The 115,343-nt window shown below is 40.9% G+C and carries 99 protein-coding genes and 7 pseudogenes (2 of these 106 only partly in view); 48 read left to right on the plus strand and 58 right to left on the minus strand.

Annotated features, from left to right (window positions below; all coding sequences use genetic code 11):
- The 6 genes from truD to ACT3S9_RS12335 form a co-directional block, all read right to left on the minus strand.
- On the minus strand, nucleotides 1-408 hold the start of the coding sequence (gene truD / locus ACT3S9_RS12310; RefSeq protein WP_441834002.1) for a tRNA pseudouridine(13) synthase TruD. 624 nt of this gene lie to the left of the window's left edge; only the first 408 of its 1,032 coding nucleotides appear in the window; it begins with the start codon at nucleotides 406-408; its stop codon lies off the left edge, out of view.
- Nucleotides 405-893: a 2-C-methyl-D-erythritol 2,4-cyclodiphosphate synthase gene (gene ispF, locus ACT3S9_RS12315; RefSeq protein ID WP_441834003.1), complete on the minus strand. Its 489-nt coding sequence runs from the start codon at nucleotides 891-893 to the stop codon at nucleotides 405-407. The genes truD and ispF overlap by 4 nt, the downstream gene beginning before the upstream one ends.
- Nucleotides 890-1,597 carry a 2-C-methyl-D-erythritol 4-phosphate cytidylyltransferase gene (ispD, locus tag ACT3S9_RS12320; protein WP_441834004.1) on the minus strand — a complete coding sequence of 236 codons (708 nt, stop codon included), beginning with the start codon at nucleotides 1,595-1,597 and terminating at the stop codon, nucleotides 890-892. Before ispD ends, ispF begins: the two co-directional genes overlap by 4 nt.
- 9 nt (nucleotides 1,598-1,606) lie before the next feature.
- Nucleotides 1,607-1,894: a cell division protein FtsB gene (ftsB, locus tag ACT3S9_RS12325; protein ID WP_441834005.1), complete on the minus strand. Its 288-nt coding sequence runs from the start codon at nucleotides 1,892-1,894 to the stop codon at nucleotides 1,607-1,609.
- Nucleotides 1,895-1,961: 67 nt separating this feature from the next.
- The gene (locus ACT3S9_RS12330) at nucleotides 1,962-2,591 is read right to left on the minus strand and encodes a hypothetical protein (protein ID WP_441834006.1); all 630 of its coding nucleotides are present in this window, start codon (nucleotides 2,589-2,591) and stop codon (nucleotides 1,962-1,964) included.
- Between the two features lie 81 nt (nucleotides 2,592-2,672).
- Entirely contained in the window at nucleotides 2,673-3,155 is a 483-nt protein-coding gene (locus ACT3S9_RS12335) for a DUF2947 domain-containing protein (RefSeq protein ID WP_441834007.1), read from the minus strand.
- Nucleotides 3,156-3,215: 60 nt separating this feature from the next.
- On the opposite strand from ACT3S9_RS12335, the gene ACT3S9_RS12340 reads away from it, so the two are divergent.
- From ACT3S9_RS12340 to ACT3S9_RS12350, 3 genes are read left to right on the plus strand one after another with little or no spacing between them, the layout of a single operon-like run.
- On the plus strand, nucleotides 3,216-3,455 hold the full coding sequence (locus ACT3S9_RS12340; RefSeq protein ID WP_441834008.1) for a DUF1653 domain-containing protein: 240 nt from the start codon (nucleotides 3,216-3,218) through the stop codon (nucleotides 3,453-3,455).
- Between the two features lie 51 nt (nucleotides 3,456-3,506).
- Nucleotides 3,507-4,355 carry an AAA family ATPase gene (locus ACT3S9_RS12345; protein ID WP_441834009.1) on the plus strand — a complete coding sequence of 283 codons (849 nt, stop codon included), beginning with the start codon at nucleotides 3,507-3,509 and terminating at the stop codon, nucleotides 4,353-4,355.
- A 1-nt stretch (nucleotide 4,356) separates the two neighbouring features.
- Entirely contained in the window at nucleotides 4,357-5,538 is a 1,182-nt protein-coding gene (locus tag ACT3S9_RS12350) for a vWA domain-containing protein (protein ID WP_441834010.1), read from the plus strand.
- Between the two features lie 17 nt (nucleotides 5,539-5,555).
- On the opposite strand, the pseudogene ACT3S9_RS12355 reads toward ACT3S9_RS12350, so the two are convergent.
- Nucleotides 5,556-5,654 (minus strand): annotated as a pseudogene (locus ACT3S9_RS12355) (RHS domain-containing protein); the annotation flags it as partial.
- A gap of 568 nt (nucleotides 5,655-6,222) precedes the next feature.
- On the opposite strand from ACT3S9_RS12355, the gene ACT3S9_RS12360 reads away from it, so the two are divergent.
- Complete coding sequence (locus ACT3S9_RS12360) at nucleotides 6,223-7,191, plus strand: IS30 family transposase (protein ID WP_086959932.1); 969 nt, start codon at nucleotides 6,223-6,225, stop codon at nucleotides 7,189-7,191.
- Nucleotides 7,192-7,224: 33 nt separating this feature from the next.
- Here the strand turns inward: ACT3S9_RS12360 and ACT3S9_RS12365 are convergent, their stop codons facing one another.
- On the minus strand, nucleotides 7,225-7,359 hold the full coding sequence (locus tag ACT3S9_RS12365; protein WP_444750955.1) for a hypothetical protein: 135 nt from the start codon (nucleotides 7,357-7,359) through the stop codon (nucleotides 7,225-7,227).
- Nucleotides 7,360-7,498: 139 nt separating this feature from the next.
- On the opposite strand from ACT3S9_RS12365, the gene ACT3S9_RS12370 reads away from it, so the two are divergent.
- A protein-coding gene (locus ACT3S9_RS12370; RefSeq protein WP_110957763.1) for an IS3 family transposase occupies nucleotides 7,499-9,042 on the plus strand; the annotation gives its coding sequence in 2 pieces (ribosomal slippage) (nucleotides 7,499-7,964 and nucleotides 7,964-9,042; 1,545 coding nt in all).
- A gap of 35 nt (nucleotides 9,043-9,077) precedes the next feature.
- Here ACT3S9_RS12370 and ACT3S9_RS12375 read toward each other — a convergent pair.
- The 9 genes and pseudogenes from ACT3S9_RS12375 to tkt form a co-directional block, all read right to left on the minus strand.
- Nucleotides 9,078-9,332: pseudogene (locus ACT3S9_RS12375) on the minus strand (transposase); the annotation flags it as partial.
- Nucleotides 9,333-9,520: 188 nt separating this feature from the next.
- Entirely contained in the window at nucleotides 9,521-9,835 is a 315-nt protein-coding gene (locus ACT3S9_RS12380) for a hypothetical protein (protein WP_441992717.1), read from the minus strand.
- 15 nt (nucleotides 9,836-9,850) lie between these two features.
- Complete coding sequence (locus ACT3S9_RS12385) at nucleotides 9,851-9,991, minus strand: RHS repeat-associated core domain-containing protein (protein ID WP_441992716.1); 141 nt, start codon at nucleotides 9,989-9,991, stop codon at nucleotides 9,851-9,853.
- Nucleotides 9,984-10,220, minus strand: a complete 237-nt coding sequence (locus ACT3S9_RS12390; RefSeq protein ID WP_193226219.1) for a hypothetical protein — start codon at nucleotides 10,218-10,220, stop codon at nucleotides 9,984-9,986. The genes ACT3S9_RS12385 and ACT3S9_RS12390 overlap by 8 nt, the downstream gene beginning before the upstream one ends.
- 539 nt (nucleotides 10,221-10,759) lie before the next feature.
- Nucleotides 10,760-15,313: an RHS repeat-associated core domain-containing protein gene (locus ACT3S9_RS12395; protein ID WP_441992715.1), complete on the minus strand. Its 4,554-nt coding sequence runs from the start codon at nucleotides 15,311-15,313 to the stop codon at nucleotides 10,760-10,762.
- 181 nt (nucleotides 15,314-15,494) lie between these two features.
- On the minus strand, nucleotides 15,495-16,667 hold the full coding sequence (locus tag ACT3S9_RS12400; protein ID WP_441992718.1) for an NRAMP family divalent metal transporter: 1,173 nt from the start codon (nucleotides 16,665-16,667) through the stop codon (nucleotides 15,495-15,497).
- 239 nt (nucleotides 16,668-16,906) lie between these two features.
- On the minus strand, nucleotides 16,907-17,263 hold the full coding sequence (gene hpf, locus ACT3S9_RS12405; protein ID WP_441992714.1) for a ribosome hibernation-promoting factor, HPF/YfiA family: 357 nt from the start codon (nucleotides 17,261-17,263) through the stop codon (nucleotides 16,907-16,909).
- Nucleotides 17,264-17,446: 183 nt separating this feature from the next.
- On the minus strand, nucleotides 17,447-17,758 hold the full coding sequence (gene ppnP / locus ACT3S9_RS12410) for a pyrimidine/purine nucleoside phosphorylase (protein ID WP_441992713.1): 312 nt from the start codon (nucleotides 17,756-17,758) through the stop codon (nucleotides 17,447-17,449).
- A 370-nt stretch (nucleotides 17,759-18,128) separates the two neighbouring features.
- The gene (gene tkt / locus ACT3S9_RS12415; protein WP_441992712.1) at nucleotides 18,129-20,120 is read right to left on the minus strand and encodes a transketolase; all 1,992 of its coding nucleotides are present in this window, start codon (nucleotides 20,118-20,120) and stop codon (nucleotides 18,129-18,131) included.
- Nucleotides 20,121-20,419: 299 nt separating this feature from the next.
- Between tkt and metK the strand changes: the two genes are divergently transcribed.
- Nucleotides 20,420-21,571: a methionine adenosyltransferase gene (gene metK / locus ACT3S9_RS12420; protein ID WP_441992711.1), complete on the plus strand. Its 1,152-nt coding sequence runs from the start codon at nucleotides 20,420-20,422 to the stop codon at nucleotides 21,569-21,571.
- Nucleotides 21,572-21,688: 117 nt separating this feature from the next.
- Here metK and ACT3S9_RS12425 read toward each other — a convergent pair whose 3' ends face one another.
- Together ACT3S9_RS12425 and ACT3S9_RS12430 are read right to left on the minus strand one after the other, a co-directional pair.
- Nucleotides 21,689-22,333, minus strand: coding sequence for an START domain-containing protein (locus tag ACT3S9_RS12425; RefSeq protein ID WP_441992710.1), 645 nt, complete (start codon nucleotides 22,331-22,333; stop codon nucleotides 21,689-21,691).
- 25 nt (nucleotides 22,334-22,358) lie between these two features.
- On the minus strand, nucleotides 22,359-23,879 hold the full coding sequence (locus ACT3S9_RS12430; protein ID WP_441992709.1) for a CYTH and CHAD domain-containing protein: 1,521 nt from the start codon (nucleotides 23,877-23,879) through the stop codon (nucleotides 22,359-22,361).
- A 218-nt stretch (nucleotides 23,880-24,097) separates the two neighbouring features.
- Here ACT3S9_RS12430 and ACT3S9_RS12435 point away from each other — a divergent pair, with 218 nt between their 5' ends.
- On the plus strand, nucleotides 24,098-24,703 hold the full coding sequence (locus ACT3S9_RS12435) for a TIGR04211 family SH3 domain-containing protein (protein WP_441992708.1): 606 nt from the start codon (nucleotides 24,098-24,100) through the stop codon (nucleotides 24,701-24,703).
- Between the two features lie 256 nt (nucleotides 24,704-24,959).
- On the opposite strand, the pseudogene ACT3S9_RS12440 reads toward ACT3S9_RS12435, so the two are convergent.
- Nucleotides 24,960-25,266 (minus strand): annotated as a pseudogene (locus ACT3S9_RS12440) (Lrp/AsnC family transcriptional regulator); the annotation flags it as partial.
- Between the two features lie 184 nt (nucleotides 25,267-25,450).
- Between ACT3S9_RS12440 and putA the strand changes: the two are divergent.
- Nucleotides 25,451-29,257: a bifunctional proline dehydrogenase/L-glutamate gamma-semialdehyde dehydrogenase PutA gene (gene putA, locus ACT3S9_RS12445; protein ID WP_441992707.1), complete on the plus strand. Its 3,807-nt coding sequence runs from the start codon at nucleotides 25,451-25,453 to the stop codon at nucleotides 29,255-29,257.
- Nucleotides 29,258-29,542: 285 nt separating this feature from the next.
- Here the strand turns inward: putA and ACT3S9_RS12450 are convergent, their stop codons facing one another.
- Together ACT3S9_RS12450 and ACT3S9_RS12455 are read right to left on the minus strand one after the other, a co-directional pair.
- Entirely contained in the window at nucleotides 29,543-30,550 is a 1,008-nt protein-coding gene (locus ACT3S9_RS12450) for a general secretion pathway protein GspB (RefSeq protein ID WP_441992706.1), read from the minus strand.
- Between the two features lie 13 nt (nucleotides 30,551-30,563).
- On the minus strand, nucleotides 30,564-31,487 hold the full coding sequence (locus tag ACT3S9_RS12455) for an ExeA family protein (protein WP_441992705.1): 924 nt from the start codon (nucleotides 31,485-31,487) through the stop codon (nucleotides 30,564-30,566).
- Nucleotides 31,488-31,617: 130 nt separating this feature from the next.
- Here ACT3S9_RS12455 and ACT3S9_RS12460 point away from each other — a divergent pair, with 130 nt between their 5' ends.
- Complete coding sequence (locus tag ACT3S9_RS12460) at nucleotides 31,618-32,727, plus strand: tRNA nucleotidyltransferase (RefSeq protein WP_441992704.1); 1,110 nt, start codon at nucleotides 31,618-31,620, stop codon at nucleotides 32,725-32,727.
- On the opposite strand, the pseudogene ACT3S9_RS12465 reads toward ACT3S9_RS12460, so the two are convergent.
- A pseudogene (locus ACT3S9_RS12465) lies at nucleotides 32,715-32,867 on the minus strand (DUF1566 domain-containing protein); the annotation flags it as partial. The gene ACT3S9_RS12460 and the pseudogene ACT3S9_RS12465 overlap by 13 nt on opposite strands.
- 189 nt (nucleotides 32,868-33,056) lie before the next feature.
- Nucleotides 33,057-33,767: a DUF2982 domain-containing protein gene (locus tag ACT3S9_RS12470; RefSeq protein WP_441992703.1), complete on the minus strand. Its 711-nt coding sequence runs from the start codon at nucleotides 33,765-33,767 to the stop codon at nucleotides 33,057-33,059.
- A 243-nt stretch (nucleotides 33,768-34,010) separates the two neighbouring features.
- On the opposite strand from ACT3S9_RS12470, the gene ACT3S9_RS12475 reads away from it, so the two are divergent.
- The 3 genes from ACT3S9_RS12475 (at nucleotide 34,011) to msrA (ending at nucleotide 38,868) form a co-directional block, all read left to right on the plus strand.
- Nucleotides 34,011-35,063, plus strand: a complete 1,053-nt coding sequence (locus ACT3S9_RS12475) for an efflux RND transporter periplasmic adaptor subunit (protein WP_441992702.1) — start codon at nucleotides 34,011-34,013, stop codon at nucleotides 35,061-35,063.
- Nucleotides 35,064-35,066: 3 nt separating this feature from the next.
- Nucleotides 35,067-38,165: an efflux RND transporter permease subunit gene (locus tag ACT3S9_RS12480; protein ID WP_441992701.1), complete on the plus strand. Its 3,099-nt coding sequence runs from the start codon at nucleotides 35,067-35,069 to the stop codon at nucleotides 38,163-38,165.
- A gap of 169 nt (nucleotides 38,166-38,334) precedes the next feature.
- Nucleotides 38,335-38,868 (plus strand): peptide-methionine (S)-S-oxide reductase MsrA, encoded by a 534-nt coding sequence (gene msrA, locus ACT3S9_RS12485; RefSeq protein ID WP_441992700.1) that lies wholly within the window; start codon nucleotides 38,335-38,337, stop codon nucleotides 38,866-38,868.
- A 104-nt stretch (nucleotides 38,869-38,972) separates the two neighbouring features.
- On the opposite strand, the gene ampE is transcribed toward msrA, so the two are convergent.
- Nucleotides 38,973-39,824, minus strand: a complete 852-nt coding sequence (ampE, locus tag ACT3S9_RS12490; RefSeq protein ID WP_441992699.1) for a beta-lactamase regulator AmpE — start codon at nucleotides 39,822-39,824, stop codon at nucleotides 38,973-38,975.
- Between the two features lie 7 nt (nucleotides 39,825-39,831).
- The gene (ampD, locus tag ACT3S9_RS12495; RefSeq protein WP_441992698.1) at nucleotides 39,832-40,386 is read right to left on the minus strand and encodes a 1,6-anhydro-N-acetylmuramyl-L-alanine amidase AmpD; all 555 of its coding nucleotides are present in this window, start codon (nucleotides 40,384-40,386) and stop codon (nucleotides 39,832-39,834) included.
- Nucleotides 40,387-40,536: 150 nt separating this feature from the next.
- On the opposite strand from ampD, the gene ACT3S9_RS12500 reads away from it, so the two are divergent.
- Nucleotides 40,537-40,704, plus strand: coding sequence for a hypothetical protein (locus ACT3S9_RS12500; protein ID WP_441834365.1), 168 nt, complete (start codon nucleotides 40,537-40,539; stop codon nucleotides 40,702-40,704).
- Nucleotides 40,705-40,765: 61 nt separating this feature from the next.
- Here the strand turns inward: ACT3S9_RS12500 and ACT3S9_RS12505 are convergent, their stop codons facing one another.
- Nucleotides 40,766-41,482: an SIMPL domain-containing protein gene (locus ACT3S9_RS12505; RefSeq protein ID WP_441834366.1), complete on the minus strand. Its 717-nt coding sequence runs from the start codon at nucleotides 41,480-41,482 to the stop codon at nucleotides 40,766-40,768.
- A 103-nt stretch (nucleotides 41,483-41,585) separates the two neighbouring features.
- Between ACT3S9_RS12505 and ACT3S9_RS12510 the strand changes: the two genes are divergently transcribed.
- The gene (locus ACT3S9_RS12510; protein WP_441834367.1) at nucleotides 41,586-44,255 is read left to right on the plus strand and encodes a bifunctional acetate--CoA ligase family protein/GNAT family N-acetyltransferase; all 2,670 of its coding nucleotides are present in this window, start codon (nucleotides 41,586-41,588) and stop codon (nucleotides 44,253-44,255) included.
- A 108-nt stretch (nucleotides 44,256-44,363) separates the two neighbouring features.
- Here ACT3S9_RS12510 and ACT3S9_RS12515 read toward each other — a convergent pair whose 3' ends face one another.
- The 7 genes from ACT3S9_RS12515 to zntR all read right to left on the minus strand — a co-directional run bounded on the left by ACT3S9_RS12515 (nucleotide 44,364) and on the right by zntR (nucleotide 52,869).
- Nucleotides 44,364-48,866: an EAL domain-containing protein gene (locus ACT3S9_RS12515; RefSeq protein ID WP_444750956.1), complete on the minus strand. Its 4,503-nt coding sequence runs from the start codon at nucleotides 48,864-48,866 to the stop codon at nucleotides 44,364-44,366.
- Nucleotides 48,863-49,306 carry a GNAT family N-acetyltransferase gene (locus ACT3S9_RS12520; RefSeq protein ID WP_441834369.1) on the minus strand — a complete coding sequence of 148 codons (444 nt, stop codon included), beginning with the start codon at nucleotides 49,304-49,306 and terminating at the stop codon, nucleotides 48,863-48,865. The genes ACT3S9_RS12515 and ACT3S9_RS12520 overlap by 4 nt, the downstream gene beginning before the upstream one ends.
- On the minus strand, nucleotides 49,306-49,509 hold the full coding sequence (locus ACT3S9_RS12525; protein WP_441834370.1) for a DUF3283 family protein: 204 nt from the start codon (nucleotides 49,507-49,509) through the stop codon (nucleotides 49,306-49,308). The genes ACT3S9_RS12520 and ACT3S9_RS12525 overlap by 1 nt, the downstream gene beginning before the upstream one ends.
- Nucleotides 49,510-49,711: 202 nt before the next feature.
- On the minus strand, nucleotides 49,712-49,957 hold the full coding sequence (locus ACT3S9_RS12530) for a DUF1289 domain-containing protein (protein ID WP_441834371.1): 246 nt from the start codon (nucleotides 49,955-49,957) through the stop codon (nucleotides 49,712-49,714).
- 110 nt (nucleotides 49,958-50,067) lie between these two features.
- Nucleotides 50,068-51,195 carry a 1-acyl-sn-glycerol-3-phosphate acyltransferase gene (locus tag ACT3S9_RS12535; protein WP_441834372.1) on the minus strand — a complete coding sequence of 376 codons (1,128 nt, stop codon included), beginning with the start codon at nucleotides 51,193-51,195 and terminating at the stop codon, nucleotides 50,068-50,070.
- Between the two features lie 161 nt (nucleotides 51,196-51,356).
- Nucleotides 51,357-52,469, minus strand: coding sequence for an SO_0444 family Cu/Zn efflux transporter (locus ACT3S9_RS12540; protein ID WP_441834373.1), 1,113 nt, complete (start codon nucleotides 52,467-52,469; stop codon nucleotides 51,357-51,359).
- On the minus strand, nucleotides 52,453-52,869 hold the full coding sequence (zntR, locus tag ACT3S9_RS12545; RefSeq protein ID WP_441834374.1) for a Zn(2+)-responsive transcriptional regulator: 417 nt from the start codon (nucleotides 52,867-52,869) through the stop codon (nucleotides 52,453-52,455). The genes ACT3S9_RS12540 and zntR overlap by 17 nt, the downstream gene beginning before the upstream one ends.
- Before the next feature lie 92 nt (nucleotides 52,870-52,961).
- Between zntR and ACT3S9_RS12550 the strand changes: the two genes are divergently transcribed.
- Nucleotides 52,962-53,906 (plus strand): D-2-hydroxyacid dehydrogenase, encoded by a 945-nt coding sequence (locus ACT3S9_RS12550; RefSeq protein ID WP_441834375.1) that lies wholly within the window; start codon nucleotides 52,962-52,964, stop codon nucleotides 53,904-53,906.
- A 15-nt stretch (nucleotides 53,907-53,921) separates the two neighbouring features.
- On the opposite strand, the gene ACT3S9_RS12555 is transcribed toward ACT3S9_RS12550, so the two are convergent.
- From ACT3S9_RS12555 to ACT3S9_RS12565, 3 genes are all read right to left on the minus strand, one after another.
- Nucleotides 53,922-54,836 carry a diguanylate cyclase gene (locus ACT3S9_RS12555; RefSeq protein ID WP_441834376.1) on the minus strand — a complete coding sequence of 305 codons (915 nt, stop codon included), beginning with the start codon at nucleotides 54,834-54,836 and terminating at the stop codon, nucleotides 53,922-53,924.
- Entirely contained in the window at nucleotides 54,820-55,647 is an 828-nt protein-coding gene (locus ACT3S9_RS12560; RefSeq protein ID WP_441834377.1) for an Hpt domain-containing response regulator, read from the minus strand. The genes ACT3S9_RS12555 and ACT3S9_RS12560 overlap by 17 nt, the downstream gene beginning before the upstream one ends.
- Nucleotides 55,648-56,034: 387 nt before the next feature.
- On the minus strand, nucleotides 56,035-56,178 hold the full coding sequence (locus tag ACT3S9_RS12565) for a hypothetical protein (protein ID WP_444750957.1): 144 nt from the start codon (nucleotides 56,176-56,178) through the stop codon (nucleotides 56,035-56,037).
- Between the two features lie 50 nt (nucleotides 56,179-56,228).
- Between ACT3S9_RS12565 and ACT3S9_RS12570 the strand changes: the two genes are divergently transcribed.
- A protein-coding gene (locus ACT3S9_RS12570; protein WP_086957897.1) for an IS3 family transposase occupies nucleotides 56,229-57,379 on the plus strand; the annotation gives its coding sequence in 2 pieces (ribosomal slippage) (nucleotides 56,229-56,484 and nucleotides 56,484-57,379; 1,152 coding nt in all).
- Nucleotides 57,380-57,501: 122 nt separating this feature from the next.
- On the opposite strand, the gene ACT3S9_RS12575 is transcribed toward ACT3S9_RS12570, so the two are convergent.
- Complete coding sequence (locus ACT3S9_RS12575; protein ID WP_441834378.1) at nucleotides 57,502-58,899, minus strand: PhoH family protein; 1,398 nt, start codon at nucleotides 58,897-58,899, stop codon at nucleotides 57,502-57,504.
- Between the two features lie 213 nt (nucleotides 58,900-59,112).
- A complete protein-coding gene (locus ACT3S9_RS12580) occupies nucleotides 59,113-60,081 on the minus strand; it encodes an IS30 family transposase (RefSeq protein WP_086959932.1) in 969 nt (322 codons plus the stop codon).
- Between the two features lie 200 nt (nucleotides 60,082-60,281).
- Here ACT3S9_RS12580 and rapA point away from each other — a divergent pair, with 200 nt between their 5' ends.
- The 3 genes from rapA to ACT3S9_RS12595 all read left to right on the plus strand — a co-directional run bounded on the left by rapA (nucleotide 60,282) and on the right by ACT3S9_RS12595 (nucleotide 64,559).
- Nucleotides 60,282-63,176 (plus strand): RNA polymerase-associated protein RapA, encoded by a 2,895-nt coding sequence (gene rapA, locus ACT3S9_RS12585; protein WP_441834379.1) that lies wholly within the window; start codon nucleotides 60,282-60,284, stop codon nucleotides 63,174-63,176.
- 129 nt (nucleotides 63,177-63,305) lie between these two features.
- Nucleotides 63,306-63,959, plus strand: a complete 654-nt coding sequence (gene rluA / locus ACT3S9_RS12590; RefSeq protein WP_441834380.1) for a bifunctional tRNA pseudouridine(32) synthase/23S rRNA pseudouridine(746) synthase RluA — start codon at nucleotides 63,306-63,308, stop codon at nucleotides 63,957-63,959.
- Between the two features lie 453 nt (nucleotides 63,960-64,412).
- A complete protein-coding gene (locus tag ACT3S9_RS12595; RefSeq protein WP_441834381.1) occupies nucleotides 64,413-64,559 on the plus strand; it encodes a hypothetical protein in 147 nt (48 codons plus the stop codon).
- 8 nt (nucleotides 64,560-64,567) lie between these two features.
- Here the strand turns inward: ACT3S9_RS12595 and djlA are convergent, their stop codons facing one another.
- The 3 genes from djlA to ACT3S9_RS12610 are packed head-to-tail and all read right to left on the minus strand — an operon-like array spanning nucleotide 64,568 to nucleotide 67,107.
- Complete coding sequence (djlA, locus tag ACT3S9_RS12600; RefSeq protein WP_441834382.1) at nucleotides 64,568-65,431, minus strand: co-chaperone DjlA; 864 nt, start codon at nucleotides 65,429-65,431, stop codon at nucleotides 64,568-64,570.
- A complete protein-coding gene (murU, locus tag ACT3S9_RS12605; RefSeq protein WP_441834391.1) occupies nucleotides 65,421-66,110 on the minus strand; it encodes an N-acetylmuramate alpha-1-phosphate uridylyltransferase MurU in 690 nt (229 codons plus the stop codon). Before murU ends, djlA begins: the two co-directional genes overlap by 11 nt.
- Nucleotides 66,111-66,117: 7 nt before the next feature.
- Entirely contained in the window at nucleotides 66,118-67,107 is a 990-nt protein-coding gene (locus ACT3S9_RS12610) for an aminoglycoside phosphotransferase family protein (RefSeq protein WP_441834392.1), read from the minus strand.
- A 104-nt stretch (nucleotides 67,108-67,211) separates the two neighbouring features.
- On the opposite strand from ACT3S9_RS12610, the gene lptD reads away from it, so the two are divergent.
- The 9 genes and pseudogenes from lptD to istB all read left to right on the plus strand — a co-directional run bounded on the left by lptD (nucleotide 67,212) and on the right by istB (nucleotide 76,619).
- Nucleotides 67,212-69,458 (plus strand): LPS assembly protein LptD, encoded by a 2,247-nt coding sequence (gene lptD, locus ACT3S9_RS12615; protein WP_441834383.1) that lies wholly within the window; start codon nucleotides 67,212-67,214, stop codon nucleotides 69,456-69,458.
- A 36-nt stretch (nucleotides 69,459-69,494) separates the two neighbouring features.
- Nucleotides 69,495-70,790: a peptidylprolyl isomerase SurA gene (surA, locus tag ACT3S9_RS12620; RefSeq protein ID WP_441834384.1), complete on the plus strand. Its 1,296-nt coding sequence runs from the start codon at nucleotides 69,495-69,497 to the stop codon at nucleotides 70,788-70,790.
- 2 nt (nucleotides 70,791-70,792) lie between these two features.
- Complete coding sequence (gene pdxA, locus ACT3S9_RS12625; RefSeq protein WP_441834385.1) at nucleotides 70,793-71,782, plus strand: 4-hydroxythreonine-4-phosphate dehydrogenase PdxA; 990 nt, start codon at nucleotides 70,793-70,795, stop codon at nucleotides 71,780-71,782.
- Entirely contained in the window at nucleotides 71,782-72,588 is an 807-nt protein-coding gene (gene rsmA, locus ACT3S9_RS12630; protein ID WP_441834386.1) for a 16S rRNA (adenine(1518)-N(6)/adenine(1519)-N(6))-dimethyltransferase RsmA, read from the plus strand. The genes pdxA and rsmA overlap by 1 nt, the downstream gene beginning before the upstream one ends.
- On the plus strand, nucleotides 72,572-72,961 hold the full coding sequence (gene apaG, locus ACT3S9_RS12635; protein ID WP_441834387.1) for a Co2+/Mg2+ efflux protein ApaG: 390 nt from the start codon (nucleotides 72,572-72,574) through the stop codon (nucleotides 72,959-72,961). The genes rsmA and apaG overlap by 17 nt, the downstream gene beginning before the upstream one ends.
- Before the next feature lie 8 nt (nucleotides 72,962-72,969).
- Nucleotides 72,970-73,785 (plus strand): symmetrical bis(5'-nucleosyl)-tetraphosphatase, encoded by an 816-nt coding sequence (locus tag ACT3S9_RS12640; protein ID WP_441834388.1) that lies wholly within the window; start codon nucleotides 72,970-72,972, stop codon nucleotides 73,783-73,785.
- A gap of 255 nt (nucleotides 73,786-74,040) precedes the next feature.
- Nucleotides 74,041-74,245: pseudogene (locus tag ACT3S9_RS12645) on the plus strand (methyl-accepting chemotaxis protein); the annotation flags it as partial.
- Nucleotides 74,246-74,380: 135 nt separating this feature from the next.
- Nucleotides 74,381-75,874, plus strand: a complete 1,494-nt coding sequence (gene istA / locus ACT3S9_RS12650; RefSeq protein WP_443490040.1) for an IS21 family transposase — start codon at nucleotides 74,381-74,383, stop codon at nucleotides 75,872-75,874.
- Nucleotides 75,867-76,619 carry an IS21-like element helper ATPase IstB gene (gene istB, locus ACT3S9_RS12655; RefSeq protein ID WP_208835222.1) on the plus strand — a complete coding sequence of 251 codons (753 nt, stop codon included), beginning with the start codon at nucleotides 75,867-75,869 and terminating at the stop codon, nucleotides 76,617-76,619. The genes istA and istB overlap by 8 nt, the downstream gene beginning before the upstream one ends.
- Nucleotides 76,620-77,106: 487 nt before the next feature.
- Here the strand turns inward: istB and folA are convergent, their stop codons facing one another.
- The 4 genes from folA to rplU all read right to left on the minus strand — a co-directional run bounded on the left by folA (nucleotide 77,107) and on the right by rplU (nucleotide 79,569).
- Complete coding sequence (gene folA, locus ACT3S9_RS12660; protein ID WP_444750958.1) at nucleotides 77,107-77,595, minus strand: type 3 dihydrofolate reductase; 489 nt, start codon at nucleotides 77,593-77,595, stop codon at nucleotides 77,107-77,109.
- Nucleotides 77,596-77,666: 71 nt separating this feature from the next.
- Nucleotides 77,667-78,827 carry an Obg family GTPase CgtA gene (cgtA, locus tag ACT3S9_RS12665; protein ID WP_441834390.1) on the minus strand — a complete coding sequence of 387 codons (1,161 nt, stop codon included), beginning with the start codon at nucleotides 78,825-78,827 and terminating at the stop codon, nucleotides 77,667-77,669.
- A 156-nt stretch (nucleotides 78,828-78,983) separates the two neighbouring features.
- Nucleotides 78,984-79,241 (minus strand): 50S ribosomal protein L27, encoded by a 258-nt coding sequence (gene rpmA / locus ACT3S9_RS12670; protein WP_256828094.1) that lies wholly within the window; start codon nucleotides 79,239-79,241, stop codon nucleotides 78,984-78,986.
- A gap of 16 nt (nucleotides 79,242-79,257) precedes the next feature.
- A complete protein-coding gene (rplU, locus tag ACT3S9_RS12675; RefSeq protein WP_006794538.1) occupies nucleotides 79,258-79,569 on the minus strand; it encodes a 50S ribosomal protein L21 in 312 nt (103 codons plus the stop codon).
- Between the two features lie 410 nt (nucleotides 79,570-79,979).
- Between rplU and ispB the strand changes: the two genes are divergently transcribed.
- A complete protein-coding gene (gene ispB, locus ACT3S9_RS12680; protein ID WP_441836363.1) occupies nucleotides 79,980-80,951 on the plus strand; it encodes an octaprenyl diphosphate synthase in 972 nt (323 codons plus the stop codon).
- Between the two features lie 78 nt (nucleotides 80,952-81,029).
- Here ispB and mdh read toward each other — a convergent pair whose 3' ends face one another.
- A complete protein-coding gene (mdh, locus tag ACT3S9_RS12685; protein WP_441836362.1) occupies nucleotides 81,030-81,962 on the minus strand; it encodes a malate dehydrogenase in 933 nt (310 codons plus the stop codon).
- 214 nt (nucleotides 81,963-82,176) lie between these two features.
- Between mdh and argR the strand changes: the two genes are divergently transcribed.
- Entirely contained in the window at nucleotides 82,177-82,644 is a 468-nt protein-coding gene (gene argR / locus ACT3S9_RS12690) for a transcriptional regulator ArgR (RefSeq protein WP_441836361.1), read from the plus strand.
- Nucleotides 82,645-82,646: 2 nt separating this feature from the next.
- Here argR and ACT3S9_RS12695 read toward each other — a convergent pair whose 3' ends face one another.
- Nucleotides 82,647-83,540 carry a Dyp-type peroxidase gene (locus ACT3S9_RS12695; RefSeq protein ID WP_441836360.1) on the minus strand — a complete coding sequence of 298 codons (894 nt, stop codon included), beginning with the start codon at nucleotides 83,538-83,540 and terminating at the stop codon, nucleotides 82,647-82,649.
- A 1,049-nt stretch (nucleotides 83,541-84,589) separates the two neighbouring features.
- Between ACT3S9_RS12695 and ACT3S9_RS12700 the strand changes: the two genes are divergently transcribed.
- The 8 genes and pseudogenes from ACT3S9_RS12700 to ACT3S9_RS12735 all read left to right on the plus strand — a co-directional run bounded on the left by ACT3S9_RS12700 (nucleotide 84,590) and on the right by ACT3S9_RS12735 (nucleotide 93,780).
- Nucleotides 84,590-85,252, plus strand: a complete 663-nt coding sequence (locus ACT3S9_RS12700; RefSeq protein ID WP_441836359.1) for a TetR/AcrR family transcriptional regulator — start codon at nucleotides 84,590-84,592, stop codon at nucleotides 85,250-85,252.
- A pseudogene (locus tag ACT3S9_RS12705) lies at nucleotides 85,246-85,727 on the plus strand (putative 4-hydroxy-4-methyl-2-oxoglutarate aldolase). The gene ACT3S9_RS12700 and the pseudogene ACT3S9_RS12705 overlap by 7 nt, the downstream one beginning before the upstream one ends.
- Before the next feature lie 351 nt (nucleotides 85,728-86,078).
- Nucleotides 86,079-87,272 (plus strand): amidase family protein, encoded by a 1,194-nt coding sequence (locus ACT3S9_RS12710; protein ID WP_441993471.1) that lies wholly within the window; start codon nucleotides 86,079-86,081, stop codon nucleotides 87,270-87,272.
- Between the two features lie 11 nt (nucleotides 87,273-87,283).
- Complete coding sequence (locus ACT3S9_RS12715; protein ID WP_441836180.1) at nucleotides 87,284-88,852, plus strand: gamma-glutamyltransferase family protein; 1,569 nt, start codon at nucleotides 87,284-87,286, stop codon at nucleotides 88,850-88,852.
- Nucleotides 88,853-88,859: 7 nt separating this feature from the next.
- Nucleotides 88,860-89,684 (plus strand): sulfite exporter TauE/SafE family protein, encoded by an 825-nt coding sequence (locus ACT3S9_RS12720; RefSeq protein ID WP_441836181.1) that lies wholly within the window; start codon nucleotides 88,860-88,862, stop codon nucleotides 89,682-89,684.
- A gap of 3 nt (nucleotides 89,685-89,687) precedes the next feature.
- Nucleotides 89,688-90,917, plus strand: a complete 1,230-nt coding sequence (locus ACT3S9_RS12725; protein ID WP_441836182.1) for a pyridoxal-phosphate-dependent aminotransferase family protein — start codon at nucleotides 89,688-89,690, stop codon at nucleotides 90,915-90,917.
- Between the two features lie 8 nt (nucleotides 90,918-90,925).
- Nucleotides 90,926-92,191, plus strand: a complete 1,266-nt coding sequence (locus tag ACT3S9_RS12730) for an allantoate amidohydrolase (RefSeq protein ID WP_441993369.1) — start codon at nucleotides 90,926-90,928, stop codon at nucleotides 92,189-92,191.
- A gap of 230 nt (nucleotides 92,192-92,421) precedes the next feature.
- Nucleotides 92,422-93,780, plus strand: a complete 1,359-nt coding sequence (locus ACT3S9_RS12735) for an 8-oxoguanine deaminase (RefSeq protein WP_441836184.1) — start codon at nucleotides 92,422-92,424, stop codon at nucleotides 93,778-93,780.
- A gap of 60 nt (nucleotides 93,781-93,840) precedes the next feature.
- Here ACT3S9_RS12735 and ACT3S9_RS12740 read toward each other — a convergent pair whose 3' ends face one another.
- Nucleotides 93,841-94,575, minus strand: a complete 735-nt coding sequence (locus tag ACT3S9_RS12740; protein ID WP_441836185.1) for a DUF5020 family protein — start codon at nucleotides 94,573-94,575, stop codon at nucleotides 93,841-93,843.
- 20 nt (nucleotides 94,576-94,595) lie between these two features.
- The gene (locus tag ACT3S9_RS12745; RefSeq protein ID WP_441993364.1) at nucleotides 94,596-95,975 is read right to left on the minus strand and encodes a uracil-xanthine permease family protein; all 1,380 of its coding nucleotides are present in this window, start codon (nucleotides 95,973-95,975) and stop codon (nucleotides 94,596-94,598) included.
- Nucleotides 95,976-96,385: 410 nt separating this feature from the next.
- Between ACT3S9_RS12745 and xdhA the strand changes: the two genes are divergently transcribed.
- From xdhA to puuE, 8 genes are read left to right on the plus strand one after another with little or no spacing between them, the layout of a single operon-like run.
- Nucleotides 96,386-97,888, plus strand: a complete 1,503-nt coding sequence (gene xdhA, locus ACT3S9_RS12750; protein ID WP_441836593.1) for a xanthine dehydrogenase small subunit — start codon at nucleotides 96,386-96,388, stop codon at nucleotides 97,886-97,888.
- Nucleotides 97,875-100,208 (plus strand): xanthine dehydrogenase molybdopterin binding subunit, encoded by a 2,334-nt coding sequence (gene xdhB / locus ACT3S9_RS12755; protein WP_444750959.1) that lies wholly within the window; start codon nucleotides 97,875-97,877, stop codon nucleotides 100,206-100,208. Before xdhA ends, xdhB begins: the two co-directional genes overlap by 14 nt.
- Entirely contained in the window at nucleotides 100,205-101,110 is a 906-nt protein-coding gene (xdhC, locus tag ACT3S9_RS12760; RefSeq protein ID WP_441836374.1) for a xanthine dehydrogenase accessory protein XdhC, read from the plus strand. Before xdhB ends, xdhC begins: the two co-directional genes overlap by 4 nt.
- A complete protein-coding gene (uraD, locus tag ACT3S9_RS12765) occupies nucleotides 101,107-101,607 on the plus strand; it encodes a 2-oxo-4-hydroxy-4-carboxy-5-ureidoimidazoline decarboxylase (RefSeq protein WP_441836375.1) in 501 nt (166 codons plus the stop codon). The genes xdhC and uraD overlap by 4 nt, the downstream gene beginning before the upstream one ends.
- Entirely contained in the window at nucleotides 101,604-101,948 is a 345-nt protein-coding gene (gene uraH, locus ACT3S9_RS12770) for a hydroxyisourate hydrolase (RefSeq protein ID WP_441836376.1), read from the plus strand. The genes uraD and uraH overlap by 4 nt, the downstream gene beginning before the upstream one ends.
- Before the next feature lies 1 nt (nucleotide 101,949).
- Nucleotides 101,950-103,314: a guanine deaminase gene (guaD, locus tag ACT3S9_RS12775; RefSeq protein WP_441836377.1), complete on the plus strand. Its 1,365-nt coding sequence runs from the start codon at nucleotides 101,950-101,952 to the stop codon at nucleotides 103,312-103,314.
- Between the two features lie 2 nt (nucleotides 103,315-103,316).
- The gene (locus tag ACT3S9_RS12780; protein ID WP_441836378.1) at nucleotides 103,317-104,516 is read left to right on the plus strand and encodes a urate hydroxylase PuuD; all 1,200 of its coding nucleotides are present in this window, start codon (nucleotides 103,317-103,319) and stop codon (nucleotides 104,514-104,516) included.
- A gap of 4 nt (nucleotides 104,517-104,520) precedes the next feature.
- The gene (gene puuE, locus ACT3S9_RS12785; protein ID WP_441836379.1) at nucleotides 104,521-105,450 is read left to right on the plus strand and encodes an allantoinase PuuE; all 930 of its coding nucleotides are present in this window, start codon (nucleotides 104,521-104,523) and stop codon (nucleotides 105,448-105,450) included.
- A gap of 96 nt (nucleotides 105,451-105,546) precedes the next feature.
- On the opposite strand, the gene ACT3S9_RS12790 is transcribed toward puuE, so the two are convergent.
- The 7 genes and pseudogenes from ACT3S9_RS12790 to ACT3S9_RS12820 all read right to left on the minus strand — a co-directional run bounded on the left by ACT3S9_RS12790 (nucleotide 105,547) and on the right by ACT3S9_RS12820 (nucleotide 112,710).
- On the minus strand, nucleotides 105,547-106,221 hold the full coding sequence (locus ACT3S9_RS12790; protein WP_441836380.1) for a tRNA-uridine aminocarboxypropyltransferase: 675 nt from the start codon (nucleotides 106,219-106,221) through the stop codon (nucleotides 105,547-105,549).
- A gap of 146 nt (nucleotides 106,222-106,367) precedes the next feature.
- Nucleotides 106,368-107,213: an IS3 family transposase gene (locus ACT3S9_RS12795; RefSeq protein WP_444511517.1), complete on the minus strand. Its 846-nt coding sequence runs from the start codon at nucleotides 107,211-107,213 to the stop codon at nucleotides 106,368-106,370.
- The gene (locus ACT3S9_RS12800; protein ID WP_444750828.1) at nucleotides 107,210-107,710 is read right to left on the minus strand and encodes a transposase; all 501 of its coding nucleotides are present in this window, start codon (nucleotides 107,708-107,710) and stop codon (nucleotides 107,210-107,212) included. The genes ACT3S9_RS12795 and ACT3S9_RS12800 overlap by 4 nt, the downstream gene beginning before the upstream one ends.
- Nucleotides 107,711-107,832: 122 nt before the next feature.
- Nucleotides 107,833-108,573: a 23S rRNA (guanosine(2251)-2'-O)-methyltransferase RlmB gene (gene rlmB / locus ACT3S9_RS12805; RefSeq protein ID WP_441836615.1), complete on the minus strand. Its 741-nt coding sequence runs from the start codon at nucleotides 108,571-108,573 to the stop codon at nucleotides 107,833-107,835.
- Entirely contained in the window at nucleotides 108,570-111,038 is a 2,469-nt protein-coding gene (gene rnr, locus ACT3S9_RS12810) for a ribonuclease R (protein WP_441836614.1), read from the minus strand. Before rnr ends, rlmB begins: the two co-directional genes overlap by 4 nt.
- A 180-nt stretch (nucleotides 111,039-111,218) precedes the next feature.
- A pseudogene (locus tag ACT3S9_RS12815) lies at nucleotides 111,219-111,468 on the minus strand (LuxR C-terminal-related transcriptional regulator); the annotation flags it as partial.
- A gap of 24 nt (nucleotides 111,469-111,492) precedes the next feature.
- Nucleotides 111,493-112,710: an IS4 family transposase gene (locus ACT3S9_RS12820; RefSeq protein WP_444750800.1), complete on the minus strand. Its 1,218-nt coding sequence runs from the start codon at nucleotides 112,708-112,710 to the stop codon at nucleotides 111,493-111,495.
- A gap of 212 nt (nucleotides 112,711-112,922) precedes the next feature.
- Here ACT3S9_RS12820 and ACT3S9_RS12825 point away from each other — a divergent pair.
- Nucleotides 112,923-114,466, plus strand: a protein-coding gene (locus ACT3S9_RS12825; protein ID WP_225736794.1) for an IS3 family transposase whose coding sequence is annotated in 2 segments (ribosomal slippage) — nucleotides 112,923-113,376 and nucleotides 113,376-114,466 — 1,545 coding nt in all. Because the reading frame shifts where the segments join, the coding sequence is not laid out codon by codon here.
- 58 nt (nucleotides 114,467-114,524) lie between these two features.
- On the opposite strand, the gene ACT3S9_RS12830 is transcribed toward ACT3S9_RS12825, so the two are convergent.
- Entirely contained in the window at nucleotides 114,525-114,656 is a 132-nt protein-coding gene (locus tag ACT3S9_RS12830) for an SMR family transporter (RefSeq protein WP_441835834.1), read from the minus strand.
- Between the two features lie 184 nt (nucleotides 114,657-114,840).
- Between ACT3S9_RS12830 and ACT3S9_RS12835 the strand changes: the two genes are divergently transcribed.
- Nucleotides 114,841-115,343 carry the 5' portion of a DMT family transporter gene (locus ACT3S9_RS12835; protein ID WP_441835846.1) on the plus strand. The gene runs 361 nt beyond the window's last position, so the window shows 503 of its 864 coding nt (coding positions 1-503); it begins with the start codon at nucleotides 114,841-114,843; its stop codon lies off the right edge, out of view.

Genomic DNA, 115,343 nt, shown 5'->3' on the forward strand with positions numbered 1-115,343 from the left:
AGTCACATTACGAAGCGTAATGGTAAATTTATTACCTTTATGACACCCCGTGCGCAGCTTACGATTATGGCGCTTTTGAGTAATCACAAACATGGAATCGCTATTGAGTTCAGTAAAATCAATATGCTTTTTAATGGGAACGGGTACACTAAACCACTGCGAGCAAACTCCGTGGCGATCTTTCATACCGGCGTAACTTACATCACGTGGCGAAATACCCGCCTTTTGTGCCAGTAACTTAGCAACATACTGAGTATTTTCACCTTTTTTAACCACTTGCAAACAAACGTGCTCACCGCTGCCGGTAAGTTCTATACCGAGCTCTTCATCGACCATAAAGTCTTCTGCGTTAGTTTTAAAGTCAGCTTTTGATAAAGGCGCACCGTATAAGTAATTTAATTCACTCATGCTTTGCTCATATTTTTACTCATAATAACCACAGCATGGCTTGAGATACCTTCTTTACGCCCTTCAAAACCGAGTTTTTCAGTGGTCGTGGCTTTGACATTAACTTGGTTGATATCAGCGTTTAAATCGGCGGTTAAATTAGTTCGCATGGCTTGGATATGTGGCAACATTTTTGGAGCTTGAGCAACAATAGTGACATCTGCATTACCGAGCACATAACCTTGTTGCTTAGCTAAATCAACTACATGACGCAGTAAAATACGACTATCGATATTCTCATATTCACTGGCTGTATCAGGAAAATGCTTGCCAATATCGCCCATGGCCAGCGCGCCCAAAATAGCATCGCATAAAGCATGTATAGCAACATCGCCATCAGAGTGAGCTAAAAAGCCTTGCGGGTAAGCTATTTTCTCTCCACAAATTGTTAAAGGGCCTTCGCCACCAAATTTATGAACGTCGAAGCCGTGGCCTATTCGAATCATGTTTCGCTCTCACCTTGTTGTTTTTGCAGTAAATAATTAGCTAAATCTAAATCTTCTGGGGTAGTAATTTTAATGTTATCACTGCGCCCAGCGACCAATTTAACCGGCAGCTTCGCCCATTCAATAGCTGACGCTTCATCAGTGATGCTTACCTGTTGTTGAAGCGCCTGTGTGAGCGCTGATTTTAATTGCTGATAGTCAAAAAATTGCGGGGTAAGTGCTTGCCATAATTCATCACGAGGTACAGTTTGTTCAACATGACTTCGACCTCTTTTAATGGTGTCTTTAACTTTCGTGGCTAAAATGCCACCTTCATTTGCTGCTAAACACTCGGTAATTAAATGCTCTATATCAGTTATTGTTACTAATGGCCTTGCGGCATCGTGGACTAATACCCAATCAGGTGCATCACCCGCCAACGCCTTTAATGCATTTAGTACAGAATCACTGCGCTCTTTACCGCCATTAACCCGCGCTATACGCTCATCTATAAAGGGTAAATCGTCATAATAACCATCACCTTCACTAATCGCGACTTTAATACTACGCACACCCTTTACTTGGCTAAGCTTGTATAATGTGTGTTCTAAAATAGTTTTACCAGCAAGGCTTATGTACTGCTTTGGCGCATGATACTTCATACGACTACCGACTCCGGCCGCGGGCACTACAACAGCAATAGTGACTTGAGAGCTATTACTCATTGGTAGTTATTACTCATATTGTGGATTACCAGGCAAAACGCGAATAAAAGTTTCATCTGGTTTTATCATTCCAAGCTCATTACGGGCGCGCTCTTCAACACCTTCTTTGCCTACTTTTAAGTCTTTAATATCGGCCTGAAGCACCTTGTTACGCTTAACTAACTTTTCATTGGTTTGCTGATGTGAAGCCACCGCATTTTTAAGTCGACTATAGTCTTGTAAACCGTTGTGACCAAACCACAATCGGTACTGTACAAACAACGCCAAACACAACAAGGCGATTTGAAATAGTCGCATTTAACTCTCCATGATTTATTCGACCCGTTAATACTCATTGTGCCTATTAAAAACGGGGTTACTTTATTTACACTTTGGGCTGTTTAAAGTCGTGCCAATTAATATTCGCAGCCAATAACATTTCCCTTAACGATAATATGCGCGGCGTGAAGCGCTTATTAAAACGCCATTGATGGCCACAGCATGCGCTGCTCATCAATGCTTTATTAGGTTTTAAAAGCTGTCCTAACTGGCCTTCAAGCGGCTCACCTTGAAACGAAAACCAACCATGCTCATTACAATGAAGTTTATTGTCGCTTACTTGATCGACGCTGTCTATTCTAACTCGAGTTTGCTCTGGACAATTTATTAATATCGGCACAACTAGGCCTGCTTTTGCATAATTTTTATAAAAAGCCTGGTTGGCTTGCGTATCTAATTTAGCAGGACTGATTTTTTGTTTATCAAGCCAGCAGCCATTTTGCGAGTCAAGAGTCATTGGTATATCGCCGTTAACAATACGGGTTGATGCTCGCTCTATGTAATACGGCAAACTGGTTAATGTGCGGCGTAATCTCTCTTCGTCTAAAATAGCCGCAACACGGGCTATTTCACGTGCATAAAAAGCATTACATAGCTGGGCATAATCAGCCCGTTTGGCATCGTTTTGCCAAATTTCAGCTTGTTGCTCTGATTGCGGGTCGCGGGCTGACAACATAAACACTCAAAAACGGTTAGGTTTATATTTTATAGCATAGTGTCGGCTAGTTTTTAAGCTCTTTAATACTTGTCGGTCGCTTTAGATAATCGCGGGTTTAGTGCCTAGTTTAGCATCACCGTTTTCTAAAAACTGAATAACCGCGTCACGTTTTTTACCCAGTAATAAACTTCCATCAGCTAAAAACATAAAATTTTGCCAGTTACGTTTAAACACCGCAAAGCTCGTTTCGATAATATTATCCCGCGACATGCAAAAGTACACAGTAGTATTAGCTTGCCAATCAAGGTGATCGAGTATTTCTTGTGGTGGCAGCTCAGCTCCCTCTTCCCATGCAGCTTCCCAGTGTAATGTTTGGGTAAAGTTTTCTTCCTTGCCGCACCAATCGGTTTTATCAAAAAAGTCGGGGTGATCATGCTCACGGCTCACCATGGTGCTCCATAATACAGCAGCACGTTCTGAGCTCATTGGTTTAATTAAAGCAAGGTCTTGTTCATTAACGGGCGCGTCTTGATGGCGAAAAACCCACGCTTTTTTGTAATCATCTAACGGTATATAGTTCATAATATTGGCAAATTTGTTAGCATTAAAAGTGCAAGCGCAAATTATACAAGAGATCAAAACATGACTACAGCAATAAAACCACTTTCCCTCAAATCGGGAATATACCAACACTACAAAGGCCCTAAATACAAAGTGTTTTATGTTGCCACCCACAGCGAAACCGAAGAACCACTCGTGATATATCAAGCGTTATATGATGAGCATGGTATGTGGGCACGGCCACTGAGTATGTTTTTAGAAACAGTGGAAAAAGACGGCCGAACTATTCCACGCTTTGCGTACCTTGGAGAGGCCGAGTAACTATGGCATGATAGCCTTATTATTTACTGCTCAGACCAGATAGGTATTTACGTGCAATTTAATTCTACAGATAACTACATCGCAAGTAACTCGTTAAAACAAGCGGTTAATGCGGCAATTTTGCTAGAAAAGCCATTATTAATAAAAGGCGAGCCTGGTACAGGTAAAACCATGCTAGCTGAGGAGCTAGCTAAAAGCTTAGATACCACGCTTATTCAATGGCATATCAAATCGACCACCAAAGCCCAGCAAGGCTTATACGAGTATGATGCAGTATCACGTTTACGTGACAGTCAACTTGGTGATGAACGTGTAAACGACATTGGCAATTACATTGTCAAAGGTAAACTTTGGCAAGCTTTTACCTACGGCGAAGAGAATAATAAACGCCCCGTATTATTGATTGATGAAATAGACAAAGCCGACATCGAGTTCCCTAACGATTTGCTATTAGAGCTTGATAAAATGGAGTTTCATGTTTATGAAACTGGCGAGCGTGTTATTGCTAAACAGCGCCCAATTGTGATCATCACCTCAAATAACGAAAAAGAATTACCGGATGCATTTTTACGCCGCTGCTTTTTCCATTACATTGATTTTCCATCTACCAATGAAATGCAGAAAATTGTTGATGTACACCACCCTGATGTAAAACAAGATTTAGTACGCCAAGCGCTTGAAGTGTTTTTTGGCCTTCGTGAAGTAAACGGTATTAAGAAAAAGCCTTCCACCAGTGAGCTACTTGATTGGCTTAAGTTATTAATGGCTGAAGACATTGACGCGAAAACTCTCCACGATAAAAGCCAAAAAGGCGGCCTAATGCCGATGTTTGGTGCATTATTAAAGAATGAGCAAGATATCAGCCTAATTGAAAAACTTGCCTTTATGAGCCGCCGCTAAGATGTTAATTGCGTTTTTTTTCAAATTACGTGAATACCGCTTACCCGTGAGTTTGCGTGAGCTACTTGATTTGATCAACGCGCTAAAAAAAGGCGCGGTATTTGCCGACATTGACGGCTTTTACTATTTAGCCCGCACCATTATGGTTAAAGACGAAACGCACTTTGACCGCTTCGACAAAGCCTTTGCTGATTACTTTAGCGGCATTGCCGATATTGACTTATTAGAGAGCCTAAAGCAGCAACATAACTTACCCGAAGACTGGCTACGCAAAGAGTTTGAAAAAAACCTAAGCGATGAAGAAAAAGCCCAACTAAAAGCCATGGGTGGGCTCGACGAGCTAATGAAAACCCTTAAAGAGCGCCTAGAAGAACAACAAAAACGCCACGCAGGCGGCAGTAAGTGGGTAGGCACTGGTGGCACATCGCCTTTTGGAGCGTATGGCTATAACCCAGAAGGCGTACGGATTGGTCAAGACAGTAACCGCCGCGCCGTAAAAGTGTGGGATAAACGTGAATATAAAAATTTAGATTCAGACAGGGAAATTGGCTCGCGTACAATTAAACTCGCGCTTAAAAAACTACGTAAATTTGCCCGTACCGGCGCAAGTGATACCCTTGATTTAAACGAGACTATTCGCGCTACTGCAAAACAAGGCGGCATGCTTGATGTAAAAATGGCCCCCGAGCGCCACAACGCCGTAAAAGTGATCATGCTGTTTGATATTGGCGGCTCAATGGATGATTACATTCATACCTGCGAAGAATTATTTAGCGCCGCTCACAGCGAATTTAAACACTTAGAGTTTTACTACTTTCATAACTGTTTATACGAACATATTTGGCAAGATAACGAGCGCCGACATAGTAATCTAATTAACACCATGACGCTGGTCAACAAGTTCACCAGCGACTACAAGGTCATCTTTGTTGGTGACGCGACCATGGGCCCGTACGAAATAGCCTACCCCGGCGGCTCGGTAGAGCACTACAACGAAGAGCCTGGCAGTGCCTGGTTAAACCGGGTCACCAATCACTTTGATAAAGTAGCATGGGTCAACCCACAACCGGTTGAACACTGGCGTTACTATCAATCCATTGATTTTATAAAGCAGCTGATGGATAACAGAATGTACCCGCTGAGCTTAGATGGCATAAGTAGAGCGATAAAAGAGCTGAGTTAATTATAATAAATGACTGCTTATTGAGTAATTACCTGCGTTGTACCAAAGGCATTATACTGGGCTTGCCAGAGCGTTTGTTTATATTCATCGGTAAGCCTTTGTCGGGCGCCTAAGTGCGAGTTATGAAATACAACAAATTAAAACACCGTTTTTATTAGCAATAATATTTAACATTAATTCTCACTACGTTTACTATTTCGTAGCCACTTGAGTAGTATAAGTACTTTTGCAACCTCCAAAACTATTAACAATGTTATAATTACGATTGCAAAAGAAGGGACTACACTTCTTAAGGCGCTAAAAAAGAAAAATGTTGGCGGTATAATAAGTAGCAACCTAAATGGGAATTGTATTAGAGCTACGTACGCACCAAGTCTCCTCTCCTTAATTAAAAGATAACCAGAAGCAATTATTGACACTTTAACTAAATGAGCCAAAATTGTAAAAGAGACAGCCCATATAGCAAAACCGCCTGACGATTTAATATCATCGAGTAAACCTGTGTAGAATGGAATACTCCCATTTATAACCGACGAAATAACCAACCAAGAAATAAACAGCAAATCTATTGCGCCAAAAAGTTTAATTATTTTATTCCTAAATTCGGATAATAAGTGCAATTTCTCAGATTAGATGGCCAGCTGTTATAATTCGGCCATTTTCTCGCCAAAGGAAATTGCTTTAATGAAATATAAACAGCTGACACAAGAAGAAAGATACCAGATTTACGCGTTAATAAAAGCAGGAAATAACCAAAAGCAGATAGCTGAAGAACTAACTCGTTCACCGTCATCTATTTCTAGAGAGCTAAAACGCAATAAAGGACTTAAAGGCTATCGGCCTAACCAAGCCAATAACTTTGCTGAACAAAGACGTAAGTCATCTTTCAAAGCAAGTAAGTTAACAGAGGACGTCACTCACTGGATTAATAAATTGTTGCATGACGGACTTTCCCCTGAGCAAGTGGCAGGCCGCTTAGCTTTAGAGAAACAGGTCGTTTTACATCATGAAACAATTTATCAATATATTTACAGAGACAAGGCTCGTGGTGGCAAGCTACATAAGACACTCACTCGTGCATGTAAAAAGTATAAAAAACGCTATGGAAGCTATGATAAACGTGGACAGATAGTTAATCGAGTCAGCATTGATGAACGCCCAAGTATTGTGGATTCAAAGTCTAGGATTGGTGATTGGGAGGGCGATACAGTGATAGGTAAAGGGCGTAAAAATGCGCTTGTCACAATGGTTGAACGTAAAACGTTATATACAGTCGTTCACAGAATTGAAAGCAAGCATGCGAAAATAACAGCCGATGCGCTGATCACGTGTATGACACCATATAAAGGTAAGGTTATTACCGTGACGTTAGATAATGGAAAAGAGTTTGCTCACCATGAGCATGTTGCACAAAAATTAGAAGCTGATGTGTATTTCGCTCATCCCTATTCATCATGGGAGCGGGGCATAAATGAGAATACCAACGGCTTACTTAGACGCTTCTTCCCCAAGGGAACTGACTTTATGGCGCTAAGTGAAGCAGAGATACAGGCGGCAGTTGATAAGCTCAACCATCGGCCAAGAAAAACAAGAGGGTATAAAACCCCTCATGAATTATTTACGGGGCAATCAGAAGTTCTGGTGGCTGCATAATGATTGCACTTAATACTTGAATTCAAGATTCATTTAATTGCTCGGAAAATGTTTATAAGTTTTATTGGGGACAGCAGGAGCCCAATGCCAAGATTTACCACTTACAGACCAATCATCTTCATAGTTACCAAATGTTTGTTCAATCTTTCTGTAATCACCATCTTGCACGCCATAATTAGTCGAGCATTGTCCATTTTCATTGTATTAATCTTCAATACGTTTATCTTCCTTTGTACCGTACCCCCTCTCTGTCAGACTAGTTGTCGCGCTTAATATTCAACCATTAAACAGAGGGCGTGGAGTAACAATGAAACATTATTCAGCGCAAAGCAAAGAGTCGGCTCTTCAGAAGATGATGCCTCCAAATAATATAGCAATAGCCCAATTATCAATCGAGATGGGGATTGGTGAATCAACCTTGTATAATTGGCGAAAACAAGCAATTGATAAGGGGCATTTAGTGCCAGGTGATGGAAAGAATGCTGAGCAGTGGTCATCAGCAAATAAATTCTCAGTCGTGTTGGAAACAGCCTCTTTAAATCAAGCTGAGTTAGCGGAATATTGCCGAGGCAAAGGTCTTTATGTGGAACAAGTATCGGCTTGGCGAAATGCGTGTATAGATGCAAACGCTAACGTTAAAGAGCAAGAAAAAGCCTTCTCCACCGAAACAAAGAAAGATAAAAAACAGATCAATCAATTAGAAAAGGAGCTACGTCGAAAAGATAAGGCACTCGCTGAAACCGCAGCACTATTGGTGTTAAGAAAAAAAGCAAATGCGATCTGGGGGGAAGCCGAGGACGAATGATCCTCGACTCAGCTCGCATTCAAGCAGTTAAACTAGTTAATGAAGCTGTGAGTTCTGGTGCGCCAAAGTTTAAAGCTTGCCGTGAACTTGGGATCAGTGTCCGGACGTATCAACGTTGGACTGTTGACGGGAACATAAAAACAGATGGTAGACCAATATCTCAGCGCCCTGAGCCAAAAAATAAGCTATCAAAAGCAGAGAGAGATAACATATTAGCCATCGTTAATAGCGATGATTTTAAGAGCTTACCACCAAGCCAAATCGTCCCTACATTAGCAGATGAGGGTATTTATCTTGCTTCTGAATCAACATATTATCGTGTTCTTCATGAAGAAAAACAGCAAAACGCTCGCGGACGTAGTCAGATAAAAGAGAGAAAAGTACCGACGACACACTGTGCTACAGGGCCAAACCAAGTGTGGTGTTGGGATATTACTTGGTTACCAGGCCCCGCTAAAGGGCTGCATTTTTATTTATATTTGATACTCGATATATTTAGTCGAAAGATTGTTGGATGGGAAATTCATGATGACGAATCAGCAGAAAATGCATCAATATTAATTAAGAAAGCTCATTTAAAAGAAGGAGTTAAAGATAATCCTCTGGTACTGCATTCGGATAATGGAAGCCCAATGAAAGGCTCATCAATGCTTGAAACACTTTATAGTTTAGGTGTCGTGTCGTCTTTTAATCGTCCTAGGGTGAGCAATGATAATGCTTATGCTGAGTCGATATTTAAAACGTGTAAATATCGCCCTGACTATCCGTATAAAGGGTTTTCAACAATTGATGAGGCGCGTAGTTGGGTGTTGAAATTTAGCCACTGGTATAATTTTAACCACAAACATAGTGGCATCAAATACGTCAGCCCACATCAAAGGCATTCAGGATTAGCGGGTGACATATTGGCTAATAGAAAAGAAGTTTATCAAGGTGCTAAAGATGCTCACCCTGAGCGCTGGAGCGGTAATATCCGTAATTGGGATTTACCAAAAGAAGTGTACTTAAACCCTGAACAAAATAGTGTCAAGGCTGAGAGTGCATAACGTAGTGATCGCGACAACTAGTTTGACAAACACCGATATTCCGCTAACTCAGCTTGATTTAAAGAGGCTGTTTCCAACACGACTGAGAATTTATTTGCTGATGACCACTGCTCAGCATTCTTTCCATCACCTGGCACTAAATGCCCCTTATCAATTGCTTGTTTTCGCCAATTATACAAGGTTGATTCACCAATCCCCATCTCGATTGATAATTGGGCTATTGCTATATTATTTGGAGGCATCATCTTCTGAAGAGCCGACTCTTTGCTTTGCGCTGAATAATGTTTCATTGTTACTCCACGCCCTCTGTTTAATGGTTGAATATTAAGCGCGACAACTAGTCTGACAGAGAGGGCTTGTGAACTCCCATAAAAAATCTTAAGGCAGACTAGTATATATAACCCGATAAAAATTAATGATGTTATTAATATAAATGCAATTTTCATAGTTTCCCTTAGTGACCAGATAGTAAAAATAATTAGTAACATCTACAATTTGGAATAGCTTTACCTGTAAAGTCATAAGCACCATCACCATCCTTATCCAATTCAGTACATTCGTCAGAACCATAAATTGTTATTGGCAATTTATCACTAAAGAATTGAACTGTTGATTGGCAAACACAGACCTTTGGCGATGCATACCTAACACCATCTGCTGTATATAATCTTTGTAGTTTAGTGATGTCAGAAAAGAGTCCTGATAACATTTTTGTTCTAGCATCTATATTTTTAATATGATTTTCGTTGTATTGCGTTGCTCTATTTACAGGTCGATAATTAACAGGCCTCATGGCAACACCTCTCAATCAATTCGCATCGACATAACTAACTGGATTCCCACCAACATACCCATAGGTATTGATACCACCCGCTAATCCTATTGGGTCACTCTGAATATAACGACCAATCTCTGAGTCATAGTATCTGTGCCAGTTGTAGTTATTCACAAACTTTCTTGACTTCTAAACCATCTTTAAGGGAATAGTATTCCCCACACTTTTCATCAATATTTCTAAATCCAATACCTTCAGAATCAAGCATTTCAAAAAATGTTGTAGTGCCATCATTATTCCAATCCATATGTTCAATGTCATATCCTTTCGAGAAGGCCAGGAAAACAATAAAACCAAAATACAATACGACAATAGATAACACAGCTAAAGATAATTTTTTCACTTTTAATTACCATCCCGCCCATGGAGCACTCTGATACAACTTTGGCCCCTGAGACGAACGCTTTAAGGGTAATAGTTACCATTTACAAGCTCAACATCATTAAGGACATTACTTAAATCATCAGGTGTAATATGTATTCCTAGCTCCTTCATAGAATTTCTAATGAATCACAGTTGTTACATGCTATGCACAAATAAAAAGCAATGTCTCAACCCCGAAACCATTAAAATACTAAGTCAAAATATGTAAACCCTCAGCACCGAGGTCATAATTACCATAACAATCACATAAACTACCGGGTTAATTTCACTCTAACGATCTTACTTACACCATATAAAAAATAGAGGCACGCTGTTATAGCCAAAGATTTTAAAAAAAATACAATAGTAAACCAAACGGGCCTATTATTTAGGAACAAACTGTTTCCTGTTCTTAGATCTTGTATTTCTCCCCGAGATATACCTAACCAAAGATCTAAACTAAGCCACACAACTAAAAAAATGCAAATAAATGTCCAGAGAATCAAGCTGGGTTTAATTTTAATTTTCACAACTACATCTTCCTGCCTCATTATTCTCTGACCCTAGCGATGCAAATGAATCCACACCAGAACCTCCAATCAAGGTTAACGTTGCATCAGCTGCACTAGGCCTATAAGATCCAGCTGCTGCGATTTTCCTAGCTCGAGTCTTTCTGGCTGTTCTACTATTAGCTCTCCACTTTCTTGCGTTACTTAAACCTTTATAAACTTGAAAGCCCGTACGCCCAGCATTGGCCAGTCCAAGTATAGTTCCACTTGTATTACCGTAACTATAAGAACTAGAATCATAATCTACATTACAGATACCTTGTGACTGCCTAAACTGTTTAGTTAAATTGAACGAAATTGAATCCCCAAACCCAGCAATAAAGTTAACTGTGGATGGGTCTGGCGTCCACCCCCCTGTACCTTGATAAACAGCATCCCAAACAGGATCCATTGAAAATAGCCCATAAGGATCTATATACATCATCGGATTACCACCAACATACCCATAGGTATTGATACCACCCGCTAATCCTATCGGATCTGATTGTAAGTACCGACCAATCTCTGGGTCGTAGTATCTGTGCCAGTTGTAATAGAGCCCTGTTTCTGCATCGAAGTACTGCCCCGGAAAACGAATATTATTCGTTATTTGCTCAGCGATTGCTTGTTGAGTATTTACCTGCGTTGTACCAAAGGCATTATACTGGGCTTGCCATACTGTTTGTTTATATTCATCGGTGAGCCGTTGTGGGGCGCCTAAGTGCGAGTTATGAAAATAATAAATAGCGCCTGCTTTTACCATTGCCAATGGCTCACCCTGTAGATAAATGTATTCTTTGGTTATTTGCCCACTGCTATTAGCCTCACTGATTAATAAACCATTTTCATCATAAAAATAATAGCGGTTATTTCCTGCAACTGTTTTTTGAACCCTTAACCCCTTATAGTTGTACTGATAGTGCGTGGTTGACCCATTGTTGGTGACCGACTCTAATCGGTTTGCGTCATTATAGTTCAGCGTCATTTCACCACGGCTAATGGCATTTCCTCGTGCATCATAGGTAAATAATAACGGGCTTTGAGTGTTCACGGCTAATAATCTGTGCTCTGTATCAGCATAAACATAATTTACATTGGGTGTGTCGCCTTGTGTATGCGTTAAACGATTTCCTATGCCGTCGTATTCAAATTCACGCGCGGCCCAGCTGTCTAGGGCAAGCTGCCCGACATGAGTGTATGTGTAATGACGACTCAATTGCGGTTGCTCTTGGTCCGTAATATCTGAAATATTGCCAACCAAGTCATAAATATAATTTATATGATTCACCCCTGTTACTTGCTGGCTGGTCACACGGTACGCTGTATCGAACGTTTTTTGTAATGTAAGCCCATTCCCTAATTCGGCTAACGTCATCGGTCCAAATGGTAAATACTGGATGCCCGACGCTATTTGCGTTACCCCTTTTGTTGTAGTTAACTCAACTGATTGAATATTCCCCAGCGTATCGTAACTGTAGCTAACACTATTACCACTTGGGTAATGCAAACGTTGTAATCGGTCACTATCTCCATAATCAAACCCTAACGCAAATTGAACTTGATTATTAGACCAGCTTGTTTCGGTTAATTGAGCAAATTGATTGTATTTAAAGCCAGTAGTACCGCTGTGCTCAGTAACCGACGTTAGATGACCTGTGCCATTATTACTGCCGGTTGCTTCGTCATACGTAAATAACACTTGCTCCTGAGGAGTTGGATATCGAATAGCAATAGGGCGGTTAAGCGCATCGTATTCAATGTTTACTGTGATATTACGCGCATCGGTAGAGCTTATCAGGTTACCGGCCTCATCGTATTCGTAATGTGTTATACCTGAATCAGGGCTGGTACGTGTAATTAGCTCGTCAATATCATTGTAGGTGTACTGTGTTACCTTGCCTGTTGCGTCTGTCACCGCAGCTAACTTGCCTGTTATAGTGTAATCGTACAGTGTGGTATAGCCATTTTGGTCTTGTGTTTGAGTCAACCGGTTTAAGCCATCATACTGATAATTGATTGCTTGCTGGTTCGCATCTAAATTAGTGAGGGCGTTGCCTTTGGCATCGTAGGTAAATGTGTTTTCAACACCAAAGTCAGACACCGAGGCAATATTTCCGTCTACATCGTAACGATTGCTTTGATTGTAAACAACGGTATTATTTTCATTGATAAGTTGGGTGGCAATCACACGCCCAGCGCTATCTCGCTGATACTTAATTTTATCCGTCGCATTAACTTCTATCGTGTTTAAATTTTGATTGTCATCATAGGTATAACTTGAGGTGATACCCTGATTGTCTGTCACAGATTTTAATTGGCCATTTAAGTAGTAGTCGTAGTTAAGTTGGGTTATACCATTATCCCATAAGGACACTTGCCCAGTGTTTGTATAGCTCATACTCACGCTGTGGTTATCTAACTCTTTATACTGTGTAATACGGCCCATATCATCATACGCTGAGACAACTAACTGCGGTTGATATAATGCATTTTTTATTTCAGTCACTAAACCTTGGTTGTTATAGGTTAGCAGGGTAATATCGCTAACATCGACTCTTGGGCCATCGACTTTAGTAATATTGCCGTACTCATTATATGAGTATTGCGCTGTTTGACGACTCCCAATTGACGTTTCTGTTAGCCAGTCATTTTCATCATAATTAAAACGCGTATAAATACCATTATTATTAATTTCACTTAGCAAAGGTTTTTTATACTTCCAAGAATACTCTGTTATGTCAGGCTCGAGACCCTCAGCATCCACTGTGACTGATGATAAAAGCCCTGTACCATAATCCTTTTCTTGTAACGTGACCGTACCATTTACATCAACATACTGTTTATCAAAATCAATAATTTGAGTTTTAACCGATTCATTTAAGCAAGTTAAGCATTCTACTTTTGCTATTTTTCCCATCACAAAGTCAAACAGCTCAACTTTACCGGTTTTGCCTGTGACTTCTCTTTGGTTATCATTTTTATAGTTAACACTCGTAACACCATAATCACTGCCGTCTGAAGTTTCGACTACACGGCCTTTATCATCGTATTGATACGTTAATGTTGTTTTGCCTAATTCATTGGTTACAGAGGTTAATAAACTTGAATTACGTTCATCATCATAATGGTAATTAATTCTTGGGTGGATACCCTTTTTATTTTTAGGTTTTTCTATATACAGTAGCCGTTTATTATTATCAAAACGATGCCTAAACAATGCGCTACCCAGAGTAACATCGTAAAAGTAACCTGTATCATCGTATATGGTAGTAATACTACCTTGAACGCTGGGCACAGGCCCCTTAGAAACACTAAAAGTAGAGGAAACCTTGGATAAGTGATTTATTTTTACGACCGTACCATCCGCTTTTTTTATTTTAGTGAGTTGCCCTTTACTAAAGTATTCTTTGTCTAAGTTGGCTTTACTTAAAATAAAATCAGAATTTTCAGAATTGAGTTGTTGCCCGCCAGTTAACTTTTCTTGATATTTACCAACGCGGCTAACCCATTGTGGGTTATTTATGTCGTAATCGTAGTAATCAAATGACGATGATAGCTTTCCTTTTCGCCAAATCTGTATGTTACTTACTTCTTTAAGAAAATTTACTGCTTGCCAATTTTCATCTTTGTATGGCGATACAAATCCTGTATTCATTCGTATATCAAGTTGGTTAACCCATTGGCCACTTACATCAGTTATATTTTCAGTTTCGGTAGTTGTATTGGTTGAATAAGTAAAATCAAGCGGAAAATAGTCTTGTAAAGTATGGAACACACCAGAACTGTAACTCGTTGATTCTTTTTGTGGTAATGCAGGTATTGAGTTATTTATCTGCCCTGAAAAAGCATCTACGCCATTATCTTGTGGGCAACCATCATCACAATCTTTTTCTTCATTTGCGTCATAAGTAATAATAAATGGCAGAGGGTAAATATATACAGGAGCCCCCGTTCCATAACCAGGCTGGGTACATGCGGCTCTTTGCCAATATATTTTTTGATATGTAAAACCATATTGGAATATATAGCCATTGGCCCCATTAATTCGTTCTTGAAATGTTGCAGGTCTGCCGTCTGGTGGATCTCGAAACTCCCCTGCAATAGTATTGACAGTTCCATTAGTGGTTTTTCCATCTAGTGTAATATCACAAGTACCTTGCTCTTCTATAAAAGAACTATGACTTTCAACGTATTCAGTACATCGTTGTAATACATCATTATAGTTTGGACCACTTAATATCTCTTTGTGCAGTGATTGGTCTAATAAAAGATTATGGTATTGCATCGCCGCATCAAAACTTGTTAGCTGACCTCTGATCCATACACTACCAGCATTGGTAATACCTTTTATTGGGTACCAGTGTTCAAACTCTGGCGATGCAGTGGTGGGGTCAAAATCTATCGCCTTACAGTGGAATAAAGCTTGTTGCGTATTAGCTGGTGGAGTGGCATACAAAAGTGCTGAAAACAAAAAACTTACCAACACAAAAGTTAGCTTAAGTGCTCGTTTACTTGAACTATACATATTAATTCCATTTAAGTTATGTAATTTAGCTAAATAAGAACAGCGATTAAATATTCAGTCCAGATTAAAGACCCTATCCATTCAAATTGTAAGGGCTAACTAAAACTAGTTACTTTTTAGCATACACAAAAATACCGATAATAAAAACATACTGAGTACATTAATTTTAAATACCTATAACTTAAATTACCTTCCATCCCAAAAACACCAATGCAAAACCAACCAAATAAACCAAGCCAACCCAACTCAATGTTCGCACCAATTTAGAATGCTGAATACTGGGCTCTGAGCGCACTAGGCTAAAATTTAGCCATGCAAAAATAGGCGTGGTAACAAACGCAAGTGTCATGGCAAAGGTAAGCATGGGGCCGAGGGCTGATTTAAAAAATAAAATCACTGCCATGCCAGCAAAAGCTTGTAGCACGAGCCAAATATTTAAGCTGTGTTTAGATTGCTTAAAACCGAGTAGTTTGTGAGATTCATTTAAGGTGCGAGCGTAACCATCAAGCACAGTTAGGGTAGTACCAAACATACATAAGAAAGCGATAACTGATACTAATGGCCGTGCCCACTCGCCTATAGTCAACGCATACATATCAATAAGCTGCTTGGCAAATGCCACGCCACCAAGCGCAATCTCACTACTTTGGCCGAATTGCACTAATACGCCCAAGGAGAAGAATACTAATGCTAATGCTGCGGTTAACCAGTAGCCGATATTAAAATCAAATAAACCCTGCGCTCTTGTTACTGTTTGTTGGTTTTGCTTTTCTTTAAGCCAAAGCGAGCTTAATGCTGATATTTCAATAGGTGCGGGCATCCAGCCCATTAAAGCAACCATAAAACCAACCATGGCAAGTGCAAAGGGTGATGGGCCAACGGTGTCAGTACTACTAACCGGGCCATTGTTAAAAGCAATACCTAATGCAATGACAGTAGTGAAAGTTAATATAACCATAATAACTTTAGCCGCGTTATCAAGGGCTTTGAAATGGCCTAATAACAATATGCACAAGCACACAAATAAAATTAACCAGCACAATAATGTAATAGAGATATTTACGGGTAAAGCGTAGTGCAATAGGCTTGCAGTAAGTAATATAACTCCCGCTGTATTAACAATAGCAGCGACAATGTTCAGTACTATAAAGCTATAAAAAAACCACTTACCTTTGCTTTGATACCCTTCGACTAAACTATTCTTTGTCGCTAATGTATATTCGATTCCAAATCGAAAGAATGGGTACTTAAGCACATTCACAGCAATGATCAGCCACAGTAGCTGCCAACCAAACAGCGCCCCCGCTTGTGTAGATGCAACCAGGTGAGAACCACCAATTGCGGCGGTTGCCATTAATATACCGGGACCTAACGCATTTAAGCGCCCTTGCCACTTAGTAGTTGCTGTTGACATAAATTTCTTAACTGCTTATTTATAATTACTAAACAACTTACAGTCTTTTAATTTAAATTGAAAGTGAGGAAATTGAGAGTTAATGAAAGTGAATAAGTTTAATGTTGTGAGAAACTTAGAATAAAAAAAGCTGGATTTTAGTTACCTAAAAACCAGCTCCATATTAAAAACCAAAATGATTAACGTAAGTCCATTTCCTGAACTTTTTCGTGAGCAATCTCAGGGGTCGTACTCACTGGTTTTTCGTGTAGATTTGCTTTAACTTGTCCTTTTCGATGTTTTAGTGCCGCATCGAGTTTTTTGGCTGCACTTGCAATCGCAGGGTAAAGAACTTCGTTCTCACCTTTTACTGACAAGCGCGCGCCTTCATAAATGGTGCTAATTTCTGCTTGGAACTTGTGATGCTCCTTGGAAAGAATAATATCAAGTGCAATAAGAGATGGAAAATGACTTTCAATTTTTGAAAATTTTTCGTTGATGTGCTCTCTAATAGAGTCAGTAACGTCAACATGGTGACCAGAAAGATTAATTTTCATAGGGTATCCTTTTTTGTGTTACCTCATAATTAGTATTGGGGGTTATTTGAATTAACACAAGGAGAAAAAGCAGAAATATGACATTTATTTGTTACTAAAGTTGACTCAGATCAGTTCAGTCACATTAAATATGCAAAAGCCCGCATGTAGCGGGCTCTTCAACAGCATACTTAATTTTGTATATTAAGTGTACGAACAGCAATAATCAGCAAAGTCAGCCACTTTCACCTGAAATTTCACGTTAGCATCAACATTAAATGACTCGCCTTCAGACATGGTTTTCCATTCGCTCTCGCCTGGTAATAAAACTTGCCATTCACCACCATTTAATTCCATTAATTCTTTTTTGCTTGTAGCAAATTCAAATTCACCAGGTTGCATAAAACCTAATGTTTTTGTGCTGCCATCACTCATAACCACGGTACGGCTTGATACTTTACCATCAAAATATACGTTGGCTTTTTTAATCACACTTACATTATCAAACTGAGACATCCTCACTCCTGTTTATAGTTTATAAATTTAATTACGTCTACAGTGCCTGATACGCCTAAGGCTTGCAAGTAACAAGGTGTGAAAAATACTCACTTGAAACATAGAAGCTAGGTGAAAGGTCAAAGCTACTAGGGTTTAAAGGGCGAGCTTTATTCACCACAAAGGAGACTTAGTGGTAGAGATTATTCATTAGACTTTCTCTATGAAGCGCGAAGCGCCTCTGTGATCTCTGTGGTGAAATCCCTTTTACCTTAATCAGGCTAAAGTTGTATGGCTCGTGCCACTCTAGCTTTACTCTTATAATTTCCCCAACAAAAAAGCCCGCACTGCATTTAAAACAGTGCGGGCTTTTAAATTTAAGCCGTAAAAATTAAAACAATTCGTTTGCTTTGTTTACGATGTTTTCTACGGTGAAGCCAAAGTGTTCAAACAGCTCGTTAGCAGGAGCTGACTCACCAAAGGTGGTCATCCCCACTACTGCGCCATTTAGGCCAACGTATTTGTACCAGTAGTCAGCAATACCGGCTTCTACGGCTACGCGGCGTGTAACGCTTGCTGGTAGTACACTTTCTTTGTAAGCAGCGTCTTGTGCATCAAATACATCGGTTGATGGCATTGATACAACACGTACTTTTTTGCCTTGCTTACGTAGTTCAATTGCAGAGTCTTGCGCTAACTGCACCTCAGATCCTGTCGCAATTAAAATAAGATCGGGTTCGCCGTCACAACTAAGGATATAACCGCCTTTTTTCACATCACTTAACTGCTGTACTGAACGCTCTTGTTGCTCAAGACCTTGGCGAGTGAAAATCAAAGATGTTGGCCCATCTTGACGCTCGATGGCTTGTTGCCATGCAATGGCTGACTCGACTTGGTCACATGGACGCCAGTTAACAAGGTTAGGCGTTAAGCGCATGCTAGCAATTTGCTCTACAGGTTGGTGAGTTGGACCATCTTCACCTAAACCAATTGAATCGTGCGTATAAACAAAAATACTCGGCACTTTCATTAATGAAGCCATACGTACTGCGTTGCGCGCATATTCCATAAACATTAAGAATGTAGCGCCATAAGGGATAAACCCTTTATGTAATGCAATACCATTCATAATGGCCGACATACCAAACTCGCGAACACCGTAATAAATATAGTTACCGCTTGCGTCATCAGCAGTTACGCCTTTTGAACCATCCCAAATTGTTAGGTTTGAGCCAGCTAAATCAGCAGAGCCACCCATAAACTCTGGTAATAATGGACCAAATGCGTTCAATGCATTTTGAGAGGCTTTACGTGTCGCAGGGTTTGCAGGGTTTGCTTGTAGTTGCTCGATATATTCTTGAGATTTCTCGCTCCAATCAGCAGGTAGTTCTGAGCTTGTACGGCGTTTAAATTCTGCAGCAAGCTCTGGGTGTGCTTTTGCGTAGGCAGCAAACTTTTCATCCCAACTTGCTTCAAGTTGCTGACCTTTTTCTTTTGCGTCCCACTGATTATAAATATCAGCCGGAATATCAAATGCTTCCCCCGTCCAACCAAGAAATTCACGAGAAGCTATAATTTCATCTTCACCTAATGGCGCACCATGGCTGTCATGGCTACCTGATTTATTTGGTGAGCCATATCCAATCACTGTTTTACAGCAAATTAAGGTTGGTTTGTCGGTGATGCTACGCGCTTCTTCAATGGCTGCGCGAATAGCGTCTGAATCGTGTCCATCGACGCCACTGATTACATGCCAGCCATATGATTTAAAACGTGCTGGTGTGTCGTCGTTAAACCAACCTTCAACTTCACCATCAATAGAAATACCGTTGTCATCCCAAAATGCCACTAACTTGCCAAGCCCTAAAGTGCCAGCAAGTGAACACGCTTCGTGAGAAATACCTTCCATTAGACAGCCATCACCTAAAAAAGTATAAGTGTGGTGATCAACAATATCGTGGCCTTCACGGTTAAACTGTGCAGCAAGTGCTTTTTCAGCAATGGCCATACCGACGGCGTTTGTGATCCCTTGACCTAATGGCCCCGTAGTGGTCTCAATACCCGGCGCATAACCATATTCTGGATGACCCGGAGTTTTAGAATGCATTTGACGGAAGTTTTTGATTTCGTCAATTGGTAAATCATAACCACTTAAATGCAGTAGAGAATAGATAAGCATTGAACCGTGGCCGTTTGAAAGTATAAATCGATCTCTGTCTACCCACTCTGGATTGGTTGGATTGTGGTTTAGATAATCGCGCCATAATACTTCTGCGATATCAGCCATGCCCATAGGGGCCCCAGGGTGACCAGATTTGGCCTTTTGAACTGCGTCCATTGATAAGACGCGAATAGCGTTTGCAAGTTCTTTGCGAGACGGCATGAATTCTCCTACCTTTAACTGTGTTTGCGCTGGTTGTTGTATGTTACCCAAACAACTGGGATTGAACACCCATTCTTACTTATTGTGGGGGCTGTGTGCAATTAAAAACCCTATTTAATTGGCCATTATGAAAATTTTTTAAGAACAAAAAGTTATTAGTAAGGTTAATTAGCATTTAAATAGACGTCTAGGCGTAAAAATACTATGCAAATATATTTGTTTTAGATAAAATACGTCCCTTAATTTTTTAGCGCTCTTACCGACGTTTGTGAAGCGCAATATTTGTGAGCAGAAATACAATGGCAAAACATTTATTTACTTCTGAATCAGTTTCTGAAGGTCATCCGGATAAAATTGCAGATCAAATCTCTGACGCGGTACTTGATGCCATTTTAGAGCAAGATTCTCATGCCCGTGTTGCGTGCGAAACTTACGTAAAAACCGGTATGGTTATGGTCGGTGGTGAAGTCACCACGAGTGCTTGGGTTGATATTGAAGAAATCACCCGTAAAACGATACGTGAAATTGGTTACACTCATTCTGATATGGGTTTTGATGCTGATTCGTGTGCAATTTTAAATACTATTGGTAAGCAGTCTCCTGACATCAACCAAGGTGTTGACCGTACAAGCCCCGAAGAGCAAGGCGCTGGTGACCAAGGCTTAATGTTTGGTTACGCATGTAACGAAACTGAAGTGCTAATGCCTGCACCAGTGACTTATTCACACCGCTTAGTCCAGCGCCAAGCGCAAGTACGTAAAAGTGGAGAGCTCAACTGGTTACGCCCAGATGCAAAATCACAAGTTACTTTTGCATACGAAAATGGCAAACCAGTAAGTATTGATGCGGTAGTGCTTTCTACTCAACATAGTGAAGACATTTCACAAAATGATTTAGTAGAAGCAGTGATGGAAACTATCATCAAGCCAGTACTTCCAGCTGAGCTTATCACCAGCGAAACTAAGTTCTTTATTAACCCAACAGGTCGTTTTGTTATCGGCGGCCCTATGGGTGACTGTGGTTTAACGGGTCGTAAAATCATTGTTGATACCTACGGCGGCATGGCGCGTCACGGTGGCGGTGCTTTCTCTGGTAAAGATCCATCAAAAGTTGACCGCTCAGCGGCATATGCTGCACGTTACGTTGCTAAAAACGTAGTAGCTGCTGGCCTTGCTGATAAGTGTGAACTACAAGTGTCTTACGCAATCGGTGTTGCAGAGCCTACCTCAATCAGCGTTGAAACGTTTGGTACCAGCAAGTTAGAAGAAAGCCGTTTAATCGAGCTTATTCGTGAACACTTTGACCTGCGTCCATATGGCCTAATTCAAATGCTTGATCTTGAACGTCCAATTTACCTACCAACAGCCGCTTATGGTCACTTTGGTCGTGAAGAATTCCCTTGGGAGCGCACCGATAAAGCCGACGCACTTCGTGCAGCAGCTGGCCTTTAATTCCAGCCTTTATGCAAATACAAAAAAAGCGCCATTTGGCGCTTTTTTTGTATTTTTCTGACCGATATTAAAATAGGTTATGCTAAAACTTTACTTAGCTAACTCGGCTTAACCAACTCACCCGCTACACTGACCCACCACGCTCACTTGCTCAGCCTTGGTATAGTCTTTATTAATGAGCTGAACACGTAAAGCTTGCATCGTTTTAAGCGCACTTTTTAAACCTACTTTATTGCTTATCCAATAAGGCAATGACCCTCCGGGATCTGCAAATGCGGTATATTCAATGCTGAGCTGTTCGTTAATTTGTGTAAGTAGCCAACTTGCACGTAATTGCTCAAATCGAATAAAACCTTCAAGCCTTGGGATATAATCAGGGCGGCCTTGAATAATAAGCTCAGTTTGCTTGGCACTTATGGCTTTGTAGCAAGAGTGACTAACCATGTCGCGATTACTTACCGGCCACGGTGGATCGAACTGGGTATGAACAAGGGCTTCATTACGACTGGGCCGTGCAATAACGTCGACCTGAGTGACATTTTCAAGCCACTGTGGTGCGCTCGAGGTATCACTTAATAAGGCCATAAAATCACTCGCCATTACGGCTTTTACAGTCATATCAGCCTGCACTTCAAAAATACCGTTTGCGTGCTTTTTATAGTTTACCGTAACCCCATCTTGAGACTTCCAATGCTGCCACGGCGCCTCTTTTGCTGCGCAGTTAAAACCAATTAATAATATTAGCAAATAAACAATGCGCACTTTTAATCATCCTTGTAACTATCAATTACAACCAGTAAGGTGGTTTTGCCAATGAGGCGTGGCGGCTTTTTTCCATTGCGCTAACTAAAAACTCTGACTTTTGCTCCAACCAATTTTGAATTTTTATTAAGCCTTCATCATCTTGTCCTGCGCAAAGTTGCTTTAAATACTCAAGCGTACTTAACTCATAAATTCCATGAGAAATATCAAGCCATGGCACTCTAAATTCACTACGCTCTTCTTTATCAAACAAAGCGCCTAAACAATTGCCGCTGAGTAAACTATTTTCAAGCCTCACTTTAAGCCCTAAATAGTCTTTATAAGAAAACGATTGTTGTTCTGGTAATAAGCGGTGCATATCTTGCCAGTCTTTCTCGAACAATCGATTAGCAATATCTTTAACAGGCTTTTCAGCAGCTTGCAATTCAACCTGCCCCCAATCTTTACGCCACTGCTTCTCTACTAACCAAGTCGTTAGTGAGAGTAATAAACGATTGTAACGAGTGCTATGAAATAAAGCGTTAATATCTTCAATGTTTGGCTGTAGCTCTTTTAAGTCAGTGATAACTTGGGTGAGCTCAGGAGCATTATTAATTTTTTTATAGTAAGCGTGGCGCTTTGAAGTATAAGTTTTTAGTTGAATGGCATTTTCAACCCAAGCAATCTCACTTAACAGCCACTTTAGCTCAGTCCGTAGCTGATTAGTGCTATCTTTACTAACAATGTCATCATAAAGCCAAAAAGTATGACGAATTAAACTAATACCATCGGTAACACGCTTGAGGGTTTTTAAGCTCGGCTTATCAAAGTAGCATTGCTCGTGCTGCTGTACAAAGCGAATACCAAAATTCATAGCAGCTATTAACGCTTGTTCTTGGCTGGCATTTTGCGTTAGCGAAACAAAGCCTATTGATTTAGAAGGTTTCAGCGGCTTGTTGTCAGCAAGGCGGTAGCCCCGCGCGGCTTTTGAGTATAACCCAAGGCGGATTTTCCCTGTGCCAACTAACTTATCTGCAAGAGCAAATAACTCACTACGGCTGCCCTGCATGAGTTCTATTTCAAGCTCACAAATTGGCTCCATTGCACCCGATGCTGCTACTTCTCCTTTATCAAGTACCACCTCTATTTTAGCACCGCTATCGGTTTCAACGAGCCAAGTACGGCGTATAAAGTTAGTACTAAAAATAGGATAAAGATTTTCAGCAATAGCATTTACCTGCATGCCGTGAGGCCAAATACTGGTATCGAATGCTAATAAATCTGGACGAGCGTTGGCGATGGGTAGATTAAACTCAGGGCGTTGATGCAACCCACCGACTACTTCTCCTGCTAATTTAATGGTTTGCTCACATTGACTATCAGCGCAGCGGGTTCTAAAACCAATATCCAGCGCGCGAAGTTCACGACTTGGCGTATCGTAGTAAGCGTTTTGCAAACTGCGCGAAGGTTTATTAGTAACGGTTTTAGCAAATTGAGTGATTAACGCGGGGATCAGTGAAACTACAGCATCTGACACCAAAAATTTCAGTTCTATCTCAGTATCCATTAGAGTCGCGGATTACCTTTAAAATAATTAAGTGCTCAAAATAAACAAAGCAGACTAACAATGCAAATTTTTTAGTTAGTTAGGTAAAGCTGTGTCCATAATCAATGGATTACAATATCAGCCTTGCTATTAATTAGTGAAATCCATACTATCCCTATATATAATTGAAATAAAAATCATGACCGCTACGGACAAGGTTACATTAACAAGGTAGATTGATGTTAAAACACTGTTTATTCGGGCTACTACTGCTAGCCACTTCGTTTATTAGCTACGCTGAAGAAACGTCAAACTCAGCGCCAGAAAATGAAAATACCGCCTACATTATAGATAACCTCTATATATTTATGCACTCCGGTCCGGGAAAGAACTATCGAATTTTGGGTTCTGTGGATGCAGGTACGCAAATCGCCCTTTTATCCGATGAAGATAACGGCTATTTTAAGGTGTTAGATGATAAAGAGCGTGAAGGCTGGGTTGAAAGCAAATATATAAGTAAAACAGCTGGCTTACATCAACAATATCAAGCACTCAATAATGATATGACGTTGATGCAAGAGCAGCTTCGTCAAGCTGAAATAGAATTACCACAGTTGCAAGAGCAAAACCAAGAGCTAACAGCTCAAAACCAAGCGCTTGCAGAGCAAATAACTAAATTAAAAACGACTATGGAAGCAGAACGTAACCAAAAGCAAGCAGCAAGCTCTAAAGAAAAACGTCAACTATTAACTTACGGCGGCGCAATTGCTTTTATCGGATTATTTTTAGGCATTATTTTAACGATTGTTTTATCACGTCGTAAACGTTATGACGGTTGGGCATAAGCTAAGTAATAAAAAAGCATCTTTTTGGATGCTTTTTTACTTTATGCACTAAATATATCAACATCAGATAAACCCGAACCGATGATAGCTTTATTTTAGCGCTCGCAAGCCACTCACTAACAAAAAATGCAATCACAGCACTTCTGTAAAGTGCAGTACGCTCATAATTTATTTGTGCATATTTTAAATTGCGCTGCCATCTCGCCTAAACGTGGCTGTACTCATCCATGCCCGGGACGCGATTTTTCAGTAACTAGTCATTACTCCCGACGACCATCTAGCACCCAATAACTTGGTTTTTTTAGAATATGCCCACGTCCCCACTACCACAGCTGTGTTAGGTAACTAACGATACTTGCATATGAGCGTCTAAACGTTGATTAAGTTTAGCCTCACTAGTTTGGCGTAATAACCTTCAATATATCTTTCTTGTTCAAGCCGTTTTATACGGTCTAGACATGGGCTTGGGCTTAAGTTAACCTGCTTAGCAAGGTTAACATTTGAAATTCTGCCATTTTTTGCAGAACATCTAAAATTGATAAGATCGAGCATGCGCCATATATTTAGACTTGCCATGGCAGAATTTTATGTGGATAAGCTTAAAGTATGCCCTGTGAATTATCGTAAAACGTAAAATTTAACCAGCATATTCTGCTGGAATTTCATTAGAATGCACGCATTACTACAATGAAAATCGACGAGCAAAGTAATTTGCTTAAAGACACTCCACACTCTTGAGGGTTGCTTATGTTATTCAAAGGCGATTTAACAACAACTTGTCCTATCAGGCAAAAAATTCGTGATTTCTACCGTATAGACGAAAATGAAGTGATTACTCATATTTTACCATTAGCAGAAGTGGGCGTAAAAGCGCGAAGCCGTGCTTGGGAACGTGCTCGTCAAATGGTACATCAAATTCGTGAAGATCTTGATGGGCAAAGTAGTGTTGATGCACTATTGAATGAGTTTTCACTTTCAACTGAAGAAGGTGTCGTACTAATGTGTTTGGCCGAAGCACTACTTCGCGTTCCAGACAAAGACACTCAAGAAACACTTATCCGTGACAAGCTCGCTAATGGCGACTGGAGTTCACATTTAGGTAGTAGTGATTCATTATTTGTAAATGCATCATCGTGGGGCTTATTAGTTACCGGTAAAATGGTTAACTATAATGATAAAAGCAAAGAACAACAGTTTGGTATGTTAAAGAAAACTATAGGCCGCCTTGGCGAGCCGGTTATTCGCCGTTCTGTAAACTTTGCTATGAAGGTTATGGGTAAACAATTCGTTCTGGGCCGAAACATTGACGAAGCCATTGAGCGAGCAGCCGATACAGAGCGTAAAGGCTATGTATATTCATATGACATGCTTGGTGAAGCCGCCCGTACTATGGAAGATGCTGAGAACTATTACCAAAGCTATTTAAAAGCGATTCACTCAATTGGTAAAGCTGCTAATGGCCGCGGCCCAGTAAAAAGCCCAGGTATTTCAGTTAAGCTGTCGGCTATCCATCCTCGCTTTGAGTTTACCCACCGCGAACGTATAATGAACGAAATTCTGCCAAAACTTAAAGAACTGGCAATGGTGGCTAAAAGTTACGATATTGGCTTTACAGTCGACGCCGAGGAAGCGGATCGCTTAGATGTATCATTGGATGTTATTGAAGCGTTATTTAGTGATGATGACTTAGGTGAGTGGGATGGCTTTGGCCTTGCTGTACAAGCATATCAAAAGCGCGCAATTTTTGTAATTGAATGGCTAACCGACCTTGCTCGTCGCGTATCCAAACGTAGACTGATGGTGCGCTTAGTAAAAGGCGCTTATTGGGACACTGAAATTAAAACCACTCAGCAAGGTGGTTTAGATCACTTCCCGGTTTTTACCCGTAAAGCGACCACTGACGTATGTTATAAAGCCTGCGCCATTAAATTACTGGAAGCACGTGATGTGCTTTATCCTCAGTTTGCGACGCATAACGCTTATACTGCAGCGACTATTTTAGAAGTGGCTAAAGGCAACCATGAAGGCTTTGAGTTCCAACGTCTGCACGGTATGGGCGAATCATTATTTGACCAAATAGTTGAAAAAGAAAAACTGCAATGCCGCGTATACGCGCCCGTTGGTGAACACGAAGACTTACTTGCTTATTTAGTTCGTCGTTTACTTGAAAACGGTGCAAACTCTTCATTTGTTAATGCAATTGTAGACACAAAACACCCCGTTGAAGCATTACTACCTGACCCAGTCGAAACATTGCAGGGCTTACGTAATAAATATAATACGCAAATCAAAATGCCAATTGATTTATACGGTGATGAACGCGCCAACTCAAAAGGCATGGACTTAACCGATATCAATGCTATTACGCCACTCAAAGAAAACCTTGATAACTGGTTTCGCGAGCACAATATTGAGCAAAGCCAAGTACCAGAAGGTGCATTAGCAGTAAAGAACCCGGCGAACCACAAAGAAATTATTGGTCATGTGAAGCTGCAAAATAGCGATGACATGAAAGTAATACTAGAAAACTCCGAAACGGCTTTTGAATCTTGGTCACAAACATCCGTAAAAGAGCGCGCTAACTTACTGCGCCGTATTGCCGATATTTTAGAGCGTCATCACGATGAATTAGTCGCTATATGTATTAAAGAAGCCGGTAAAGTCGCTCAAGATGGCATTGATGAAGTTCGTGAAGCCGTTGATTTTTGCCGCTACTACGCAGCCCGTGCAGAAGAGCTTGCTGAAGATGAGCGCTTTGAACCTCGTGGTGTTATTTTATGTATTAGCCCGTGGAACTTCCCGCTAGCCATATTTACAGGCCAAGTCGCCGCTGCAATAGTCACTGGTAATACGGTTATAGCTAAACCCGCGGAGCAAACTAGCTTTATCGCGCTTCGCGCTATTGAGCTAATGCTTTCTGTAGGCTTACCTGAACATGTTGTACAGCCGGTTGTTGCCAGCGGCAGTGATGTGGGTAAAACCATCGTCCCTGACGAGCGCATTCAAGCGGTAATGTTCACTGGCTCAACCGATACCGGTACCTTAATTTCGCGAACACTTGCTGCTCGTACCGATACACAAGTGCCACTAATTGCAGAAACGGGTGGTCAAAACTGTATGATTGTTGACTCCACCGCACTACCTGAGCAAGTCGTTGATGATGTAATTAGCTCTGGTTTCCAAAGTGCGGGACAACGCTGTTCAGCACTACGGGTACTCTTTATTCAAGAAGATGTTGCTGACGGCATTATTGAAATGCTTGCTGGTGCATTAAAAGAGCTACATGTTGGCGACCCATCATTACTTTCGACCGATGTCGGCCCTGTGATTGATGAAAAAGCGCTTAACAACCTCAATGAACATGTGGAGTACTTAAAAGACAAAGCCACACTTCATTACGAGTGCAACATTCCTGATAACACTGAAAACGGCGCGTACTTCTTTGCTCCGCGTTTATACGAAATCAAAGATTTATCTGTATTAAAACGAGAAGTATTTGGCCCATGCGTACATATCATACGCTTTAAAGGTACTGATATTGAAAACGTTGTTGAGCAAATAAATGGCACCGGCTTTGGTTTAACTATGGGTATTCATTCGCGTATAGAGGAGCGATGCGAACGATTAGCTAAGCTATCACGTGCAGGGAACGTATACGTAAACCGTAACATGATTGGCGCAATTGTCGGTGCACAACCATTTGGTGGTCGTGGTTTATCAGGGACGGGTCCTAAAGCGGGTGGTCCTAACTACTTACAACGTTTAGTTAAAGAGGTTGCCTCTCCAGATAACGTACAAATGACCAACTTAACTCCTGACGAGCTTGATTTACACCACTACGAAGGTGCTGCAGAGCAAGTTGATGCACTCATGGCAAACTCCGTTCGTGATGAAAGAGTTTGGCGCAGAACAGCCCTCAATGACCGTGTTTCAGCTGTACGTCAGTTACTTGCTAAAATCGCAACCGTTGAAATTATTGACGATCTAGCCGACGATTTAGCCTTAACACTTTCAGATGCTCGCGCACAGCTTAACCGCCTTGAAAAACGCATGCGTAAACATACTGTGCTACCGGGACCAACGGGGGAATCAAACACTCTACACCTTGAGCCACGAGGCTGTGTTGTTTGCTACGCCGATAAGAGCACTTCATTTAACTTTTGGGCTATCTCTATTATCACGGCCCTTGCAGCAGGTAATACAGTGATAGCCGTAGCCTCTGAATTATTTTATGAAGAAGCCGTTGCCTTCAAAGATAAATTTATCGCAACCGGTGTTGCTGAAGGGGTATTCCAAGTAGCCAAACCAAGCGAATTGCAAGCTATTTTGGCACACCCTCATTTAGCTGCGGCTGTTATTGCTTCTCGCTCTTCTCGTCTTGGTTATTTCAGCCAACAGTTGGCTGAGCGTGAAGGTGCGATTCTACCGGTTATCAGCTCTGAGTATTACGATACACTAATCAAACGCTTACTAAGTGAAAAAGCCATTAGTATTGACACCACAGCCTCTGGTGGCAATACCTCATTAATGACGCTGGTTGAAGACGACGAATAATCACCCGTAAATATAACAAAAGGGCATCAATTTGATGCCCTTTTTACAAGGGCCTGTTGACCTTTGAGGATGAGAATTTGTTCAATCTAGGCAGACTCCTTTGGACAACGCACTTTTGGAACTTATTAATCATTACCTACCACTTATAAAGGCGGTCACATCATAAAAGAGCTCGATTTAGCTCATCGCCGCAGCCAAGATAGCCTTGAAGCCGCAGTAAAGCCGACCGACTTTAACATTGATTTCAACCGTTTTTTAAGCAATCAATTTTAGCATAAAACTGATTTATTCAGGCCAATCCTGTAGCGCTTTTAAACTAAACTCATAGCCGTCAAAACTCAGCACACTTTGTTCAGGAGTGATCTCTAACAACCGGATCTCCCCCATGCTATCACCTTCGAATAATTCACGGTTATTAAGTTTTATCCAACGCTTGTCTGGGGTTGATGAATAAATATGAGCTTGGTATTTAATTTTTGGTAACATGGCATGTAAGCCATCGGGTAGCAGCTCAATAGGGTCAGCATAAGATGAACTTTTAGTACCGCGCGTTACCTGATGAGATTCGATTTTGTCGGTATCGGCAACGGCTTGGGCAAACGCATTTTTTAAGTTATCAGATACCCCTTCAAGCTCTTCATCTTGTTTAGCTACTACCCTTTTTTCTTCAGGGGCTTGTTCAATCGCTTTACCAAGCACTTTGTATTTACTTAAGTCGAGCGCTTCGGATGAATTAGTTGGCTTTTCTGGCCCGGCTACGGCTGCATTATTTGGCATTGTGTTTTGCATTACAGGCGCGTTAGTTTGCGACCCACCACCATTATTTATCATCGCTTGGTTTTGTGAATAGTTTGATAGTGTATTTACTGGCACTTGCACCCATTGATACTGCTGATTGTTCGGGTTACTTGGTGCTAAAGGCTGATTATTTAGCGGCTGATTACGTTGAGGCTGAATGTTCGGCGCTATTGTTTGTGAAGTAGCAGGTTTAGTCGCTTGCTCTGCATTTTTTTCAAGCTTCATAGGCTCTTTTATTGAGTCCGGGTTCTTTTCAGTGACGACTTCTATATTTTGGTTCGACATTTTTTTTTGGTTATTGCTTTGCAGCCACTTTCCTATTGAAAAGCCAGCAAATAAAGTTAAACAAAAGCCAAGTATTAAGCCAAAAGAAATTGCTAAAAAGCGATAGCGCTTTAATTGCTGTTGTTGCTGTTGTTGCTGCAAAGCTAAATCATGCTGCTGGGCAGAATCTGTTTGTTGTGATTGTTTTAACGCATCTAATAAGTACGACATAGTTTATAACTTCTTAAATAACATAGGATAAACCAACACCTAAGGCGAACACGCCAATAAATGCGATAGGGTAAAGCCACGCATAAGAAGCGGCTTGTTGCTTTCTGTGTTGGGTTTGATAAGCATCACTTTGCGGTAAAGCTTCAGCAGCTGAGCGCATCACAATATCACTATCTACAGCCGTTCTCTGCTGAGCAAACGCCCCTACTAAACAGCGCTCACACAGTAAATTAATTAATCTAGGCGTTCCTGCACTTAAGTGAAAAATAGCTTTTAATGCATCAGTCGAAAATACGCCCTGCTCACTGCCTGCAACATATAGTCGGTGCTTAACGTAAGCAAAAGTTTGCCCTTCTGTAAGCGGCAGTAAATGGTAACGAGCAGTAATACGCTGAGCAAGTTGGCGTAATTCATTGCGCTTTAATAACGCTTGTAGCTCAGGTTGGCCAACTAATACGATTTGTAGAAGCTTTTTATAGTCTGTTTCAATATTGGTAAGTAGGCGCAGTTGCTCTAAGGCATCTGGGGCTAATAGCTGAGCTTCATCAATAATTAAAATAGTATGGCCACCAGCTTCATGATTAGCCATTAATTTATTTTTAATTGCGGTGGTTAAGGTTTTTAAGGTCGCACTTTGCTCATCATAACCAATCGCAAATTCATCACAAATACTGGCTAATAACTCTAACTGAGAAAGTGCAGGATTATGAATAAGCCCAACTTGGGTATCATTTGGTAACTGTTCTAGCAAACTGCGGGTGAGTGTTGTTTTACCGGTGCCTACTTCGCCAGTTAATAACACAAAACCACCGGACTCACCCAAACCATAGGTTAAATGTGCCAAGGCTTCTTTATGGCGCTCACTTAAAAATAAATATTGTGGATTTGGCGCAATTGAAAACGGTTTTTCTGACAAGCCAAAGTAGCTTAAATACACCCTAAAATTCCTTGCTTAGTAAATCAACGTCTATAATGGCAAAAAAATTGCCTAAGTGAAAACCTTGTTATCGTTTATTGTGTAATTAACGTAAAATAAATTAAAACGAATGATTGGTGAAGCTTTAAACATGCAAATTTACTTAGTTGGCGGCGCAGTTCGCGATGAATTACTGAATCGAAAAATTAAAGAGCGTGACTATGTGGTTGTCGGGGCAACCCCCGAGCAACTGCTTAATTTAGGCTACCAACAAGTGGGTAAAGACTTTCCGGTATTTTTGCATCCAAAAACTAAAGACGAATACGCACTTGCTCGCCTCGAGCGAAAACAAGGCCAAGGCTATACCGGCTTTGTATGTGAATTTAGCCCAAATGTAAGCCTAGAAGATGATTTGAAGCGCCGCGATTTAACCGTTAACGCCATTGCAAAGGCCGATGATGGCAACTTAATTGATCCTTACGGCGGCAAACAAGACTTAGACAACCGTATTTTACGCCATGTATCATCCGCGTTTAGTGACGATCCGTTACGTATTTTACGTGTAGCGCGTTTTGCTGCCCGTTATCATTACTTAGGCTTTACCATCGCCGATGAAACGAAAACATTATTAAAGCAGATGGTTAGAAAAGGTGAGCTAAAGACCCTTACGCCTGAGCGATTATGGCTTGAATGTGAAAAATCATTAAGCGATGGCGCGTTTGCTGAGTTTTTACAAACACTGGCCGAGCTAAATGCATTAACAGCCATTAGCCCCGCACTTGCCAAGCAGTGGGATGACGCTTTATATCAAAAAATAAAAGCACGCTTTAACTATGCGAATGATCATAAAATTTTCGATACCGCATTACTTTTTTGCCAAGCCACCAGCAGCTTAAATAATGACGAGATAAATGCGATTGCACAAACAATAAGATTACCTAACGAAGTACGCGATCTGGCTTGTTATGTAGTGCAGCATCAGCAAGTGCTAACAGCTAAAACAATAAACCCTGAGCAGTTACTCTCAAGCTGCAATCGGCTTGATTTATGGCGGCGCCCTGAGCGCTTTACGGCATTATTAAACGCACTCGAGATAAATCAATGCAGAAAACTTGAACATCAACAAACTTTATTGCAAGCAAGCCATGAAGCAAGGGCGGTTAACCCACAACAATTTATTGCTCAAGGTATTAAAGGGGCAGATATAAAAACCGCGCTAGAACAAGCGCAGTTAGCTGTATTTAAACGTTACTTTTCATAACGCACAAAGCGTAAAAACATATCCGAGGTCTTTGCATGTAAACTGTTAAGACCTTTATCAAATTGATACACCCACGCTAGATCAGCTCTTGAAACTCCTGAGGTACTGCTCCAATAATTATTCAATTGCGTGTCGAGAAAACTATTTCGTTTTTTAATCCCAGCGGCTTGCCGTGATCTCAAGGCCATTGTGCGTTACTTTTATACGAGGTTGGTTCTCACCGTTAACTATAACCAAATCGAGCTTTTTATCTTTATGTATTATGGTATTACTGCCACTTTTTATAAAAGATTTTTCTTAACTCATCGCTAAATCATACTCGCCATCATTCAATCTTTAGGTAAATGGGCTTTTATAAAAGCATTGGGATCTTTGCGCCAATGGTTTAAACAATAGCTAAAATCCCAAATACTGCGATCTAATACACTGGCAGGTAATAATAAATCATAACCCGTTAATTGCTGTAAGTGCTGCATTCGATTAGCAAACATTGCCAACAAACCATCTAACTGAAAACCACTGCTTGACGTGTAATGATTATCTTCTACTAACCATTCTGATGGGCAATTGCCATTTTTGCAGTGTTTTTGAACTGCTTGCATAAATAAATGGCGCTGCTCTATTAATAACTTACCCGCTATACGTGGGGCTAATTGTAATAAAAACTCATCACTGTCTTTAAGCTTAATACCCACAGCATTTAGCTCTAAATAATCAAGGCTTTCCTCCACTTTAGGAATACCAACCTTTTGTAAGTTAGATTGCAACATACACCAAAAGCCATACTTATGGTTATAGGTCAGTGAATGGGCAGTTATGATTAAACTATAGTAAGGTTCTTGGGTTTTTAAAAACCCCACAAAAATCGCCGCACAACAGGCACTGGCTAAAAATATTTCTAAAATACTTATCTCAGCAGGCCTTAATAAATTCACCAACATAATAAAAGTCAGCCCAACAGCACCAACTAATAATATTTCAATGCCGTTTTTTGCCCCTTGCGCCCTTAATTTTAACGCTAATTCAGAAGTACTAGACATAGTAATAAAACCAATAAAAAAAAATCATTACCAACATCCACAAAGTTAACTGACGAAACTTTAAACATCGCTTACATTTAGTCTGAAAAGACATAATACCTTCACAATTAGTTACATTACAGGAACAAAATACGAGTAATTTTTAACTTTTACGCCTAAGTCACAAAATTTTGAGACATATAACACCTTTTCTCCGGTCTTATTTTGTACACTACCTTCAACTTATTTTCCGGTATTATAACAATGTATTCAAAGCAATCTGGCAAAGCACTCTTTCCTTTCATTATTACTTTGTTATTGGGGCTATGTGTGTATCTTTACCTACCTAGTAGTCAAGGTGAGCAAAATAGCCTCACCTCAACAACAACGCAAGTTTCAGCTCATACTGTCGCTCAGCAAGAAAATGCGATTTTGATTGAAGCCATAGGTAGCGCTCGAGCTAATCAAGCTATTTACATTAATAGTGCGCAAAGCGACTATGTCACCGCTATTTACTTTAATGATGGAGACTTAGTTAGTAAAGGGCAAAAGCTCGTTCAGTTACAATCTCAACAAGAAGAATTAGCCTTAAAAGAGTTAAGTATTAACTTACGCGAAGAAAAACGACAATTAGATCGTCTAACAGAGCTGTCTCGCTCACAAGCCACTGCAAAATCATTATTAGAAGAGCAGCTTTCTCGCGTTGACGCCACTCAAGCGCAATTAGAGGCAGCTAAAACCAAGTTGGCTGAAATGACTATCTCAGCGCCTTTTTCAGGTATCTTAGGTAAACGCCAAATATCTGTTGGCGCTTATGTTAACAGCGCGACTATTATTTCAAACCTTGATGATATCAGCATCATCAAAGTAGACTTCAAAGTACCTGAGAAATACTTAGCTCAGTTACACCTAGATATGAAAGTAATGACGCAAAGTGATGCTTACCCCGAGCAAACATTTACTGGAAAAGTAACCCATGTTAGCTCACGGATTGATTCAGTAACACGTAGTGTCGAAGTAACCGCAAGCTTTGCAAATAAATCAGGATTACTGCGCCCTGGCATGCTACTTAATACCGCTTTAGAGATTAGTTCAAGCCAAGCATTAATGGTGCCTGAAAAAGCGATAATCCCGCAACAAGACAAACACTTTGTATTTAAAGTTAACGATGGCGTAGCGCAAAAGGTTGAAGTGAATGTAACTGGCCGTCATAACGGCTGGGTTGCAATTGATGCTGGGCTTAAAGATGGTCAACAAATTGTTACTGAGGGAATTATAAAAATTCGCTCAGGCAGTCAAGTCACTGTGAAGGGATAAACCGTGAAAATAACTGATATAAGTGTTAAGCGCCCCGTTTTTGCCATTGTGATTAATTTACTATTATTAACTTTCGGCTTAGTGGCCTTTTCGATGTTGCCACTGCGTGAATTTCCAGATATTGAATCGCCGATTGTCAGTATTAGTACTGAGTATACTGGCGCTTCAGCAGAAATTGTTGAAACAAAAATAACTCAAGTGCTTGAAAATAGGATTTCAGGCATTGAGGGCATTAAAAATATTAACTCATCAAGCCGTAATGGCCGGTCATACATTACGATTGAATTTGATATCGAGCGCGATATTGATGCCGCATCAAATGATATTCGAGAACGTGTTGCCCGTGCCCTCGATAGCTTACCTGAGCAAGTGCTCCCGCCTGAAGTTTCTAAATCCAATACTGATGAAAGCCCTATTGCTTGGTTTGTATTAAACAGCACCAATATGGATTCGTTACAGCTTTCTGATTATGCTCAACGCTTTATTGTTGACCGCTTAGCGGTTGTTGATGGAGTATCAAATGTACGCCTTGGTGGTGAGCGCCAATATGCCATGAAAATATGGCTTAATCGCCAAGCCATGGCGGCACGTGGTATTACCAGTTCTGATATTGAAGACACACTTCTTAGTGAGAATGTTGAGCTACCTGCGGGTGAAATAGAATCCATCGATCGCGACTTTACTGTACGTACAGCTCGCAGTTACAAAAATCAGCGAGACTTTAAAAACCTAGTAATTAAACGCGGTGTTGATGGCTACCTGGTACGTTTAGGAGAAGTAGCAGATGTACAACTTGAGGCTGCTGACGACGAAAGCCTCTTTAAAGGTAACGGCCGCGATATGATTGGCCTAGGCATTGTTAAACAAGCCAAAGCTAACACTTTAACAGTAGTCGATAATGCCCGCGCCGAACTTGAAAATATAAAACGTAACCTACCTGAAGGCACTACGATACAAGATAGCTATGATTCATCTGTATTCATTAAAGAGTCAATCAGTGAAGTATACAACACCCTGGCTATTTCAATGAGCTTGGTCGTGTTAATTATTTTTATATTTTTAGGCAATATTCGAGCAACATTAATTCCAGCGGTCACCGTGCCAGTAGCCTTGGTTGGCAGCTTTATGTTTTTGCTTGCGATGGGCTACTCAATTAACTTACTAACTCTATTAGCCCTAGTGCTTGCAATCGGTTTAGTAGTGGATGACGCGATTGTTATGCTTGAAAACATCCACCGCCGTATTGAACTTGGCGATCCACCACTATTAGCGGCTTTTCGTGGCGCGCGTGAAGTAGGTTTTGCGATTATAGCGACAACCTTAGTACTTATTTCAGTGTTTGTGCCACTGGTATTCATGGATGGTCGTATTGGTGCACTATTTACTGAGTTTGCTATGGCTGTAAGTGCTGCAGTGTTCTTTTCTAGTATTACCGCCCTGACTCTATCTCCGGCGCTTTGCTCTAAAATATTAAAGCCATCGGCGAAAGAAAGTAAATTCAGTCAATGGATGGATAAGGTATTTGCTAAAATTGAACAAGGCTACCGCAATTCCTTACATAGTAATATGAAACGCAGTGGCGGTTTGACCATCACGATACTACTGGCAGGCGTTGCAAGCTTTCTATTATTTAAGCAAATTCCTTCTGAACTAACTCCTAAAGAAGACCGCGGAACTTTCTTTATAGCAATGAATGGCCCAGAAGGCGCTAGCTATGAAAATAATGCTGCGAATATGGCCGAAATTGAAAAGCGGCTAATGCCTTACTCTGAATCAGGCGAACTTAGCCGAGTGCTAGTTCGTGTCCCCGGTTGGGGCGACAGTGGTGGTGTGGCTATTGTGGGCATGGCTGACTGGGATGAGCGTAAGCGCTCAACTTGGGAGGTAATGGATGAAATCAGCGAAAAAATGACTGAAGTAACTGATATTCGCGCTTTTGCTATTATGCGCAGCGGTATCGGCGGTGGTGGTTCATCACGCCCTATTGAGTTTGTACTACAAGGTAATGACTACGACCAATTAGCCGATTGGCGCGACCGTATTATCGAACGCGCTGAGAAGAACCCAGGTTTAGTACGCATAGATCACGACTATAAAGAAACCTTCCCACAGTTTTTAGTTAATATTGATAAAAATAAAGCCGCTGACTTAGGGGTTTCAGTGTCTGACATTGGCCGTACTTTAGAAACCATGCTTGGCCAACGACGTGCCACCACCTTTATTGACCGTGGTGAAGAATATGATGTTATATTAAAAGGCACTAAAACAGACTTTACCGATCCGACTGATATCTCGAATATTTACGTTAAATCTCGCTCAGAGGAGCTTGTGCCACTTGATAGTTTAATTACCCTTAAAGAACAAGCGACCGCATCACGATTAAACCGCTATAATCGTATGCGAGCCATTACTTTAAGTGCAAATTTGGCGGATGGTTATACGTTAGAACAAGCCCTTAACTTTTTAAATAAAGTTGCCGAAGAAGAAAACGACATAGAAGGCGCTATTGATTACAAAGGCGAATCGCAATTATTTTACGAAGGTTCATCAGCGATGACTTACGTATTTATCCTTGCATTAACAGTTACCTTTTTAGTACTAGCAGCACAATTTGAAAGCTTTGTTCACCCATTTGTGATCATGCTAACAGTACCACTGGGTTTAGTGGGTGCTATGTTGGGACTTTGGGCAACGGATTTAACGCTTAATATTTATAGCCAAATTGGTATTGTTATGTTGATTGGTCTTAGTGCTAAGAACGGTATTTTAATTGTTGAATTTACCAACCAACTACGCGACCAAGGTATGGAGTTTAGCGAAGCAATTGTGCAAGCGGCCTCACAACGTTTACGTCCAATTATTATGACATCACTCACCACCGTAATGAGCTCAGTACCGCTCGTTTTAGCCTCGGGGCCCGGAGCAGAGAGTCGAATGGTAATTGGTGTTGTGGTGTTTACTGGCGTTATTGTTGCCACTATTTTAACTTTATTTGTAGTCCCAGGCGCTTACTATGCACTAGCGCGTAAAACGCAATCTCCTGAGTTTTTAGAGCATAAACTAGAACAACAAGCGATTGCCAAGCCGCTATCAGATAAATAAAAACTGTAAAAAGTGCTGTGAGAACGACCACTCACAGCATCTCCCTTTCTCTGTTTCGATTCAAAACTTCCTTATTCATGTTTTATCACGCTAAAATAAGTCATACTAAAGAAACCAATCTTCACCTTAAGCTATCTACTAAAGCAACGATATTATTTTGGAGAATATAATGAGCACAACAAAGCAAATAGCAACTTTCGGGGGCGGCTGTTTTTGGTGTATTGACGCCGCATTTAGACGAGTTAAAGGTGTATTAGCGGTAAGCTCAGGTTATACCGGCGGTGACACCAGTGATCCGACTTACAAACAAGTTTGCTCTGGCACCAGCGGCCATGCAGAGGTGGTACAAATTACCTTTGATAGCCAAAAAATAAGCTTTGATACCTTATTAGCGATGTTTTTCACCTTGCATGATGCCACACAGTTAAATCGCCAAGGCAACGATGTAGGCACCCAGTACCGCAGTGTAGTTTATTATCACAACCAAGAGCAACATCAGAAAACTCACGATTATATTGACGAGCTTAGCGCTAAAAGCGAGCAAAAAATTGTTACAGAGGTAAGCTCTGCAAGTACTTATTACCCCGCTGAACAATTTCATCAAGACTACTACAATGAAAACCCAGAGCAGCGCTATTGCAGCTTATTAATAGCCCCGAAATTGCAAAAGTTTGAACAATTATTTGACGAATTTTTAGTTTAGTCGTTTATTTTAAAACAAAAACGCAGCCTAATTTGGAATGCCCAACTATTGAAGGCCACTTAAAATTAAACTGCGTTTTTACATCACTATATGATTTGCTACTGTTAAGCTAGGCCACCAAATAAAGTAAGTAGTGCTATCAATACTAAGTAAAACAGCACATTGCGCTTTACTAATCGCATCATACAGGTCGCTTCATAAGTACAACCAAAATGCTGCTGCTCTATTTGTTCTGCTGCAAGTGCAGTCTTTGTTACTACTTTGCGGTTGCTCACTGAAAAATCAAGAATATACCTTAACCAACAACTAGTGCCTTTATTAAAGTTACCAATCACCAAGTAACCAAAACTGGCCACTCGTGCGGGCAACCAATCTAGCCAGAATAACAATGAATGTATTAGCTTAAAGTGTTTTGCAAAAACTACCTGATGATCGTCTCGAACTAGATCGGCAAAGGTACGTACCAATGCATATAAAACAGCTCCCGGTGCGCCCAAAACCACAAACCAAAATATCACTGCGCAATAAAAACGAAAGTTTATCCATGCTAGAGTCTGGCCAAATGTTTCGCCATTTTCTTCACCTGCGGTATGCTTTTGGCCCATTTGGTAGGCGTACAAAGTGGCGGCTTCGTTATCATCCCGAGTAAGCGCATTTAAATAAGACTTATATAACGCACGGTGTTTAGCACAGCCAAAACACACCAATAAAACCACAACATTAATTAGTAACTGCCAAATTACAAAATCTAAAAAAACATATAGCAATGCAACGGCAACTACAGGTAACAATAACCAAACAACAAAGCCCGCAGGGGAGTTAAACACCCCCTTTTCTGAAAGTAACTTTTGCGAACGTGCTAGATAACCTTGCCCATAGTAACTAATTTGCCAATAGTTTGAACGTGCACCTAAACGCTCTAAAACTAACGCGATAATGATAGAAATTAAAATCATAGTATTCTCACTCAACGCTTTTTAAGGCGGCCAAAAAGTACTGCCAGTTAAAACTTTCACCAGGATCAGTTTTACGCCCTGGTGCAATATCACAATGACCCACGATACGTTCAAGGGTAATTGCAGGGTAAGTTTTCATTAATAATTTAGTTATAGATTGTAATGCATTATATTGCGCTTGGGTATAAGGCGTAATATCGGTTCCTTCAAGCTCAATACCAATACTAAAATCATTACATTGGCTTTGTCCTGCAAACTCAGAGTTGCCTGCATGCCAAGCGCGCTTTAAAAATGGCACATATTGAACTACTTCACCTGTGCGCTTAATAAAGCAATGGGCAGAGACCCGTAAACCTCTCAAGTCGGTAAAGCCTGGTTCGGCACTACAATCTATACAGCCCATAAATAAATCATCAACGTAGGGCGTTGCAAACTGCCCTGCTGGCAATGAAATATTATGGATCACTAGCAATGATATATTGGTTTGCTCTGGACGCTCGTCATAATGTGTACAAGGGCGCTGCAAAGCACTGGATAAAACACCTAGTTGACTAATTCTCATAATAAAACATGAATATTACATTAATGGGTTTATGCTAATTGATTTAACGTCATAATGATAGCTAAGCCAAAGTGAGTTGACCCAGCTGCATTTTTTCAAGATATACGCTAGGAAAAATACAATGAAATAATACAGTGGCATAAGATAGTAATGGAATTATGTACTAAACAACTTAATGAGCGTTTGCAGCACCACCCATTGTCAGCACTCGAAAATGATTTTAAAGCCTTTAATGTTCACCAACAAAGCGCCGAGCTTGAGCACTTATACTTAAGTGCCCAACGCGTGGAAGCAAAATACAGCTTTTGCAAAATGTAGCGACACACTTACTTAGTCAACAAGCATTTACTTATAACAAGCGACTTATAAGGTTTCAGCTTTAATCCGATAAGTAATATTCAACACTACTGACGACACGTACTTTTTTAATTTGCGGTGTGGTTGAGTCGCGATCATTAATACTAAATAACCCTTGGCGCGCAGTTTTTATTTTACCAAGCTGAGACTGTGAATCTTTAGCAAACTTAAGTGCGACCTCACGGGCTTTTTCGGTGGCCTTTTGAACCATTGCCGGTTTAATATCGTTAAGCCCAGTAAATAAATACTGTACTCGCGTTTCGTAGTTATCTTGTACAATAGCAATACCCTGCTTTGCCAGCTCGGTTATTTTACTCAACGCATGCTGAACTTTTTCGGGGTCGTTAGAGTGCACAGATACATTAACGCGCCCAACATACCTAAACTTCTGGTTTTCGCCGCCGTACTCACGCGCTTGTTTATCAATAATTGACTGTGTTGATGCTGATATTTCAGCGTCATCAAAACCATGTAATTTTAAGAATGCCTGCACTGCGTCATTTTTTTGCTCAATGCGGTCAACCAACGCCACGAGGTCATTATCAGCATCGCTAAATTGGATAGGCCAAATAACCGTATCAGCTATGACTTCTCGCTCAGCCAACCCTTTAACTTGAACGCTTCGCTCCATCGACTTAACATCTAAGGCGGCACTTTTTAAAATAAGCCCTAAGCCAAGCAGTCCCAACATAAAAGCGACAGCAGCAATAGCTAAAGGGTAATAATGTTTGGTATTCATTTTTTACTCCGTGATATAGATTATGGATCATACCCATGAAACTCGAAAAAAACCTTTAAACAGGTTACATTAAATAAAGCAAAATAGCTGCACAGGACAGGCAATGAGCGTAAAGCGTATTAATCAATTTTTTACTCCCACTTCAGTAGCCGTAATTGGCGCTTCTAATAACCCTGCGCGAGCAGGCTTTGTAGTGATGAGAAACTTACTACAAGGTGGGTTTAATGGCCCTATTATGCCCGTAAGCCCAAACCATAACGCGGTACGCGGTGTACTGGCTTACCCAACGATTAAAGCGTTACCTAAAGTCCCTGACCTGGCTGTTATTTGTACAAACAAACATACCTTAGTCAATATAATTAGCGAACTCGGTAAGCTGGGTTGTAAAAATGCCATTATCATTGCCGATGGCCTTAATAATGAACAAAAAAACCAACTCACACAAGCGGCTAACAACGCAAAAGTATCAATTTTAGGTTCAAATAGTTTGGGGCTGCTGATCCCTCACTTAGGACTTAATGCCAGCTTTTCTCATACGGTGGCAAGCGCGGGCAAGCTTGCGTTTGTATCGCAATCAGCAGCGGTATGCTCAACAATTTTAGACTGGGCTAAGAATAAAGAAATTGGCTTTTCGTATTTTTTATCTGTTGGGGATTGCTTAGATATCGACTTTGACGAATTGCTTGATTTTTTAGGGCGTGACTCAAAAACCAAAGCCATTTTACTGTATATCGATAATATAGATGACATTCGCAGCTTTATATCAGCTGCTCGAGCTGCTGCCTTTAGTAAACCTGTAATTGCTATTAAAACCGGTAAAACGACTACTGGATCTTTAGAAAACCACTCTGATGGACAACATAACTCAGATGCCGTTTATGATGCCTTATTTCAACGCGCCGGTATGTTAAGAGTAAATGACTTACGAGAGCTTTTTGCTGCCACACAAACACTTGCTATGCATCCAAAACTCTTAAAGGTTGAGCACCTGACTATTTTAACGAATGGCGGCGGCCCAGGCGTTATGGCAGTTGATAGCTTACTACAAAGCTCAGGAAAGTTAGCTGAACTTAGCGAGCAAACACGTGCTGCGCTGAATAAAGTTATTCCACAATCTGAAATGACCTCAAACCCAGTCGATATTTTTGGCGACTCTGCACCTGAGCGCTATAAAAAAGCCCTAGAAATTTTATTACACGCCGAAGAAGTAAAAAACTTACTTATTATTCATACTCCTTCGGCCCTTGCTCCCAGTGAGGATTACGCAAAAATTATTGTCGAAACACTGCGTAAACAGCCCCCCATGGCGCGCCCTTATGTCATGACTAATTTTATGGGCGAAGATGCCGCCTACCCGGCCAGAAAGGTTTGCACTTATAATGCTATACCAACTTATCGTACCCCTGAAGGTGCAGTTGGCGCATTTATGCATTTAGTGAGTTACCGTCGTAACCAAAAACATTTAACACAAACGCCAGAGTCAAATACTGATGATAAGCAGATTAATAAACCCGCGGCTAAACAGTTAGTTAATGAATTTATTGAACAGCAACAAAATTACTTATCAACTCATCAAGCAAGCCAAATATTAAGCCATTACGGTATTGATTGTATTCAAACTGAAATTGCCTATACCCCAACCGAGGCAAAAGAACATGCTATAGAGCTTGGCTTTCCGGTAGCATTAAAACTAATTAGTCCTAGTATTGCATCAAAATCAGAAGTCGGTGGTGTGGTGCTTAATTTAAATGATGCACAAGAAGTTGAGCAAACGGCTTTTGCAATGCTGTTACGAATTAAAAATACTTATCCAGATGCAATTATTGAAGGTTTTTCACTGCAAAAAATGGCGCCGCGCGCAGGTGCAAATGAGCTTCGTGTTGCAATTAAAACCGAGCCTAACTTTGGCCCTGTTATTTTACTCGGTGAGGCTGGAACAGGGCTAGAGTCTGCACAAGCAGCAGTGGCATTGCCGCCACTTAATATGAACTTAGCAAAATACTTAATTGCTGCAGCGCACGATAAAGGAGTGTTAAAAGAGCGTATATTACCTAATAAAGTTGATAAATATCGGCTTTGTGCGTTACTAACCCGCGTCTCTCAGCTGATAATTGACCAACCTGATATTACTTCTTTGGAGTTAAATCCAATTCTTGCCAGCAGCGGGCAGCTTTTAGTGCTTGATGCGAGCATGGCCTTAAGCCGTTACAAAATTCAATCACATCGTAAACGACTATCAATTCGCCCTTACCCTATTGAACTAGTGCAAAAAATCACTTTAAAAAACAATACTGAGGCGACTCTCAGGCCAATTAAGCCAGAAGATGAAAAAGCTCATCAGATATTTGATCGCTCATTAGCAAAAGAAGATCGTTATAAACGATTTTTTGGCGAGCTTCCGCAGTTTAATCATGATCAACTCGCTAAAATGACTCAGATTGATTACGACCGAGAAATGGCGTTTATTGTCACTCAAAATAATCAAGGGCAGAGCCAAACCTTAGGTGTATCACGCGTGTTACTCGACCCTGATAAACTACACGCGGAATTTGCTATTGTGGTGGGCTCTAAAAGCCAAGGCTTAGGACTAGGTAAGATATTAATGAATGCTGCAATCAGTCACTGCCAAAGCCAAGGCGTACAAGAAATTTCAGGTATTACCTTACCAGAAAACACCGGAATGATTGAACTGGCACGCAAGCTTGGCTTTGTTATTAGCCGCGACTTTGAGGAAGGCAGCATAAATATGCACCTAGATTTAACAACTACATAAACTGAGCCGCAAGTGATAATACTACGTCAACATACCACGCTGTTACTGCAACCTTTTACTGGAGGAAATGCGAAAATCTTGAAAAAGTGCGTATAAAGTAAGGTTAACTTACAGATTAAAAATATTACCCCACGGCTTAGAAAGTAGCAGGCTTACATCGTCCCCTGGCACGGGTTTACTAAATAACCCCCCTTGATAGCCCCTACAGCCAAAATCATTTAAGAATGCGACCTGTGAAGTATTTTCAACACCTTCTGCGACACACTCTAAACCTAAGCTTTGCGCCAGTGCGAGAATTGATTTGATGATCGCTTCATCATCATTACCAATATCACTAACCAAGCTACGGTCGATTTTAAGCACGTCAATTGGAAAGCGTTTTAAGTAGGTCAATGAGGCATAACCAGTACCAAAATCATCCATATAAAGCCGACAGCCTAAGCTTTTTAATTTTAACATGCTTTTTAATGCATGCTTAGAGTCATGCATCATCACTGACTCGGTGATTTCAAATACCACTGCTTGAGGAAGGATTTGAGCATTTACTAATAGGGCTTCAATCTCAGCGACTAAGTCATTACATTCAAAATCCAACGCTGACAAGTTAATAGATAAATACAAATCAGGTTGTATTTTTTGCCATTGCTTTAGCTCAATTAACGCCCGCGCAAAAGTTTGCAGCATAATTTTAGTGATAAGCCCCATTTTTTCTGCTGCAAGGGCAAACTCCTGGTTTTGATATTGCTTATTACCAGGCCAACGTAATAAAACTTCCACCCCCTCAACTTGGGTCGTATAGGAGTTCACTATAGGTTGATAATAATTACAAAATTCATGTTCGTGATAAGCTTTTATCAATTGTGACTCTAGGTTTAACGTCCTTTGCACATGCTCATTCATTTCTTGATGATAAAACTGATAGCACGGCTCCAAACTTTGCTTTGCATGATATAAAGCAATATCCGTAGCTTTAACTAATGCCTTGGCTTGAGTGGCATCATCAGGATAAATCGCCACACCAATACTTAAATTAACACTTAAATGTCGCTCATTAACCGTAATGGGTTGCACACTGCTTTGCATTAATTTAGCACAGAGCAATAGTATCTCTTCTATTTGCTGAGTATCTTCAATAAGTACTTTAAATTTGTCGTCCTCAAAGCGTGCAACACTGTCTTGAGGGCGCAAACAGCTTTGAATACGCACAGCTATTTTTTTAATTATTACACTAACTGTCTCATGGCCAAATGAGTCATTGAAGTGTTTAAAGCGCTTAATATTAATGGTTAACAGCGCTACTTTACGCTTATGCCGTGATGCTTGTTCAAGAGCATGTTCGAGGCGATCGTAAAATATAGTGCGTTTGGGTAAGCCCGTTAATTCATCATAATTAACTAATAAATTAAGTTCTTGCTCTGCAGTTTTTTGAGCACTTATATCAGTTAGAGTAATAACATAACTCTCAAGCTGATTATTATTACCTGCCACAGCACTAATTTTAATCAACACTTGGCGTTTATCACCATTAGCTAGCTGCACAGTATCTTCTAGTGAAAAGTGCTCACTAACAGCAAGCTTTTGCATAATTCTTAAGTAATGAATTCGGGTTCGTAAACCCAGCCCCAATTTTAAATGACGACTAGAACGAAAATCTCTAGGAAAGTTAAAAGCGCTTTGTAATGCTTTATTTGTCGCAAGTATGCGCAGGTTTTTATCGAGAATAAATACCCAATCACGAGTTTGCTCAAAGGCTGCACCGAATAACCTGGCGTGCTCAGCAAAAACCAACTCTCGAGTCATATTGGTATACGTACCCGCAACCTTAAGAGGCGTGTTTTGTTGCCACTCGATCACTTTCCCAAAGTCTTTATACCAGCGCCACTCGCCTTCGGCATGACGTAAACGATAAGTACAATTAAAGTAGCCTTTATCGGTTGATAAAAACTCCAACCACTCCAAGCGAAAGTTTTGCTTATCTTGCGGGTGAATTTTTGCTAAATAACCATCTAAGTTAGCCGACTCACTCTGATAACCTAACTCGTTTTTTAAACGCGGCTGATAAATTATTGGACTTGATGATTGCCAGTCCCACACCCCTGAATGACTTCCTTCGAGAGCCAGTTTTAATCTTGCTTCACTTTCTTTGCTTTGTTTATGTGCGGTTAATAGTATTTTCTGGATACGGTGACGCCTTATCATCCAAATTGCGATAAGGGAAAATGTAATAAATAAATAAAGCGCAATAAAATGCGGCGTTCGCCACGGCGGGTAATCAACAATAATGTCTAAATTAGCAGGCGGCGTATAATTACCGGTTAGAGGGTCTTTTGCCCACACTTTTAGCTGGTAGTTACCGGGGTTTAATTTAGGAAATAACACACGGTTATTGTTGCGCGTATAGGTTTTTTGTTCATCCGCAAGCTGGTACTCATAAACTATGCGCTCTTGATAATTAAACGCCATTGCAGAAAAAGCCACTTCTAAACCGATATCATCATGCGCTAAGGTTATTGAATCAATAGATTGCTTTAACTCAGGCCGGCGGTTTCGTGACATTAAATCAATACTAGTAATGTTTACCCGATCAATTAAATCATGCTTAGGGTAGTTATCTAATGGGTAAAAATAAGTAATTCCCTTTAAAGAGCCATATACAATTTGACCACTTTTTAATTGTGTAAATGCGCCACTATTAAATTCAGTTGATACCAGCCCTTCGCCACTAGTAAATTGTTGAAAGTGCTTATTTTCAGGATTAAATCGCCACACACCTTTATGGCTACTCATCCAAATCATACCTTTTTCATCAAGTACCATGTCATATAGCAATGTACCTAATTTATGCTTATCTAAATCAATGGTGTGAATATGCTCATAGGTGTTGGCATCAAGACCAATAAGGCCAAAGTTAGATAACGAAAGCCATAACACATTGTTATTATCTACAATATATGACATCACATTAATAGCCACATTATCATGCTGCTTTGGTATGGTATAAATTTTGGTCAGTGAAAAATCATGGCTATCAACTTGATATAAAATCCCAGCATTATAAAATAACGGTGATGTTGGCTTAGTTGAAAGCGGAGCTAAAAAGCCATACGCTAAAAAGGGGTCAAAATTGTCAAACTCACCACCTAACTGAGTTATCGTTTGATTATTAATATTATAAACGAACATGCCATAATCTGGATGTACATAAAATAACTCACCATTAGGCATTAACGTAACACCATGTACCCACTCTTTTATTTGTGTACGCTGACTAGGATCTTTTAATGGCGGCGCACTCACCTGTGCCGTTTTTGGATCAAATTGAAATAACCCTCGGTTAGTATGCAGCCATAGCTTATCCTTATAAGGCATTACTTTATAAATGCTAAACTCTGTAGTAAATAAATCCACTTGATAATTTTTCAAATAAACTTTGCTTTGATAGCTGTTTAAATCAATTACGGTTAAACCATTATGCGTTGCCAGCCAAAGTCTATCTTCAAACTCAGTGATCCCCCAAATGGAGCTATGTGAAAGTCCATCACCTTTAACTTTACTGCCATCGACATTTTCAAAGTGATAATTATCCGAAGGAAGATAAAAAGCACCATCACTTTTAGTCCCAGCCCAAATCCCCCCTGAACTGTCTTTTACTATATCAATAATACTGTTATCAGATAGCGTATACTTACTTTTATTTATACGTTCATCTTTAGTCAGCTTTGTGGTTGTTAAGTTATACTTGAACAACCCCTTATCCGTACCTAAATCAAGAACTCCCTGCTCGTTTATAATTTGCCAAATATTTAAGTTAGGTAGCAGCACTTTATTCTGAAGAGTTTGATTGGTCGAACCAAATAGGGCCGCTATATTACTAATATCGACTTCATAAAGTCCGCGAACAGTTCCAACAAGCAGTTTATCGTTTTCGGCCAGTGCAAAAGATTTAATATAGTTTTGGTAAGCGTGAGTAGGTTCGCCAGTAAGGTGTTCAAATTTACGATACTCATTAGTTGCAATATCATAAACAAAACCGCCATCACTGGTGCCAATAAAAATATAGCCTTGATAATGAAAAAGCGCACGTATAATAGTGCTATCTTTTCGATTAGGCAGCTCAAAAATAGTGTCTATTTCACCTGTTTCTACATCTAACTTTGCAAAGTCACCACCACGTCCTATCCATAGCGTTTTATCATCAACTGCTAACATACTAAAAACGGATTGCTGAAATATTTGTTCTTCAGATAGGGGTTTTGATAAAAACTGATTATAAATATCGTTTTTGGGATCATACCTAAATAATCCCGCAAGCAATGAAGCTATCCAGATATTACCCTGCGGATCTTGATAAATCCGATCAATAATTACTTCATCTAACTCGCCGTTAGGACCCTCAACATGCACCACTTGATAGCCATCATAGCGATTCAGTCCGCCTTCTGTCGAAAGCCACAAATACCCTTTATTATCAATAACCAAGGTATTTACATAACTCTGAGAAAGCCCCTCTGTAGGGGATAACCGTTTTACTTCAGCTACCACTTCGATACTTGTCAACGTAAGGCTGATATATAAACCTATAGTCAAAAATACGCTAACAAATTGATTCATTTATAATCCGGTGATGCAGTAGATAAAATTATCGGGTGATAACTCATAGGGATAATATTACGGTTTTTATAGCTGTTATAAAGTACCTCAAATACCTCTGGTAAATCTGTTGTAACGATAAAGCCAAGCCCGCTATATAGCGCAACAACATTGCGATACGAAAAAGTATATACCACTTGCTGTTGCTCGCTTAATATAACCTGTAGAAGTTGTTGAGCTACCTGCTGACGGCGCCAAGGTGGTGCAACTAGCAAGGTTGATAAAAATAAGTAGCTCTGTCGATGTTGAATACGACACGCGGCTATTATTTCATGTCCATGGTAAGCAACCCATACTTGGTCTTGCTTATTGGCGCGACCACGAGCGTTATGAGCCGTGTAAAACTTATTGACTAGCGGTGTTTTAATTGCCGCCAAACGCTCAAAACGCAGTTTACTCATTAACTCAACATCAATGCCAAGTATTGTTCAAACTGCTGCTTTAAAAAGGTCTGCTCAGCAATAGGCCTGCTATTAATCGTGTTATAGACTTGTTCACGGGTATTTTTATTTCGCTTTATTTGATACGCCCAAAATGAGGCTTCATAATCAAGTTGAATTTGATACTTTTGCTCACGGGGCAGTAAACATAAATTATATGACATAAAAAACACTTTAACTTTGCTAATATAACGAACCTAAGAGTATACCCAAACCACCATAAGATGCGAGTTTGCGCTACTATTAAAGCACCTCAAACATAAAACCAATTAAAAAGTTAACAACCTCAACAGGTTTAACTTACAAGGTTCTAGGTCAAAAGTAGATCCGTGGCGTTTTCAACAGGTGCAAACTTTATAATTTAGATTAAAAATCAAAGCCATCTTGTTGCGGTGCTGATTTATTTTTTTCGCTATTTTGCTTTTTTTGTAAGTAACGCTTATAACGTTGCTGGCACAAAACAACCACTTTACGCTTTTCAGTATTACTAAAGTTATTCCAACCAAAACGCTCATCGCGGCTACGATAACAGCCCTTGCAATAACCTCGATTATTAACTTGGCAAATACCCTTGCATGGACTTGGAATATCAAATATTTCAATTTGTTGCATTATTTTGATTTAAATCCACACAAGACTAAATAGGTCATTTCAGTATAGCGCGAAAATTAGTCAAAAAAAAAGCCACCTTAAAGTGACTTAATTCATAGTAATAAGTTAAATTAAGGTTCGCTATTAGAAATCTCTGCTTTACGATGAAATGGTTTGGCATACATAGCCATTACTAAGGGCTTGAGTTCATCAGGCACCTTACTCATACGTTGCTCAAATTTAGTCGCATCATTTTTATCAATCACCGCTTGCTTACAGCCACCAGCAATATAATTACCTGGGTGTAAAAAAAACGAGTTAATAATTTGCTTATCAATAGTTTTAGCCAGCTCTTCTGGCGATTCACAACCTGATTCAATCGGTTGTCCAAACGCTAAATGCACATGCCCTTTAGCACTACTAAAGCCTTCAACAATACTGGCTATGTCTTCGCCGGCAGATTTAACATATTGCCCATGGTTCTGTTTATGATGAAGCTCTTTAGCTTTAGCGATAGCACATGGCTCGTATTGATACGAAATAGACACAGGCACAATTTTTAGTTCACGAACGTAGTCAGCAAACTCTTTCTTTTGCTTGCGCCCTTGTAGTTGTAACATTTTTAAAAGCGCCGGATCAGTTTGATCAAGACCATCTTTTGCTCGGCCTTCTTTTTGGGCAATCCAAATAGAATTGCCTCCCATTAATGAATCATAAATATAAGCTGAAAGTTGCGATAATGCTTTCAGCATTTCTTTAGGTGCTTTAGCTGAACGCTTTACTATAAAACTTTTATTTAGCCGCATCAGCTCAGTAATAAATGGTCGTTGCAATAAATTGTCACCAATCGCAATACGCACTGTTTTCATTTTATGACTGAATAAGCCCCAATTAATAAGCGCAGGGTCGAGTACAATATCGCGATGGTTTGATATAAATAAATACGCTTGCTTAGGGTTAAGCCCGTCCAAACCTGAAAAAGTCACCTCTGAGGTCGTGCGCTTAACTAACAAGCTTAAATATTGAGCTACTTCTTGCTGAACTTGCTCTACACTGTTAAGTTTTCCCCACTTTTTACGTAATTGGCTACGTACCAAAGGACGCGTTAAAAAAGGAAAGGATGAAAGAAAACGCGGCAGATTATACTTAGCGAGCACGTCAACAAACGCATTATCATTAATCAAACGTGTAACTGAGTCGGCTACCTCGTCATCATTGTAAGGTCTAATATCGGCGTATTTATCCACTAATTCACTCATTACTACTTCTATAAAGTTAAAAAACGGTACGCCAAAGCGCACCGTTTATAGTTGGGGTGATTATAACTCAGACAATCTGAAATGCGAACCAAGTCATTAATATAGCCACAATTTATACCCAAACCACCCACGCATGCCTTAAATGTTTTTAATAACAAAACTTACGAAATGATCTCATCCGTATTTTGATATTTTTTGGTTATCCCTTTGACCACCAACCGTAGTATAAGTGCCATTAAAATTACGCCGCTTAGCATACTTAACCAATGAGGCAATACCGCCTGTTCTTCACCTAATAATGGGCTCACTACAAAGCCAAATTCAGTGACTAAATAATCGGTTAAAAAGCCAAATAATAACGCAACACCTATAACCCCTATTAAATAGGCAACTACGGCTCGTTTTCCGAGTTCATTTGCAACCACACCTAGTGTGGCAATATTGGTTGCGGGGCCTGCCAACATAAACACCAGCACCGCACCGGGTGAAACGCCACTTAATAAGAGCCCCGCTGCAATCGGCGTAGAGGCTGTGGCGCAAATATACATCGGAATACTAACTGAGATCACCACCAACATAGCGAGTATACCGCTCCCCCACTGAGTTAAAAATGATTCAGGCACAAAAGTTTGCACTAAGGCCGCAAAAAACAAACCAATCATTAGCCACTTCATAGTATCTGAAAGTAACTTATTACAACTAAAGTTAATCGCCTGCTTAAACTTATGCCACTGGCTAACAGATGCTACCGTTGATGTACAACAACTGGATTCTGGCTCAACTTTTTCTGTTGATGAGCAGCAATTACTTGCGGCTTCATATTCAGACTCATCTGCAAAGTCTGGTTTGGAATGAGTCTGCTTTTGTGTTTCATTTGATGTATCACGCCCCACCAATACACCTGCGGTAATTGCGCTACATATAGCTGCAACCGGGCGAATTACGGCCATAAAGGGCCCCAGTAACACATAAGAGACGGATACCGAATCCACCCCAGTTTCAGGAGTAGAAACTAAAAACGCAGTGGTGGCACTTTTTGATGCGCCAGCTCGTCTTAGACCAATAGCAGCGGGAATTACCCCACATGAGCAAAGCGGCATGGGCGCACCAATTAATGCAGCCTTTATGGTCGTCCAAAGCCCTTCTTTACCTAAGTGTTTATTTAAAAAGTTCACGGGTAAATAAACATTAAGTAGCCCGGCAATAAATAACCCCAACATCAACCACGGTGCAGAGATCAAAAATAGTTCCCAGAAATTAATTAGTAAGTTCATCTATATCCTCCAGCGCGGTGAGTATTGAGCAGCTATCAGCTGGCTCTTCACCGCCACAACATTTATCGGCTAGTAACGATAATGACTGATGAAATCGTGTAAGCTCAGCGATACGTTCAGCGACTACATCGCGTTTATGTATTGTTAGCCTCTTCACTTCATGGCACGAATGCTGATTTTTATGAAACTTAATTTGTAGTAGCTCTTTTATTTCTGACAAGCTAAAACCAACATTTTTAGCGCGCACTATAAATTTCATTTGTATAATGTCTGCTTTACTATAATCACGATAACCCGCTTGCGTTCTTGCCGTGATCATTAACAAACCCTGTTTTTCATAGTATCTTAGCGTATCGGTTGAGATACCTAGCTGGTTAGCAAATTCGCCTATTTTCACCATTATCTCCAATTAAGATATTATCAATATGTACAAGCATAAACCTTAGAGTTAACACCAAGGTCAACAAATAAAAACATTTAAAGGAACAGCCAATGAATATTACGGTACTTGATACGGCAACTCTTGCTAAAAGCCCACTAACCAAAATTGAGAATCTAGGGACGGTGACTTGCTTTGACTTAACAACCCCCGAAGATGTTATAGAACACAGCCAAAATGCTGAAATATTGATCACCAATAAAGTTGTGCTAAACCGCGATACTATGAGCCAATTACCTAAACTTAAACTTATTTGTGTAGCAGCAACAGGCACCAATAATATTGACTTAGAGGCCGCTGAAGAACTAGGTATAGGCGTTACTAATGTTGCTGGGTATTCAACACCCTCTGTAGTACAACACACCTTTGCTTTAATCACTAACTTACTGGGCAACACCCATCGTTACATTAACGATTGCCAGCAAGGGGCTTGGCAACAAAGTAATATGTTTTGTCGCTTAGACTACAGCTTTGAAGATATGAGCGATAAAACTCTCGCTATTGTCGGTTATGGCTCCCTTGGTAAAGCCGTTGCTAATGTTGCACAAGCATTTGGCCTAACGGTTATCATCGCAGAACGTAAAGATACTCCAACCCGCGAAGGTCGAACTGAGTTTAATCAAGCAATTACAGAGGCTGATATTATTAGTGTTCATTGCCCACTTACCGAGCAAAGTCGAGACTTAATAAGCACAAAAGAATTGCAGATGATGAAACCAACCGCAATTTTAATTAACACAGCCCGCGGCGGTATTATAAATGAAGCCGACTTAGCTCAGGCACTAGCCAGTAACGAAATAGCTGGCGCTGGCGTTGATGTGCTTTCAAAAGAACCCGCTCAAGCGGATAACCCTTTAGCTCAATACCGTGGTGATAACTTATTACTTACTCCGCATATTGCGTGGGCAAGTAAACAGTCAATTGCCCGACTGATTGCGGAAATTGCACTTAATATTAAAGCCTTTGAACAAAGTGAAGCACGTAATAGGCTCGTTTAATTGACTAAGCCGCGATTAGCTTGCTTGCACTAGCCTAGCAATAATCTGGTCGCGGCCATTATCTTTTGCTTGATAAAGCCCAAGATCAGCCTCTTCTAATAAAGCATGCTCAGCATATACTTGGCCATTTTCGGTCGTAGCAACACCGACACTAATCGTAATACATTCAGCATTTAATGATGCTCTATGAGGAATATTAAGTGATTTTACGGCGTTAAGTAGTTTATTAGCAAATTCCATTGCATCATGTTTACCCATATTCGGCAGCACAGCTGCAAATTCTTCACCGCCATAACGCGCCACAAAATCACTGCCTCGCTGGCATACTGCAACTAAAGCATGGGCAACTTGCTTTAAGCAGTCATCGCCGGCGCGATGTCCATAGCAATCGTTATAACGTTTAAAGTGGTCAATATCCATTAACACTACAGATAAGGGCGTGCCATTACGACGACTTCGTCGCCACTCGCGAGCAAGATTATCGTCTAAATAGCGCCTATTAGGGATTTCAGTTAAACCATCTATTGATGCAAGCATTTCTAGTAAGTCATTTTTTTGCTTTATCATCAGTTGATTGCGTACTCGAGCACGAACAATCGCGGTGCTAAACGGCTTAGTTATATAATCCATTGCGCCAAGTTCTAAGCCTTTTGCCTCATCATCGTGACTATCATTCGCTGAGATAAAGATCACCGGCACAGCTTGAGTGGTTGGGTTTTCCTTAAGCTCAACCAATACTTCATAGCCATCAATGCCAGGCATCATAATATCGAGAATAATTAAATCGACATGATTACTTTTCACAAAGGTTAAGGCTTTTTCACCACTTGGCATTAAAAAAACTTGGTACTCATGCTGCAATGTTTTTTCAAGCACTAAACGATTTAGAGGATCATCATCAACGATGAGTATTTTAGCTTGCTGTGACATCTATTAACCCTTGTACTTGAAGGTAGCTAAGCACTTGCTTTAAATGCGTTCTCAGCTCAGTAATTAACACCTGAGCATGCGCGTTACTGGCCGTCCTTATGTTGGTTTCAATCTTTTGTGCTACCTGAGATAAACGCATAAAACCTAAGCTTCCTGAGACGCCTTTAATATTATGCACTAATAGTTGCAGCTCACTCTGTTCTAAGTGGGTTTCTAACAGGTTTAATTGAGAATCGCATAATAGTGCAAATTTTTGCAACATTTTTACCATTAAATCTTCATTATCAGCAAATTGTGCTAAGGCAAAGGGACGGTCAAAAAACACCGATGCAGTTAAGTTTAACTGACCAATTTCACGCACTAACGTTGCAGCAGCTACCGGTTTAGTTAAATACTTATTCAACCCCACCGCCGCAGTTCGAGCTTTATCCTCTACTTCACTATGAGCGGCAAGTGCAAAAATAGGCAGTTGTTGCTTATCATAATGCTTACGTATTCGCTTGATAGCTTGGCAATCATCCAGCTCAGACATTTGCAAATCTATTAAGATAAGATCAGGTCTTAAACTATCAACTAGTTCAATGGCGGTTATGGCATTATCGACTGTTACAACATTAATATTTTGTTGGCACAAAATACGACTGATAGCATCCTGGTTCAGCTGATTATCATCCACCACTAAAATAAGCATACCCGTAACATCAGGTGTAGTGACAGGTGTGCTCTGTAGAGGCGCGTGGCTATACAATAAACGTTGAGCAAGCGCTATTTTATTGATGCTCCGTATTTTAACCTCCGCTATCGCTGGCATGCCTTATTGGTTATCAAGATCAACCACCACCCACAGCGTTTATTGCAGATTGATGATGAACTCATAAGTTGTAATAGTGGTTTAAATTTACCGTCAAGAGACGAGGTTAATAATTCACTTTTCTTTCCTCTCACAGCGGGGTTAACATAAGCCATAGGACTGAGTTATTACAGAGAAATATAATACTAAAAGCCGAGATTAAGGCAATAACTTTTTGCCAGTCATTAACGGCCTTAAGGTCGGAAGCAAATCGACCTTAACCAACTGTTTCACCACCTTTACTTGGGGGTTTTACGATAGCAATAATTTTCCGCCTTATTTACATCACTAAGCCACACTCTATCAAGCTGATACGACAACCGCAGGTCATACAAATTAAACATGGTATCAAGTAAACCTGCCACACTCATTGCATGCTGTAACTGCGCTACGCTTTACTTTAATTGTGTATAAAGTAAGCATAGCAAAAATACCACCAGCAATGGCACAACCAGTGCCACCGCCAGAGATCGCTAATGTGATCTGAACCAATAGTTTTGGACACCTCATTAAGTGAGTAAACTAACTCATAGAGGTGAAACATGACAACTAAGACCAAACGTAAATCCTATTCAGAAGAATTCAAAGAAGAAGCACTAAAGCTGGCGAGTAAAGTAGGTTTTGCTCAAGCTGCCAGAGAATTAAGTGTCGCAGAGTCCCAGCTTTACTATTGGCGAACTGCTGCTCTGAAAAAGGCATCTACATCAGATAGAGAAAGTACGTTAGCTACCGAGAATGCTCGTTTGAAACGCCAACTAGCGGTGCAAGCAGAGGAGCTAGACATATTAAAAAAAGCCGCCACCTACTTCGCGAAAAATCAAAAATAACACGATTTGAATTTATGCAAAGCTACCGAAGCACATTCAGCGTTATCAGAATGGCTAAGGTACTTTGTGTATCGCCAAGTGGGTTTTATGCATGGATAAAATCATGTGAGCACGTGTGTAAGCGCAAACAACAACAGCAAATGTTAGATACTCAGGTCAAAGCCGTATTTGTTGACAGTAAAGAGCGAGACGGTGCGAGACGTATCCAAGTCGAGCTGGCGGAGCAAGGGAATAAACATGATGTAAAAACCATCAACAGAAGCATGGGACGTCAGGGTTTAGTAGCTAAAGCAGCTCGTAAATTCAAGTCGACCACCGACAGTAAACACAATTTACCTGTGGCCCCTAATTTACTTGAGCAGAACTTTACCGCCGATAAGCCCAACCAAAAATGGGCAGGTGATATCACGTATCTAATGACCAGCGAAGGATGGCTTTACCTCGCTGTGATTATCGACCTGTACTCGCGCTCAGTGATTGGTTGGTCAATGAGTACACGCATGACATCATCTTTGGTGTGTGACGCCCTGCAAATGGCTATCTGGCGCCGAGGTAGACCTAAAGATGTCATTGTACATAGTGATAGAGGCAGCCAATATGCTTCCCATGCTTATCGTGATTTATTAAGCGAACATCATTTAATGCAAAGTATGAGTCGTAAAGGCAACTGCTGGGATAATGCGTGTGTGGAAAGCTTCTTCCATTCACTCAAGGTCGAAGCCATCCAATATGAGCCTATTATGAACCGAGAAACCATGAGGCAGCATGTATTTGAATATATAGAAATTGATTACAACAAAAAGAGAAGGCATAGTGCGTTAGGCTATTTAAGCCCCGAGAAATTTGAACAACTAAATGTCGCTTAACGAAGTGTCCACTAATGATGGTTCAGATCAATGTTATTATCTTAATGATAAAAATTAAAAGCGGATTCTATAAAATAACCCTATACAAACACAGATTAGCGAGCTTACATAGTCGGTGTAAGCTATAAGTTTTCCTCTGCGAATGAAGCCAAGCGACTACGAACCACACCATTTAAGTTCACTGTTGCGCTGCCTTCAAAGTCTTTAAAGCGCTCGACAATGTAAGTTAACCCCGATGTCACGGGGGTTAAATAGTTGCTATCAATTTGCGCAAGGTTACCTGAGCAAATCAGTTTAGTGCCTTCGCCACAACGCGTAATAATGGTTTTTAGCTGTGAGGCGGTAAGGTTTTGGCTTTCGTCTAAAATTACCACCGCATTTTGAATACTACGACCACGCATAAAGTTAACCGACTTAAACTGTATATTGGCCTTTTCCATAATATAGTTACGGCTTGATACCGGATTTTCATCACCTTTATGTAATACCTCCAAGGTATCAGTAATAGCAGCCAGCCACGGCGCCATTTTCTCTTCTTCGGTACCAGGTAAGAAGCCAATAGACTCGGCAATTTCAGGGGTGTTACGTGTAACAATCACTTTATCGTAAATACCTTTTTCAATAATCATTTCAAGAGCACTGGCAAGCGCGAGTAAAGTTTTACCACAGCCTGCAGGGCCCGTTAAAATAACTAGTTCGATACCAGGATCAAGTAGTGCATCAAGCGCCATACCTTGATAAACATTTTTTGGCTTAACTCCCCATGCATTTTGGTTCATTAAACGCTCTACGCTAATATCTTTTAAGGTCAACGTTTTATCATCGTAACTTTCAACTCTTGCAGCAAAGTGATCGCTGCTATCTAAAATATATTCATTACAAAATGCATCCGGAATGGTTTCTTTAGCAACATGATGAAAAGTATCTCGGCCTTGTTGCTCGCTTTCGCACTCGCCTATTTGCTGCCAAAAATCACCATTAATTTTTTTATAACCACTGGTTAATAGTGCAATATCATCTATAAGTTGGTCAGTGCGATAATCTTCAACAAACTTAAGCCCAGCGCCTTTGGCTTTTAAGCGCATGTTAATATCTTTAGTAACCAGCACCACCTTGCTATCACTATGCTGTTTTTGTAAATGTACGGCGCAATTGATTATACGGTGGTCATTTTCATTACCCGGCAATCCTGAAATAGAGTCAGCAAATAAGTGGTCGTTAACGATAATTAAACGCCCCGTGGAGGCCGCTCGGGCTTTTTTATTGCTGGGTAATGCAACCCCTTGTAACATTTGCTCGGGGCTGGCATCTTTAAGTATTTCGTCTAGACCACGAATTGCCACTCGCGCATCGCGGCTCACATCGTGTTTGCGATCTTTAATATGATCCAGCTCCTCTAGGACTGTCATGGGGATCACTACGTCGTGTTCTTGGAAAGATAAATAAGCGAGAGGTTCGTGAAGTAATACGTTGGTATCAAGCACATACATTTTACTATCAAGGGTCGAAGCTTTTTCCATAGCACTTTCCTTACGTTTTATGATTTTTATGCTATACCCAATTAACTAAGTAACACTGGCTGAAATTCATCCTGCAATACTTAATTATTTAAGTATAATTTCAGTTTAGTCTATTTGTCATAAAAGACCCTTTTATGACAAAGCTTTTTTTGTTTTGAATTTACCTATTTACGTTTTATATAAATGCTTGAATTCAAGTATTAAGTGCAATCATTATGCAGCCACCAGAACTTCTGATTGCCCCGTAAATAATTCATGAGGGGTTTTATACCCTCTTGTTTTTCTTGGCCGATGGTTGAGCTTATCAACTGCCGCCTGTATCTCTGCTTCACTTAGCGCCATAAAGTCAGTTCCCTTGGGGAAGAAGCGTCTAAGTAAGCCGTTGGTATTCTCATTTATGCCCCGCTCCCATGATGAATAGGGATGAGCGAAATACACATCAGCTTCTAATTTTTGTGCAACATGCTCATGGTGAGCAAACTCTTTTCCATTATCTAACGTCACGGTAATAACCTTACCTTTATATGGTGTCATACACGTGATCAGCGCATCGGCTGTTATTTTCGCATGCTTGCTTTCAATTCTGTGAACGACTGTATATAACGTTTTACGTTCAACCATTGTGACAAGCGCATTTTTACGCCCTTTACCTATCACTGTATCGCCCTCCCAATCACCAATCCTAGACTTTGAATCCACAATACTTGGGCGTTCATCAATGCTGACTCGATTAACTATCTGTCCACGTTTATCATAGCTTCCATAGCGTTTTTTATACTTTTTACATGCACGAGTGAGTGTCTTATGTAGCTTGCCACCACGAGCCTTGTCTCTGTAAATATATTGATAAATTGTTTCATGATGTAAAACGACCTGTTTCTCTAAAGCTAAGCGGCCTGCCACTTGCTCAGGGGAAAGTCCGTCATGCAACAATTTATTAATCCAGTGAGTGACGTCCTCTGTTAACTTACTTGCTTTGAAAGATGACTTACGTCTTTGTTCAGCAAAGTTATTGGCTTGGTTAGGCCGATAGCCTTTAAGTCCTTTATTGCGTTTTAGCTCTCTAGAAATAGATGACGGTGAACGAGTTAGTTCTTCAGCTATCTGCTTTTGGTTATTTCCTGCTTTTATTAACGCGTAAATCTGGTATCTTTCTTCTTGTGTCAGCTGTTTATATTTCATTAAAGCAATTTCCTTTGGCGAGAAAATGGCCGAATTATAACAGCTGGCCATCTAATCTGAGAAATTGCACTTATTATCCGAATTTAGGATGGAAATAATTCACAGTTATAAAGTTAATTAAAAGCGAGCTAAATAGCGCCTTGCAGTGGTGTTAGTGAACAGGTAACATAGCCGCCTTTTTCTTCATAGACGAGACATACATGAATTTTTCCTTAGGTCAGCGTTGGATCAGTGATACAGAGTCAGATTTAGGATTAGGCACGGTAGTAGCCCTTGAAGGCCGCCAAGTCAGTATTTTATTTCCCGCCAGTGGCGAAACCCGTGTTTATGCAATGTCAGAAGCCCCGGTAACTCGTGTGGCGTTTAATCCTGGTGATGTGATCAAAAGCGTTGAAGAATGGGAACTTGAAGTCGAGTCAATTGAACAGCAAGGCGAGCTTTTATGTTATCACGGCACCCGCGTTGATAACGGTGAGCAAGCGCAGTTAAAAGAAACATTGTTAGACCATTTTATTAAATTTAATAAACCGCAAGACCGCTTATTTGCCGGTCAAGTAGACCGCTTTGATCGCTACACTTTACGCTATCAAACTTGGCAGCATCAGTTTGAACGTCAGCAATCCCCTATTAAAGGCTTAATTGGCCAACGTGCCAACCTTATACCGCATCAACTTTATATCGCACAAGAAGTGGGTAAACGCTTTGCGCCAAGAGTATTACTTTCAGATGAAGTAGGCTTGGGTAAAACCATTGAAGCGGGCATGATTTTACATCAGCAAATTTTAACTGGCCGTGCTAGCCGAGTGCTCATTGTGGTACCTGAAAATTTACAGCATCAGTGGTTAGTTGAAATGCTGCGCCGCTTTAATTTACATTTTTCTATTTTTGATGAAGAACGCTGCGACGAAGCCTTTGCCGACTCACCTAATGTATTTGAAACCGAGCAACTGATACTCACCAGCCTTGAGTTTTTAACCAAGAAGAAACGTTGGTTTGAACAAGCAACACTTGCCGATTGGGATTTATTAGTCGTTGATGAAGCGCACCATTTAAGCATCAACAATGATAAACCAAGCACCGAATATCAGCGCATGAGTGAGCTAAGCCAAGATATTCCGGGCCTTATTTTATTAACGGCAACACCTGATCAACTTGGTCATCGCAGTCACTTTGCCCGCTTGCAATTGCTCGACCCAGACCGGTTTTATGATTACGACGCGTTTGTAGCTGAAGAAGAAAATTACAAAGATGTAGCAGAAGCTGCTAATCAGTTATTGCAAGAAGAAACACTTGAACCCAATGCCAAAGCAACCTTAGTTGAGTTACTCAAAGAAACAGACATCACCGCAGTACTTGCTAAAGCCGAGCACGGTGACAAAGCCGCGCGCAGTGAAATATTATCAATGTTATTAGATCGCCACGGTACTGGCCGTATTTTATTTAGAAATAGCCGCAGTGGCATTGATGGCTATCCTAGTCGTAAGCTTCATGCTTATCCGATGACACAGCCTAAGCAATATAAAACGGCTATGGCGGTGCTTGGCAATATGGGCGGCATTCAAAGTGCAGAACTAACCGCACACCGTGCGTTATTCCCTGAAAAAATATTCCAAGAGTTTGAAGGCGAAAGCGCCAGTTGGGGCATGTTTGACCCACGTGTTGATTGGTTGATCGAGACGCTAAAAACGTTAAAGCACGAAAAAGTATTATTAATATGTGCCAAAGCCGAAACTGCTATTAGCCTTGAGCAAATATTGCGTGAACGCGAAGCTATTAAAGCCTCTGTATTCCACGAAGGAATGTCGATTATTGAGCGTGACCGCGCTGCCGCTTTCTTTGCCGATGAATACGACAACGCACAAATATTACTATGCTCTGAAATTGGCTCAGAAGGTCGTAACTTCCAGTTTTCACATCATTTAGTTTTATTCGATTTACCACTTAACCCAGACTTACTTGAGCAACGCATTGGCCGTTTAGATCGTATCGGTCAAACGCAAGATGTAAACATTCATGTGCCGTATTTTAAAAACACTGCTCAAGAAGTATTATTACGCTGGTATAATGAAGGTCTAGATGCCTTTGAGTCTACTTCAAGCACAGGCCAGTTACTTTATAAGGAGTTCGGTGAAGAACTACTTGAATTTATTGGCGCACACAACTGCGACGAAGAGGAGCTAGATCCACTCCTTGAGCAAGTTGCAACACAAAACGCAACATTACGCCAGCAAATGGAAAATGGCCGTGACCGTTTATTAGAACTCCATTCGTCAGGCCAAGGCGCCGCGGATTCATTAGTTAGTGAAATTGAAAAACTAGACAACCGGTTTGAATTACCAAGCTATATGATCAACGTATTTGACACTTTCGGCGTAAGCCAAGAGGATAAAGGCGAAAATACCATTATTTTAAAGCCGACCGAACACATGTTAAACCCATCGTTCCCAGGCTTAAAAGAAGATGGCATGACCGTCACTTTTGATCGTGACACCGCGCTTTCACAAGAAGATGTACACTTCATCAGCTGGGATCACCCAATGGTGCAAGGCAGCTTAGATATGATTTGCGATGACGACTTTGGTACGGCTTCTGTTGCTCTGCTTAAAAACAAAAAATTACCGCCAGGCACTTTCTTTGTAGAGCTAATTTTTGTAGCCGCAGCCATGGCGCCAAAAGCTTTACAAGTGGGCCGTTTTTTACCGCCAACACCGATTCGTATCTTGCTTGATAAGAGCAGTAACAACCTAGGTGATAACGTTGGTTTTGAAGGCTTTAACCAACAGCTTTCAGCCGTGGGGCGTCAAACAGCGAGTAAATTAGCCGGCGCATTACAAACCGCTGTTCATCCAATGATAACCACCGCAAAAGATATAGCACAAACCAAACTTGAAGACATTCGAAGTGAGGCGCTAGCCAACATGCAAGCATCACTTGCACAAGAGCAAGCACGGTTAACGGCACTTAAACAAATCAACCCAAATATTCGTGATGAAGAAATAAACTTCTACGATAAACAACGTACCGAGCTAACTATGCATATTGAAAAAGCCCAGTTACAGCTTGATGCAATACGCTTAATTGTAGTGTCACATTAATTTGAGTTGTAAGGATAAGATTTAAGTTTGTAAAAGCGTGGTGAGTATTTACGCCACGCACAAATTTTCCTTGAGCCTTTTAACTCACTCCACTAAAATAGTCCCCTTACAAAATCATTAAGGCTCGCTGTGTTAATTAACTACAATCCCCCATTAACTCCTTATCTCACGATTTTATATCAAGATGATGATTTGCTGATTTTAAATAAGCCCAGTGAGTTATTAACAGTCCCGGGTAAAGATCCTAAGCATGCTGACTGCTTAATTTCCCGCGTAAACCGTGTATTTCCTACGGCTAAAATTGTCCATCGCTTAGATATGGCGACCTCTGGGATTATTTGCTTAGCCATGAATAAAGCGGCGCACCGTCATTTAAGTATGCAATTTCAAAAGCGCCAAACCGCCAAACGTTACATTGCCCGTATTTTTGGGAGACTGGAACAAGAAACTGGCTCGGTAGATTTACCGCTTATTTGTGACTGGCCTAACCGTCCTAAACAGATGGTTGATCATGATAAAGGTAAGCCTTCGCTCACTCACTTTAAAGTACTTGAATATGAGGAACAGGCAACCCGTGTTGAGCTTATACCCATTACCGGTCGCTCTCATCAATTACGTGTACATATGCTCAGCTTAGGCCATCCTATTTTAGGTGATAGACTTTACGCTCGCTCTGATGCGTTAGCGGGGGTAACACGTTTGCAGTTGCACGCTCAAATGCTAGCCTTAGCTCACCCTGTAACCGAGGAGCAACTCGTATTTGAAGCTGAGCCTGAGTTTTAATACTAGAATCTGTTGAGCTTTCTTGCAGGATTAAAATTTGTTCAATCTAGGCAGAGCTCTAGAGACAGTGCATGCTTAAAATTTATGCTGCGTTATCGACTATTAATAAAGAGCAACCACACTACACGCGCCCTAATTTGACTTAAAACCAAACAAGCTGCTGTAAATTTAACCTAAAAAGATAGACCACCCTAATGTAGCTAAATAATATCGCCTGTTAGCCGATAAATCATTACGTTTATTTTTTAAGTGATTGCCGGTTATGTTATTCCACTATTGTACGCACTTAATCGTTGCAGCCAGCATTGCCGCTGCCACGCCAGTGTGGGAAGCCGGTTATATCATATCTAGGTCTAGCCTGATAAACGATGATATTAAGCTTTTTACCTAACGAAGAAGTTCGTCCACTGCTCGCCGGTGAAGTCGAATTTATAAGTTTGGCATCGCGAAAGTATGACAGCAAGTCAACGAGGTGTCGTGTTGATCATTGCTGATTGGCAACACACTCCAACGAATAATACAGGAGTTAACTTTTTACGTACTGAGTTAAATGGTTTACCCAGCGAGCCTGATCAGCGTCAAGGCTCGCCAAAGAAATAGACGGCTTTTTACGACGCCTTTTTTAAATACTCGTAAGCCGCTTGAATATCTTGGCTTTTTTTCACCGCAAGCTCCATCATATGCTTTGGCAACCCCTGTGATACTAGTTTATCAGGGTGATGCTGCGCCATTAGTTTACGGTACGCGACTTTAATTTCTCGTGCTGTTGCTTCACTGTTTAAACCTAGTAGTGCCAAAGCTTGTTTACGACTCATACCGTTATCAGGAGGCACATGGTGCCCTGAACCTTCGCGATAACTACTGCTTTGCCCTTGCTGGCGTTGATTATGACGTTGTTGTTGCTGGCGAAAGTTAAACTCCGCCTGGTAACGCTTGAGTAAAAAAGTAAATTGGGTTTTAGAAATACCCAGTTGTTTACTTACCTCTTGCAGTAACTCTTTTTCTTGTTCGGCAAGTACACCATCAGAGAACGCCATTTGAATTTGAATTTCTAAAAATAACTGCAGTAAATCATGGCGTCTCGCAAAGCGCTCTTTAAAGTCATCAACAGTTTCTTTAATTGAAAAATCAGTTTCTTTACCCGCATTAAAGGCTTGCTGAGCTTCGACGCGGTCGTCACCCGTAAGCCCCATTTCATCCATAAATAAGCCAGCGGCACGAATATGAATTTCACTTACTCGTCCATTTGATTTGGCAATATGCCCCATAACTGAAAAGCAACTTGAAAAAAATAGCGCTTGGCGCTCGCTTACATCGCCATCGCCTTTAAAAAGTCCGCTAAAGCCACCTGCTTTATCAAAATTTTGTTTTAAACTTTTATCAAACATATGGCCTAAATAAAGACCTATAAATAAACCAATAATACGGCCAAACATAAAACCAAAACAGGCACCAAGAATTTTACCCCACATGGGCATCGCTCCTATTAATATTAAATTCTACTTTTGAGTCATTCAGTTGCGCTAAGCGCTGAGGCGTACCAATATCGTCCCATTGCCCCAAATAAAGCTCAGTCGATACCCGCTGACTGGCGAGCTGCTTTTTTAAAATTGGACCAAGGCGTAAACTACCAGCGGGGTAATTATTAAAAAAATCACGGCCAAAACGACTAATACCTGAAAATGTAAAGCGCTCGGTTTGCATTTCGCTGTGGTTTAATGAAAAGTCCCCGTTTTGGTTATGCGCTGGATTATCGACTAGTACAATATGCCCCTCACTATTTTCAAGATGTAACTGAGTTAACGAAGTGAAATCATAATCGGTGAATATATCGCCGTTAATCACTAAAAATTGTTCAGTTAATAATGGCAGCGCAGCAATAATGCCACCCGCGGTTTCAAATCCACCTTCAGGCTCTGGGCTGTATTCAATACTCACCCCAAAGCGGCCGCCATTACCAAAGTAATCAACAATTTTACTGCCTTGCCATGCTAAGTTAATCACAATATTTGTAATACCAGCCTGCTTTAAGGCGCATATATGATGTTCAATGAGCGGTTTACCTAACACCTTAAGCATCGGTTTGGGGTACTCTTTAGTAAGCGGCATCATACGTTTTCCGCGCCCTGCAGCCAGGATTATCGCTTTCATCATATCACTAACCTAACTTCTCTTGAACATCTGGGATCACACTTTGCTCTATCCATAACCCCAGCGCTTGTAGCTCTGGGTAGTGTTTAGCCACATCACTAATATAGTGTAAGGTAGGTAAAATATTGTTCATATAGCCACTTTTACCATCGCGTAAATTTAATCTGCAAAAAATACCTGCAGCTTTTAAATGGCGTTGCATCCCCGTTAAATCAAACCACTGCTTAAACTGTGAAAAGGTCACGTTATTAAGCAAACCTTGCTGATTAAACTCAGTAAAAGCGTAATTAAGCAAATGGCTTAATTCATCAGCTGGAAGCTTAAAATAGCAGTCTCGTAATAAAGAGACCAAGTCATAACAAACAGGACCTTGAACGGCATCTTGGTAATCAATAATGGCCCATTGCTCGTTACTGCGCATAATATTACGGCTGTGAAAGTCACGATGTACTGTAACACTCGGCTGAGCGAGTACATTTCTAATTAGTATTTCACTGCTTTGCTGCCAAGTAGTTAATTGTTGTTGATTAAGGTTACTGTCAAGTAATCCTTCAATCAGCCAGGTTTTAAAAATGCCAAGTTCCAGCTCTAAAAAACTGCGATCAAAATCTTTCATATGTTTGCCAGCTGGGGTTTTTGCCCACTTGGCACTGAGTGAAATTAAATGTTGGTAATGATGAGTCCGCTGCTCATCATCAAGTAAATCTGCTAAGTGAGTGTTTCCTAAATCACTTAATAAGAAGAATCCTTGTTTTTCATCAGCGTGTAATATTTTTGGTAGTTGGAAGCCATGCTGTGAGAATACTTTGTTAAGTTCTATATAAGGGGTGTTATCGAGTTTTTGCGGATCAGAATCCATCACAATAAAGCTCTCTTGCCCTCGATTAAGGCGAAAGTAACGGCGAAAACTGGCGTCTCCGGTGATTGCAGCTAACTGGTATTCATCACCACTAAAGTGAGGGATTAAAAACTGCTGTAAACTTTTATAACGGTCCATTTCGTAATGATATCTATTTTTCACTAAGTCAATTACTGTATTTGCCATTGTTTTCCTTTATTATGTCTAGCTAATATTCAACGACACTCGATTAAGGTTACTAAATGAGCAAAACCTGGGGCATAATGATGCTAAGCGTTCTTAGCGCACCATCATTTGCCGAAACTGAGCTGGCACACAATTTTTGTGGCAATTCAATGCAAACCAGAGCTTGGCAGCCGCTTTCTGTCCTTGAGGAAGGTGTAGTTGATATTCAATCTGATGATATCGAACTACTCGGCGACCAAAGTGCAGAATTTACTGGCAATGTTGATATTAACACCCTTACTATGAGTTTGTCCGCACAAAGTGCACTTGTCGATAAGCAGCGCGGTTTACTAAATGCTACCGGGCCAATTACCTACCGCGATTTAGTTAGCGAAGTAAATAGCGCAGGATTAAACGCTGATCTGAATAACTCAGAAGTGAGCTTGCTGGGCGCTGATTACAAATTGACTCAGCAACAAGGTCGCGGCGGCGCAGAAAAACTCACAGTCAACAATTCTGGCTTAGATCTACTGAACGCAAGCTTTACTACCTGTCCAAGCGAAACACCACTTTGGGATATTCAAGCAGAGCAAATTTTACTATCTCGCGAAGAAGGCTGGGGCGAAACCCATAATATGGTTTTAAGTATTATGGATACACCGGTATTTTACTTACCTTATTTCACCTTTCCGCTAGATGATCGCCGTAAATCAGGATTATTAACACCTAATTTTTCAAGCTCCGGCCGCTATGGTATTGAATCTATCACTCCTTATTATTGGAATATTGCGCCTAATTACGATGCCACGATTACTCCTCGTTACATGTCTAAAAAAGGCCTGCAATTACAAGGAGAGTTTCGTTATTTAAATGAAAGTAGCCAAGGTTTAGTCGGTATAGAGTATTTAGACCGTGATGAATCAGAAACATCTCTAGGTTCTCGCTATTTGTTTCATTGGCAACAACAAAGTTACTTTGGTGAAAATTGGCGAGCCAATATTGATATTACCAATGTTAGTGACGATAACTACCTGACAGATCTCAATTCAAATTACGCAACAAGCACAGACACTCAGCTTTATCGTACTGGTTCGTTAAGTTACTTAGGTGAAACATGGCGCACAGACATTAAAATTCAAAACTTTGAAGTGCTTGGTGATCACCAAGAGTCTTATGCGGCATTACCACAAATTAGCTTTTCGCAAACAGCACCGTTTAATTTTGCTAACCTGAATCTAACGCTTGATGGCGAGCTAAGTCACTTCACCAATGACACGGCGCAAATTGAAAAGGCCACTCGTATACATGTCGAGCCAAAAGCAAGCTTTGAGTATCAACAATATGCATGGTCATTTTTATCAGAGTTCAGTGTACTACATACTAATTATCAGCAAGAAGGTGACTTAACGGGCACTGAGTATAAAGAATCAGTATCAAGAACGCTGCCGAAAGTGCGCTTATACAGCCAACTTAATTTTGAACGTGACACCTCTATATTTGTAGACGACGGCATTCAAACCCTTGAGCCTCAGGTGCAATATCTATATACACCTAATAAAGATCAGTCTGATATTGGTTTATATGACACCACTAAGTTACAAGATGACTTTTTTGGTTTATTTAGAGATGTGCGTTTTTCAAGCGTAGACCGAATAGCCGCCGCAAATCAGTTTACCTTAGGGGCAACTACGCGATTATTTGATAGCAATAGTGAAGAGTTATTTAATTTTAGTGCCGGGCAAATATTTTATCTCAGTGATGATGCTAAGCCAACATCACAAGGATTAAACTCAGATACCAACTACAATGCCTTGTTTGCAGCGCAAACCATGGTACATTGGCATCGCCGCTGGTATTTATCTGGAGGCATTCAATACGACACAGATGGTAGGCAAATTATCCAATCAAATGTTACTTTAGATTATAAAGGTGACAATAATGAGCTGGTACAATTGAACCATCGCTATGCAAATGATGTCTCAGGCAATACAATCGAACAAATTGGCTTGTTTACCAGTATCCCACTGAGCAAAGAATGGCAGTTTGTAAATAGCTATCACCGTGATTTAGAAGGTGGTCGTAGTATCGAAATATTCAGCGGGTTACAATATGAATCTTGCTGTTGGGCATTTCAAATTACCGGCCGTCGTCAAATTGAAACTGATTTAAATCAAGCGATTGGTCAAGACCAAGCAACTTTTGATACCAGTATTGGTTTTAATATTGTATTAAAAGGGCTAGGTAGTAAAAGCCGTTATGATGCACAAAAATTATTACAACAAGGTATTTTTGGCTATCGTAGACCCTATTTTCTTAATAACTAGTACCACTGTACTATTAGCAAGAGTATTAAAAAGAATATGAATTTAAAAAAATTATTAGTTACTGCAACACTCGCCATTGGTCTTTGCCAAAGTGTTTTAGCAAAACCTGTAGAAATCGACAAAGTAGTCGGTGTTGTTAACCAAGGCGTTATTTTAAAAAGCGAAGTTGCCACGATTGTGAACCGTGTAAAAGCACAGGCTAAAGAGCAAAACCAAGAGCTTCCTTCTGATGATACGTTACGTATTCAAGCTATGGAGCGCCTAGTCAACCAAACACTTATGATGCAACTTGCAGAGCGTATGGGCCTTGAAATTTCTGATAGCCAGCTTGACCAAACATTAATGAGCATGGCTAAAGAGCAAGGCGGTACAATTGCAGACTTACGTCGCACTATTGAAGGCTCAGGTGAAAGCTTTCAAAATTACCGCGAAGAAATTCGTAAAGAAATTACCACTCAACAAGTTACGCGTGCCAATGTAGATCGTCGTATTTATATCAGCCCCCAAGAAGTGGATAATTTATTAAAGATCATGGAAACCCAAGGTGAAAGTGCTGAAGAGTATAATATTGGCCATATCTTAATTGATATTCCAAGTGGTGCTACTGCGGACGAAATTGCCAGCGCTAAAACTCGCGCTGATAAGGTCATTGAGTTTTTACAAGAAGGTAAAGAATTCAAACGTATAGCTATTTCATCGTCAAGCGGTTCACAAGCACTTGAAGGCGGTCAATTAGGTTGGATGAGCATAAACGAAATGCCATCATTGTTTGCTGAAGCAGTAAAAGGTCAAAAGAAAGACAGTATAGTTGGCCCTCTTCGTTCTGGTGCTGGTTTTCACATTGTTAAAGTGCAAGATGTTCGTGGTCGCCAAGTAGTTGAAACGACAGAGGTACGCTCACGTCATATCTTAATCAAGCCATCTGTCATTCTAAGTGAAGAAAAAGCCCGTAATATGCTAGCTGGTTTTGTTAAAGACCTGCGCGCTGGTACTGCTGATTTTGCCGAGCTTGCCAAAGAATATTCAGAAGACCCTGGGTCAGCACTTAAAGGCGGTGAATACGATTGGACAGACCCAACAACCTACGTCCCCGCATTTAAAGACACCTTACTATCACTTGATAAAAATGAAATTAGTGACCCGTTTAGGTCAAGCTTTGGTTGGCACATAGTGCAGTTATTAGACAAGCGTGTTGCCGATAAAACAGAACAAGCTAAACGTAACCGTGCGCACCAATTATTATTCAATCGTAAATTTAAAGAAGAAAGCTTCAACTGGCAGCAAGAAATGCGTGAACAAGCCCATGTTGAAATTTTCCCAACTGCGCAGTAACTATGACTTTACGTATAGCTATAACGCCGGGTGAACCCGCAGGTATTGGCCCTGACTTACTATTAACGCTTGCCCAGCAGCAATGGGATGCACAACTTGTAGTGATTGGCGATGCCCAGTTACTACAAGATCGAGCCAAGCAACTTGGTTTAAGTATTAACTTACTGCCATTTAATGAAAGCCAAGCCATAGAGGCCGCCCCCGCTGGCAGTGTTTATCTGCACCAAGTTGATTTAGGCGCTAAGGTAGAGCTTGGCGTACTAAATGATGGAAACGGTCAGTATGTACTTGATACCTTACGCATAGCCTGTGAAAAGAACATGGATGGTACCTTTGCCGCTATTGTTACAGGCCCAGTACATAAAGGGATAATTAACCAAGCGGGTATTTCTTTTAGTGGCCATACTGAATATTTTGCTCAGCAGTCTAACACTCCAGATGTAGTTATGATGTTAGCGACTCAAGGCATGCGTGTTGCCTTGGTGACTACCCATATTCCCCTAGCTTATGTATCGCGGGCAATTACCGCCGATAGACTAAGCAAAGTGGCGGGTATTTTACATCATGATTTACAAACTAAATTCGGCATTGAAAACCCGCGTATTTTAGTTTGTGGCCTCAACCCACATGCTGGTGAAGATGGTCATTTAGGTCGTGAAGAAATTGAAACAATTACCCCGACCCTCACGCTATTAAATAATCAAGGTATGAACTTAGTTGGTCCACTTCCTGCGGATACTTTATTTCAAGATAAGTACCTACGCGATGCTGATGCGGTACTTGCAATGTATCACGATCAAGGTTTACCTGTGCTAAAATACAAGGGATTTGGTAACTCAGTAAATATTACGTTGGGTTTACCGTTTATACGCACCTCAGTTGATCATGGCACAGCCCTTGATTTAGCCGGCACCGGTAAAGCTGATGTTGGCAGTTTTGAATTAGCGATCCGCGAAGCAATTAAGCTCGCCCATGAAAAAGCACAAAATTAATGACAGATAAAGTACATTTAGGACACCGCGCTCGTAAGCGTTTTGGTCAAAACTTTCTTAACGATAGTATGATTATCGACAAGATAGTAACGGCTATCGACCCTAAACCAGAAGATAATTTAGTAGAAATTGGTCCAGGTCTTGGCGCAATTACCGAGCCTGTTACCGAGCTTAGCGGCCACTTAACCGTTGTTGAGCTTGATAAAGACTTAGTTGATCGCTTAAACGCACACCCATTTTTAGGCCCCAAACTGACGGTTCACCAAGGTGATGCTATGAAGTTTGATTTTGAAAGCCTTGTGCAAGACGACAAAAAGTTAAAAGTGTTTGGTAACTTACCTTATAACATTTCTACGCCCTTGTTATTCCATCTTTTTGAGTTTGCCGACAATATTGAACATATGCATTTCATGCTGCAAAAAGAAGTCGTGAAACGCATGGTCGCAGGCCCTGGAAGTAAAACTTTTGGCCGTTTAAGTGTTATGACACAATATTATTGCCACGCAATGCCTGTTATTGACGTGCCACCAGAATGCTTTAAACCTGCGCCTAAAGTTGATTCAGCAGTGATCCGCTTAATCCCCAAAAAGCCAGAGCAACGCAGTGCTAAATGTACAAAAATTCTTAATACCGTTTGTTTAGAAGCGTTTAATCAACGCCGTAAGACACTTCGTAATAGTCTAAGCAACTTACTCAACGCAGACGAATTAACAACAATTGGCATTGATATTACACTTCGTGCTGAAAGTCTGTCGTTACAACAATTTATTGATATAGCTAATTGGATTTATGACCACAAGCAGTAATTTAGGCTCGCCGATCAAAGTATCGGTAGAAACATTCTATGTTGAAGGCCAATCACAACCAGAGAAAGACAAATATGTTTTTGCTTACTCAATCACCATTAAAAATCACAGCCTTTGCAGTGCTAAGCTACTTAGTCGTTATTGGTTAATAACTGACGCCAATGGCAAAGAAGTCGAAGTACAAGGTGAAGGAGTCGTAGGTGAAACCCCTACCATAGGCCCCGGTGAAAGCTACCAATACACCAGCGGTGCGGTAATTGACACTCCCGTTGGCACCATGCAAGGTTACTATACATTACGTAATGAGTTTGGTACCGAGTTTGATGCACCAATAAACGTATTTCGCTTAGCGCGTCCTAATATTCTGCATTAATCAATTACATGGCTAATTATGTAATCGGTGATCTACAAGGCTGTTTTGGTGAATTTAAACAGCTTTTACAACAGGTTGATTTCAATCCAAGTAAAGATCACCTTTATTTAGTCGGCGATATCGTTGCAAGAGGTCCCGATTCCCTAGCGTGCCTTGATTACTTATACCAATACCAAGACAGTATTACCGTCACTTTAGGTAACCACGACCTACACTTAATAGCGTGTTATCACCGTAATAAAAAACCGAATCCTAAAGATAACTTATCTGCGCTGTTTGCAAGCCCTAAACTCGCTAATTATATTGCTTTACTACAGCAGCAACCGCTCGCTCTTTGGCTCGAAAAGCAACAAACATTTGTTTCTCATGCTGGCTTAAATCCACTATGGAGTGTTTCCCAAGCACTTGAATATGCAAAGTTTGCAGAGCAATGCTATCAAGGCAATGATGCTTTCGCATTTTTTAACTCAATGTATATGCCCCACCCAACAAAAAATATTAACAAGCAATCGAGCCAAGAGAAATTTCGTTATATTGTTAATTATTTCACCCGAATGCGGTTTCTTAATGCCAATAACCAATTAGATCTTAGCGCAAAAGGCAAGATTGATGATAGTAATACACTAATGCCTTGGTTTGCCCACCATAATTTAAAAGGTATAAACTTTGAAATTATGTTTGGTCACTGGGCGGCACTTGAAGGCATTACACAAAATAAAAACGTACACGCTTTAGATACAGGCTGCGTATGGGGCGGCGTAATGACGTTAATAGAACTTTCATCCAAGCAACGTTTTACAGAAAATTCACACCTTTTCACCTAAATTACCAGAAATAACTCTTAACATCTTGTTCGTAATCCGCAGTTCAAGTTGAGCGAGCTCTAAGTGAAATTAAAATGCTGATAAAGAAACTGAACGCATAAAAAATATTTCAAATAAAAATAAAGCCACTATTGAACAGCTAGCCCGTGAAATAGAAGATACTTCGCAAGTTATTAATAAGCTTATTCAATTGGTCGCATATTTTACGTCATTCGCGGTATTGTCGATCAAACTAACTTACTCTTTAGCAAGTAAATGCAGGAGTCGATGCAAGAAAGTTCAGACATGATTGAATCACTACAAAGCCGCGTTGAAGCAGCAGCCGTAACGTGGTAAGCATCAAGCTGAATCATGCGGTAAGGGCAATCAGATCATGCTAATACCGCTTTAAACTCTATTACAGACGCTGTTGTTCAGCCCATTAGTCAGTGAAGAGATTTCAACTGCAGCGCAAAAGCAATAGCATGTGTCGCAAGAGATCGCGAACGGTTAGAGCCTATTGTATTAAGCGACAATTACGGTGGCCGGTCTAGCGACAATTATCTTGGCCGGTTGATCTGATAAGGTTCGGTACAGCAGAACGGAGGAGTTCACTGTGCCGGGAACACGAATCACTGATCAGCAGGTCACTATTTATATGAAACATAGAAAACGTAATAGCCAAGTTATCGCGGCTGCGAAAGCAGGTATTTCAGAACGTTCAGCAAGGCGCATTGATAAACTGGATGAGCAGCCATTGTCTAATAAACGCCAATGGCGAACGCGTATAGATCCACTTGAGTCTATCTGGGACAGTATTGTTGTCCCTCTACTTCAAGGTGATGCAACGTTAACTCCGGTGGGAATTTTTGATCACCTTTGCGAGTTTCACACCGACAAATTTAACCCTAGCTCACGGCGTACATTAGAGCGTCGAATTCATAAATGGCGGGCACTGTATGGCTCAAGTAAAGAGGTCGTATTCCTGCAAACACACGAGTATGGCCTATTAGGTATGTGTGATTTTACACATGTGAAGTCACCCGTTACCATTGCTAGTGAACCCTTAAAGCATATGTTGTTTCATTATCGTATGCCCGCCAGTGGCTGGGCTTACGCCCAAGTGATCTACGGCGGTGAAAGCTTTGCTGCTTTTTCTGATGGCGTGCAAAACGCATTTAAAGCAGCCGGCGGTGTGCCTAAAGAAGTGCGTACAGACAGTCTGAGTGCCGCCTATCGTAATCACACTAATGATAACGATTTTACAGAGCGCTTTAATGAATTAGTCACCCATTATGGCTTTAAAGCGACCCGCAATAACCGCGGTATTGCGCATGAAAATGGGGCTATTGAGAGCCCTCATGGGCATCTTAAATCGCAACTGGAGCAAGCATTAAAAATCCGTGGTAGTTATGACTTTCAGACAAGAGAAGTCTATGAATCGTTTGTTGCCGACATTGTAGCTCGCCGTAATCGCCGTGTAAGTGATAAATACGCAGTAGAGCAGCGACAATTACATGCTTTACCACGGACGATGAGCGTCAATTACACCGAGCATTATCTAACGGTGTCACGTACGAGTACTATTTCATTGAAACGTGTTACCTATAGCGTCCCGTCACGCCTTATTGGTAGCCGATTACTGGTTCGTTTATATGACAACCGTTTAGAGCTGCACTATGGCAGCGATTTAGTTCAAACGTTAGCGCGTGTCTATGCTTCTAAAGGATGCCGTGCACGTAATATTAGTTACTTGCATGTTATTGACGCACTGGTTAAAAAACCATTGGCATTTCGCTACTCACAACTACGTGACGACTTACTTCCAAGCGACAATTACAAAGCTATTTGGGAATACGTTAATGCCCACCTTTTAGCGGATGAAGCGAGCTATTACATGGTAAAACTGCTCCATTTAGCAAAACAAAGTGGGTGCGAACGTCAATTAGGACGATTTGTAGCAGCGTCAATTACTCAGCGACAATTACCGGCCATCCGAGAATGTGAAGCGCAATTTTTAGTGATTGCATCAAACATACCCACAATAACAATAAAGCAACACAGCTTGAGCGCTTATAGCAGCATGATACCGGGAGGTCTACATGGATAACTTCACGGCCTCGTTACCTTTAATGCTGAAACAATTAAAGCTTAGCACCATGCTTCAACAGTGGAATACCCTGGGCAAAAAAGCGATAGAAGAACAATGGAGCCCACAGCAATACTTATCTGAGCTGTGCCATATTGAACTTGCGACACGCGATGATAAACGCCTTCAGCGGCTTTTAAAAGATGCAAAATTGCCCGTGGGTAAACACCTTAGCAGCTTCGACTTTACCCTTGTTGATGGGGTTAGTAAGCCCCTTGTTGCTGATTTAATAAATCAGCCGGATTGGTTGAAGCACGGTGGCAATATATTGCTATTTGGCGCCAGTGGTCTTGGTAAAACGCATATCGCCAGTAGTATCGGTTATGGCCTTATCGAGCAGGGCCATAAAGTTAAGTTTGTTGCCGCGTCAGCGATTGTTCAACAACTCCAGCAAGCAAAGCGACATTTACGCTTGCAAGACGAACTTGTAAAGCTCGATAAATACAGCTTATTAATCGTTGATGACGTTGGTTACGTACGAAAAACGGAACAGGAAACGAGCGTGCTGTTTGAATTGATAGCCCATCGCTATGAGCGACACAGCATGATCATCACATCAAACAAATCATTCGAACAATGGGATGAACTATTTGATGATTCAACGATGACTGTAGCGGCAATAGATCGCTTGGTTCATCATGCAACGATTATTCATTGCGAAGGTGAAAGTTACCGACGCAAAACAGCGCTCAATAAGAGCAAATAAAATTCGGTGTCAACCGGCCAAGATAATTGACGCGGAACCGGCCAAGTTAATTGACGCTAGATACTATTGTCGCAATTGCAGAGCAAACCACAAAAGGCGCACGCTAAACAAGCTCAAAGCAACTTAGTAGGCGAAGCCAAAAAAAATCAGCACTTAATAACCTATAAATAACTTTTTACTTACTCTAAAATTGACCTTTTATAAATCTTGCAGGGAGGCTATTTTGCATATATGTCGAGCTTAGTTTACTTTGCGCTTTGTTTAGGTACAAATCGATTACTTTAATCACTTCACACTCATATCGAATCACTTCACACTCATATCGAATCACTTCTGTAATTAGGCTTGTGTATTGACGGCAGTCATCAGGACTATCTGAGTAAATGCACCGAAAGAAATATCGAAAAACGCACCATAGCTAACTTAAGAGCTATTTATTGAGGTGGCTGATATGAAGTGTTAACGCCCACCCACCACCTTAATGCGACTAAACTTTGTTGAGTGTGACGAATTTATAATCGTGCTTATTCTTTTCATCAGCGACATATTCCTCACATGCCACTTGCTGCCAAGTAGCCGACTCTTCATAATCAGGGAACTGAGTATCCCCTTCAGTAGTTAAGTTTATGAAGGTTAAATACAACGTATCGGCCTTAGCTAAAAATTGCTTATAAACATTGCCACCGCCAATAATCATTATTTCACTTTCATCAAAAAGCAGTGATATAGCGGCTTCTGGAGATGAAACAACTTCAATTCCCGGCTCATCATAATCTACATTACGGCTAATAATAATATTTCTACGCCCTGGTAATGGTCGACCTATAGACTCAAATGTTATACGCCCCATAACCACTGGCTTACTCATAGTCACTTTTTTAAAGTGCTGTAAATCGGCAGGTAAATGCCACGGCATTTTGTTATCACAGCCAATAATACGGTTATTTGCCATAGCTGCTATCATTGATATTTTCACATTAAAACCCAGTATTTTTGTATTACACAAGAAAAAAGGAGCGGCAGCTCCTTTTTTAATAAACATAACATTTAACGTTCGTAGATCACTTCAACGTCGTAATCGTCATCGTCCCAGTCATCATCCCAGTCGTCATCGTTACCTTTATCGGTTGCCTTTTGATGATAAGTATCCCATTTGAACTCAACCTCTTCATCTTCTTCAAAGGCTTCAAACTTCTCTTTAGGCATACTATCAAGCAACGCCATTATATTGTGACAAAGCGCTTGAGTATTTTGCTTGTTAGCCGCAGAGATACGATAAATATTTTCACTTTCACCTAACTCTTCTGCTATTTTCTGGCAGAGCGCTTGAGCCTCATCTTCTGGCAATAAATCAATTTTATTAAATACTAACCAGCGTGGCTTATCTGCCAATTTAGGACTGTACTGATGTAGTTCATTAATAATTGCGAATGCGTTATCAACTGGATTTGATCCATCAACTGGCATGATATCAATTATGTGCAGCAGTACTCTGCATCGCTCTAAATGCTTTAAAAAGCGAATACCTAAACCTGCACCATCAGAAGCACCTTCGATAAGGCCAGGAATGTCTGCAATTACAAATGACTTATTCGTATCAGGGCGAACAACACCTAGATTAGGAATAAGCGTAGTAAACGGGTAATCAGCTACTTTAGGTTTAGCTGCGGACACACTGCGAATAAAGGTAGACTTACCCGCATTTGGCAAACCTAATAACCCCACATCAGCCAATAGCATAAGCTCTAATTTAAGCGGCCTTACTTCACCTGGCGTGCCTAACGTTTTTTGTCGTGGGGCACGGTTAGTACTTGATTTGAACCGGGCATTTCCCAAGCCATGGAAACCACCTTTTGCAACCACTGTTCTTTGACCATGTTGGGTTAAGTCACCCAATGACTCTTGGGTATCAACATCGGTAATACGTGTACCAACGGGTACGTGAAGTATTAAATCTTCACCTTTTTTACCTGTGCAATTACGACTTTGACCATTGGTTCCACGTTCAGCACGATGAAAACGCTCAAACTGGTAATCAACAAGTGTATTTAAGTTTTCATCCGCCTGTAGATAAACACTGCCACCGTCACCGCCATCGCCGCCATCTGGGCCGCCGTCTGGGACATACTTTTCACGACGGAAAGAGACGATACCACCACCGCCATCACCCGCATCGCAACGAATTTCTACTTCATCTACAAACTTCATGATTACTCACTTTAAGATTGGCTTGTTAATAACACTATTATATACCGAAGTGGCCTATAGAGCACACTCTGCATTAAAACACTTGGGTATATAAATTTACAGGGAGCCTAAAACAAAAAACCCCGCAAAGGCGGGGTTTTTCAAGAACCGAACTGATTACTCAGATACGATACTTACGTATTTACGGTTTAAAGGACCTTTTTGTTCAAACTGAACTTTACCATCTGCTTTTGCGAAGATAGTGTGGTCTTTACCGATACCTACGTTTGTGCCAGCGTGGAAACGAGTACCACGTTGACGAACAATGATGCTACCCGCTAGAACTGATTCGCCACCAAAACGCTTAACACCTAGGCGTTTGCTTTCTGAATCGCGACCGTTACGAGTACTACCAGCTGCTTTTTTATGTGCCATTTCTAAGTACCTCTAATTAAGCGCTAATGCCAGTGATTTTAACTTCTGTGAACCATTGACGATGGCCCATTTGCTTACGAGAATGCTTACGGCGTCTAAATTTAACAACCTTAATCTTCTCACCGCGACCATGTGAAACAACCTCAGCTGTTATTTTACCACCGTTTACGAACGGTACACCAATCTCGATTTTCTCACCATCAGCAACTAAAAGCACTGAATCAAATTCAACTGCTGCACCAGTCTCAACGTCTAATTTCTCAAGACGAATCGTTTGACCTTCAGTCACACGGTGCTGTTTACCACCACTTTGGAAAACCGCGTACATAATTAACTCCGTCTGTGCGCCCTCAAATCGACGCAACTAAAATATTCTTCAATAGGGCGCGAAGTCTACGCTAATGCTTAAAAACTAGCAAGCCTCTTTTTGATAAAATGAATAAAAAATAGCTGCGACAAGGGCAATTCAATATTTTCCCCTATTTTATATTAAATTGGCATTATGCCAAGCGCTTTTTAACATCAATAGTAAATAAATAAATATGAGTGTAATGAATATGAATAACGCGCCAGATAAGTGATTACTTTTCAAACAAAAAAAAGAAAGGCACACTAATTCAGCCCTAATTAATCCACTTTTATGCTGTTTTTTTAGCTATTCGTCACAAAATATCGAGCCGAGCCTTTTTTTGTTGTACAATCAGCTGCGTATACCCATTAACATTGGCTCGGAGATCAATGGATATAAAAGCTATCCAGACGTTAATCGAAAACGATATGCATAACGTCAATCAACTTATATATGAACAAATGCGCTCCGATGTGGCGCTGGTAAACCAACTAGGGCTATATATAGTCAATAGTGGTGGTAAACGCGTTCGCCCGATGCTGGCTATTTTAGCTGCTAAGGCACTCGGTTATTCAGGCAAACAACATATCACTTTAGCAACCATTGTTGAGTTTATTCACACAGCAACCTTGTTACATGATGATGTGGTTGATGAATCAAACTTACGCCGCGGAACACCCACTGCTAACGCCGAATTTGGTAATGCTGCCAGCGTATTAGTCGGAGATTTTATTTACACTCGCTCATTTCAGTTGATGGTAGGTATTGGCAAGATGCAGGTAATGCAAGTTTTAGCCAATGCAACCAATATCATTGCTGAAGGTGAAGTATTACAATTAATGAACTGCAACGACCCTAATACAACTGAAGACAGTTACATGCAGGTTATTTATTCTAAAACTGCTAAGCTATTTGAAGCGGCAACCGGACTGGCTGCAATAATCACCGAGCAAGATAACGCAACTTTAGAAGCGCTTAATTTGTATGGCATGCATTTAGGTACCGCCTTTCAATTAGTGGATGATGTGCTTGATTACAATGCTGATGCTAAACAACTTGGTAAAAACATTGGCGATGATTTAGCTGAAGGTAAACCAACATTACCATTAATTTATGCAATGCAGCATGGCACGCCTGAGCAAGTACAGTTAATTCGTGATGCTATCGAGCACAGCAATGGTATGGATAATTTAAGCGCAATTTTAGATACCCTCGCACAAACCAAAGCACTTGATTTTACGATGGATAAAGCAAACCAAGAAGCCGACAAAGCGATTGCTAGTTTAACAGTATTAGAGGAATCACCTTATAAAGAGGCCTTAATTAGCTTAGCCAAAATAGCGGTTGACCGCAGCCACTAAATTTTTATTTAAGCCATAAAAAAGCCTGCAATTGCAGGCTTTTTTAGTATTTAACCTAAATTCAGGTTATATAGGCTATTACGCCATGAAATCAACACCTTCTTTGATGTCTTTTTTCAGGGTTTCTAGCATGTCATTTTTGGCTTTCTCTTCAAATGCGCTTAGCTCGCCGTAAGAAAGAATTTCTTCTACGCCGTTTTTACCTAAACGTACTGGGTGTGCAAAGTATTCTGCATCGCCGTTTTCAATAGCAACATATGCGTAATCTACTACATCTTCACCCTGCAGGCCTTTTACTAAAGACATACAAAAACGAGCTGCAGCAGCACCCATTGATAACGTTGCTGAACCACCGCCAGCTTTAGCATTTACTACTTCAGTACCCGCATTTTGGATACGTGGAGTAAGTGCAGCAACTTCTTCATCAGTGAAAGATATACCTTCAACTTGTGAAAGAAGCGGTAAAATAGTCGTGCCTGAGTGACCACCAATTACTGGGACTTTAACTGACGCAACATCAACGCCTTTAAGTTCAGCAATGAAGGCTTCAGAGCGGATCACGTCAAGGGTTGTAATACCAAAAACGCGCTTAGCGTCGTATGTACCCGCTTTTTTGAATACTTCAGCTACAATTGGCACTGTACCGTTTACTGGGTTAGTTATAATACCCACTAATGCTTTTGGACAGTTAGCAACGATGCCTTCTGCTAATGTTTTGATAATACCTGCATTCACGTTGAATAAATCAGCGCGATCCATACCCGGTTTACGTGGCATGCCTGCAGGGATAAGTACGACATCAGCCCCCTCTAACGCTTTACCTAGGTCATCGGCACCAAAACCCGCTACTTTTACGTCAGTTGGGATGTGAGAAAGATCAACCGCTACACCTGGAACAACTGGGGCTACGTCATATAATGATAATTCAGAACCTGCAGGTAACCCTGTTTTTAATAATAAAGACAATGCTTGGCCGATACCGCCAGCTGCGCCTAGAACAGCAACTTTCATAAAACTCTCCATAATTTAAGGTAGGAAAAACTTAGTGGCACTAAAGATAATGAAATTAACACCTAAAGACAAATTTATCCTGCTTATTTTGCATATAATTTCGACCATAGTTGTAAATAAAGTAGTTTACAGGTGAAATTCATCAGACAATTACTGCATAACTATGCAATATTGTGTAGAATTACCCCACCATTAATGAATAAGAATCTACGACATGCAACCCCAAGACAAGCAAGAAGCATTAGTTAAAGCCTTTAAAGCGTTATTAAAAGAAGAGAACTTTGGCTCACAAGGTGAAATAGTTGAGGCCTTAAAAGAGCAAGGCTTTGATAATATAAGCCAAAGTAAAGTCTCACGCATGTTAAGTAAATTTGGTGCTGTACGCACCCGTAACGCAAAACAAGAAATGGTTTACTGCTTACCTGCTGAAATGGGCGTACCGACTGCTAAAAGCCCTCTACGCCAATTAGTTATAGATATTATGCATAACGAAATGATGATTATCATTCGTACCAGCCCTGGGGCTGCACAGCTTATTGCTCGCTTGCTTGATTCATTAGGCAAGGCCGATGGCGTACTTGGTACCATTGCTGGCGATGACACTATTTTTATCGCGCCAGCGAAAATATCTGAAATAGATGTCACCCTTGAGCGTGTTCATATCTTATTTGATACGGTTTAAACTTACAGTTGCTTTAAAAAGTTTAACGATGGTGCAAAAAACGCAGATCCCATATCGGCTTGAGTAAAATCAAGCCAATGATCAGAACACTCCCCCAAGCGACTCTTAAGCACTTGCGTAAAAGCCTCCCCTGAAGCGGAACAACTAACCGTTAAAATCCCCTGTTCGTGTACATCACCAAAAGGCATACTTTGATTTAATAAAATCGGCAGCCCTTGTTCATCTTTAAGTTCTACCCTAACGGCATGACTACTTTTTATAGCAGGCACCACAAGTGTGTTATCTAAGCGTGTGCGCCCCATTATTTGTTCTTGTTCTGTCAGTGATAGGTGCTGCCATACACTTAAATCATGCACAAAACGTTGCACATGAATATAACTGCCCTGATCTTCAAAGTGACCTGGCTTATTAATTAATGCCGTGGTGCGTTTTTGTCTGCCATAAGGCATATCGCCACCATAAATAAAGCCATTAAAATCACGACCATCTAAAAAGCGAAAGTTACGAACTTGCTCCACCAGCTCAACATCTGGTGAAAATAGCTTTAAGATTTGCAGTGCAAATAAGTGATTTACATCTTCGCGATCTGAACGGATTTGAATAAATAAGTCGAAAGGCTCAGCCCCCATAAGATACTCACTATGAGTTATATTAGGGAAACTTTTTAATTCGTCTGGGATAAACTCAGGAAGCAAGTGCGGCCAATACTGAGCACCAATTGCGACAAAGCTTGTAAGCATAGACTCAGAGAATTGATCAGCAAATTCATCTTGTATTGCACTGACTCGTTTTAATTTTTTACGTAAAGACTCATCGTGACTATCTAGCACGTTAAAAAACAAATGCAAACCGTGTAAGTTTGCCTCAGCACAAATTCCAGATTGCGCTTGCGCCATGATATATCCTTAGCTTAAATGTTTGACACGGCCGAATTTTTCGAATGAAAAGCATTGCAGCAAACCGCGTAGCCTATTTCTATTTTATTCTATTAATAGCTAACTCAACGTTATCTAATTGAAATAACTCGATTCAGTGACTGTTAATACTTACCTATAAGTATATGCTTTGACCAAGAAACTCTGCAACCACCTTTTATACACAGAACAACAAAAAGGTTCAGAAGTTCGCAGTAATGAATTAGATTAATGAGTTTCTGTTTAACTATTTAAGCTACATGCCTCCCATTATGGAAATACTACGTGAGACATCTCTTACAAGTATGGCAGAAATTGAGTATAACGATGATAAAAAAACACGAAAATAAAAAGTAAAACATTGATTTTAAATTACTTTTAATAAGTTTCAAAATCTTGACAAATATTTACATTCAAATTTTATCCTTTTTTAGCTAAATAAAAACTCTATACTTATTTCCATCGGTTAGGCAGCAATGCCTTAATGAGTAAAGACATGGATTAACTACTCATTAATCTAAGGATTATAGATTCCGTTACCCTAACAAGGATTTAAGGGCAAGCTCAGGATGAGCACACAATGGAGTGTTACTAAATTGGACAGCATCAGGATGATGCGTAAAGGAAGCACAATAGGAATTGTGAAAATGGAACACGGATGCAATAAGGATATAGGCTCGGATAGCCTACATTACGCATAGATAAAAGTAATAGCGTAATCACATGGATTAGTAAGGATTATGGAGTTAATCAAGTACCATTGCAGGATGCAATAAATTAAGAAGATCCCGCAAGCGCGACTAGAAATAGGACGCGCTTTTCTTTTTTATCTACTTCATCAATATATTGATATACCCATCATTCATTCTCAAATGCGACATAAATACCTTTAAATTCAACCCTCATAATATAAAATTATCGCTAAAAGTGTTCGCCTCTTATATACAAACTTATAATATTCATAGTTAGACTGTTGATCTTTAGCGCTGCAAAGTTAAGAATAAATAATGTTCTGACATTACAAACTAAAAATGATCACAGACAAAAAGCTAAATAAAAAAGAAGTCACCCGAGAGAAAAATCAACTGCTTATCCTAAATGCAGCTGAACAATTGTTTGCTCAACTCGGCTATGAAGGCGCAAGCATGAGCAAAATAGCAAAAGAAGCGCAATTTCCTAAAGCGAATATTTTATATTACTTTAAAAGTAAAGATGGCTTATACGAGGCTGTTATTGATCGAATTGTTGTCAACTGGAACTTAGGGTTAGACAAAAATACAGCCTCTGATGATCCCGCATTAGTGTTGTACAGCTACATTAAAAATAAAGTTACCTTATCGATTAATAAGCCTTTGCAATCTAGGCTATTTGCGGGTGAGGTTTTACGCGGGGCTCCTTACTTACAAAATTATATAAAAGCCAATACACGTCCTTGGGTTGAACAGAAAGTAGCAATATTTGAAAGCTGGATGGAACAAGGTAAGATCGACAGAGTTGATCCTTACCACTTGTTATTTACTATTTGGTCTACTACCCAATATTATGCAGACTTTCAAAGTGAAGTATTACTGGTACTTGATAAACCTGAGTACGATAAAGTTGATGTCGACACGATTACCGACTCCATAGCCCATATAATCCTAAAAGGGCTCGGTCTAACTATTCCTACTCAAAGTGAGCAAATACAATGCTAAAATTTACGACTCCAGATTTATATGATGATCACCGTGACCACGTCCAAGTTATGGATAGTGGCCTTTACCATTTTGGGAAAAACAAACACTTCTGCGGGCAAGCTATCACCGTCACTTGCCCTGATGACAATTCTCTTGCTGCTGACATACTTCACCAAGACGGTACTGCAAAAGTACTGATTATTGATGGGTTTGCCAGTAAACGCTTGCTTTTATTGGTGATATTATGGCCGAGCGCGCGCTAAGTAATGGTTGGGAAGGGGTTATTATCAATGGGTGTTGTCGTGACATAGAAATTCTAACAACTTTAGAATTACCTGTAATGGCGTTAGGTTCCACCCCTCGCTGTACTGATAAAAGAAGTTTTGGTGATAAAAACCAACCTGTAAATATGTTAAGTACAACAATTAATGAAGGTGATTGGATTTATGCTGATGTTAATGGTGTATTGATCAGCAAAAAATCACTTATATAATCCACAGTCCTCATAAACAAGAGAACTAACTTGGTGCAAAGGCGCACCAAATTAGGCCGTTTTTACCTAATTTAACCCTTCATTTTCGGTTTATTATTATATGAGTTCCTTGCGGAGCCAATAAAAGCTGACCAATCGGACAACATAATAGTTATGGCACTGCTTTTGCTTAATGACTAGCAATGACGTTCACTAAAAAGATAAATACTCAACTTCAAAATCAAGCATAGAGCGCGCTTTAGAACTCAAAGCGATGCTGTTTTGCAAATATAAAATGACATTTATCTCTTTTGTACAAACAACAATGCATATACACGATTCTCTCAACTTCACCAAGTAACGAGTTTTAACATGAGCATAAAAACAAGCAATAATCACATCGGCATTTTTTGCGATCATGGCCCAAAAAACTGGCAAATAACCCAACAAGGATTATTAGCCAATAAACGCTTAGCGGTTAAAGATGTTTTTGCTGTAAAAAATGAGCGTAATAGCGCAGGTAACCCTCATTGGTTTGAAAATGCAGCCCCCATGCTAAGCACAGCTTCTTGTGTTGAAAAACTAATGCTACAAGGTTGTAACTTCCAAAGTTTCACCCACACGGATGAGCTAGCATATAGTCTAGAAGGTAATAATATACATTACGGTGCAGCTCAAAATCCTAAGCTGGCAGGCCATGCTTGTGGTGGTTCGAGCATGGGGTCTGCTGCCGCAGTCGCGAAAGATTTAGCAGATATAGGACTGGGGACTGATACAGGTGGCTCAATACGAATTCCGGCTAGTTACTGTGGTTTATTCGGTATTAGACCAAGCCACGATGTTATTGCAAAAGATGGGTTAATACCTCTAGCAGCGCCATTTGACACTATTGGATGGTTTACCTCAAGCGCAGAACTACTTAAAGAGGTAGGCGATGTTTTATTACCTAAGCAACCTATCAATCCGGTTAATACCTTGGTAATAGCGGATGAGTTACTTGAGCTCGTTGATCCTTCATTAGAAGCCACATTACTGAACTCGTTGGCTCTCACAAAAAAACAGTTCTCTAAACACAAGCGTTTTAGTGTACCGAGTAAACAAATATTTACCGAACTTAGTGATGCGTTTCGAGTATTACAAGGCCGCTCTATTGCTCACACGTATCGAGATTGGCTAGAGCAACCTAAGAGACTTTCACACTTTGCTCCGGCTATTCAAGCACGCTTTACCATGGCACTATCATTAACTGAACAAGAAGAGCGTGAAGCTAAAAAAGTACAACAGCACTGGCAAGCATTAGTTGCTAATAACTTAGATTCTAAAAGCTGTTTGTTTTTACCCACTACACCGACAACAGCACCCTTGTTGGGAGCGGATACAAACGCTTTACGCATGCAAATAATTACATTATCGGCTATTGCAGGCTTGAGCCGCTCAGCGCAAGTGCATATTCCAATGCCATGTTTAGCAAATGGCGCCCCCTATGGCTTTTCGCTAATGATGAGTCATGGTAACGATAAAAGTTTATTAGCTTGCATACAACTGATTCACACACAACTAAAGTAGAGCATAATTGTATGAGTACACAAAATATTGCATTTACCGCCCCACACTTTTCGGCCACCCAGGCAGGTATAAATATACTTAAAGAAGGCGGAACCGCCACTGAGGCCATGGTCGCAGCCGCTGCTGTAATTAGTGTGGTATACCCACATATGAACTCCATTGCTGGAGATGGATTTTGGCTAATAGATAATCCGAAGGCCACTTCACCTATCGCTATTGATGCCTGCGGGCGCGCAGTAAGTGATATCAGTGCTTATAAAGATCTAACCCAAATTCCTGAGCGCGGTGGTTTAAGCGCACTAACTCAAGCAGGCACAATCAGAGGTTGGCAAAAAGCGCTACACATTGACAAAAATGCTCAATTACCTTTAACACGGATTTTAGCCCCCGCTATTGAACTTGCCCGCAATGGTTTTATTGTTACTAAAAGCTTACAAACTGCCTGTGAAAAGCTTGCACAAACTGATGGCACTAACAAAGCATTTAGAGACCTATATATTCCTAACGGTAAACCTCTGCATGCTGGTCAGCAATTTAATAATCCAAAGCTTGCAGATACATTAGAACAGTTAGCGCAACAAGGGTTAGATGCCTTCTACCAAGGTCCGCTTGCTGACTCATTTATCAAAGACTTAGCGGCCCAAGGAAGCGTTATGACCGCTGAGGATATTATGAATACACAAGCGACTGTTGTCACTCCTCTGACTATGAATATTTCAGGGATAGATTGCTACAATTTACCTGCTCCAACTCAAGGCGTTCATTCGTTACAAATACTAGGTGCGGTTGACCAGCTAAAGCACTTAGCAAAAACCGAGGCTGATTGGGCTCACTTAATTGTCGAAGCGACAAAGCAAAGCTTTACTCACCGTCCATCCTTATGGGCTGATCCTGACATAGTGGGCGCAGCTTACGAAAATGCACTAACTAAAGAACAATTAACCAAATTAGCTAATAATATAGATATGAGCCAAGCTAAAAACTGGCCTTTTAGTACCGAACCCGGTGATACTGTTTGGATGGCAGCTAGAGATAAAAACGGGCAATTAGTTAGCTTTATTCAAAGTATCTACTGGGAGTTTGGAAGTGGCGTTCTCATGAGCGAAGGTGGCTTTGTATGGAATAACCGAGGTATTAGCTTTAGCTTAGACAAAAGCGAGATAAACTGTTTATCTGCCAATAAAAAACCAGCGCATACTCTTAACCCCGCTTTAGCTAAATTTGCGGATGGTCGGCGCCTAGCCTATGGCACTATGGGCGGTGAAGGCCAACCGCAAACTCAAGCAGCTGTATTTGCGGGCTATGTCTGGCGTAACAAATCTATTACCGATGCGGTCAGCGCCCCACGCTGGTTATTAGGACGAACATGGGGTGATTCAAGTACCAATTTAAAATTAGAACAAAGCCTAGCCAATGAGATAAAAGATGAGTTAAATAGTCGTAATCATGATTGGGTAAGTGTAACTGATAACAATGAAATGATGGGCCATGCAGGGGCAATACTTGAAACCTCTGATACACTTGAAGCAGCAACGGACCCTCGCTCAAACGGCCTTGCAACCGTGACAACAATATACTAGGAATTCCATGTCAGAAATTATAAATCAGTGGTCAATCTTATTGGCCTTAATCGCAACGGGCATCTTTGCCGGTATTTTAGCAGGCCTTTTCGGTGTCGGTGGCGGTATTGTTATTGTACCTGTGCTTTACTTTTTATTACCTAACTTTGGGGTGAGTCCTGAATCAGCAATGATGATAACAACAGCCACCTCGCTTGCGACTATTGTGCCTACTTCAATTTCGTCAATTCGCTCACATCACAGTAAAGGCAATATTGATCTTGCGCTAATAAAATATTGGGCGCCATTTATTTTAGTAATGGCGGTGCTAGGTAGCTTTTTAGCACAATCAGTACGAGGTAATGCACTGGTACTTATGTTTGCCTGTATTGCCATACTTGTGAGTTTAAATATGCTTTTTAGAGCTGGAGCTCCTGCACTTGTGAAGCAATTACCGGGTAAAATAGGTCAAGCGATAATGGCCTGTGTTGTCGGTGGTTTTTCAGTCATGATTGGCATCGGCGGAGGCACTATTGGGGTGCCTTTACTCAGCGCTTTTAATGTTCGTACGCACGTTGCGGTAGGTACCGCCGCTGTATTTGGTTTACTCATTGCCTTACCGGGTGTCATTACCCTGCTGAGCATCGGTAGCACCCCTGATGATGCGCCTATGGGCACATGGGGTTTAGTTAACCTGCCTGCCTTTTTCTTAATTATCCCGCTTACTATTTTATTTGCTCCTATGGGTGTAAAAATTGGTAGCAAGCTAGATCAAAAACAATTAAAACGCGCTTTTGCCGTCGTGCTCATGCTAACCGGTATTCGTATGCTTACTCAAACTCTGGGATCTTAAATAATGATTAACAACACTCAAATACACCCTTTAAATCCCCCCCAGCGTCTACTAATGGGGCCTGGGCCAATAAATGCGGACCCTCGGGTGTTACGTGCAATGTCTGCACAGCTTGTGGGTCAGTATGACCCTGTTATGACCGGCTTTATGAATGAAACTATGGCGCGGTACCGCGAGGTTTTTAAAACCCAAAACGAATGGACAATGCTTATTGATGGTACCTCACGGGCAGGTATTGAAGCTGTACTATGCTCGATTTTACGACCAGGTGACAAAGTCCTCGTGCCTATAATGGGCCGATTTGGTCACCTTCTCGCAGAGATAGCAGAACGAGTGGGTGCAAAAGTTCATACCATTGAAGTCCCTTGGGGAGAAGTATTCACTCCCGAACAAATTGAAAAAGCAATTAGCCAAATTAAACCCCATGTTTTAGCAATGGTGCAAGGTGATACTTCCACCACGATGAACCAACCTCTTGAGCATATTGGTGATATTTGCCAAAAACACGACGTAATGTTTTATTGCGATGCAACCGCGTCTATCGTAGGTAACGATTTACCAGCCGATGAATGGAAACTAGATGCCCTATCTGTTGGTTTGCAAAAGTGTTTAGGCGGCCCTTCAGGTTCTGCGCCTCTAACCTTAAGCGACAAATGTGCGGATTGGATCCAAAAACGTAAGAAAGTAGAAGCAGGTATCAGAACAAGTGCTCATCAAGATGGCACTGAACCCTTTATTCGTTCTAACTACTTTGACTTGGGTATGATCATGAACTATTGGGGTGAGGAACGCTTGAATCACCACACCGAAGCCACCAGCATGCTTTATGGTGCATCTGAATGTGCCCGTATTGTGATCGAAGAAGGTGTAGATAACTGTGTTGCACGTCATAAACTTCATGGCGATGCCCTACTCAAAGGGATTCAAGCCTTAGGTTTAAATGTATTTGGCGACCTTAACCACAAAATGAATAATGTGTTGGGTGTATATATTCCTCAGGGCATAAACGCTGATCACGTCAGAGGACAAATGCTTACAGACTTTGGCATAGAGATCGGAACCTCTTTTGGACCATTACACGGTAAAATATGGCGAATCGGAACAATGGGCTACAACGCGCGTAAAGATACTGTTTTACAAACGCTCGCCAGCCTTGATGCTTGCTTGCATGCCAATGGCTACAAAGGCCCTAAAGGTGAAGCAGCCATTACCGCACTAAATCATTACAAATAAGGATTAGCATGACTACATTAGACTCAACTCTTGCTAAAACTCATGCATCGCGTGCTTTATTACGCTGTAAAACGCTCAGTGCAATATCACAAATGCAAGGGGGGATTCACCGCGAATATTTATCCAAAGAACACAAAGAATGTAACGAAACCGTTAGTCAGTGGATGAGCGATGCAGGCATGCAAACTTGGCAAGATGAAGTGGGTAACCAGTGGGGACGCCTTCGCTCATCTAACTCAAAAGCTAAACGTTTAATCATAGGTTCGCACCTTGATACAGTGCCTAATGCCGGTGCATATGATGGAATATTAGGCGTGTTGTTAGGTTTAGAAATCGCAGCCCTTGCCCATCACTTAAAGCTCGACTTACCTTTTCATTTAGATGTGGTGGGCTTTTGCGATGAAGAAGGCACACGCTTTGCCACAACCTTAATTGGATCAAAAGCACTTGCTAATAATTTTGATCCCGCTTGGTTAAACATACCAGACTCCCAAGAAATTACCATGCACCAAGCCCTGCTTGATTTCGGCTTGGACCCTTCTGATGTTGCAAATGCAGGCCTCAATCCAAGTGACATTCTTGCTTATTGGGAAACTCATATTGAGCAAGGCCCAGTGCTTGAATCTATTGATCAAGCCTTGGGGGTTGTTACCGCGATTGCGGGTGCCAAGCGAGCGATGATAACTCTTATAGGGCAAAGTGGTCACGCAGGCACCACACCGATGAATTTACGCCAAGATTCACTCACTGGATCTGCTGAACTTGTTTTAGAAATCGAAAAGCTTGCAAGTAAAGCTGAAAATGGTGAAGTAGCTACCGTAGGGCAAATTTTTGCTCGTCCGGGTGCGACTAATGTAATTGCAGGTAAAACGACGGTAAGCCTTGATGCTCGCGCCCAACATGATGACGATTTAGATAACCTAATAAATGAAATTAGAAGCCGTGCTGAGCTTATCGCGCAAAAACGTAACTTATCACTTGATTGGCAATGGACTCATGCAGCACAAGCAGTGCAATGCGATAGTGACATTCAAGCACTCTTCACTGAAGCCTGCAGACTTAACAATGAAAGCTCCCCCTCTCTTGCATCCGGAGCCGGCCACGATGCGATGGCTATTGCACCCATTTGCCCGATAGGCATGCTATTTATACGTAGCCCCGGCGGTATCAGTCACCACCCAGCTGAAGCAGTCATAGATGACGACGTTACTAAATCGTTGTCGGTTATGTTTAGTGCATTATGCTTGCAGGCAAAAAATGGACTAAATGGTTAAACTGCCTTAAAATTGAACTCATCTAGACTCTTTTAGTTTACACCCTAAATGAGTCTTAAACGCGGCAGATTAACACGCAAGTCACTGCCATAACTCTAATGCCAACCTCAAGTACGATTAAGGTTGGTTTCAAAAGAGCTATGGCTGTGATCACGATACCCACGCTATCTCAATATATGGGCTTAAGCTGGCTATATTCACACCTAGCTCACTCACATTGGAAAATGTAAATGAGCCACTATCATATTTGGATTAAACACCCTCGAGGTGTCTTCACAGCTAACAATAACAATGCAGACAACGGTATTGTCATTGACAAAGTAACCGGCACAATCATCGAACTAATTAGTAAAGGCAAAACACCCCATACCACTATTGATGAAGTGTTCGATGCCTCTGAACATGTATTATTGCCAGGCCTGGTAAATACCCACCATCACCTTTATCAAACCTTAACTCGCGCCTTTGGTGATGCGATTAATAAGCCACTTTTTCCTTGGCTAAAAAGCTTATACCCCATTTGGGCAAAACTCATGCCTGAAATGATTAGCGCATCGACCGAGCTTGGTTTAGCTGAACTCATAGCCTCAGGTTGTACAACTGTTGCTGATCATCATTACTTATTTCCACAAGCTATTGAGCATGCTATTGACCTACAAGTTAGCGCCGCAAATAACATGGGGGTACGCGTAACATTGACTCGTGGCTCCATGAGTTTAGGTGAAAAGGATGGTGGCTTACCTCCCCAGCAAACAGTACAAAGCGATGCACAAATTTTGGCTGACTCAGCACGGCTTATTCAACGCTATCATGACAATAAGCAAGGCAGTATGCTCAATATAGCCCTCGCCCCGTGTTCTCCCTTTTCAGTAACAACCGACTTAATGGTTGAAACAGCCAAGCTCGCGCGAAAAAACAATGTCATGCTACACACTCACCTAAGCGAAACTGAAGATGAAAATACATTTTGCACAAATATGTTTGGCATGCGCCCGCTTGATTACTTAGAGTCGGTCGGTTGGCTTGCAAATGATGTATGGCTTGCTCATGGCATTTGGTTTAACGATGATGAAATAAAGCGCTTAGGACAGGCTAAAATCGGTATTTGCCACTGTCCGTCATCTAATATGGTATTAGCTTCTGGAATTTGTCGAACAAAAGAACTCGCCGCAGCCGGGGTAAAAATAGGCTTAGGTGTCGATGGTTCAGCCTCAAACGATGGCTCCAATATGATTCAAGAGGTTAGGCAAGCACTATTAATAAATCGGTTACGCTACCCTGCCAACGAAATAACTCACTTAGATGCGCTTTATTGGGCTACTAAAGGGTCGGCTGAGGTTATTGGCCGTGATGATATCGGTGAACTTAGTGTAGGTAAGCAAGCTGATTTAGCTTTATTTAAATTAGATGAACTGCGTTTTTCAGGCAGTCATGATCCATTAGCCGCATTAGTGTTATGTGGAGCACATACCGCTGACGCCGTAATGTGTAAAGGAAACTGGCTAGTTAAAAACGCACAACTGTTAAACCAAGAACTGGATGAAATAAAACACAAACATCACCGCTTAGCAAAACAATTAGTCAGTTAACCCTGTACCGGATATGATAAAAAGCTGAGCATTGCTCAGCTTTTTTACTCGTTACAATATTTAAAAATGCCACTTAACTAGCAGATTGATATTTTTTTCAGTCATGCCATCGACCCCAAATTTGTTTTTCCAATAAACATATTCAATACCCACATCAAGTCTACTGGTATCTAAGTTCAGCGCTGGGGCTATATTGTATTTAAGCTGTGAAGTAAAATTAAACCCTCCTTCACTGGTGCCAAATATCGTATCTGCGTCATCTACAATATCCAAAAAACCATCATAGCGAAGGTTTCCTTTATCGAGTCCCCAAGTAACGGTTATTTGGTTATTATCTTCTCGCTCTATGCCTATCTCATCTTGGTTACGACGATAATATGCCACATTAAAGTACTTAAAACCCGGTATATTCAACGATAAGCCACCACCAAATAAGAAATTGTTTTGGTTCGTATCGCCAGAACCATACTCAACTTGTAGACCTAAAAACACCTCCTTTACAAAGCTGTCCTCAAATCTATATAACGTAGGGTTTACGTTAAGTTCGCCATACACTTCATCAGGATTGCTTAACCGATCTAGGAAAAAAAAGGTATTACCCCATGTTTGCCCAGACGCATGCTCCACAGTTACAACATAGCGATCATTTTCAACCCCAGTAAACGGATTTAAATAATCATCACCGGATAAACCCGTTATACTAAAGTTAGACCATAACTCTTTTGCCATTACACTATTTGAACTCAGTGCCATAGCACAAATAAGCGCGAGTTTAGTTGCAGCTTTAAATGTCATTTTATTATCCCTTAATCATTTTATTTATTGTGCTTGTCAGTACTCGCTGAATAGTTTTGTGGCAATATAAGCGTCATCACAATCGCCGTCATACCCGACACGGTGACTGCACTACCAAAAATAGCCGTGATTAATTTAGGTGCGTTAGTAAAAATCTCAGGCACAAAACTAACCCCTAAACCTAACCCAAAACTAACAGCCATAATGAGTAAGCTACGACGATTAATTTTTTCACTCGATAATATTTTTATACCCGCAGCAGCCACGGTCCCAAACATCACAAGAGTTGCCCCACCCAGCACAGGCTTAGGTATATTTTGCAAAACGGCACCAATGATTGGAAACAAACCTAAAACAAATAAAATAACGCCAATCCAAAGTCCAATATAGCGGCTCGCCACACCAGTGAGTTGGATCACACCATTATTTTGGCTAAAAGTGGTATTAGGGAAGGTATTAAACATAGCGGCAATCATAGAATTTATACCGTCACCCAAAATACCTGCGCGAATGCGGTTTAAATATTCAGGCCCTTTAACAGGTAATTTAGATACTGAGCAATTAGCGGTAATATCACCAGTGGTTTCGATTGCAGTAATTAGGTATAGGAAACCAAATGCGATTAATGCTCCTACATCAACATCAAAGCCATACCTGAAAGGGATAGGCACCGCGATTAAATCAAACTCACCCAATTTAAAGCTTGCAATACCTAGAATTATAGCTAGCAGCCAACCAATAATCATTGCCACGACTACTGCGGTCAATCTAACCCATTGGTTCTTGCTCGCATTAAGAAGTACCACTAATGCGACAACCGTAAAGCCCACAATTAAGTGCTTTGCAGAGGCGAATTTCTCCGGCATATTATCAAGCAACCATTTGCCTCCACCAATATCAATCATGCCCACCTTAATTAAGTAGATACCAATGGTCGTAATAACCACCCCTGTCACGATAGGTGTAATCACTTTACCTAGCTTTTCAACAAAGAAGCTTATAAATACTTCCATCAGGGCAGCTAAAAAACACACCGCGAAGATAGTGCCCAGCATGGCGTCATTATCTCCCCCAGTTGCTTTTACGGCGAACCCTGTTGCCAGTATTGTCCCTAAAAAAGCAAAACTTGTTCCTTGCACACAAATCAGACCCGCACCAATTGGGCCAACTCGCTTAGCCTGTATAAACGTGCCCACACCAGACACTATTAATGCCATACTAATAAGGTAGGGTATTTCATCCCCCAGCCCCAACACTCCTCCAATAATAAGTGTCGGTGTGATTACCCCTACAAAGCTTGCAAGGACATGTTGAAGCCCTGCAAAAAATGATTCAGTTGCCTTTGGCTTATCATCAACCTTATAAATAAGATCATCTGATGAAATCGCTTCTTCTGACATTTCTTTCCTCTTTATACCCGAAGGCATTTTCCCGGTAATGTATTAACGCTCTTCTTATTGTTCATCTCTTTACTTTGAAAAATTAAGCTATTGATTAACAATGTTTATTTATATTTTTATTACTTGGTTTATGTATAACTAACAAGCGCCAGAACCTACATGGTTATTGCTGATAAATATTTGCATCGACTGACCGTATTTATTATTCATTATGAAAATACTTTTAGTACCTATACTTAAAATAAGTATGCATACTTCACATAACTGACCAAACGGTCAACAACGGCATGATATCTGCAATATACTTACCAAGATGAAAAGTTTTTTTTCTTACCCGTATGTAAACAGCAACAAAAAATGAACAAAAAGCCTTTAAGAATAAAGGTTCTAAAAATGTTAAGGGGGTCTGTGTGATTCAGTTTTTATTAAACGACACGCCAATAGAAATAGAAAAATATTCGCCTAGTTTCACCATTTTGGACTGGCTACGCACCAAAAAGGGTAAAGTTGGCAGCAAAGAAGGCTGCGCTACTGGCGATTGTGGTGCATGCACTATTTTAGTTGGTGAAGAACATACCGATGAAAATGGCCAGACTCATTGGCTATATAAAACAATGAATAGTTGTTTATTATTATTAGGTAATGCACACGCAAAACATATAGTAACAGTTGAAGCTGTTACCCCCTCTCTCTATCCAACTTTAAATGAACTGCATCCAGTGCAACGAGCTTTAGTTGAGTGTCATGGTTCACAGTGTGGCTTTTGTACTGCAGGTATTATTATAAGCTTACTTGCACTTTACATTAATAACTCAACCTACCCTGGTAAAAAAGCAGTCATACACGCTCTTGGCGGTAATTTATGTCGCTGTACAGGGTATAATCCAATATTGCTCGCCGCAGAAAAAGCCTACAGTTATGATCGAGCAGATGAAACATACTCTGCACTTGCGATTAAATTTAAAGCCTCTCTAACTGACAAGGAAAATGACGAGATTCCTTTTTTAAAAAATGGTCCTCGTACATTTTATTTACCACAAACAGCCAGCCAACTTGTTGAGCTAAAAGCAACAAATACTAATGCTCATTTAGTTACAGGCGGTACCGACTTTGCTATAGAGCTTAGTCAAAATCTATTATTACCTGATACCATTATTTCACTTAGTCAAACACAAGAATTAATGCAACTAACTGATAATAATGGTGAGTTACATATAGGTGCATCACTACCTTACAGTCTATTTATAGATACACTTTGTGGCTATTACCCTGAAGCAAAAGAACTGTTTGAACGTTTAGGTTCAACTCAAGTAAGAAATGGTGGCACATTAGGTGGCAGCTTAGGTAATGCTTCTCCGATAGGCGATCCGGCTCCTTTGCTTATTGCTCTTAATGCCAGAATGGATTTACTGTCAACTCGTGGGGTACGTAGTATCGACGTTGGCGACTTTTTTGTTGATTATCGTAAAACAGTATTAAAAGAAGACGAAGTTATTAGCCGTATCTATATTCCTAAACGCGCTGAATCCCTCAAGCTTGCCTGTCATAAAATTTCAAAACGATTTGAAGATGATATCTCAACAGTCTGTTTAATATTAGCAATTGAACATAAAGACAACATTATTACCAACGTACGCTGTGCAATGGGAGGAATGGCGGCAACGCCTAAACAGGCTAAGAATATAGAACAGCGACTGATAAATTCATCCCTTGAGGTAAGCAGCTTTATCAACGCAGCAGCGGCCATAAATGAAGACTTTTCGCCTATGAGTGATGTACGTGCCAGTGCATCGTACAGAATAACGGTAAGCAAAAACTTATTACAACGTATTGGTATTGAACTTTGTCACTCCATGGCAGCAGTAAATAGCGACCCAATAGCCATTACGAGGATTTCTCATGCGTCACTTTGAAATGGATAAATTAAAGTCACAAGGCGGTAGTGTCGGTCAATCTAAATACCATGAAAGTGCGATTAAACAAGTATGTGGTAGCGCTAATTTCGCCGATGACAATCCTGAACCGCAAGGTTGCTTGCACGCATATCCAGTACTAGCGCCTGTGGCGAGTGGCTTTATAAAGTCTATAGATACCACCAAAGCAGAGGCTCTTACTGGTGTTAAGCGTATATTTGGTGCGGATGATGTACCGGGCAAGCTCGATATTGGCCCTGTCTTTCCCGGAGATATTTTACTTACCAATCATGAAGTTCAATATCATGGGCAACCTGTTTTAGTGGTCGTCGCCGACTCCCATGAAACAGCACGCCGTGCAGCACGTTTAGTTGTTATAGAATGTGAGCAAACATCGCCTATTTTAGATATAAAAGAAGCAATAGATAAACAACACTGGGTTAGGCCTCCTCACTCACTTAACCGAGGTGATAGTGCTAACGCAATAAAAAGTGCTGCTCATCAACTAAAGGGTGAAATTAATATTGGGGGCCAAGAGCACTTTTACTTAGAAGGGCAAATAGCATTAAGTCAACCAGATCAAGATGGCGGCATGCATATACAATGCTCAACTCAGCACCCGACCGAAGTGCAACATTTAATTGCTAAAATACTCAACAAACCATTTAGCTTTGTCACAGTAGAAACCCGTCGAATGGGCGGAGCATTTGGCGGCAAAGAAACCCAAGGCGCACCGTGGGCATGCCTAGCAGCATTAGCCACTTACTTTTTAGGGTGTGCAGTAAAGTTGCGCCTAGCTCGCAGCGATGACTTTAAACTAACCGGTAAACGCCATCCTTTTTACAACCAGTACCATGTCGGCTTTGACGAAAATGGACTCATAGAAGGTGCGGATATAACCGTTAATGGCTTTTGTGGTTACTCACCTGATTTATCAGATGCGATAGTTGATAGAGCCATGTTTCACGCTGATAACGCCTACTATTACCCTGCAGCAAGAATTCAAGGTAATCGCTGTAAAGTAAATACCGTTAGCCACACAGCGTTCAGAGGATTTGGCGGTCCACAAGGAATGATTATGGGTGAGCTAATAATGGATGATATCGCCGCCAAGCTCGGTAAAGATCCATTAGAGATCCGTAAGCTTAATTTATATCGTCCTGGGCGGGATATTACGCCTTACCACCAAACTGTTGAACAACACATTTTAAAAGACATGATCACTCAATTGGAACTTTCGGGTGACTATTGGTCGCGAAAGCAACATATTAAACAATTCAATCAAAGCTCGTCAATAATAAAAAAAGGCTTGGCGATGACGCCGGTTAAATACGGTATTTCTTTTACAGTACAACATCTAAATCAGGCGGGAGCATTAGTTCACGTTTACAGTGATGGTTCTATCCACTTAAACCATGGCGGCACAGAAATGGGCCAAGGGTTAAATACTAAAATAGCACAAATTGTAGCCCATGGTTTCGGGATTAATTTTGACGCGGTAAGTATTAGTGCTACGCGCACTGATAAAGTCCCTAACACATCTCCAACCGCAGCTTCCAGCGGCACAGATTTAAATGGTATGGCGGCACTTAATGCGGTCGATACTATTAAAAAGAGAATGATTGATTTTGTTAGCCAGCACTTTACTGTCCCTAATGAAAGTATCGTGTTTAAAGATAATAAAATTACTCATGATAAAGGAGAAATAAGCTTCAAAGAGCTCGCCAACCTTGCATACATGAACCGTATTTCACTTTCATCAACCGGGTATTACGCCACCCCTAAAATTCATTACGATAGAGCCAAAGGCGAGGGACGACCTTTCTTTTACTATGCACATGGCGTAGCGATGAGTGAGGTTGAAGTTGATATTCTAACTGGCGAAAACACTGTAACCCGAGTGGATATACTGCACGACGTTGGCAGCTCTATTAATCCCGCACTTGATATTGGCCAAATAGAAGGTGCGTTTATCCAAGGCATGGGCTGGCTGACCACTGAGGATCTACAGTGGAATAACAAAGGTGAGCTTACGAGCTTCGGCCCAGCTAATTACAAAATACCAGCAATTGGCGATACACCCAGCGAATTCAACGTCAACTTATACAATTCAGCCAATCCAGAAACAACCGTGTTTCGCTCAAAAGCCGTGGGAGAGCCTCCCTTTATGCTCAGCTTCAGTGTCTGGAGTGCAATCAGAAATGCCGTCAGTAGTATTACTGATTATCAATACACAGCTCCACTTGATACGCCTACCACACCCGAGCGAGTGCTTGGTGCTATTGAGCGAACACAGCAGTGGCTAGAGGAAAGAAAATGAATCATTTAAACCAGTCTTTTCAAGGATTTCACACACAAAACTGGGCGCAGGCTATTGCACAGCATGAGCAAAGCGGGATTAATTACGTAATTGCCACTGTACTTGGCACTGTTGGTTCAACCCCTCGTGCTAGTGGGGCAAAAATGGTTATCAGTGGTGAACATATATACGACACCCTAGGTGGCGGCCATCTTGAATTTAAAGTTATTGAAAAAGCCCGTGAGTTGCTCGCAATAGGTGAGCCATCGCAAGCTATTGAAAAATTTAACTTAGGTGCAAACTTAGGGCAATGCTGTGGAGGGGCAGCCACTGTAATGCTTGAGTGTATGCAATGCGAGCGATTTACACTTGATATATACGGTGCAGGACATGTCGCCCAAGCTTTAATAGGTATTTTAGCACAGCTGCCTATGCGTATACGCTGGATAGACAGCCGTGCTGACGTATTTCCACAACATATACCTAATAATGTCATAAAAATCATTGATGAAGAACCCACGGAGCAGGTCAAAACAGCCCCCAAGAACACGTGTTATTTAATTTTAACGCATAACCACCAGCTCGACTTTGAGCTCACCCAAGCAATTATTAAGCGCGGCGATGCGCATTGGTTAGGCGTTATTGGTTCAGATACTAAGGCAAAACGCTTTGAACAACGATTAGCGCACCGCAACTTCACCTCAGAGCAAATTAGTAAAATGGTTTGCCCTGTTGGACTAAAAAATGTCACAGGTAAGCTTCCTATGGAAGTCGCTATTTCGATTAGTGGACAGCTTATTAACTTATATCAAGCACAACAGAGTCAATCACCCAAGCGTCAGGGTTTGCAGTGGCGTGCGTTAAAAAATGCATTAATTGGTGCTGATGAAACAATGACAACAAAAAGCGAATCACAAACATGAACCAAATAAAATTAAACCTATTTAATGAGCAACAAGCACAACAAGCACTTAGCCATTGCTGTGTAGCGCCACGCTGGATTGAAGGTATGTTAGCCGCACGTCCATTTACTAACCGTGAGCAATTACTTAGCACCGCAAATACGGTTTGGCAGCGCTTAGACGAAGACGATTACTTAGCTGCTTTTGAGGGACACCCGCAAATTGGAGACTTATCCACACTAAGCGAAAAATATGCTGCAACAGCAAGTAAAGCAGGCCTTGAGCAATCTGGTATGAGTCAAGCAAATACATCGACACTTGAAAAAATGATTACCTTAAATAATGACTACTTACATAAATTTGGCTTTATTTTTATTGTTTGTGCAACCGGTAAAAGCGCTGAACAAATGCTGGCGCTAATAGAGCAACGAATTAATAACAACCGCGCTGAAGAGTTACAAATAGCCGCTGGTGAGCAAGCCAAAATTACACAAATTAGATTAGAGAATTTACTATGAGCAAAAGCCCTATTACGACCCATATTTTAGATACCAGCACAGGAAAACCGGCAGCTAATGTGCCGGTGTCACTTTATCAGCAAGTTGACAAGCAATGGCACTTACTAACAAAAGGAGTGACCGATACGGATGGACGGATCATCGATTGGTTATCTCCTGACACGTCAATTAAGTTCGCCACCTATAAATTGATATTTGATCTAGACAACTATTATCAAAAGCAGCCTGTACCTGCATTTTACCCTCAAGTAGAGATCACATTTAGATTACAAGACTCTAAACACCATCATATTCCATTACTCCTATCGCCATTTGGCTTTTCAACCTACAGAGGAAGTTAACGTGAGTATCTTTAATAATAAAGACAGCAAAGTAATTTGTGGTGATATATTAGATTTCATAGACGATCCGGCAATTAGTGGCCAAAGCGCCCACCGCTATTTTGAACAGGGCGCGCTCGTTATTGAAAACGGCAAAGTAGTAGAGGTCGGCTTTGAAAAAGATATCTTGGCACACCTTGATGAGTCCGTAGACATAACTAGACATGATGGTAAATTAATAATGCCGGGCATGATTGATACCCATATCCACCTACCGCAAACTGAAATGGTTGGCGCCTACGGCGAGCAACTGCTTAGTTGGCTAACTGAATATGCATTTCCGACCGAAAAAAAGTTTGCAGATGAAAGTTACGCTCAAGAAGTATCAACAATATTTTTAGATGAGCTATTGCGCAATGGCACAACTACAGCGATGGTATTTGGCACGGTACACCCGCAATCAGTTAATGCTTTTTTTAGTGAAGCACAAAAACGAAACCTACGTATGATTGCAGGTAAAGTGATGATGGATCGCAACTGCCCTGATGATTTATCTGATAGTGCACAAAGTAGCTACGATGAATCAAAAGCGCTAATAGAGAAATGGCATAATGTCGACAGACTAAGCTACGCTGTGACTCCTCGCTTTGCCCCTACCTCAACACCTGAGCAGCTACAAAAATGTAGCCAGCTATTAACTGAATACCCAGACACATATTTACATACGCACTTGTCTGAAAACACAGATGAGTGTGACTGGGTTAAAGGGTTATTTCCCGATGCCGAAGACTATTTAGCTGTTTATGAAAAAGAAAACATGGTTCGTAAACGCTCAGTATTTGCCCATGGCATTCATTTATCCGATCGTGAGCTATGTTGTATAGCTGATAATGATGCCGCGCTCTCACATTGCGCTACATCAAACCTATTCTTAGGCTCTGGCTTGTTTAACTTAAAAGCTTGCGAAGAGCATAGCGTAAACGTTGGTATGGGCACAGATATTGGGGCTGGCACAAGCTTTTCCATGCTTCAAACCGCCAATGAAGCTTATAAAATACAACAATTACAAGGTCAAAAATTCTCTGCTTTTAAAGGCTTATATTTAGCAACGCTAGGCGGTGCTCGAGCCCTCGATTTAGAGGGCACTATCGGTAACTTTGCAACTCACTGCGAGGCTGATTTTATTGTTATTGATTACCAAGCAACCTCCTTTTTAAAGTTCAGAATCGGTCATACTAAAACACTACACGAAAAACTATTTGCAATGATGATGCTCGGCGATGACCGCTGTATTGAACAAACTTATATTATGGGTGATTGTGTTTATCAACGTGACTTAAACGACCCGTTTTCAGTTACTCAACCTCCTATACTTAAAGAGGCTTAACCATGGAAAATTACTTATTTGAGCTTGCTCACTTAATGTTCCGTTACTTTCATGTGGTTGCGGGCATTGCCTGGATTGGCGCTTCATTTTATTTTGTTTGGCTAGATAATAACTTACAAACCCCACCACAGTGGAAGCAAGACAAAGGTATTAAGGGCGACTTATGGGCTGTACACGGTGGTGGTTTTTATGAAGTAGCAAAATACCAAAATGGCCCCGAGAAAATGCCTAGCACACTCCATTGGTTTAAGTGGGAAGCCTACACAACATGGATCAGCGGCGTATTATTATTTAGCCTATTATATTATGTCGGTGCGGATATTTATCTACTTGATGCAAGCAAAAGTGAGTTAAGTAAATTTACCGCAATTGGCTCATCACTGGCACTTATTGCTCTAGGCTATGGCGTATATCGATTACTTTGTAAAAGCCCGCTGGTCGAAAAAGGCATCGCTTTTAGTATTGTTGCCATTGGTTTATTAGCCCTTTGGACATGGGGAATCGATCAATTATTTAGCGACCGCGCCGTATACATTCACGTAGGAGCGCTGATTGGTACCTGTATGGCCGGCAACGTCTATCACATTATCATGCCAGGCCAGCGCTATATGGTGAGTGAAATCGAAGCCGGCCGTATTCCGGACTCTGCGCCAGGTTTAAAAGCAAAGCAATGTTCAGTACATAATAACTACGCCACCTTACCTATTATTTTTATAATGCTCAGTAACCACTTCCCTTTCACCTACAGTCATGACCTAGGTTGGTTAATTCTCATTGCGTTATTTATAGTTGGTATGTGGATACGTCATTACTTTAATTTAAAACACCAAGGTGTTAATAAGCCATCTGTTTTCATTAGTGGTATCGGCGCGTTTTTAGTCGTGATGCTAGCCATTGCTCCATGGCCAAAAACAGCTTCTTCATCATCACAGGTTGGTAATACCATAACAGATGCTCAAGCATGGAATATAATTAATACCCACTGCAGTGAGTGCCATAGTCAAACCCCTCGCTCTGAGTTATTTCAAACAGCGCCTTTAGGCTTTAAGTTAGACTCAATTGAACAAGCTAAAAAAGTGAGTGCCCTTATTCATACTCGGGCAATTATTACTAAAGATATGCCCTTGGCAAATATGACGCAAATGACTGATGAAGAACGCCAAACATTAGACGCTTGGTTGTCTGCACTCAAAAAAGGATAATTATATGAGTAAATCAACTGAAGATTACCCAAGAAATTTAATTGGCTATGCAAACCAAGTTCCTCATGCAAACTGGCCTAACAAAGCACAGATTGCCATACAAGTAGTGCTTAATTATGAGGAAGGTGGGGAAAACTGTGTACTGCATGGAGATACAGCAGCTGAAACTTTTTTATCTGAAATAATCAACGCGCCACATGTTGAAGGGCGCCATATTAGTATGGAGTCTATTTACGAGTATGGTTCGCGTGCCGGCGTTTGGCGTTTATTAAAATTATTTAAAAAGTATGATATTCCCATTACCTTATTTGCTGTTGCAATGGCACTAGAGCGCCATCCTGACGTAGCTAAGGCCTGCGTAGAAGCTGGTCACGAAATAGCCAGTCACGGCTTACGTTGGATTAACTATCAACATATCGATATAGAGACCGAACGCGAACATATGCAACAGGCAATCGCGATCATTACAAAACTCACAGGCCAGAAACCACAGGGTTGGTATACCGGTCGTACGAGTCCCAACACCGCAGCATTAGTAGCTGAAAACGGCTCATTTTTATATGACGCTGATGATTACAGCGACGACCTCCCTTTTTGGAGCACCAAACAAGGTAAGCCACAGTTAATCGTCCCATACACTTTAGATGTGAATGACATGCGCTTTGCCGCAGCTCAAGGATTTAATGCTGGGGATCAGTTTTATAATTACTTAAAGGATACCTTTGACACCCTATATCAAGAAGGCTCATCAACAGGTGAAAATAAACCGAAGATGATGTCGATTGGTTTACATTGTCGAATTGTAGGTCGCCCAGGGCGTATTCAAGCCTTAGCGCGTTTTTTTGAATACGCTCGTTCGTTTGAAAATGTATGGTTTGCAACCCGTTTAGACATTGCCAAACATTGGCATGAAACTCACCCTTATTGTGAATGATATCAGTATCCAAACTACCTTAATATGTAGAATTCAGCGCTCCACAGATCTCTTAACATCAAGGCATCACTTTACAACAAGAGTAGGTCGTTTTAGTTAAAGCGGCCTACCTTTATTTCTCTTACCCAATAAATAAGCATCACGAAACCGGATAAAGTGATCTTCCAGTTTTTTTCTCGCATCGTCTTCACCCGCTAGTGCTAAAACCATAATGCCCACCTCTGCCGTACCGAGCTGGTGTGCGTGAGGCGCAATACGTAAGCGATAGTCAGAGACCTTTTCTGGCGAGATAGATAGGACGGGGAAATTATCTAAGTATGGGCTTTTTCGTATCATCTTTTTAGCTTCACGCCATGTACCATCTAAAAAGATAAATAAAGGCTGTTTACTAGGGGCAACTTTAACCTCAGTGATCACGCGTTCAGGCTCTACATCACTGGCAGGGAAAATAACAACCGGCTGATACTTAGGGTTATTTAACAGCAACAACAAGTCAGCATCTGGCTGCGTTCTATCCCAGCGAAAGGCATAGTTATCAGGTATTATTTCAGCAATTAAACGCCCAGTATTAGAAGGTTTAAAGCTTTCATTGTGATACATTAATAAACATACCGCAGCGTTACAGCGGGCTTGCTCTATCCCCTCACAAATACAGTAATGCTCTGCCAACAAACAGCGCTCACAGCGAACCATCTTCCCACCACGGGCATTAAACTCACGACGAGATTCACTTATTTGCTGTGCACGTAATGCAAGTACCGCGTTTTTCACTGTTAAAACCCTATAAATTCCCTAAAATAATTCCCGCCTAGTGTAGCGACTAATAACAATAAAATCTTATTTTTTGCGTATAGTACAAAACAAACTAAAAAGCCGATACACATAGCTGAAGTGACCCCATAAAGTTAGACTCATTTCTAAGCGGCAGCCAAGGCCTGATTTCGATATTGTATCGGACTCAGGCCTTTTAGTTTCAGCTTAATACGCTCATTGTTATAATAGTGGATATATTCTTTGATGTTTTCAATGAGTTCATTCGCGTCCTTGAACGTTTCGTTGTGATACATCTCGCTTTTCAGTATGGCAAAGAAATTTTCAGCAACAGCGTTATCTAAACAGTTTCCTTTTCTAGACATACTTTGTTTTAACCCTTTTTCTTTAAGGTGCTTTTGATATTGCTTGTTTTGATATTGCCATCCTTGGTCTGAGTGTACTATCGGCTTCTCGTTCGGCTTCAACTTAGCCGTTGCGGTTTTAAGCATGTCAGTTACCAAGGGAAGCGCAACGGATTTTCTTACTTCGTAACTGATTATCTCTTGGTTGAATAAGTCAATCATAGGCGATAGATATACCTTCTCATTATCCACTTTAAACTCCGTCACATCCGTTACCCATTTTTGATTAGGCTTCTGCGCAGTAAACTCGCGGTTAAGCGTATTTTCTGCGATTTTACCCACTTCACCTTTGTAAGATTTATAGCGCTTAGGCCTTACTTTTGACTTAAGGCCTAACTCATTCATTAGACGTTGAACGCGCTTATGATTAACGAGTACCCCCATTTTTCTTAGGGCACTCGTAATTCTGCGATAGCCATATCGCCCTTTATGCGTGTGATAGATATCACGTATTTTTACGAGTAAATCACTGTTGGCGCAGGGCTGCTCACATGTAGTTCGATGATAATAGTAGACACTCTTCGCCAACCCCGTGGCCTTTAATAGATGTCGTAAGCTATGTTTTGCCTTGAACTCTTCGACGACTATCGTCTTGTCTTTGCTTTTTTCTTTCTGGCTTGAGCCAAGGCTTCTAACTTTTTTAGCACATCATTCTCTGCTCGTAAGTATGCTAACTCTTCTCGTAACTCCTCCTCAGTCATTTGCTCTACTGGTTTTGATGAAGAAGAATTATTTGTCATGGTTGGCCTACCTTTTTTCTGTGGTTGGAGACGGGATATACCATCGCGAGCATAAAGCTTTTGCCATTGAAAAAGAATACCTGGGGACGATAAATCGAAGAACGCACTGGTATAGCTGAGTGACCAACTGTTAGCTGCCATCGATTTTAACACTTCTATCTTAAATGCTTGAGAATAAGGTTTGTGAACAGACCTGAAGCTTTCAGCGCCATGAATTCGATAAACAGCGGTCCAATATCGGACCTGCCTTTGTGTAACATTAAATCTATTACCTATCGCCAGAGAGCTTTCAGATAAAGCGAACTCAGCTACTTTGAGCTTAAAAGCTCGATGATGTTTGGACATAAAAAGACCCCCAGTAATTGGACTGTCCAACTATTGGGGGTCACTTCATAGCATCGGCTTTTTAGTTTTCGGCTCAGATTAATAATCTAATCCTTACCCTAGGTAACTTTTTAACTCGTTAACTAACCAGCATTACGCTGACGCATCACTTCAAACAAACATACTCCTGTGGCTACAGACACATTTAAGCTTGATACAGTGCCAGCCATAGGGATTTTTACCAGTAAATCGCAGTGCTCACGAGTTAAACGACGCATTCCTTCTCCTTCAGCCCCCATCACTATAGCCATTGGTCCGGTTAAGCTCGCATCAAATAAATGAGTGTTTGTTTCACCGGCAGTGCCCACCACCCAAACACCCGCATCTTTAATTTCACGCAAAGTACGCGCTAGATTAGTAACCTGAATAAGGGGGACGGTTTCAGCCGCACCACAAGCAACTTTACGCGCTGTGCCATTAAGCTTGGCTGATTTATCTTTAGGTACAATAATTGCGTGAACGCCTGCAGCGTCAGCACTACGTAAGCATGCTCCTAGATTATGCGGATCGGTAATACCATCAAGCACCAGTAAAAACGGAGTATCTTCACGGGCAATGATCACATCAAGATCTTTCTCATTAAACGTTGGTGCTGCTTTGACGTTTGCGATTACACCTTGATGCTGCTCACCTTTAGCTTTGTTATCAAGCGCTTTACGCTGCATAAACTGTACTGAAATACCAAATTTACGTGCCTCATTAATAATCGGGGTTAAGCGTTTATCATCGCGACCTTTAAGGGCATAAACTTCTACAAAACGCTCAGGCTCTTTAGATAAAATTGCTTCAACAGAGTGAAAGCCAAAAATTAATTCATTACTCACGTATTATCTGCTCCTGAGTTATTACTTTTGCGGGCGTTTCTTCCGGGCCTTTTCGGCTTTTTAACAGTCTTTTTCTTAGTTTTTTTTGTGGTCCCGCCGTCAGTCGCTTTAGCTCGACTGGCAGGCTTCTTTCTACCTTTACGAGTATCGGAGGCTTTACCTTTATGGCCACGCGACTCTTTGCCGTCGATTTTCTTTCCAGGTACTTTACCGGATTTCAGTTGCGAGCGTACACTAGCCGGCGCATGTCCATCTTTGTCATTATTACGGCGGCGTGAATAACGATCTTGCGCCACATCGCCACTTAAGGTTAAGTTTATACGGCGTTCGTCTAAGCTAACCGAGGCCACTTGAACAGTTACTTTATCACCTAAACGGTAAACTTTATGGGTTTGCTCACCAATCAAACAGTGCTTTGCGCCATCATGCTGAAAATACTCATTGCCTAAATTAGTGACATGGATTAAACCGTCAATTTGTAAATCATTTAGGCGAATAAACAAGCCAAAGTTAGTCACTGAAGAAATAACCCCTTCAAACTCATCTCCAACATGGTCTTGCATGAACTCGCATTTAAGCCAATCAGCTACTTCGCGGGTCGCATCATCAGCCCGGCGTTCAGTGGTAGAGCATTGCTCACCTAATTGGTCAACTTCGTCATCACTGTAAACATAGTCACCGGAGGTTTTCATGCCTTGCGCTTGTAAGATACCTTTAATAGCGCGGTGCACAACTAAATCAGGGTAGCGGCGAATTGGTGAAGTAAAGTGTGCATACTCACCCAGCGCTAAACCAAAGTGCCCGATATTATCAGCTTGATATACCGCTTGCTTCATTGAGCGCAGCAGCATCGTTTGAATAAGTTCAGCTTCAGGCCTGTCGCCAAGCTTTGCCAGTACATGGGTTATTTCTTTCGGTGTTGGTTCATCACTCAATGTTGATTCAATACCGAGCTCAGATAAAAACTGTCTAAAGTTACCAAGCTTTTCACCGTCGGGTTCATCATGAACACGATAAAGCGTACTGGCTTTGTGTTTTTCTAGCATTTTAGCCGCAGATACATTGGCTAAAATCATACATTCTTCAATCAATTTATGAGCGTCGTTACGCACCACTGGCACAATAGATTCAATTTTACGCTGAGCATTAAATACAAAACGAGTTTCGAGAGTTTCAAACTCAATTGCACCGCGCTCTTGACGAGCTGATTTAAGCGCCATGTACATTTGCTGTAAATCAGTTAAGTGCGGTACGACATCAGCGTATTCTTTACGTAGCCTTTCGTCGCCTTGCAAAATAGCATTGGTTTTAGTGTAAGTTAAGCGCGCGTGGGAGTTCATTACTGCTTCGTAAAAACGATAGCCAGAAAGCTTACCCTCATCTGATACCATCATTTCTGCGACCATACATAAACGATCAACATCAGGGTTTAATGAGCATAAACCATTTGATAAAACTTTAGGCAACATCGGTATAACTTGCTCAGGAAAATATACTGAGTTACCACGTTCAATCGCTTCTTTATTCAACGGTGTGTTCATACCTACATAATGCGATACATCGGCAATAGCTACCCATAAGCGCCAGCCACCCGATTTGTTACGTTCACAATAAACGGCATCATCAAAATCGCGGGCATCTTCACCATCAATAGTAACTAACGGTAAGTCACGTAAATCAACGCGGTTTTGTTTATCGGCTCCTTCAACAAACTCGCCAAGGTGAGCAACTTGTTTTTCAACTGCTTCAGGCCAAACATGTGGAATATCATGGTTACGCAGTGCCACTTCAATTTCCATCCCCGGGGCTAAATGCTCACCAAGTACATCAATTACTTTACCTACTGCGTTCATATTGCGGCTTGGGTTTTGGGTAATTTGCACTTGTACCATCTGATTATGGCGCGCACCGTTTTCAGTGCCTGGTAAAATAACAATATCTTGCGTTATCCGAGGATCTTCTGCCACAACCACGGCAATGCCGTGCTCAACAAAATAACGGCCAACAATAGGCGCACGTTCATTAGTGAGCACCTTTATAATACGTGCATCACACTTACCGCCAGAACCACGTTTAGTGCCTTTAGCTAGTACAATGTCACCATGAAGCACCATATTCATTTGATGCTTGGCAATGAACCAGTCTTTACTTTCGCCTTCAACTTCTAAAAAGCCAAACCCATCTCGGTGACCAATTACTTTACCTTTCGTAAGTCCTGCTTCGTCAATTAAGGCGTAACATTTAAACTTAGTAAAGTAGAGTTGACCATCGCGTTCCATAGCACGTAAGCGCCGCTTAAAAGCAATCTGACGCTCGTCATCATTTACCGCCATTTCTTCGCATAATTGCTGGAAATTGGCTGGTTTTGCACGGTCTTTAATATGAGTAAGTATAAACTCACGGCTTGGGACAGGATTTTCGTACTTTTCTTGTTCTCGACTGAGATTGGGATCTTGGTTTGACATTCACTATCTTGTTAATTGGTTATGTTGTTATTTTAACCCATAACCGAACAATGAGACAGGCAAAAGCTATGAAACTTTTAATAAAGCCTATTTGGCAGTCATAAACTGCAAAATTTAACGTTATAACCGCCCTTTTTGTTTGGCTATACGTGCTGCATCAACTCGGTTGCTGGCATTTAATTAAGCGATAGCCTCTGATAAATAATTACGTACAGTGCCCTCACTTAAATATAACCTTGCGGCGATATCAGTAGTTTTCAACCCATCACCACTAAGTTTTAATGCTTTTTCTTCTTTATTTGAACGGTGGTTCGTTACCTTCTAAAGCACTTAAACAAGCTCAGGCGCTATTACTTTTTGTTCTGTATGATTTTTTTAACGTTGTAATCAAGTAATCACTCGATGCTTATTTTAAAACGACCCCTTTTACCTAAGGGATCCCCAGAAATAATCATTAAGTTTCAATTACATCACTCACATCCATATTTTTCCAATCGAGTTTCACTACCACCTGTACGAAATAGGCTAGCCCTTCCAAATAATCTCGCCGTCGCAGTTTAATGGACTGTTTTTTGAAGTATCGCAGCCCAACAAATGCCCATGACACTACTCGTCTTTTTTTGGTTGAATTAGCTTGAAAAGCGCCTGTCTTTCCTGCTTTGTCTATCACTGCCCCCAGCATCATTGAGAACCAATGAACCAGAGTTGCGAGCAGTAAAAGTATGTCTAATCGATTGAGTTTGTTCGTTCTGTGCAGATCTGAGCCTAAGCCGAATCTAACACTTTTTTGATCTCGAAACCCTGCCTCTATCTGCATTCTCATACCATATAGCTTGAGCACTTTTTCGAGAAAATGGTGCCTTTTTGGAAGTGAAGAAACGAGTAGCCAAGGCTCTTTATAACCGCGTTCTTTATCTCTTTTTAATAACTTATGTCCCTTGCCAACCAACACTGCATGCGTTTGATATTTTGCACTTTTGGTCAGCTCGGTCGCGCCAAGATACTGGCTCTTACGTTGATTGCTCTTGAATAGTGACTGGCATGGAACAAACTCATCGCTGCCCTGCGTTTTCAAGTGTGCCGTACCTCGAACTCGGCTAATATAATGCCAGTCATTGTTTCGCACGGCTTTGAGCCAAGGAACTTTAAAGCCCGCATCCGTAACAATAACGGGCCGACAATCACTCGGCAAGATCAGTTTGAGCATCTTCAAGAACCGTTTTTGTACTTTTGGGCAATGATATTGAAAGCTGAATGCACTTTCCTGGTATAAGGTCAAAGAGCGACCTTCACTGACAATGCTAGCACGCAGAATACAGTATTTGGTTTGTGTATCTGCATGACTCCAATCAACCAATATGACGGGATGCTTTTCAGTGACCACAAAACGGCTTAAGCGAACATAAACCGATGTCGATTCACGCAAAAGCTCGTGGTTATTGAGTAGTCGATCAATACGCTTAATATCATGTTTTTCAGTTGTTTTTGAATCCAAATTGCGACCAATAGATGTCAAGGTGCATTGCTGACAGTGCAAAAGAGATTTAACGGCAGCGACTAGAGTATTAAATCTGGCTTTATGAATAGAGTTAGGGGTGACAGCGCGGAGCATATTGTGCAAAATAGTAGACGCATTCATGGTGTTTAGTTCTGTTGTTTTTAAGCGATTCATAAGATCACAAAACACCATGAATGTTCCCTCACTACCCATATTTTTTAACACTATTAGTTCATTGATATATAAAGGCTAATTTTGGGGATACTTTAGCCCTTTTACGCCATCCGCCATTGAACGACGAATATACCCACCCCGTGAAAACCCTCTCTGTCAGACTAGTTGTCGCGCTTAATATTCAACCATTAAACAGAGGGCGTGGAGTAACAATGAAACATTATTCAGCGCAAAGCAAAGAGTCGGCTCTTCAGAAGATGATGCCTCCAAATAATATAGCAATAGCCCAATTATCAATCGAGATGGGGATTGGTGAATCAACCTTGTATAATTGGCGAAAACAAGCAATTGATAAGGGGCATTTAGTGCCAGGTGATGGAAAGAATGCTGAGCAGTGGTCATCAGCAAATAAATTCTCAGTCGTGTTGGAAACAGCCTCTTTAAATCAAGCTGAGTTAGCGGAATATTGCCGAGGCAAAGGTCTTTATGTGGAACAAGTATCGGCTTGGCGAAATGCGTGTATAGATGCAAACGCTAACGTTAAAGAGCAAGAAAAAGCCTTCTCCACCGAAACAAAGAAAGATAAAAAACAGATCAATCAATTAGAAAAGGAGCTACGTCGAAAAGATAAGGCACTCGCTGAAACCGCAGCACTATTGGTGTTAAGAAAAAAAGCAAATGCGATCTGGGGGGAAGCCGAGGACGAATGATCCTCGACTCAGCTCGCATTCAAGCAGTTAAACTAGTTAATGAAGCTGTGAGTTCTGGTGCGCCAAAGTTTAAAGCTTGCCGTGAACTTGGGATCAGTGTCCGGACGTATCAACGTTGGACTGTTGACGGGAACATAAAAACAGATGGTAGACCAATATCTCAGCGCCCTGAGCCAAAAAATAAGCTATCAAAAGCAGAGAGAGATAACATATTAGCCATCGTTAATAGCGATGATTTTAAGAGCTTACCACCAAGCCAAATCGTCCCTACATTAGCAGATGAGGGTATTTATCTTGCTTCTGAATCAACATATTATCGTGTTCTTCATGAAGAAAAACAGCAAAACGCTCGCGGACGTAGTCAGATAAAAGAGAGAAAAGTACCGACGACACACTGTGCTACAGGGCCAAACCAAGTGTGGTGTTGGGATATTACTTGGTTACCAGGCCCCGCTAAAGGGCTGCATTTTTATTTATATTTGATACTCGATATATTTAGTCGAAAGATTGTTGGATGGGAAATTCATGATGACGAATCAGCAGAAAATGCATCAATATTAATTAAGAAAGCTCATTTAAAAGAAGGAGTTAAAGATAATCCTCTGGTACTGCATTCGGATAATGGAAGCCCAATGAAAGGCTCATCAATGCTTGAAACACTTTATAGTTTAGGTGTCGTGTCGTCTTTTAATCGTCCTAGGGTGAGCAATGATAATGCTTATGCTGAGTCGATATTTAAAACGTGTAAATATCGCCCTGACTATCCGTATAAAGGGTTTTCAACAATTGATGAGGCGCGTAGTTGGGTGTTGAAATTTAGCCACTGGTATAATTTTAACCACAAACATAGTGGCATCAAATACGTCAGCCCACATCAAAGGCATTCAGGATTAGCGGGTGACATATTGGCTAATAGAAAAGAAGTTTATCAAGGTGCTAAAGATGCTCACCCTGAGCGCTGGAGCGGTAATATCCGTAATTGGGATTTACCAAAAGAAGTGTACTTAAACCCTGAACAAAATAGTGTCAAGGCTGAGAGTGCATAACGTAGTGATCGCGACAACTAGTTTGACAAACACCGAAAAGTAGTTATTATCACAACGTTTATACTCGGAAAGTGACTACTAAGCAGCTCGACCAAAGCTTAGTAAAACCATTAGATTGCTTCATAGCTGGTGCCCAAACTACTTCATAAATACCTGCGATTAATAAACCAATCAACGCGGCACTATTCATATTGGCTCTCAATTTAATTTATCTAACTCAATACATTAACTATCTCTTTTAATAACCGTTGAGTGTAGTGTAAATTGTCATCTATAAAACGGGCACTTATCACAACTCTCGATACAAAAAACGACACAATTAGTAACTTTGATTTTAACTCAAGTGCTAATATAAAAAAGGTACATGTATGCATATGCAACCACAGCAGCAAAGTTTAATGTATTTACACATTGCTGTACTTTTATTTGGCGGCACTGCTTTGTTTGCTAAATTAATCAATCTCAATGCGTTGGATATTACTGTATATCGCAGTGCTGTTGCAGGCTTCGCTATTTTATTGTTACTGCTTGCGCAAAAGAAATCAATTAAGCTTACTAACAGTAAAGATTACGCTGTCGCACTTTTTTTAGGCGTCACGGTGGGACTACATTGGGTGACTTATTTTGCAGGTATGCAAATGGCTGGCATCACCATCGGCATGATTGCCTTTTTTACTTACCCTGTTATCACCGTGTTTATTGAACCATTTTTTCACGCTAAAACCCCTAAAATAAAAGATTTACTTAGTGCGCTTATAGTCATGCTTGGTATTTGCTTGCTCGTACCATGGAGTAATTTTGGCGATGAAGTAACTCTTGGTATTGTGACTGGAATTCTATCCGCTTGTTTATTTGCATTTAGAAACATCATTCATAA

Source organism: Pseudoalteromonas sp. AOP31-A2-14, assembly GCF_052378035.1.
In the GTDB taxonomy this organism is placed as follows: domain Bacteria; phylum Pseudomonadota; class Gammaproteobacteria; order Enterobacterales; family Alteromonadaceae; genus Pseudoalteromonas.

Bases quoted from the DNA above. Each gene is read 5' to 3' on its own strand.
- ispF (WP_441834003.1), bottom strand. From the start codon at position 893: ATGATTCGAATAGGCCACGGCTTCGACGTTCATAAATTTGGTGGCGAA.
- ispD (WP_441834004.1), bottom strand. From the start codon at position 1,597: ATGAGTAATAGCTCTCAAGTCACTATTGCTGTTGTAGTGCCCGCGGCC.
- ftsB (WP_441834005.1), bottom strand. From the start codon at position 1,894: ATGCGACTATTTCAAATCGCCTTGTTGTGTTTGGCGTTGTTTGTACAG.
- ACT3S9_RS12330 (WP_441834006.1), bottom strand. From the start codon at position 2,591: ATGTTGTCAGCCCGCGACCCGCAATCAGAGCAACAAGCTGAAATTTGG.
- ACT3S9_RS12335 (WP_441834007.1), bottom strand. From the start codon at position 3,155: ATGAACTATATACCGTTAGATGATTACAAAAAAGCGTGGGTTTTTCGC.
- ACT3S9_RS12340 (WP_441834008.1), top strand. From the start codon at position 3,216: ATGACTACAGCAATAAAACCACTTTCCCTCAAATCGGGAATATACCAA.
- ACT3S9_RS12350 (WP_441834010.1), top strand. From the start codon at position 4,357: ATGTTAATTGCGTTTTTTTTCAAATTACGTGAATACCGCTTACCCGTG.
- ACT3S9_RS12360 (WP_086959932.1), top strand. From the start codon at position 6,223: ATGAAATATAAACAGCTGACACAAGAAGAAAGATACCAGATTTACGCG.
- ACT3S9_RS12380 (WP_441992717.1), bottom strand. From the start codon at position 9,835: ATGAGGCCTGTTAATTATCGACCTGTAAATAGAGCAACGCAATACAAC.
- ACT3S9_RS12395 (WP_441992715.1), bottom strand. From the start codon at position 15,313: ATGTATAGTTCAAGTAAACGAGCACTTAAGCTAACTTTTGTGTTGGTA.
- ACT3S9_RS12400 (WP_441992718.1), bottom strand. From the start codon at position 16,667: ATGGCAACCGCCGCAATTGGTGGTTCTCACCTGGTTGCATCTACACAA.
- hpf (WP_441992714.1), bottom strand. From the start codon at position 17,263: ATGAAAATTAATCTTTCTGGTCACCATGTTGACGTTACTGACTCTATT.
- ppnP (WP_441992713.1), bottom strand. From the start codon at position 17,758: ATGTCTCAGTTTGATAATGTAAGTGTGATTAAAAAAGCCAACGTATAT.
- tkt (WP_441992712.1), bottom strand. From the start codon at position 20,120: ATGCCGTCTCGCAAAGAACTTGCAAACGCTATTCGCGTCTTATCAATG.
- metK (WP_441992711.1), top strand. From the start codon at position 20,420: ATGGCAAAACATTTATTTACTTCTGAATCAGTTTCTGAAGGTCATCCG.
- ACT3S9_RS12430 (WP_441992709.1), bottom strand. From the start codon at position 23,879: ATGGATACTGAGATAGAACTGAAATTTTTGGTGTCAGATGCTGTAGTT.
- ACT3S9_RS12435 (WP_441992708.1), top strand. From the start codon at position 24,098: ATGTTAAAACACTGTTTATTCGGGCTACTACTGCTAGCCACTTCGTTT.
- putA (WP_441992707.1), top strand. From the start codon at position 25,451: ATGTTATTCAAAGGCGATTTAACAACAACTTGTCCTATCAGGCAAAAA.
- ACT3S9_RS12450 (WP_441992706.1), bottom strand. From the start codon at position 30,550: ATGTCGTACTTATTAGATGCGTTAAAACAATCACAACAAACAGATTCT.
- ACT3S9_RS12460 (WP_441992704.1), top strand. From the start codon at position 31,618: ATGCAAATTTACTTAGTTGGCGGCGCAGTTCGCGATGAATTACTGAAT.
- ACT3S9_RS12470 (WP_441992703.1), bottom strand. From the start codon at position 33,767: ATGTCTAGTACTTCTGAATTAGCGTTAAAATTAAGGGCGCAAGGGGCA.
- ACT3S9_RS12475 (WP_441992702.1), top strand. From the start codon at position 34,011: ATGTATTCAAAGCAATCTGGCAAAGCACTCTTTCCTTTCATTATTACT.
- msrA (WP_441992700.1), top strand. From the start codon at position 38,335: ATGAGCACAACAAAGCAAATAGCAACTTTCGGGGGCGGCTGTTTTTGG.
- ampE (WP_441992699.1), bottom strand. From the start codon at position 39,824: ATGATTTTAATTTCTATCATTATCGCGTTAGTTTTAGAGCGTTTAGGT.
- ampD (WP_441992698.1), bottom strand. From the start codon at position 40,386: ATGAGAATTAGTCAACTAGGTGTTTTATCCAGTGCTTTGCAGCGCCCT.
- ACT3S9_RS12500 (WP_441834365.1), top strand. From the start codon at position 40,537: ATGGAATTATGTACTAAACAACTTAATGAGCGTTTGCAGCACCACCCA.
- ACT3S9_RS12505 (WP_441834366.1), bottom strand. From the start codon at position 41,482: ATGAATACCAAACATTATTACCCTTTAGCTATTGCTGCTGTCGCTTTT.
- ACT3S9_RS12510 (WP_441834367.1), top strand. From the start codon at position 41,586: ATGAGCGTAAAGCGTATTAATCAATTTTTTACTCCCACTTCAGTAGCC.
- ACT3S9_RS12515 (WP_444750956.1), bottom strand. From the start codon at position 48,866: ATGAATCAATTTGTTAGCGTATTTTTGACTATAGGTTTATATATCAGC.
- ACT3S9_RS12520 (WP_441834369.1), bottom strand. From the start codon at position 49,306: ATGAGTAAACTGCGTTTTGAGCGTTTGGCGGCAATTAAAACACCGCTA.
- ACT3S9_RS12525 (WP_441834370.1), bottom strand. From the start codon at position 49,509: ATGTCATATAATTTATGTTTACTGCCCCGTGAGCAAAAGTATCAAATT.
- ACT3S9_RS12530 (WP_441834371.1), bottom strand. From the start codon at position 49,957: ATGCAACAAATTGAAATATTTGATATTCCAAGTCCATGCAAGGGTATT.
- ACT3S9_RS12535 (WP_441834372.1), bottom strand. From the start codon at position 51,195: ATGAGTGAATTAGTGGATAAATACGCCGATATTAGACCTTACAATGAT.
- ACT3S9_RS12540 (WP_441834373.1), bottom strand. From the start codon at position 52,469: ATGAACTTACTAATTAATTTCTGGGAACTATTTTTGATCTCTGCACCG.
- zntR (WP_441834374.1), bottom strand. From the start codon at position 52,869: ATGGTGAAAATAGGCGAATTTGCTAACCAGCTAGGTATCTCAACCGAT.
- ACT3S9_RS12550 (WP_441834375.1), top strand. From the start codon at position 52,962: ATGAATATTACGGTACTTGATACGGCAACTCTTGCTAAAAGCCCACTA.
- ACT3S9_RS12555 (WP_441834376.1), bottom strand. From the start codon at position 54,836: ATGTCACAGCAAGCTAAAATACTCATCGTTGATGATGATCCTCTAAAT.
- ACT3S9_RS12560 (WP_441834377.1), bottom strand. From the start codon at position 55,647: ATGCCAGCGATAGCGGAGGTTAAAATACGGAGCATCAATAAAATAGCG.
- ACT3S9_RS12575 (WP_441834378.1), bottom strand. From the start codon at position 58,899: ATGGAAAAAGCTTCGACCCTTGATAGTAAAATGTATGTGCTTGATACC.
- ACT3S9_RS12580 (WP_086959932.1), bottom strand. From the start codon at position 60,081: ATGAAATATAAACAGCTGACACAAGAAGAAAGATACCAGATTTACGCG.
- rapA (WP_441834379.1), top strand. From the start codon at position 60,282: ATGAATTTTTCCTTAGGTCAGCGTTGGATCAGTGATACAGAGTCAGAT.
- ACT3S9_RS12595 (WP_441834381.1), top strand. From the start codon at position 64,413: ATGACAGCAAGTCAACGAGGTGTCGTGTTGATCATTGCTGATTGGCAA.
- djlA (WP_441834382.1), bottom strand. From the start codon at position 65,431: ATGTGGGGTAAAATTCTTGGTGCCTGTTTTGGTTTTATGTTTGGCCGT.
- murU (WP_441834391.1), bottom strand. From the start codon at position 66,110: ATGAAAGCGATAATCCTGGCTGCAGGGCGCGGAAAACGTATGATGCCG.
- ACT3S9_RS12610 (WP_441834392.1), bottom strand. From the start codon at position 67,107: ATGGACCGTTATAAAAGTTTACAGCAGTTTTTAATCCCTCACTTTAGT.
- lptD (WP_441834383.1), top strand. From the start codon at position 67,212: ATGAGCAAAACCTGGGGCATAATGATGCTAAGCGTTCTTAGCGCACCA.
- surA (WP_441834384.1), top strand. From the start codon at position 69,495: ATGAATTTAAAAAAATTATTAGTTACTGCAACACTCGCCATTGGTCTT.
- pdxA (WP_441834385.1), top strand. From the start codon at position 70,793: ATGACTTTACGTATAGCTATAACGCCGGGTGAACCCGCAGGTATTGGC.
- rsmA (WP_441834386.1), top strand. From the start codon at position 71,782: ATGACAGATAAAGTACATTTAGGACACCGCGCTCGTAAGCGTTTTGGT.
- apaG (WP_441834387.1), top strand. From the start codon at position 72,572: ATGACCACAAGCAGTAATTTAGGCTCGCCGATCAAAGTATCGGTAGAA.
- ACT3S9_RS12640 (WP_441834388.1), top strand. From the start codon at position 72,970: ATGGCTAATTATGTAATCGGTGATCTACAAGGCTGTTTTGGTGAATTT.
- istB (WP_208835222.1), top strand. From the start codon at position 75,867: ATGGATAACTTCACGGCCTCGTTACCTTTAATGCTGAAACAATTAAAG.
- cgtA (WP_441834390.1), bottom strand. From the start codon at position 78,827: ATGAAGTTTGTAGATGAAGTAGAAATTCGTTGCGATGCGGGTGATGGC.
- rpmA (WP_256828094.1), bottom strand. From the start codon at position 79,241: ATGGCACATAAAAAAGCAGCTGGTAGTACTCGTAACGGTCGCGATTCA.
- rplU (WP_006794538.1), bottom strand. From the start codon at position 79,569: ATGTACGCGGTTTTCCAAAGTGGTGGTAAACAGCACCGTGTGACTGAA.
- ispB (WP_441836363.1), top strand. From the start codon at position 79,980: ATGGATATAAAAGCTATCCAGACGTTAATCGAAAACGATATGCATAAC.
- mdh (WP_441836362.1), bottom strand. From the start codon at position 81,962: ATGAAAGTTGCTGTTCTAGGCGCAGCTGGCGGTATCGGCCAAGCATTG.
- argR (WP_441836361.1), top strand. From the start codon at position 82,177: ATGCAACCCCAAGACAAGCAAGAAGCATTAGTTAAAGCCTTTAAAGCG.
- ACT3S9_RS12695 (WP_441836360.1), bottom strand. From the start codon at position 83,540: ATGGCGCAAGCGCAATCTGGAATTTGTGCTGAGGCAAACTTACACGGT.
- ACT3S9_RS12700 (WP_441836359.1), top strand. From the start codon at position 84,590: ATGATCACAGACAAAAAGCTAAATAAAAAAGAAGTCACCCGAGAGAAA.
- ACT3S9_RS12710 (WP_441993471.1), top strand. From the start codon at position 86,079: ATGAGCATAAAAACAAGCAATAATCACATCGGCATTTTTTGCGATCAT.
- ACT3S9_RS12715 (WP_441836180.1), top strand. From the start codon at position 87,284: ATGAGTACACAAAATATTGCATTTACCGCCCCACACTTTTCGGCCACC.
- ACT3S9_RS12720 (WP_441836181.1), top strand. From the start codon at position 88,860: ATGTCAGAAATTATAAATCAGTGGTCAATCTTATTGGCCTTAATCGCA.
- ACT3S9_RS12725 (WP_441836182.1), top strand. From the start codon at position 89,688: ATGATTAACAACACTCAAATACACCCTTTAAATCCCCCCCAGCGTCTA.
- ACT3S9_RS12730 (WP_441993369.1), top strand. From the start codon at position 90,926: ATGACTACATTAGACTCAACTCTTGCTAAAACTCATGCATCGCGTGCT.
- ACT3S9_RS12735 (WP_441836184.1), top strand. From the start codon at position 92,422: ATGAGCCACTATCATATTTGGATTAAACACCCTCGAGGTGTCTTCACA.
- ACT3S9_RS12740 (WP_441836185.1), bottom strand. From the start codon at position 94,575: ATGACATTTAAAGCTGCAACTAAACTCGCGCTTATTTGTGCTATGGCA.
- ACT3S9_RS12745 (WP_441993364.1), bottom strand. From the start codon at position 95,975: ATGTCAGAAGAAGCGATTTCATCAGATGATCTTATTTATAAGGTTGAT.
- xdhB (WP_444750959.1), top strand. From the start codon at position 97,875: ATGCGTCACTTTGAAATGGATAAATTAAAGTCACAAGGCGGTAGTGTC.
- xdhC (WP_441836374.1), top strand. From the start codon at position 100,205: ATGAATCATTTAAACCAGTCTTTTCAAGGATTTCACACACAAAACTGG.
- uraD (WP_441836375.1), top strand. From the start codon at position 101,107: ATGAACCAAATAAAATTAAACCTATTTAATGAGCAACAAGCACAACAA.
- uraH (WP_441836376.1), top strand. From the start codon at position 101,604: ATGAGCAAAAGCCCTATTACGACCCATATTTTAGATACCAGCACAGGA.
- ACT3S9_RS12780 (WP_441836378.1), top strand. From the start codon at position 103,317: ATGGAAAATTACTTATTTGAGCTTGCTCACTTAATGTTCCGTTACTTT.
- puuE (WP_441836379.1), top strand. From the start codon at position 104,521: ATGAGTAAATCAACTGAAGATTACCCAAGAAATTTAATTGGCTATGCA.
- ACT3S9_RS12800 (WP_444750828.1), bottom strand. From the start codon at position 107,710: ATGTCCAAACATCATCGAGCTTTTAAGCTCAAAGTAGCTGAGTTCGCT.
- rnr (WP_441836614.1), bottom strand. From the start codon at position 111,038: ATGTCAAACCAAGATCCCAATCTCAGTCGAGAACAAGAAAAGTACGAA.
- ACT3S9_RS12820 (WP_444750800.1), bottom strand. From the start codon at position 112,710: ATGAATCGCTTAAAAACAACAGAACTAAACACCATGAATGCGTCTACT.
- ACT3S9_RS12830 (WP_441835834.1), bottom strand. From the start codon at position 114,656: ATGAATAGTGCCGCGTTGATTGGTTTATTAATCGCAGGTATTTATGAA.